At 56.6% G+C, this 115,343-nt stretch carries 94 protein-coding genes and 5 pseudogenes (1 of these 99 running past the window's edge); 42 read left to right on the top strand and 57 right to left on the bottom strand.

The window, feature by feature from the left end; genetic code table 11:
- A pseudogene (locus KW846_RS30425) lies at positions 1-101 on the top strand (cache domain-containing protein) (its annotated part extends 715 nt beyond the left edge of the window); the annotation flags it as partial.
- Between the two features lie 363 nt (positions 102-464).
- A pseudogene (locus tag KW846_RS30420) lies at positions 465-959 on the top strand (methyl-accepting chemotaxis protein); the annotation flags it as partial.
- 355 nt (positions 960-1,314) lie between these two features.
- Here the strand turns inward: KW846_RS30420 and KW846_RS11205 are convergent.
- The 5 genes from KW846_RS11205 to KW846_RS11185 all read right to left on the bottom strand — a co-directional run bounded on the left by KW846_RS11205 (position 1,315) and on the right by KW846_RS11185 (position 7,431).
- Complete coding sequence (locus tag KW846_RS11205; protein ID WP_218482286.1) at positions 1,315-2,220, bottom strand: LysR family transcriptional regulator; 906 nt, start codon at positions 2,218-2,220, stop codon at positions 1,315-1,317.
- 133 nt (positions 2,221-2,353) lie between these two features.
- Positions 2,354-3,691: an OprD family porin gene (locus KW846_RS11200; protein ID WP_218482285.1), complete on the bottom strand. Its 1,338-nt coding sequence runs from the start codon at positions 3,689-3,691 to the stop codon at positions 2,354-2,356.
- Positions 3,692-4,074: 383 nt separating this feature from the next.
- Positions 4,075-5,976 (bottom strand): cation acetate symporter, encoded by a 1,902-nt coding sequence (locus KW846_RS11195; protein ID WP_218482284.1) that lies wholly within the window; start codon positions 5,974-5,976, stop codon positions 4,075-4,077.
- On the bottom strand, positions 5,963-6,307 hold the full coding sequence (locus tag KW846_RS11190; protein WP_168426229.1) for a DUF485 domain-containing protein: 345 nt from the start codon (positions 6,305-6,307) through the stop codon (positions 5,963-5,965). Before KW846_RS11190 ends, KW846_RS11195 begins: the two co-directional genes overlap by 14 nt.
- Positions 6,304-7,431: a M20 family metallopeptidase gene (locus KW846_RS11185; protein ID WP_218482283.1), complete on the bottom strand. Its 1,128-nt coding sequence runs from the start codon at positions 7,429-7,431 to the stop codon at positions 6,304-6,306. Before KW846_RS11185 ends, KW846_RS11190 begins: the two co-directional genes overlap by 4 nt.
- Before the next feature lie 353 nt (positions 7,432-7,784).
- Here KW846_RS11185 and KW846_RS11180 point away from each other — a divergent pair, with 353 nt between their 5' ends.
- A complete protein-coding gene (locus KW846_RS11180) occupies positions 7,785-9,125 on the top strand; it encodes an aminotransferase class I/II-fold pyridoxal phosphate-dependent enzyme (RefSeq protein WP_218482282.1) in 1,341 nt (446 codons plus the stop codon).
- 94 nt (positions 9,126-9,219) lie between these two features.
- Here the strand turns inward: KW846_RS11180 and KW846_RS11175 are convergent, their stop codons facing one another.
- Positions 9,220-9,939, bottom strand: coding sequence for a DJ-1/PfpI family protein (locus KW846_RS11175; RefSeq protein ID WP_218482281.1), 720 nt, complete (start codon positions 9,937-9,939; stop codon positions 9,220-9,222).
- A 222-nt stretch (positions 9,940-10,161) separates the two neighbouring features.
- Between KW846_RS11175 and KW846_RS11170 the strand changes: the two genes are divergently transcribed.
- From KW846_RS11170 to lipA, 7 genes are all read left to right on the top strand, one after another.
- On the top strand, positions 10,162-11,670 hold the full coding sequence (locus tag KW846_RS11170; protein WP_218482280.1) for a sigma-54-dependent transcriptional regulator: 1,509 nt from the start codon (positions 10,162-10,164) through the stop codon (positions 11,668-11,670).
- A 322-nt stretch (positions 11,671-11,992) separates the two neighbouring features.
- Positions 11,993-12,376 (top strand): glycine cleavage system protein GcvH, encoded by a 384-nt coding sequence (gene gcvH / locus KW846_RS11165; RefSeq protein ID WP_177054718.1) that lies wholly within the window; start codon positions 11,993-11,995, stop codon positions 12,374-12,376.
- An 8-nt stretch (positions 12,377-12,384) separates the two neighbouring features.
- A complete protein-coding gene (gene gcvP / locus KW846_RS11160) occupies positions 12,385-15,237 on the top strand; it encodes an aminomethyl-transferring glycine dehydrogenase (protein ID WP_218482279.1) in 2,853 nt (950 codons plus the stop codon).
- Positions 15,238-15,257: 20 nt separating this feature from the next.
- Positions 15,258-16,514, top strand: a complete 1,257-nt coding sequence (glyA, locus tag KW846_RS11155; protein WP_218482278.1) for a serine hydroxymethyltransferase — start codon at positions 15,258-15,260, stop codon at positions 16,512-16,514.
- 176 nt (positions 16,515-16,690) lie between these two features.
- Positions 16,691-18,067 (top strand): L-serine ammonia-lyase, encoded by a 1,377-nt coding sequence (locus tag KW846_RS11150; RefSeq protein ID WP_218482277.1) that lies wholly within the window; start codon positions 16,691-16,693, stop codon positions 18,065-18,067.
- 41 nt (positions 18,068-18,108) lie between these two features.
- Positions 18,109-19,233, top strand: coding sequence for a glycine cleavage system aminomethyltransferase GcvT (gene gcvT / locus KW846_RS11145; RefSeq protein WP_218482276.1), 1,125 nt, complete (start codon positions 18,109-18,111; stop codon positions 19,231-19,233).
- Between the two features lie 31 nt (positions 19,234-19,264).
- Complete coding sequence (gene lipA, locus KW846_RS11140) at positions 19,265-20,251, top strand: lipoyl synthase (RefSeq protein WP_218482275.1); 987 nt, start codon at positions 19,265-19,267, stop codon at positions 20,249-20,251.
- Positions 20,252-20,407: 156 nt separating this feature from the next.
- On the opposite strand, the gene KW846_RS11135 is transcribed toward lipA, so the two are convergent.
- From KW846_RS11135 to moaA, 9 genes are all read right to left on the bottom strand, one after another.
- Positions 20,408-21,532, bottom strand: a complete 1,125-nt coding sequence (locus tag KW846_RS11135) for an XdhC family protein (RefSeq protein WP_218482274.1) — start codon at positions 21,530-21,532, stop codon at positions 20,408-20,410.
- 75 nt (positions 21,533-21,607) lie between these two features.
- Complete coding sequence (locus KW846_RS11130; protein ID WP_218482273.1) at positions 21,608-22,555, bottom strand: transporter; 948 nt, start codon at positions 22,553-22,555, stop codon at positions 21,608-21,610.
- 188 nt (positions 22,556-22,743) lie between these two features.
- Positions 22,744-23,724 carry a fumarylacetoacetate hydrolase family protein gene (locus tag KW846_RS11125; RefSeq protein WP_218482272.1) on the bottom strand — a complete coding sequence of 327 codons (981 nt, stop codon included), beginning with the start codon at positions 23,722-23,724 and terminating at the stop codon, positions 22,744-22,746.
- A 115-nt stretch (positions 23,725-23,839) separates the two neighbouring features.
- Entirely contained in the window at positions 23,840-24,415 is a 576-nt protein-coding gene (locus KW846_RS11120) for a carbon monoxide dehydrogenase subunit G (RefSeq protein ID WP_218482271.1), read from the bottom strand.
- Between the two features lie 40 nt (positions 24,416-24,455).
- The gene (locus KW846_RS11115; protein WP_218482270.1) at positions 24,456-26,870 is read right to left on the bottom strand and encodes a xanthine dehydrogenase family protein molybdopterin-binding subunit; all 2,415 of its coding nucleotides are present in this window, start codon (positions 26,868-26,870) and stop codon (positions 24,456-24,458) included.
- Positions 26,867-27,367: a (2Fe-2S)-binding protein gene (locus tag KW846_RS11110; protein WP_218482269.1), complete on the bottom strand. Its 501-nt coding sequence runs from the start codon at positions 27,365-27,367 to the stop codon at positions 26,867-26,869. Before KW846_RS11110 ends, KW846_RS11115 begins: the two co-directional genes overlap by 4 nt.
- Before the next feature lies 1 nt (position 27,368).
- Positions 27,369-27,665, bottom strand: a complete 297-nt coding sequence (locus tag KW846_RS11105; RefSeq protein ID WP_218482268.1) for a 2Fe-2S iron-sulfur cluster-binding protein — start codon at positions 27,663-27,665, stop codon at positions 27,369-27,371.
- A 1-nt stretch (position 27,666) separates the two neighbouring features.
- Complete coding sequence (locus KW846_RS11100; protein WP_218482267.1) at positions 27,667-28,539, bottom strand: xanthine dehydrogenase family protein subunit M; 873 nt, start codon at positions 28,537-28,539, stop codon at positions 27,667-27,669.
- 320 nt (positions 28,540-28,859) lie between these two features.
- On the bottom strand, positions 28,860-29,852 hold the full coding sequence (gene moaA, locus KW846_RS11095; RefSeq protein ID WP_218482266.1) for a GTP 3',8-cyclase MoaA: 993 nt from the start codon (positions 29,850-29,852) through the stop codon (positions 28,860-28,862).
- 181 nt (positions 29,853-30,033) lie between these two features.
- Here moaA and KW846_RS11090 point away from each other — a divergent pair, with 181 nt between their 5' ends.
- The 7 genes and pseudogenes from KW846_RS11090 (at position 30,034) to KW846_RS11065 (ending at position 37,828) form a co-directional block, all read left to right on the top strand.
- Positions 30,034-30,753 carry a GntR family transcriptional regulator gene (locus KW846_RS11090; RefSeq protein ID WP_218482265.1) on the top strand — a complete coding sequence of 240 codons (720 nt, stop codon included), beginning with the start codon at positions 30,034-30,036 and terminating at the stop codon, positions 30,751-30,753.
- A gap of 141 nt (positions 30,754-30,894) precedes the next feature.
- Positions 30,895-31,461, top strand: coding sequence for a cupin domain-containing protein (locus KW846_RS11085; RefSeq protein WP_218482264.1), 567 nt, complete (start codon positions 30,895-30,897; stop codon positions 31,459-31,461).
- 114 nt (positions 31,462-31,575) lie between these two features.
- Positions 31,576-33,354 (top strand): acyl-CoA dehydrogenase C-terminal domain-containing protein, encoded by a 1,779-nt coding sequence (locus tag KW846_RS11080; protein WP_218482263.1) that lies wholly within the window; start codon positions 31,576-31,578, stop codon positions 33,352-33,354.
- A 116-nt stretch (positions 33,355-33,470) separates the two neighbouring features.
- Positions 33,471-35,138, top strand: a complete 1,668-nt coding sequence (locus tag KW846_RS11075) for a fatty acid--CoA ligase (RefSeq protein WP_218482262.1) — start codon at positions 33,471-33,473, stop codon at positions 35,136-35,138.
- Positions 35,139-35,309: 171 nt separating this feature from the next.
- Positions 35,310-36,311, top strand: a pseudogene (locus tag KW846_RS30250) (PAS domain-containing protein); the annotation flags it as partial.
- Between the two features lie 12 nt (positions 36,312-36,323).
- Positions 36,324-36,596, top strand: a pseudogene (locus tag KW846_RS30415) (methyl-accepting chemotaxis protein); the annotation flags it as partial.
- A gap of 944 nt (positions 36,597-37,540) precedes the next feature.
- Entirely contained in the window at positions 37,541-37,828 is a 288-nt protein-coding gene (locus tag KW846_RS11065; protein WP_218482260.1) for a c-type cytochrome, read from the top strand.
- 87 nt (positions 37,829-37,915) lie between these two features.
- Here KW846_RS11065 and KW846_RS11060 read toward each other — a convergent pair whose 3' ends face one another.
- From KW846_RS11060 to KW846_RS11045, 4 genes are all read right to left on the bottom strand, one after another.
- Complete coding sequence (locus KW846_RS11060) at positions 37,916-40,093, bottom strand: TonB-dependent siderophore receptor (RefSeq protein ID WP_218482259.1); 2,178 nt, start codon at positions 40,091-40,093, stop codon at positions 37,916-37,918.
- A gap of 97 nt (positions 40,094-40,190) precedes the next feature.
- Positions 40,191-40,604, bottom strand: a complete 414-nt coding sequence (locus KW846_RS11055) for a DUF2946 domain-containing protein (protein WP_218482258.1) — start codon at positions 40,602-40,604, stop codon at positions 40,191-40,193.
- The gene (locus tag KW846_RS11050; RefSeq protein ID WP_218482257.1) at positions 40,604-41,242 is read right to left on the bottom strand and encodes a putative natural product biosynthesis protein; all 639 of its coding nucleotides are present in this window, start codon (positions 41,240-41,242) and stop codon (positions 40,604-40,606) included. The genes KW846_RS11055 and KW846_RS11050 overlap by 1 nt, the downstream gene beginning before the upstream one ends.
- Before the next feature lie 611 nt (positions 41,243-41,853).
- Positions 41,854-42,585 carry an SDR family NAD(P)-dependent oxidoreductase gene (locus KW846_RS11045; RefSeq protein ID WP_025110493.1) on the bottom strand — a complete coding sequence of 244 codons (732 nt, stop codon included), beginning with the start codon at positions 42,583-42,585 and terminating at the stop codon, positions 41,854-41,856.
- 754 nt (positions 42,586-43,339) lie between these two features.
- Between KW846_RS11045 and KW846_RS11040 the strand changes: the two genes are divergently transcribed.
- The gene (locus KW846_RS11040; protein ID WP_218482256.1) at positions 43,340-43,840 is read left to right on the top strand and encodes a GNAT family N-acetyltransferase; all 501 of its coding nucleotides are present in this window, start codon (positions 43,340-43,342) and stop codon (positions 43,838-43,840) included.
- Between the two features lie 312 nt (positions 43,841-44,152).
- On the opposite strand, the gene KW846_RS11035 is transcribed toward KW846_RS11040, so the two are convergent.
- From KW846_RS11035 to KW846_RS11020, 4 genes are all read right to left on the bottom strand, one after another.
- Complete coding sequence (locus KW846_RS11035) at positions 44,153-45,664, bottom strand: efflux transporter outer membrane subunit (protein ID WP_256356686.1); 1,512 nt, start codon at positions 45,662-45,664, stop codon at positions 44,153-44,155.
- Positions 45,665-45,678: 14 nt separating this feature from the next.
- Entirely contained in the window at positions 45,679-48,864 is a 3,186-nt protein-coding gene (locus tag KW846_RS11030) for an efflux RND transporter permease subunit (protein ID WP_218482254.1), read from the bottom strand.
- Positions 48,865-49,035: 171 nt separating this feature from the next.
- Positions 49,036-50,211 carry an efflux RND transporter periplasmic adaptor subunit gene (locus tag KW846_RS11025; RefSeq protein WP_218482253.1) on the bottom strand — a complete coding sequence of 392 codons (1,176 nt, stop codon included), beginning with the start codon at positions 50,209-50,211 and terminating at the stop codon, positions 49,036-49,038.
- Positions 50,212-50,373: 162 nt separating this feature from the next.
- Positions 50,374-51,648, bottom strand: a complete 1,275-nt coding sequence (locus KW846_RS11020) for an MFS transporter (RefSeq protein WP_218482252.1) — start codon at positions 51,646-51,648, stop codon at positions 50,374-50,376.
- Between the two features lie 360 nt (positions 51,649-52,008).
- Between KW846_RS11020 and KW846_RS11015 the strand changes: the two genes are divergently transcribed.
- From KW846_RS11015 to KW846_RS11000, 4 genes are all read left to right on the top strand, one after another.
- Complete coding sequence (locus KW846_RS11015) at positions 52,009-52,992, top strand: GlxA family transcriptional regulator (protein ID WP_218482251.1); 984 nt, start codon at positions 52,009-52,011, stop codon at positions 52,990-52,992.
- 262 nt (positions 52,993-53,254) lie between these two features.
- On the top strand, positions 53,255-53,995 hold the full coding sequence (locus tag KW846_RS11010) for an SDR family oxidoreductase (protein WP_218482250.1): 741 nt from the start codon (positions 53,255-53,257) through the stop codon (positions 53,993-53,995).
- A 259-nt stretch (positions 53,996-54,254) separates the two neighbouring features.
- Complete coding sequence (locus KW846_RS11005; RefSeq protein ID WP_218482249.1) at positions 54,255-54,860, top strand: SCO family protein; 606 nt, start codon at positions 54,255-54,257, stop codon at positions 54,858-54,860.
- Positions 54,860-55,342, top strand: coding sequence for a copper chaperone PCu(A)C (locus KW846_RS11000; RefSeq protein WP_168426371.1), 483 nt, complete (start codon positions 54,860-54,862; stop codon positions 55,340-55,342). The genes KW846_RS11005 and KW846_RS11000 overlap by 1 nt, the downstream gene beginning before the upstream one ends.
- Before the next feature lie 434 nt (positions 55,343-55,776).
- On the opposite strand, the gene KW846_RS10995 is transcribed toward KW846_RS11000, so the two are convergent.
- A complete protein-coding gene (locus KW846_RS10995; protein WP_168426372.1) occupies positions 55,777-56,163 on the bottom strand; it encodes a nuclear transport factor 2 family protein in 387 nt (128 codons plus the stop codon).
- Between the two features lie 431 nt (positions 56,164-56,594).
- On the opposite strand from KW846_RS10995, the gene KW846_RS10990 reads away from it, so the two are divergent.
- A complete protein-coding gene (locus KW846_RS10990) occupies positions 56,595-57,563 on the top strand; it encodes a GlxA family transcriptional regulator (protein WP_218482248.1) in 969 nt (322 codons plus the stop codon).
- 295 nt (positions 57,564-57,858) lie between these two features.
- Here KW846_RS10990 and KW846_RS10985 read toward each other — a convergent pair whose 3' ends face one another.
- Positions 57,859-58,590 (bottom strand): DJ-1/PfpI family protein, encoded by a 732-nt coding sequence (locus KW846_RS10985; protein WP_080520273.1) that lies wholly within the window; start codon positions 58,588-58,590, stop codon positions 57,859-57,861.
- A gap of 54 nt (positions 58,591-58,644) precedes the next feature.
- On the opposite strand from KW846_RS10985, the gene KW846_RS10980 reads away from it, so the two are divergent.
- From KW846_RS10980 to radC, 6 genes are all read left to right on the top strand, one after another.
- Positions 58,645-59,658: a helix-turn-helix domain-containing protein gene (locus tag KW846_RS10980; RefSeq protein ID WP_371321741.1), complete on the top strand. Its 1,014-nt coding sequence runs from the start codon at positions 58,645-58,647 to the stop codon at positions 59,656-59,658.
- Positions 59,659-60,146: 488 nt separating this feature from the next.
- On the top strand, positions 60,147-60,476 hold the full coding sequence (locus KW846_RS30005) for a hypothetical protein (protein ID WP_008436736.1): 330 nt from the start codon (positions 60,147-60,149) through the stop codon (positions 60,474-60,476).
- Positions 60,477-60,542: 66 nt separating this feature from the next.
- Positions 60,543-61,511 (top strand): DUF932 domain-containing protein, encoded by a 969-nt coding sequence (locus KW846_RS10975; protein ID WP_047335639.1) that lies wholly within the window; start codon positions 60,543-60,545, stop codon positions 61,509-61,511.
- 111 nt (positions 61,512-61,622) lie between these two features.
- On the top strand, positions 61,623-62,627 hold the full coding sequence (locus KW846_RS10970; RefSeq protein ID WP_218482247.1) for a YqaJ viral recombinase family protein: 1,005 nt from the start codon (positions 61,623-61,625) through the stop codon (positions 62,625-62,627).
- A gap of 106 nt (positions 62,628-62,733) precedes the next feature.
- Positions 62,734-63,657, top strand: coding sequence for a hypothetical protein (locus tag KW846_RS10965; RefSeq protein ID WP_047335637.1), 924 nt, complete (start codon positions 62,734-62,736; stop codon positions 63,655-63,657).
- Between the two features lie 46 nt (positions 63,658-63,703).
- Complete coding sequence (gene radC / locus KW846_RS10960) at positions 63,704-64,201, top strand: DNA repair protein RadC (protein ID WP_080520279.1); 498 nt, start codon at positions 63,704-63,706, stop codon at positions 64,199-64,201.
- A gap of 100 nt (positions 64,202-64,301) precedes the next feature.
- Here radC and KW846_RS10955 read toward each other — a convergent pair whose 3' ends face one another.
- From KW846_RS10955 to KW846_RS10945, 3 genes are all read right to left on the bottom strand, one after another.
- Positions 64,302-64,958, bottom strand: a complete 657-nt coding sequence (locus KW846_RS10955; RefSeq protein ID WP_218482246.1) for an inovirus Gp2 family protein — start codon at positions 64,956-64,958, stop codon at positions 64,302-64,304.
- A 358-nt stretch (positions 64,959-65,316) separates the two neighbouring features.
- Positions 65,317-65,517, bottom strand: a complete 201-nt coding sequence (locus KW846_RS10950) for an AlpA family transcriptional regulator (protein WP_218482497.1) — start codon at positions 65,515-65,517, stop codon at positions 65,317-65,319.
- Between the two features lie 127 nt (positions 65,518-65,644).
- On the bottom strand, positions 65,645-65,785 hold the full coding sequence (locus KW846_RS10945) for a hypothetical protein (protein WP_218482245.1): 141 nt from the start codon (positions 65,783-65,785) through the stop codon (positions 65,645-65,647).
- Between the two features lie 146 nt (positions 65,786-65,931).
- Here KW846_RS10945 and KW846_RS10940 point away from each other — a divergent pair, with 146 nt between their 5' ends.
- Complete coding sequence (locus KW846_RS10940; RefSeq protein WP_218482244.1) at positions 65,932-66,780, top strand: hypothetical protein; 849 nt, start codon at positions 65,932-65,934, stop codon at positions 66,778-66,780.
- Between the two features lie 299 nt (positions 66,781-67,079).
- Here KW846_RS10940 and KW846_RS30410 read toward each other — a convergent pair whose 3' ends face one another.
- Positions 67,080-67,235: a carbohydrate porin gene (locus KW846_RS30410; RefSeq protein WP_371321740.1), complete on the bottom strand. Its 156-nt coding sequence runs from the start codon at positions 67,233-67,235 to the stop codon at positions 67,080-67,082.
- Between the two features lie 612 nt (positions 67,236-67,847).
- Positions 67,848-68,111: a hypothetical protein gene (locus tag KW846_RS10930; protein WP_007973164.1), complete on the bottom strand. Its 264-nt coding sequence runs from the start codon at positions 68,109-68,111 to the stop codon at positions 67,848-67,850.
- 225 nt (positions 68,112-68,336) lie between these two features.
- Here KW846_RS10930 and KW846_RS10925 point away from each other — a divergent pair, with 225 nt between their 5' ends.
- From KW846_RS10925 to KW846_RS10910, 3 genes are all read left to right on the top strand, one after another.
- A complete protein-coding gene (locus tag KW846_RS10925; protein WP_218482242.1) occupies positions 68,337-68,798 on the top strand; it encodes an isochorismatase family protein in 462 nt (153 codons plus the stop codon).
- 317 nt (positions 68,799-69,115) lie between these two features.
- Entirely contained in the window at positions 69,116-69,466 is a 351-nt protein-coding gene (locus KW846_RS10915; protein ID WP_218482240.1) for a DUF6124 family protein, read from the top strand.
- Between the two features lie 114 nt (positions 69,467-69,580).
- A complete protein-coding gene (locus tag KW846_RS10910; protein ID WP_218482239.1) occupies positions 69,581-70,987 on the top strand; it encodes a DUF2252 domain-containing protein in 1,407 nt (468 codons plus the stop codon).
- 92 nt (positions 70,988-71,079) lie between these two features.
- On the opposite strand, the gene KW846_RS10905 is transcribed toward KW846_RS10910, so the two are convergent.
- Both KW846_RS10905 and KW846_RS10900 read right to left on the bottom strand, forming a co-directional pair.
- Positions 71,080-71,925, bottom strand: a complete 846-nt coding sequence (locus tag KW846_RS10905) for a phosphatase PAP2 family protein (protein WP_218482238.1) — start codon at positions 71,923-71,925, stop codon at positions 71,080-71,082.
- A 34-nt stretch (positions 71,926-71,959) separates the two neighbouring features.
- Positions 71,960-72,631, bottom strand: coding sequence for a histidine phosphatase family protein (locus tag KW846_RS10900; RefSeq protein WP_033047688.1), 672 nt, complete (start codon positions 72,629-72,631; stop codon positions 71,960-71,962).
- 260 nt (positions 72,632-72,891) lie between these two features.
- Between KW846_RS10900 and KW846_RS30405 the strand changes: the two are divergent.
- Together KW846_RS30405 and KW846_RS30400 are read left to right on the top strand one after the other, a co-directional pair.
- A pseudogene (locus tag KW846_RS30405) lies at positions 72,892-73,953 on the top strand (methyl-accepting chemotaxis protein); the annotation flags it as partial.
- The gene (locus tag KW846_RS30400) at positions 73,948-74,811 is read left to right on the top strand and encodes a methyl-accepting chemotaxis protein (protein ID WP_371317832.1); all 864 of its coding nucleotides are present in this window, start codon (positions 73,948-73,950) and stop codon (positions 74,809-74,811) included. The pseudogene KW846_RS30405 and the gene KW846_RS30400, both read left to right, overlap by 6 nt.
- A 146-nt stretch (positions 74,812-74,957) precedes the next feature.
- Here KW846_RS30400 and KW846_RS10890 read toward each other — a convergent pair whose 3' ends face one another.
- The 8 genes from KW846_RS10890 to KW846_RS10855 form a co-directional block, all read right to left on the bottom strand.
- On the bottom strand, positions 74,958-75,377 hold the full coding sequence (locus KW846_RS10890) for a type II toxin-antitoxin system VapC family toxin (protein ID WP_218482236.1): 420 nt from the start codon (positions 75,375-75,377) through the stop codon (positions 74,958-74,960).
- Positions 75,374-75,619 carry a plasmid stabilization protein gene (locus KW846_RS10885; RefSeq protein WP_007973186.1) on the bottom strand — a complete coding sequence of 82 codons (246 nt, stop codon included), beginning with the start codon at positions 75,617-75,619 and terminating at the stop codon, positions 75,374-75,376. The genes KW846_RS10890 and KW846_RS10885 overlap by 4 nt, the downstream gene beginning before the upstream one ends.
- A gap of 87 nt (positions 75,620-75,706) precedes the next feature.
- Positions 75,707-77,080: a DUF1329 domain-containing protein gene (locus tag KW846_RS10880; RefSeq protein ID WP_218482235.1), complete on the bottom strand. Its 1,374-nt coding sequence runs from the start codon at positions 77,078-77,080 to the stop codon at positions 75,707-75,709.
- Between the two features lie 134 nt (positions 77,081-77,214).
- Positions 77,215-79,170: a DUF1302 domain-containing protein gene (locus KW846_RS10875; protein WP_218482234.1), complete on the bottom strand. Its 1,956-nt coding sequence runs from the start codon at positions 79,168-79,170 to the stop codon at positions 77,215-77,217.
- Positions 79,171-79,211: 41 nt separating this feature from the next.
- Complete coding sequence (locus tag KW846_RS10870; RefSeq protein WP_218482233.1) at positions 79,212-80,513, bottom strand: phospholipase; 1,302 nt, start codon at positions 80,511-80,513, stop codon at positions 79,212-79,214.
- A 239-nt stretch (positions 80,514-80,752) separates the two neighbouring features.
- Complete coding sequence (locus KW846_RS10865) at positions 80,753-82,321, bottom strand: FGGY-family carbohydrate kinase (protein ID WP_218482232.1); 1,569 nt, start codon at positions 82,319-82,321, stop codon at positions 80,753-80,755.
- 20 nt (positions 82,322-82,341) lie between these two features.
- Positions 82,342-83,931, bottom strand: a complete 1,590-nt coding sequence (locus tag KW846_RS10860; protein WP_218482231.1) for a glycerol-3-phosphate dehydrogenase/oxidase — start codon at positions 83,929-83,931, stop codon at positions 82,342-82,344.
- Positions 83,932-83,936: 5 nt separating this feature from the next.
- A complete protein-coding gene (locus KW846_RS10855) occupies positions 83,937-85,532 on the bottom strand; it encodes an FAD-binding oxidoreductase (RefSeq protein WP_218482230.1) in 1,596 nt (531 codons plus the stop codon).
- A 210-nt stretch (positions 85,533-85,742) separates the two neighbouring features.
- Here KW846_RS10855 and KW846_RS10850 point away from each other — a divergent pair, with 210 nt between their 5' ends.
- A complete protein-coding gene (locus KW846_RS10850; RefSeq protein WP_007973200.1) occupies positions 85,743-86,771 on the top strand; it encodes an AraC family transcriptional regulator in 1,029 nt (342 codons plus the stop codon).
- A gap of 19 nt (positions 86,772-86,790) precedes the next feature.
- Here the strand turns inward: KW846_RS10850 and KW846_RS10845 are convergent, their stop codons facing one another.
- The 8 genes from KW846_RS10845 to KW846_RS10810 form a co-directional block, all read right to left on the bottom strand.
- The gene (locus KW846_RS10845) at positions 86,791-87,159 is read right to left on the bottom strand and encodes a glyoxalase superfamily protein (protein WP_104450850.1); all 369 of its coding nucleotides are present in this window, start codon (positions 87,157-87,159) and stop codon (positions 86,791-86,793) included.
- A 285-nt stretch (positions 87,160-87,444) separates the two neighbouring features.
- Positions 87,445-88,902 (bottom strand): amidohydrolase family protein, encoded by a 1,458-nt coding sequence (locus KW846_RS10840; RefSeq protein ID WP_102698906.1) that lies wholly within the window; start codon positions 88,900-88,902, stop codon positions 87,445-87,447.
- 1 nt (position 88,903) lies between these two features.
- Complete coding sequence (locus KW846_RS10835) at positions 88,904-89,764, bottom strand: MurR/RpiR family transcriptional regulator (protein ID WP_007973204.1); 861 nt, start codon at positions 89,762-89,764, stop codon at positions 88,904-88,906.
- 14 nt (positions 89,765-89,778) lie between these two features.
- Positions 89,779-91,128, bottom strand: a complete 1,350-nt coding sequence (locus tag KW846_RS10830; protein ID WP_218482229.1) for a gluconate:H+ symporter — start codon at positions 91,126-91,128, stop codon at positions 89,779-89,781.
- Positions 91,129-91,349: 221 nt separating this feature from the next.
- A complete protein-coding gene (locus tag KW846_RS10825) occupies positions 91,350-92,795 on the bottom strand; it encodes a SulP family inorganic anion transporter (protein WP_218482228.1) in 1,446 nt (481 codons plus the stop codon).
- Between the two features lie 209 nt (positions 92,796-93,004).
- Positions 93,005-93,898: an NAD-dependent epimerase/dehydratase family protein gene (locus KW846_RS10820; protein WP_218482227.1), complete on the bottom strand. Its 894-nt coding sequence runs from the start codon at positions 93,896-93,898 to the stop codon at positions 93,005-93,007.
- A gap of 103 nt (positions 93,899-94,001) precedes the next feature.
- Complete coding sequence (locus tag KW846_RS10815) at positions 94,002-94,913, bottom strand: LysR family transcriptional regulator (RefSeq protein WP_104450845.1); 912 nt, start codon at positions 94,911-94,913, stop codon at positions 94,002-94,004.
- Positions 94,914-95,161: 248 nt separating this feature from the next.
- Positions 95,162-95,752, bottom strand: coding sequence for an NAD(P)H-dependent oxidoreductase (locus KW846_RS10810; RefSeq protein WP_218482226.1), 591 nt, complete (start codon positions 95,750-95,752; stop codon positions 95,162-95,164).
- Positions 95,753-95,915: 163 nt separating this feature from the next.
- On the opposite strand from KW846_RS10810, the gene KW846_RS10805 reads away from it, so the two are divergent.
- Complete coding sequence (locus KW846_RS10805) at positions 95,916-96,230, top strand: putative quinol monooxygenase (RefSeq protein WP_218482225.1); 315 nt, start codon at positions 95,916-95,918, stop codon at positions 96,228-96,230.
- Here the strand turns inward: KW846_RS10805 and KW846_RS10800 are convergent.
- Positions 96,220-96,984, bottom strand: coding sequence for a sulfite exporter TauE/SafE family protein (locus tag KW846_RS10800; protein ID WP_218482224.1), 765 nt, complete (start codon positions 96,982-96,984; stop codon positions 96,220-96,222). The two genes, KW846_RS10805 and KW846_RS10800, sit on opposite strands and share 11 nt — an antisense overlap.
- Positions 96,985-97,187: 203 nt before the next feature.
- Here KW846_RS10800 and KW846_RS10795 point away from each other — a divergent pair, with 203 nt between their 5' ends.
- The 4 genes from KW846_RS10795 (at position 97,188) to KW846_RS10780 (ending at position 99,565) form a co-directional block, all read left to right on the top strand.
- Positions 97,188-98,072, top strand: coding sequence for a LysR family transcriptional regulator (locus tag KW846_RS10795; RefSeq protein ID WP_218482223.1), 885 nt, complete (start codon positions 97,188-97,190; stop codon positions 98,070-98,072).
- 42 nt (positions 98,073-98,114) lie between these two features.
- Positions 98,115-98,693 (top strand): NAD(P)H-dependent oxidoreductase, encoded by a 579-nt coding sequence (locus KW846_RS10790; RefSeq protein WP_218482222.1) that lies wholly within the window; start codon positions 98,115-98,117, stop codon positions 98,691-98,693.
- 49 nt (positions 98,694-98,742) lie between these two features.
- Positions 98,743-99,114 carry a MerR family transcriptional regulator gene (locus KW846_RS10785; RefSeq protein ID WP_218482221.1) on the top strand — a complete coding sequence of 124 codons (372 nt, stop codon included), beginning with the start codon at positions 98,743-98,745 and terminating at the stop codon, positions 99,112-99,114.
- A gap of 106 nt (positions 99,115-99,220) precedes the next feature.
- Positions 99,221-99,565, top strand: a complete 345-nt coding sequence (locus KW846_RS10780) for a cupin domain-containing protein (RefSeq protein WP_218482220.1) — start codon at positions 99,221-99,223, stop codon at positions 99,563-99,565.
- Positions 99,566-99,796: 231 nt separating this feature from the next.
- Here the strand turns inward: KW846_RS10780 and mmsB are convergent, their stop codons facing one another.
- Both mmsB and KW846_RS10770 read right to left on the bottom strand, forming a co-directional pair.
- A complete protein-coding gene (gene mmsB, locus KW846_RS10775; protein ID WP_218482219.1) occupies positions 99,797-100,684 on the bottom strand; it encodes a 3-hydroxyisobutyrate dehydrogenase in 888 nt (295 codons plus the stop codon).
- Positions 100,685-100,694: 10 nt separating this feature from the next.
- Positions 100,695-102,221 (bottom strand): CoA-acylating methylmalonate-semialdehyde dehydrogenase, encoded by a 1,527-nt coding sequence (locus tag KW846_RS10770; protein WP_218482218.1) that lies wholly within the window; start codon positions 102,219-102,221, stop codon positions 100,695-100,697.
- 150 nt (positions 102,222-102,371) lie between these two features.
- Here KW846_RS10770 and KW846_RS10765 point away from each other — a divergent pair, with 150 nt between their 5' ends.
- Positions 102,372-103,319, top strand: a complete 948-nt coding sequence (locus KW846_RS10765) for a LysR family transcriptional regulator (RefSeq protein WP_104450826.1) — start codon at positions 102,372-102,374, stop codon at positions 103,317-103,319.
- Here the strand turns inward: KW846_RS10765 and KW846_RS10760 are convergent.
- The 6 genes from KW846_RS10760 to recC form a co-directional block, all read right to left on the bottom strand.
- On the bottom strand, positions 103,316-103,780 hold the full coding sequence (locus tag KW846_RS10760) for an OmpA family protein (RefSeq protein ID WP_256356695.1): 465 nt from the start codon (positions 103,778-103,780) through the stop codon (positions 103,316-103,318). The genes KW846_RS10765 and KW846_RS10760 overlap by 4 nt on opposite strands.
- Positions 103,781-103,824: 44 nt before the next feature.
- Entirely contained in the window at positions 103,825-105,093 is a 1,269-nt protein-coding gene (locus tag KW846_RS10755) for a diguanylate cyclase domain-containing protein (RefSeq protein ID WP_218482217.1), read from the bottom strand.
- Positions 105,090-105,665 carry a YfiR family protein gene (locus KW846_RS10750; protein WP_218480186.1) on the bottom strand — a complete coding sequence of 192 codons (576 nt, stop codon included), beginning with the start codon at positions 105,663-105,665 and terminating at the stop codon, positions 105,090-105,092. The genes KW846_RS10755 and KW846_RS10750 overlap by 4 nt, the downstream gene beginning before the upstream one ends.
- A gap of 119 nt (positions 105,666-105,784) precedes the next feature.
- On the bottom strand, positions 105,785-107,893 hold the full coding sequence (gene recD, locus KW846_RS10745) for an exodeoxyribonuclease V subunit alpha (protein ID WP_218482216.1): 2,109 nt from the start codon (positions 107,891-107,893) through the stop codon (positions 105,785-105,787).
- Entirely contained in the window at positions 107,890-111,579 is a 3,690-nt protein-coding gene (gene recB / locus KW846_RS10740) for an exodeoxyribonuclease V subunit beta (RefSeq protein WP_218482215.1), read from the bottom strand. Before recB ends, recD begins: the two co-directional genes overlap by 4 nt.
- A complete protein-coding gene (gene recC / locus KW846_RS10735; protein WP_218482214.1) occupies positions 111,579-115,028 on the bottom strand; it encodes an exodeoxyribonuclease V subunit gamma in 3,450 nt (1,149 codons plus the stop codon). The genes recB and recC overlap by 1 nt, the downstream gene beginning before the upstream one ends.
- Between the last annotated feature and the right edge of the window lie 315 nt (positions 115,029-115,343).

Below are 115,343 nucleotides of genomic sequence, written 5' to 3'. Positions count from 1 at the left end.
TCGATGATATCGCCGCCGGTGAAGGTGATTTGACTCGTCGCCTACCTGTCACCAGCAAAGATGAACTTGGAGCCCTAGCCGATTCCTTTAACCAGTTTGTCGAAAAAATTCATGGGGTGGTGAGGCAGATTGTCGAGGTCACTCGCGATCTTGCTGAGCATTCAAAGGAAATGGCCGCCCAAGCACAACAAACTGAACTCGTGATGGATCGCCAAAAACTAGAAACAGACCAAGTCGCGACAGCGGTGCATGAAATGTCTGCTGCGTCACACGAAATCGCTCGTAGTGCTCAAAGCGCTGCTACTGCCGCTAAAGAAACAGATGAGGTTGGGACTGCTGCCCGGAAGGTCGTAAATGGAGGAATCGGGAGTATTCATTCATTGATTGAAGACGTGAAGGTGACGAGCATATCGTTAGACCGGCTTCAGCACGATGCGCAGTCAATTGTCGGTGTGCTTGACGTCATACGCTCAATCGCCGAGCAGACCAATCTGTTAGCGTTGAATGCTGCTATTGAAGCGGCTCGAGCAGGAGAGGCTGGCCGTGGTTTTGCAGTGGTCGCGGATGAAGTGCGAGCTCTCGCAAGCAGGACACAAAACAGTACCCAAGAAATTCAAGGCATGATTAATCGCCTCCAATCAGGCACCTCAGCTGCCGTGAAAGCGATGGTTAGCTCCAGTGAAAAAGGCAAAATTTCCGGCGATCAAGCTAACGAGGCAGGTGATTCGTTAGACGCTATGGCTCAACTAGTCAGTACTATCAATGGCATGAGTGCTCAGATTGCCACCGCCGCCGAGGAGCAAACAGCAGTCGCTGAGGAGATCAATCAAAGCATGACCAGTATTGCCCTAGCGGCTGAAATGGTTGCACAAGAAACTCAAAAGGGCGCCGCTACCGCAAGAAGTGTCGCTGGACTTGGTAGCAGGCTTGACGCACTTGTTAAACAATTCCGCATCTGATCTTTGTTGTCGCAATACCGATCATTGGTCTGCCCCCCCCCCCCAGAATACGCTTACTGTGTGGTATCGAGTTCTTAGGTCATGAGCTCCGTTGCCTGGTGCTTTGACCCACGGAGCCCGCTGCATGGGGCAAAACAATGACCGAGGCCAGCCATTCGGCGACGAAAAGCCTAGATGTCGCAACCTAATCCGGCGAGACCGAGTTTGAGTGCACTGGTATCGGAAATATCGGGGCTTTGTGCCTGATCAGTTTCAGGATGCCCTGGGATATTTGAGTCGCTAGGACATCTTTTACTTCAGGGCTGTCGGCATCGTGACGGAGTCTGGAGTGACACCGCTGTCAGATGTCAGGCTATCAATCGGTTTGAGCGAATAGTGGATCCTTAAGAAGGAGAGTCTCGAGGAAACTGACCGTCGCTTTAACGCGAGGTATGTATCGTAGTTCATGGTGTACGCCTAGCCATAAGTCTCGGGTTACGCGGACGTCTTCAGCTAATAGCCGACGTAGCCCGAAGCGGCTAGCGTCCGCGAACTCGGGTAGTAGCACTATTCCGACGCCCGCCGCGGCAGCAAACATTTGCGCGAGCATGCTGGAGGATTGGAAAGCATAAGTCGGTTTATCCACTACCTCTTCAAGCCAACGAACAGCATTGATATGAATCAGATCACCGATATAGCCCACAAATTTGTGCTGAGATAATTCCCCGGCGTTCTCAGGGGCGCCGTACTGCTCGATATAGCTAGGGGCAGCATACAGATGGAGTGAAAACCGCCCCATATGCTCAGTGTCGAGGCCTTTTCCATGAGGCTTGAAAAAGCCCAGAAATACATCAGCTTCTCGACGAGAGACATACAGCTGCTGCGCAGAGGTGACAAGTTCGACAGTTATGGCTGGAAATTCACGATTGAGGTCCACCAATCTGCTGCTGAGGTATAGCGATGCAATGCCCTCCATGGTGCCAATGCGCACTGGACCATGCAGAGCATTTGATCTCCGTTCAAGCGTTGCGGTCAGCGCCGCAAAGCTGTTGTCCATTTCTTGCACCGACTCAAGCAATTCTCCGCCAAATCCATTTAGAGCAAACCCCATGTGATTTCGCTCGAACAAGCTGCCGCCAAGAACGTATTCAAGCTGAGCAACGCGCCGACTGACCGTGGATTGGTCGATGCTCAGCTTGCGTGCTGCCTTCAGCAAGTTGCCAGTTCGCGCAACGGCCAGAAAGATCCTCAGATCGTTCCAGTTAAGATGGTCTAGAGACACAGAGTACCCTCGGTTACAGATTGAGTAGGACAAAGCACAAAGGTCCTGAAACAGGCCGGGCTTTTTGGAACAAAAAATTGCGCGAAAAAAAAGCCTCACCAAAAGGCAAGGCTTTTTCCCGCAGAGACGCCGATTACATAAAGCTGTAGGTGTAATTGAAGATCAGACGGGTCTGGTCCTGGGCACTGATATTGGTATCGCCACGATACGTGCCGTGACGCAGTGTCGTACCAAACCCTTTCAACGCTCCTGTTTGAATCACGTAATCAACGCGCAGGTCGCGCTCCCATTCGGATTGGTCGTTACCTATTCCATTGGTAGCTTTGATGTTTTCACCGCGCAGATAGGCGGCCGAAGCCTTCAGGCCTGGAATGCCCAGCGAGGCGAAGTCGTAGGTGTACTGACCGAAAGTGGTGTTTTCACCGGCACGGACGAAGCTGTTGATCATGGCGTCGGTGAACAGGTAGAAACTTGCACCACCGGAACCGTAATTGTGGCCGCTGTTATTGAGCAGGCTTCCCTGATTCAAATAGACGAAGCCGCCGTCATCGTTGACGCGCTGATGACCGACCAGGAAGGCGTTGCCACCTAGGGTGTAAGTGAACATGGCGCTCCAGGTCTTGTTATCGACCTCGCCTGGGTTCTTGGCGAACCCACCGTTGTTATTGAATGTGTAACCCGGATCGCCGTTCTTGCCATCGGAACTGCTATCGAAATAGCGAATGTCGGTCTTGAACGACTGGTTTGTGCTGATCGGGTAAACGTGCACCAAGCCAAGGAAGTTCTGCTTATAGTAGTCTTCTAGGTTCGCATAGTAGTACTGCAGCGTCAGGTCCTTGGTGACCTTCCAGTCAGCACCGGCATAACGGAACTGGTTACTTTCCTGGGTACCACCATTCACCGCCAGGCCGGTGCTGTTGCTCGAGGCGCGACCTGTCGCGTGCTCCAACTGACCCACGTTGAAGGTCACGTTGTCGATTTCCTTCGAGGTGACGGTGCCACCCTCGAAAGTTTGTGGCAGCACGCGAGTGTCGTTCGCAATTAGGATCGGCATGTTTGGCTGCAGACCACTACCGTAATGGGCCTCTGTCTTGGAGAAGCGAGCTTTGACGTTGCCCGCAAGGCGACTCCATTCATCCACTGCCGAGCCATCAGAATCGCTAGGAGAGAAAGAGTTATTGTCCGGGTGATGGCCCTTGCCACCGTCCAGATGGATACCGACCAGCGCCTGGGCGTCAAAACCGAAACCGACGACACCTTGGGTGAAGCCTGACTGGAAATCGAACTTGAGTCCCTCAGCGGTTTCTCGCTGATTGTTAGCAGGAGTACTCGGACCTTCGCGAGCATCGGCGTTGTAATAAATGGTTCGCGAACTGACGGATACCTTGCTGTCTTCGATGAAGCCTGCAGCGACTGCCTGCTGCGTCAAAACCCCCGCAGCCACGGCTAGGGTCAAGGTGAACTTGCTCATTGTGAAGCTCCTCTCGTTTTTATAGTTGTGTTCTTGGCCCAGATTCATTTCCACCGGTTCAGTGATTGGCTCTATTGCGTGAGTTATAAGTCTCTAGTTTTTACTTATAAACCTATGGCATTAGTCAAATCAGCTGCCACTTGCCTTTAGAGTGTGATGAATCCGAAATAATTGCTTAGACAAGTTTTGATTTGTGTGTTGAGACGCGTGAAAAGGTGCTGGCTCCTTAAAGGATTCGGGAGCCAGCATCGATGCCAAGTGGTAATTCGAGCGTGCGGTTGTGGTGCGCTTTGGGGATGCGGCCCTTCAGCTACCGCACACTACAACAACTTCCATGTATTTTTTGTCGTTAAGAGTACAATGATGAAACATATTAGATCATGTTAATGATTAACAGCCTCTTCCACTCCGATACCACTGTCACGTCGAAACACTAGAGCCCGCCATTTTTCATCAGCATCTATCCGCCGCCGGTAGAGCAAAGATCCCAATACTAGAAAGAGTGCACCGAGTGGAACGGAAATTATTCCTGGGTTTTTCAAACTGATCAGCGGCTTTTCCAAACCAACCAAACTTGTTGTTTGTGTGCCAGTAGCGTCAAATTTATCCTTGTTCGCCTGTAGATTTACGCGTGCCTTGGAAATTTTTGAGGTAAGGGAATCGATTTCGTTCTGGTTGAGGTTTGGCTCATCAAGACGCAGTTTTAGCGTCCGAATTTCGTCAGTTAGGTTATTCATAGCTAACGTAGTATCTGCTCGAATGGCCAATGGGTATTGCATGTTAGGCGAAACGAGTACAAGAGCTATTGCAGTTAACGTTCCACCAAGTACTCCACAGATAACACCAAATATGTTGCAGTGTTTCCAGTAAAGCGTACCTATCAAGGCGGGAAGGTTGGCAGATGCTGCAACGGCATAAGCAAGTGCGACCAACTGTGCCACATTTTGCCCTTTGGCTAACAGGCTCGCGAAAATAGCAACTGCACCTACAATAATCGCTGCAAGTTTCCCTGCAATCATCTGCTGCCGGTCTGTAGCTTCGCCCTTTTTGATTGCTCCTACGTAGATGTCGTGCGCCAGCGACGATGCAGCTGCGAGGGTTAATCCTGCAACGACCGCAACAATCGTAGCGAACGCAACTGCAGCTACTAGGCCAAGCAGTATGTTGCCTGATGCCGTAAGTGATCCGCCTCCGAGGAACTGCGCCAGTAACGGAGCTGCCAAGTTGCCGCCTTTCTCACCAGCGATGATGTTCGAGCTTCCCACATAATAAGCCGCGGCGAAGCCCAGGAAAATTATGAGTAAATGACATGCCCCAATCGCAAGCATGGCCCACAGCACAGACTTACGTGCGGTTTGTGCGTCACGAACAGTGAAAAACCGCATGAGAATATGAGGCAATGCGGCGGTTCCGAGCGTAAGCGCCAAACCTAACGAGACTTGCTCCATTGGGTTTTTCAGGTACAAGCCCGGCTCGAAGAATGTTTTCGTGACGAGCTTTGCATCCTCACCCGTAACAAGTGCGCGACCATGCGCAAGATAATCGAATAGCGTAGTTTGATTTATCAGCGACTCGAAAAAGTCTGCGATATTGAGATGGAGCGGTAAAAGCGCCAGAATTGTTAGCCCTGCACAAGCGGTAAGCAGCAGGCCAGCCTTGATAATTTGTACCCAAGTTGTTGCCGTCATCCCGCCAAGTGTAACGTATGCGAGCATCAGTACCCCAACGACGACGACGGAAACCTCATACTTCACGCCTAGCAAGGCATAGAGCAAGACCGCGCCACCAACAATTTGGGGGATCATGTAAGCAATTACAATTACCACGCTTGACGTAGCGGCCAGGATCTTAGACGTGCGAAAGTCATAACGATACGCAAGTACATCGCCAAATGTATAGCGGCCAAGATTTCGACATGGCTCAGCAACAAATAGAAGAACAGGCATTAATGCTACAAAGAAACCTACAAGGTAAATTATGCCGTCAAACCCATAGAGTGCGATTAGACCTGATACCCCAAGAAACGCCGCGGCAGATAGATAGTCGCCAGCAATCGCCAAACCATTCTTAACCCCAGAGATTCCTCCGCCAGCGGTGTAGAAATCACGGGTGCTTTTTCCTTGCTTTGAAGCCAGCCATGTGATGATTAGCGTCAGTAAAATGACCGTCAAAAACGCAGAAAACGCATGAGGCTTGTATTCTTCTGGTACCAAATCTGCTGCATTTGCATGGACTGTTATTAGCATAACGCCACATCCGGCAGTACAGTATTTAATTATGTTCATGGTCTGCTCTCCAGGTGCTGGCAAACAACTTTATCTGAGCATCAATGCGCTTCATGCGATATGCATAAATCAACGCGAGACCTCCAACAAAGAAATATTGCGACAATGCAAAGGCAGTTCCTATATTAAGCCCTCCAATCAGCGGTAATACATAGATATCTCGAAACCAGCCTGCGCCGATGATGAAAGCAAAATAGTAAGTGAAGAAGACCGCGCTGAGCGTTATCAACATTCTATTTTTCTCAGCCATGCACTTTTCGAATGAATCGACTGCTGACGATTTTTCGCCCATCCGTAAATCCGCTTGGAATACTTGATGAATGGTATTCACGATTGCCAGTCCTCCAGAATTCTGGAATAAATATTTACGCACTCATGAATGCGCTCCACACTGCACCATTCATCTGTTTGATGCGCACAAGAGGGCTCTCCGGGGCCAAGTACAATTGCTGGTACGTCGCCAAATACCTCTCTGAGTACAGGGCCGTCGGTAAAGAAGGCAACGGTTCGTGCCTGTGATTTCTCACCAGTAACTGACTCGACAGTTTCTGTTACCTGGCGAATCCATGGGTTGGAAAGATCGTTCGAAAGTGCCGGAACGTCGACATCCGCTGAGAGCTGCACTTTATCGCCGATATGGGCTCCAACCTTGCCGCATAAGTCGTGATGCGAGATCCCGCATACGGTGCGAATATCGATGGTGAAGGCGGAGATGTCGGGAACTGAGTTGACATTCATGCCTCCCGAGATCGTGCCAACATTCAAGGTCGGGTTGCCGAGCAATGGATCGACCGGAGTGTCAAAGTCGAATTGCCGCAATTTTTGGATCGCATCTACAGTGTGGTAGATAGCGTTATCACCAAGTTCAGGCATGGCACCGTGCGCAGTTTTCCCGTTTGCTTTGCCTGTTAGCCAGAGTGCGCCTTTGTGGCCAACAACACATCGGTTCGAGGTGGGCTCACCGATGAGCAGTGCGCCAACGTCCATGCCGGGCAGGTCAAGCTCACATAAGCGCTTAGCCCCTTCGCAGCCAGTCTCCTCACCAGCGGTCAGTACGACCAAGACTGGTGGCATAAAACCATTCGTAGTCTTGAATCTTTCCAGCGCGCTAAGGAACGCTGCAATACCGCTTTTCATATCTGAAGAGCCGCGACCGTAAAGACGATCGTCTATCACCTCGCCACCTAATGGCTTGTGGGTCCATAGGGCAGCCCCCAATGGGACTGTGTCGAGATGGCCTGTGAAACACAATCTCGATCCGGATGCCGTGGCGTTCCATGCGAGAAGATTAGACCGTCCCTTACCAATCGATTGGACCAGCGTTGCAAGTCCCAATGAGCTTAGAGCCAGCTCCAAAGCATTGACGAGCTCGCCTTCATTGCCGGGGGGATTGATCGTGTTGGTGCAAACCAGGTGTCGCGTCAGTTCTATGGGGTCACGCAGACTTAGGGGCACGATGGGATTCCTATGTTAGGAAACAAGAAGCCGAACCTAGACATGACGGCAGAAATAGCCATGTACTGGTACGTTATATTTTTTGTACCAGTAGAATTTATAGCGGCACGCCATTCAGGTCAACAGAAAAGGTACAAATGGTCGTCATCAAATACGACCGTATGTCTTAGGCATGAGTCGCGCACCTTTTTTGTCCTAGCATTTTGGCTTCATGCATCTGAACGGTGCGTCTTTGTGTGTAGGTTTGTCCCAGTTCGAGTTAGAGTATGTCTACGTGCCTAGGAGTCAGTCGTTCGCTAAACAAAATCCCCCGAGTGGGTTAAGCGATCGCAAAGAGTTAGTCGAGGATTTGTATGTTCAAGCTGCAACCCCATGAAATTGCTGAAGGCAAGGCAGAGTCGATTCGGCGTGCGATTGAGCAGGCCATCCTGGATGATCGTCTTAAGCCTGGTGAAAGCCTTCCCACAGTGCGCAGCCTTGCCGCTGACCTAGGCGTCAACAAAAACACTGTGGTTGTTGCTTATCGTCAATTACAGATGACAGGCTTGGTGGTGTCTGATGGGAGACGCGGTTCGATCGTCGCGAACCAGTCTTCGCCCGGCCCATCGTCCGAATCCGGCCTCCCTCAGATGATGTCGGTGCGTGACGGCAACCCTGATATAGCCTTTCTTCCCGACGAAAACGATATTCGCGACGCGTTCTCTCGTATGAATCTGGAGAATCACCTTTATGGTGAGCAGCGGAATAACCCAGGATTCGTGAAGTGGGCAGTGGAATGCTTCTCGGCGGACGGTGTACCCGTGGATAAGGGCATTTTTGTTTCCGCCGGCGCTCTTGATTTGATCGAGCGCGCCCTCGACGCGGCCGGGCTCGTTCCGGGTGACAAAGTTGGTGTAGAGGATCCCGGCTATATGAGTTTGCTAGCCTTGACGCGCTTGATGGGATTTGAACTGGTACCGCTTGCGCTCGATCAGCACGGAATCCTGCCAGAAAGCTTGCAGTCAGCGCTTGATGGGGGCGTAAAGGCTGTTTTGTTTAGTAGCCGTGCACAGAATCCAACCGGCATCTCGACCTCGAAAGAGCGCGCATTGGCACTGAAAGAGATCGCTGCCAATGCCGATGATGTTCTGTTCATAGATGACGATCATTCCAGCCTTCTACAGCTTGCCCCTTACAACTCTTGGCATGTTCGGGATGATGGCCCCTGGCTCGTTGTCAGGTCGTTATCCAAATTTTTGGGGCCTGACTATCGACTCGCAGTTTCAACTGGGGACGTTCAGACAATAGAGAGCCTCGAAAACAGACAGGCTGTTGGAATGGGCTGGGTCAGTACGTTCTTGCAACGTTTGGCTCTGCAGCTTCTCACTAGTCCAGCGATGCGCAGAAAATTCAGCACAGGTGGCGCAGCTTATATCGAGCGCCATACAGCGCTGCTTACTTTGCTGAGGAAAAAGGGTTTTCGCGTGCATGGGGGTGCAGGGCTTAATCTGTGGTTACCCATCGCCGATGAGCGTGCAGTTGCTGAGCGGCTGTTTGATGCTGGTTGGCTCGTGCGTACGGGGCGTGATTTCTGTGTCGCCCCCCAGTCAGGCATTAGGATCACTTCCTCAAAAATGACTCCGCAACAGAGCATTGTGTTTGTTGACGCACTTCTCGCTGCGCGCCACGCAGTGGCAACGACACTCTCCGCTTGAGCTAGAAGCAAAAAAAGGATCAATGCCACCAAGTACTTCGGTTGGCATTGATCGCCTCGCTCTCCGTGTAGAAAGCTAACCCCCCGCCGTGAACCTACGCTTCGGCCAATGCTTTATTGGCTCGTGCGGCTTGATAAGCCCGAGCAGTTCCGAGACGCTTGGCCGTAATTGGCCCTGCCCGCTCTGTGACCGCGCGCAAGACATTTGAGGGGGCGCTTTTTGGTGAGCCCGCCTGAAATGGCGGTTCCGGATCGTAAGCCATATAGAGTTGTAGCTCCTGGGCTACTGTGTCTCCTCGCAACAACGAAGCCAGTACCAGCGAACCATCTATCCCGGAAGTCACTCCGCCAGCGCTGACAAATTTCCCATCAATGACAACGCGCTCATCACTTGGGATGGCTCCAAAATACGGGAGTGTTTCCATGGCAGTCCAATGAGTTGTCGCGCGCTTCCCCTCAAGCAGTCCAGCCCCGCCGCACAACAATGCGCCGGTACAAACTGAGAAAACGTACTTTGCGTTTGCGGCTTGCTTTCGGAGAAAAGACAGCACGACCTCATCGTGCATTAAGTCTTCCTGGCCATATCCGCCTGGAACAAGCAGTACGTCGAGTTGTGGAGCCTCATCCAACGTCGTGTCAGCCAGCAACAGCATTCCGAAAAGATCACGAACCGGTTCCTTGTCCTTCCAAATAGTTAAAAAGGTCGAATTTGGCACACGCGCCAACGCTTCGAACGGGCCGGTGAAGTCGCACTGATCCATGTTCGGAAAAATCAGGCCGCCGATAGTCAGATGGGTTTCTAGTGGAATGGTCATGCTTGCTCCGACATCATCAAGGTTTGTGGTACAGCGTGAGTTATGTACCAGTACAATTATAGGCTATTGTCTTACCTGTCAATAAATTTTGGCTCGGCAGCCATGGCGTACCAGAAATTTCGGCATGAGGTTTTGCCCCTCAGATCACTGAGGCTGGGCTACTACCCCGGAATATCGGTAACAGCTTTTCGCCAAGTCAAACGCACCCTCGTTAGGTCACCTATGCGCATCCACGTCACTTTCATCGATCGAGTTGGTATCACCCAGGAAGTACTAGCCCTGCTTTGCGGGCGCAGTTTCAATTTGGATGCTGTGGAGATGGTCCCGCCGAATGTTTACATTGATGCTCCGACGCTTGGTGTCGAGGTGTTGGAAGAGTTGCGAGAGGCCCTTCTCGAAGTGCAGGGCGTGCAGGCGGTGAAAGTGGTCGACATCCTTCCTGGACAGCGTCGACACTTGCAGCTCGATGCGTTGCTTGCCGCCAGTTCCGACCCGGTGCTGGCGGTGGATGAATGCGGCCATGTGCTGCTGGCCAACCCTGCGCTGATTACTTTGTGCGGGTGCGAGCCTGCGGGTGAGTCACTGGCCAAGCTGTTCAATGATTCTGATTTATTGACTTCGCTGATCGAACATGCTTTTCGCTTGCCGATGCGAGAGGTTAGCCTCGGTGGGCAGACCTTGTTGCTCGATGCCATGCCGATCACTGAGGCCGGCGCTTTAATAACGCTCTACCAGCCGAGCCGAATCGTCGAGCGTCTGTCGGCGCTGCGCCATGACCATGCCGATGGGTTTGATGCGCTGCTCGGTGATTCCCCTCCCATTCATCTACTCAAGGCTCGCGCCCATCGCGTGGGAGTGCTCGATGCACCGCTGCTAATTCAAGGCGAAACTGGCACTGGTAAAGAGCTGGTGGCCCGCGCCTGTCATGCGATCAGCAGTCGGTGTGACGCGCCGTTCCTCGCTTTGAACTGCGCGGCATTGCCAGAGAACCTCGCCGAGAGTGAGCTGTTCGGCTACGCCGCGGGCGCCTTCACTGGCGCGCAACGGGGCGGGAAGCTTGGCCTGCTGGAACTGGCCGATCAAGGTACGGTATTCCTCGACGAAATCGGGGAAATGTCGCCGTATCTGCAAGCTAAGCTGCTGCGTTTTCTGAGCGATGGGTGTTTCCGTCGGGTTGGCGGGGATCGAGAGGTCAAGGTCAACGTAAGGATCCTCAGTGCGACACACCGCAACTTGGAAAAAATGGTTAGCGAAGGCCATTTTCGCGAGGACCTGTTCTATCGCCTCAACGTGCTCAACCTGCAGGTGCCGCCGCTGCGCGAGCGCGGCAACGACATCCTGTTGATGGCCCAGCACTTCATGCGGCAGGCCTGTGCGCAGATCCAGCGTCCGATTTGCCACCTGGCACCCAGCACCTTTCCCGCCCTGCTCGGCAATCGCTGGCCGGGCAACGTGCGACAACTGCAAAACGTGATCTTCCGGGCGGCAGCCATTTGTGAAACCCCTCTGGTGGATCTCGACGATCTGGACATTGCGCGCACGGCGGTGGAGCGGCAGAGCACTGCAGAGGTAACGAGCTTGGAGGAGGCTGTCGCAGGTTTTGAGAAAAACCTCCTTGAGCAGCTTTACAGCAGCTACCCCTCCAGCCGGCTACTGGCGGTGCGTTTGCAGACTTCACACAGTGCGATTGCCATCCGACTGCGCAAGTACCGTATTCCCGGTAGGCCTTGAAGTCTTGGGCGGGGTGCATGTTCGTTGCTACCAAAAGAACACTGTACGCAAATCAATACGCAGTATCGAAATCACGACAAAACCTTTGCGACCTGTCTACCTCGGCTTTCGCTTTCTGCCAGCCCGGACAATTGTATTTATTTCAATACGGCTAATTCTAATTAATGCCTTAAAAAAATCATAACTATATGATTTAAAAGAACTAATATTAGTTGGCATTGCCCTTGCTAATTCCTCACTGGACGCGCTCGCTACCGAAGTCGAGCCTGCCTATCGCCATCCACCACCCGCCGTGGATGAGTCAGAACAATGAGGATTAGATATGAGCGAATTGCGTTTTACTGAGGATCACGAATGGCTGCGTATCGAAGCTGACGGCACTGTCACCGTCGGTGTCACCGCCTTCGCCCAGCAGGCGCTGGGGGATGTGGTATTCGTCCAGGTCCCGGAGTTGGGAAGTTTTAAAGCCGGTGCTGAGGTCTCGGTGCTTGAATCCGTCAAAGCCGCTAGCACCATCGGCATGCCACTCGCCGGCGACATCGTCGAAGCCAATTCAAAGCTCATTGACACCCCGGAACTGGTCAACGAAGACCCGTTCGGCGAAGGCTGGTTCTTCCGTTTTCAACCTGCTGATCCGGCTGCGCTTGCACGAATGCTTGACCAGGTCGCCTACAACCAACTGATCCAAGACCAGGCCGACGAGTGAGGATGCCCATGACTGCGCTCCTCGTCGACACCCGTAATGAATTCATCGCTCGCCATATCGGCCCTCGTGCCGATGACGAGCAAGCCATGCTCCTGAGTCTCGGTTTTGAATCCCTGGAAGAGCTGACTGCGAGCGTGATTCCGGACAGTATCAAAGGTACCAGCGTGCTCGGTTTCGAGGACGGCCTGAGCGAAGCTGACGCCCTCGCCGCAATCAAGGCCATCGCAGGCGAGAACCAGTTGTTCAAGACCTTCATCGGCCAGGGTTACTACGGTACCTACACGCCGTCGCCGATCCTGCGCAACCTGCTGGAGAACCCGGCCTGGTACACCGCTTACACCCCATACCAGCCGGAAATTTCCCAGGGTCGCCTCGAAGCGCTGCTGAACTTCCAGACCCTGATCAGCGACCTCACCGGCCTGCCGATCGCCAACGCCTCGCTGCTCGACGAAGCCACCGCCGCCGCCGAAGCCATGACCTTCTGCAAGCGCCTGAGCAAGAACAAAGGTAGCCAGGCGTTCTTTGCCTCCGTGCATTGCCACCCGCAAACCCTTGACGTGCTGCGCACCCGTGCAGAGCCGCTGGGCATCGACGTAGTAGTTGGTGACGAGCGTGACCTGAGCGACGTGACACCGTTCTTCGGCGCATTGCTGCAATACCCGGCGAGCAATGGTTACCTGTTCGACTATCGCGAGCTGACCGAGCGATTCCATGCCGCCAACGCGCTGGTCGCGGTGGCCGCCGACCTGCTGGCCCTGACCCTTCTGGCCGCGCCGGGCGAATTTGGCGCTGACGTGGCCATCGGCAGCGCCCAACGCTTCGGTGTGCCACTGGGCTTCGGTGGCCCGCACGCCGCGTACTTTTCCACCCAGGAAACGTTCAAGCGTGACATGCCGGGCCGTCTGGTCGGTGTCTCGGTGGATCGCTTCGGCGAGCCGGCGCTGCGCCTGGCGATGCAGACCCGCGAGCAACATATCCGCCGCGAGAAAGCCACCAGCAACATCTGCACCGCGCAAGTGCTGCTGGCCAACATCGCCAGCATGTACGCCGTGTACCACGGCCCGAAAGGCCTGACGCAGATTGCCCAGCGTGTGCATCACCTGACCGCGATTCTGGCCAAAGGTTTAAGCACTTTGGGTTTGAACGTCGAACAAGCCAATTTCTTCGACACGCTGACGATCAAAACTGGCGGGCAAACCTCATCCTTGCACGTGCGGGCTCATTCACAACAGATCAACCTGCGCGTCGTGGATGCTGAACGTCTGGGCTTGTCTCTCGATGAAACCAGCACCCAGGCCGACGTTGAGAATCTGTGGAGTTTGCTGGCTGAAGGCAGCGCGCTGCCGGACTTCGCCGCTCTTGCTGCGAGCGTGCAAAGCACCATCCCAGTGGCCTTGGTGCGCAAATCTCGAATCCTCAGTCACCCGGTGTTCAACCGTTATCACTCGGAAACTGAGCTGATGCGCTACCTGCGCAAGTTGGCGGACAAGGACCTGGCATTGGATCGCACCATGATCCCGCTGGGCTCGTGCACCATGAAACTCAATGCTGCCAGTGAAATGATCCCTGTGACCTGGGCCGAGTTCGGCGCCCTGCACCCGTTCGCTCCGGCCGAGCAAAGCGCCGGCTACCAGCAACTGACGGATGAACTGGAAGCGATGCTCTGCGCTGCCACCGGTTACGACTCGGTCTCGCTGCAGCCGAACGCCGGTTCCCAAGGCGAATACGCCGGCCTGCTGGCCATCCGCGCCTATCACCGGAGCCGTGGCGAAGACCGTCGCGACATCTGCCTGATCCCGTCGTCTGCCCACGGCACCAACCCGGCCACCGCGCAAATGGCTGGTATGAGAGTCGTGGTGACCGCCTGCGATGCTCTTGGCAACGTCGACATCGAAGACCTGCGCGCCAAGGCCATCGAGCACCGCGAACACCTCGCCGCGCTGATGATCACCTACCCGTCGACCCACGGCGTGTTCGAAGAAGGGATCCGCGAAATCTGCGACATCATTCATGACCACGGCGGTCAGGTGTACATCGACGGCGCCAACATGAATGCCATGGTCGGTCTCTGCGCGCCTGGCAAGTTTGGCGGCGACGTCTCGCATCTGAATCTGCACAAGACTTTCTGCATTCCCCACGGCGGTGGAGGCCCAGGCGTCGGCCCGATTGGCGTCAAGTCGCACCTGACGCCGTTCCTGCCGGGCCACGGCAAGATGAAACGCAAGGAAGGCGCGGTCTGTGCGGCACCGTTCGGCAGCGCGAGCATTCTGCCGATCACCTGGATGTACATCCGCATGATGGGTGGCGCGGGTCTCAAGCGCGCTTCACAGTTGGCGATCCTCAACGCCAACTACATTTCTCGTCAGCTCGAAGAGCACTACCCGGTGCTGTACACCGGTAGCAACGGTCTGGTGGCGCACGAGTGCATCCTGGATCTGCGCCCGCTCAAGGACAGCAGCGGTATCAGCGTCGACGACGTGGCCAAGCGCCTGATCGACTTCGGCTTCCATGCCCCGACCATGTCGTTCCCTGTAGCCGGCACGCTGATGATCGAGCCGACCGAAAGTGAATCCAAGGAAGAACTCGACCGCTTCTGCGACGCCATGATCCGTATCCGCGAAGAAATCCGTGCGGTGGAAAACGGCACCATGGACAGGGATGACAACCCGCTGAAAAACGCCCCGCACACCGCGGCGGAACTGGTTGGCAAGTGGTCGCACCCGTACAGCCGCGAGAAGGCGGTTTACCCGCTCTACACCTTGGTCGACGCCAAGTACTGGCCGCCGGTTGGCCGGGTGGACAACGTGTTTGGCGATCGCAACCTGATCTGTGCCTGCCCGTCCATCGCCGACTACGCCTGAAAACAACAGAGGATCACACCATGTTTAGCAAACACGACCAGATCAAAGGCTACGACGACGAACTGCTAGCCGCGATTAACGCCGAGGACGTGCGGCAAGAACATCATATCGAGTTGATCGCCTCGGAAAACTACACGAGTCAACGGGTGATGGAGGCGCAAGGCAGCGGCCTGACCAACAAGTATGCCGAAGGCTATCCCGGCAAACGCTATTACGGTGGTTGCGAGCACGTCGACGTGGTCGAACAACTGGCCATCGACCGCGCAAAGCAATTGTTCGGCGCGGATTACGCAAACGTCCAACCGCACTCCGGTAGCCAAGCCAACGCGGCAGTGTTCTTGGCGCTGCTCCAAGCCGGTGACACTGTGCTGGGCATGAGCCTGGCCCATGGCGGGCATTTGACCCACGGCGCTAAAGTGAGTTTTTCCGGCAAACTCTACAACGCTAAGGAGTACGGTATCGACGTCCGTACCGGACTGATCGACTACGATGAAGTCGAGCGCTTGGCCGTCGAACACCAGCCGAAAATGATCATTGCCGGCTTCTCGGCTTACTCCAAAACCCTGGACTTTCCGCGCTTCCGCCAAATCGCCGACAAGGTCGGTGCTTACTTGTTCGTCGACATGGCCCATTTCGCCGGGCTGGTGGCGGTCGGGTTGTACCCGAATCCGCTTCCTTTTGCCGACGTGGTCACCACCACCACGCACAAGACCCTGCGCGGGCCACGTGGCGGCTTGATCCTCGCCAAGGCCAACCCGGAACTGGAGAAAAAGCTCAATGCCGCCGTGTTCCCCGGTGGCCAAGGTGGCCCACTGATGCACGTGATCGCGGCCAAAGCGGTGTGCTTCAAGGAGGCGTTGGAGCCGGAGTTTAAGTCCTATCAGGCGCAAGTAATCCGCAATGCCCAAGCCATGGCGAAGGTATTTATTGAGCGCGGTTACGACGTAGTGTCCGGTGGTACCGACAACCATCTGTTCCTGGTCAGCCTGATCCGGCAGCGTCTGACCGGCAAGGACGCCGATGCGTCCCTAGGTCGCGTCGGCATTACGGTGAACAAGAACGCCGTACCCAACGATCCACAGTCGCCGTTTGTGACCTCCGGGTTGCGCATCGGCACACCAGCGATTACCAGCCGCGGCTTCAAGGAGGCCCAGTGTATCGAAGTGGCTGGCTGGATCTGCGACATCCTCAACCACCTCGGCGATGCTGATGTCGAGGCCCACATCGCCCGACAAGTCGCAACCTTGTGCAGCGACTTCCCGGTGTATCGCAGCTGAGTTACTGAACTCAATAAGCGCAGGAACGAGCTGGTCCGTTCCTGCGCTAGGACTTCATTTTGGAATCATTCGATGCCACGAATCACCAAACGTGAGGCGGTTAATCCGCTCCCACAAAATTATGTGTCAAACCGAAGATCGCGCCAATTCGTCTAATAAGAAACCGGAGAACAACCATGTCGTTAAGCGTGTTCGACCTGTTTAAAATTGGCATCGGCCCTTCCAGTTCCCACACTGTCGGCCCGATGCGCGCCGCTGCACGTTTTGTCGAAGGCATGCGCCATGAAGGGCTGCTGACCGCCACCACCTGCGTCAAAGTCGAGCTCTACGGCTCGCTCGGCGCTACCGGCAAAGGACACGGCAGCGACAAGGCTGTGTTGCTGGGCCTGGAAGGTGAACACCCGGACACCGTGAACACCGAGACCGTCGCCGCCCGTCTGCAAGAGATTCGCGGCAACGGTCGCTTGAACCTGCTCGGCGAACACAGCATTGCGTTCAACGAGAAAGAACACCTGGCGATGATCCGTAAACCATTGCCCTATCACCCCAACGGCATGATCTTTCGCGCCTTCGACACAGCGGGCCTGCAGATCCGCAGCCGCGAGTACTACTCGGTTGGCGGCGGTTTCGTGGTCGATGAAGACGCCGCCGGCGCCGACCGCATCGTCGAAGACGCCACGCCGCTGACCTTCCCGTTCAAAAGCGCCAAGGACCTGCTCGGCCACTGCACCACCTATGGCCTGTCGATCAGCCAGGTGATGCTGACCAACGAGAGTGCCTGGCGCCCGGAAGCGGAAACCCGCGCCGGCCTGCTGAACATCTGGCAAGTGATGCAGGACTGCGTCGCCGCCGGTTGCAGGAACGAAGGCATCCTGCCGGGCGGTTTGAAGGTTAAACGTCGGGCGGCAGCGCTGCATCGGCAACTGTGCAAGAACCCTGAATCGTCGTTGCGCGATCCGCTGTCGGTGCTGGACTGGGTCAATCTGTATGCCCTGGCGGTCAACGAGGAAAACGCCAACGGCGGGCGTGTGGTTACCGCGCCCACCAACGGTGCAGCGGGCATCGTCCCGGCGGTTTTGCATTACTACATGCGCTTCATCCCCGGCGCCAACGAAGACGGCGTCGTTCGTTTTCTGCTGACGGCCGCCGCCATCGGCATTCTCTACAAAGAAAACGCCTCGATCTCCGGCGCCGAAGTCGGCTGTCAGGGCGAGGTCGGCGTGGCTTGCTCGATGGCGGCTGGCGCCTTGTGCGAAGTACTGGGCGGCACCGTGCAGCAAGTGGAAAACGCCGCCGAAATCGGCATGGAACACAACCTCGGCCTGACCTGCGACCCGATTGGCGGGCTCGTGCAGGTGCCCTGCATCGAACGTAACGCCATGGGTTCGGTAAAAGCCATCAATGCGGTGCGCATGGCCCTGCGCGGCGACGGTCAACACTTCGTCTCCCTCGACAAAGTCATCCGCACCATGCGCCAGACCGGCGCCGACATGAAAAGCAAATACAAGGAAACCGCCCGTGGCGGTTTGGCGGTCAACATTATCGAGTGCTGATGCGCGCTCACTGCATCCGCACACTTTTTCAGGAGCTGGATATGTCCACCGAACAACTGTTGAAAACCCCGTTGCACGCACTGCACATCGAACTCGGCGCCCGCATGGTGCCGTTCGCCGGCTACGACATGCCGGTGCAATACCCGCTGGGCGTGATGAAAGAGCACCAGCACACCCGTGATCAGGCCGGGCTGTTCGATGTCTCGCACATGGGCCAGATCCGCCTGACCGGCGCCAATGCCGCCAAGGCCCTGGAAACCCTGGTGCCGGTGGACATCATCGACCTGCCGGTGGGCATGCAGCGTTACGCCATGTTCACCAACGAGACCGGCGGCATCCTCGATGACCTGATGGTCGCCAACCTCGGTAACGACGAACTGTTCCTGGTGGTCAACGCCGCCTGCAAGGATCAGGACCTGGCGCACCTGCGTCAGCACATCGGTGATCAGTGCACCATCGAGCCGCTGTTTGAAGAGCGCGCGCTGCTGGCGTTGCAAGGTCCGGCGGCCGTCACCGTGCTCGCGCGCCTGGCGCCTGAAGTGGCGAAGATGACCTTCATGCAGTTCGCCCGCGTGAAGCTGCTGGGTGTGGACTGCTTTGTCAGCCGCTCGGGCTACACCGGTGAAGACGGTTTCGAAATCTCCGTGCCGGCCGCCAGCGCCGAAGCCCTGGCTCGCGCCCTCCTGGCCGAACCGGAAGTCGCGGCCATCGGCCTCGGCGCCCGTGACTCACTGCGCCTGGAAGCGGGCCTGTGCCTCTACGGTCACGACATGAGCATTGATACCACCCCGATCGAAGCAAGCTTGTTGTGGGCCATATCTAAGTCGCGTCGTGCCGATGGCGCACGTGCGGGTGGTTTCCCGGGCGCAGAAACCGTATTCGCTCAGCAACAAGGAGGCGTTAGCCGCAAGCGTGTAGGCCTCTTGCCGCAAGAGCGTACGCCTGTTCGTGAAGGTGCACAGATTATTGATAAAGCTGGCGATGTTATCGGGACGGTTTGCAGTGGAGGTTTCGGCCCCACGCTAAATGCCCCTTTAGCGATGGGCTATGTGAACAGTGCCCACTTTTTAAGCAACGACGATGTCTGGGCGGTAGTGCGCGGAAAACATATTCCGATGAAAATTGCCAAAGCACCGTTTGTACCACAGCGCTACTTCCGAGGCTGATGCCTCAACGTTATGAGTTGATGGAGAGCGTATGAGCACATTACAAAAACCATTCCAAACGTCCCAAGTGAAAGTGGAGGCAGGTGTTAAATTACGTGGCGCGGAAAAGGTCGCTCGGATTCCGGTCAAAATTATTCCAACCGATGAATTTCCACGTAAGCCGGATTGGATACGAGTACAAATTCCCGTCAGTCCCGAGGTAGAACGAGTTAAGCAAATTCTTCGTAAACACAAACTACATAGTGTCTGCGAAGAAGCGTCCTGTCCGAACCTAGGTGAGTGTTTTTCTGGAGGCACGGCAACCTTCATGATCATGGGTGACATCTGCACCCGTCGCTGTCCGTTCTGCGATGTCGGTCACGGTCGCCCGAAACCCTTAGACGCTGATGAACCCCGCAACTTGGCGATTGCCATTGCTGACCTGCGCCTGAAATACGTGGTCATTACCTCGGTCGATCGCGATGACTTGCGCGATGGTGGCGCCCAGCACTTTGTCGATTGCCTTCGCGAAATCCGTAAGCTATCGCCAGGTGTCCAGCTGGAGACCTTGGTCCCGGATTATCGTGGCCGTATGGACGTCGCCTTGCAGATAACAACCAGTGAGCCACCTGACGTATTCAACCACAACCTCGAGACTGTACCGCGGCTGTATAAAGCGGTACGACCGGGTTCGGATTTCGAGTGGTCCCTGGATCTCTTGCAAAAGTTCAAGCTGCTAGTACCGAATGTACCGACCAAGTCAGGTCTCATGCTGGGACTTGGGGAAACCAATGAAGAAGTCATGGATGTCATGAGACGCCTGCGTGAGCATGACATTGACATGCTTACCCTTGGCCAATACCTACAGCCTTCGCGTAATCATTTGCCAGTTCAGCGTTTCGTTCATCCGGACGAATTTGCCTGGTTCGCGGAGGCAGGTAGCCGCATGGGCTTCAAAAATATTGCATCCGGACCATTGGTGCGCTCGTCATACCATGCCGATCAACAAGTTGAATTGATCGCCAACTCAAAGCGGTAGAGTGGGATGGCTAGGACTACGTCCTCAGCGATGGGGACGATTCATAGCTAAGCAATACGCTCTTGCATGGCCGACCGTCTTGGGCCGTATCCAAGAGCTTGGGCTGGTGGTGATTCAATCGGATGCTGAGGGCTTGTGTGGGTAAGCGTGTGGATATCACCCTAGCAACGCTGTCCATTCACGATCTTTGTCTTTCATAGATTTACCGTTGTACCTATTACAGAAAGCCAATATTTCTCCGGTAATAGCTAATGCAATGCTAGCAGGATTATCGCCACCTAAATCCAATCCAACCGGAGAATGAAGTCGCTTCAAATCCTCGTTATCCAAGGCTGAATCAATATCTGCTAACAGTCGCTCAGTTCGGCTCCTAGGGCCCAACTGCCCGATGTAAGCAGCCTTATACCTTAGCGCGAGCGCCAACCAGTAAGTATCTTGCTTTAGACTGTGTGTCATCACCACGACCGCAGCATCTGCGACAAGTGCTTCAAGAGCGTCAGCGTCCTGAAACTGCACACACTTGACCTCGTCCGCCTCGGGAAATGCATTGCGCCGGGCAAAATGAGGTCTCGAGTCTATAACGCTGACATGCCACCCCTGTGTTTTAGCGATACGCACCAGTGGTGGCACATCATGTCCTGCTCCGAAGATGACCAACCTGACAGGTGCTGGAATGAATTCAAAGAAAACCTCTCTGGCGATACCCTCCTGGACCAAGTGCCTTAGTGTAGAGCGCTGCTCTTGCAACGTTTCCTTGAGGCATTTCATTATCGATAAATTAAAATGGGCATTATTTATCTCTGATTTGAACTCACCCAGTGGTCCCAATGCCGCGGTTGCACCTGTTTCTAGATCGGGAGCGTTGAGGATCGTGGCGACAGCTGCAGGCATTCGAATGAGCTGAGCTTGTTGAAGCATTTCTACCGATAGGGGAACGTGTCCGGGCGAAATCCGTTCAAGAATCAAATGTATTGTTCCGTTGCAGCCTAGGCCGAACGTGAGTTCGGCGTCATCTCCATCATCCTCAGTATCCCCTGTTGAATAACTGCGTAAAATCCGTCCGGTAGAAGATGTCATCCACCAAGCTTTCCTAGCAACGTCGCTTTCAAGGCAGCCGCCGCTTACGGTGCCTATGGTCCTGCCTTGAGGAAAAATTAGCATCCTTGCGCCTGGCCTGCGATACGCCGATCCTTCAGTTTTGACTACAGTTGCCATTACGAGATCATACCCTTCAGACTGGGCAGAACTAATGGAACTCAATAACGAATCGATCTCGGACATAGTCGTTTCTCACCAGAGAATCCAGTAAACGATAAATAAGTAGTGTTGTTAGTCGATTAGGAATCAGGATTTAATTCAAAGCGGAAAAGAAAATTGCACCCAGATCTTATCGCCTTCTGGACCATTTTTAACACCAAGCTCATGTTGCCATTTTACCGCAATACCAGCTGCCTGATTGAAATACCATAAAATCTGCGGTCCGACTCCAAATTTCCTGAGACGATTGCCGTCTCCAACAGTATCGTCATCAAGCTTGTCGTCTTGTATCTGTTGAGTGTAAAAACCGGCGAGGCCAAATTGAAGCTGTGGTAGATCTTTGAAGAAAGAGTAATTAACGTCGAAATCAGTATTTATTACCCCGCCTGAGCGATAATTAGTGTCATGGTTTTTTGAGTTAAAGACGACTACAGATTGGGCGGACATTTCCAAGCGTGGAGTCGGAGTGTAGGTAACTGCAGCTTCCGCACTATATCCATAATAGTTGTACGAAGGATTAGCTAAGCGATTTTTATCAAAGCGTCCCAGGGGGACGTATAGGCTGGGGCCGAACATGAAATGTAGATCGCCCAGCTGATATGTAAAATACAACAGATTTAAATATGCGTAGTTCAAGCCCGCAGTCTTATCGTGCGTTCCAGCTGCGTCTATATCGATGGAGTTACCAGCAAAGGTTGCTCCAGTACTGAGGTTCCATCCATTAACGTTTGTGTCCCACGTATGCATCACTCTTGCGGCCGTCGCCACCACGTCTAGTTTGAAATCGGGCACCATTTCTCGCCCTTTTGAATCGACAAATTTATCGGCATGATAGTACTGTGTGTAGCTGTAGAACTGGGTCTGTCCTGGTTGCGGCATAATTGCAGCCATAACGCTTTGCACACCAGATGGCCACTGTGAATTCCCATTCTCAGTGCTTTGAGCCACGAGCGAATAACTCGATAGGCAAAACATGAGCGCGTAGACCACTGATCGGCACAAACAGGCGATAATACCTGATGCTTGTTCTTTTGTGATTACGTTCATTACGGTGCTCCATTTTATTTTTATTGTTCAAGCGTTTTGACATCGCGCAACGCGCGAAACGTAAAGCGAGCTATCTATTTGATCCGAGCAATCTTTGGTTGGAACTCAATTAAATAGGTTGCAAGCGCCTTGGCTAGCAGTGCCGACAATAGCTTGATTTGCAACAAGGCGATTGCTTATTAATTCTTTTAACGGAGACGAGATATGTATTGATCTATAGCGCCAAAGACACTTTCTCCGTTTGGATGAAAAACTTCCATTCGAACTTTATCTCCAAATTTCATGAAGTTCGTTTTGATTTCACCCTGATCAAATTTTTCGATGGCGCGCTTTTCCGCTATTGTTGCGGAGCCGCGTGATCGATCACGATTTGATAGTGTTCCTGAGCCGATGATGGTGCCTGCACTCAGGCGGCGGGTTCTCGCTGCATGCTCAATCAGTTGCAGAAAGTCAAAATCCATTTCGCAACCGTTGGGATTACCCACACGTTGTCCGTTCCATTCGACATTAAGATCAAGGGACAGTCGACCGTTGCTCCATGCTGAGCCCAGCACATCCGGTGATACTGCGACCGGCGCAAAACTAGTAGAGGGTTTCGATTGAAGAAACCCAAAACCGGTTGCCATCTCACGGGGCGCCAAAGCTCGTAAGCTCACATCGTTGAGTAGCATGACTAATTTGATATGACCCTCTGCCTCGGCCGCTGTTGTGCCCATAGGCACATCATCCACAACAACTGCAAACTCGCCCTCAAAGTCAATATTGTCATCTTCTGATGGAAGAACAATGTTGTCTCGAGGTCCGATAAAATCATCAGATGCACCTTGGTACATCCATGGAGTTATGCGGTCTAGAGGAAACTTTTCAAGTTTAAATGCTTCTATCATAAGCTCGCCGTGATTCATAAAGGCCGAGCCGTCCAACCATTGATAAGTGCGAGGAAAGGGGGCGGCCAGCAACCGATCATCTAAATCGAATGCCTCTGCGATGCTGCCATTATTTAACTTGACATAAACCTGGCGAAGTTCAGGTTCGGTGATGTCCCAGCGTGCGATAGCATCAATGAGTTTGTCGGCGATGCGCGTTACCATTACCGCGCGCTTTAAGTCCGCGGATACAACCACCAAACGGCCGTCTTTGCTAGTATCCTTTAACGTTCCAAGTTTCATTTTTCGCTCCGTTGGATTAGTTTTTTTAGGCGATAAAGTTTGTCACGCATATTTAGTGCACGAAGCATTGGGGCGATTATTCGCGAGCTAGCGAGGAACTATTATTGCTCCGTAATTATTGATTACTAAGCACACGCTTCAACCACAACCAAAAAGCAGTAAACCATGTGCTGCCGCGAGAGTTATCCTCAACTGTACGAAGATCTCGTTCTTGTTCGCCGTTGTTTACAGATTCTATTTCGTTCGCAAGTGCAGGCATCTCTATAGTTGTTGCGAATTTTTTAAAGAACTGTTCAGTCATGGCTTTAGCTGTCGAATCAATCAGGCGACCGCCCAACTGGGCTAACTTTCCACCGATCTGCGTCGCTGCCGTATACCGCAGCAAGGTTGCCTCTCCTTGCTCAACAAGCTCAACCGTTGCGCTACCTTTTGCAAAACCCGCAGCTCCTTGTCCGGAGAAACTTAGCTTGTAACCAACTGGCGGCAGTATGTCCGATAATGTGACGCTGCCTTGTAGCTTCGCGGTGATGGGGCCCACCCTTAAGGCTGCACTCGCATTCATCTGCGTCGGTGAGACACTTTCAATTTTCTCGCAGCCAGGAATGCATGCCCTCAATATCTCAATATCATTTAAAGCAGCCCAGACATCGGTGCGGGAAGCTATAATTAGTCGTTCACCATTCATGTCCATGGATTTTTACCGCCTTATTATCTTTGTAGTGTTCAATGTTCTATCGAGACAGTTTGCTTAGCGCATCGTGCAATCGAGAGGGTGTCATCGGCAGTTCATTAACGAATAGGCCTACATCACTGAAGGCGTCGTCGATGGCTGAGGCAATTGCAGGTATAGAGGCAAGACGCCCTCCCTCACCGCATCCCTTAATCCCAAACTCCGTGTATGGAGATGGTGTCTCCAGATGATCAACAATGAAGTCAGGAACTTCAGAGGCAGTTGGGATCATGTAGTCTGCAAGAGACGCCGTGCTTAACTGGCCATTCTCGTCATAATGGTACTGTTCGTATAAAGCTGTCCCTATGCCTTGGGCGATACCGCCTCTGATTTGTCCATCGATGAGTTTGGGATTTACTACGGTGCCTGCGTCGTGAACCGCAACATATTTCACAATTTCGACCTTCCGCGTTTCCTCATCTATCTCCACAACGGCGACGTGAACGGCATGGCCAACTATCGGATAAAAGACTCCCAAGTCACTTCGATCTGCGTTAGGTAGCGATGCGTGAGGGTGGTCATAGGTGTAACGCGCAACCAAGCCGCTGTTGTAGTCCTCGCCCTCCGGCAATGCCAAGCGGAATGAGTGTGCGAATGTTGAGATATCGCTGAAACTCATTTGCCTTTCAGGTTGATCGATACATCGCACGGTCTCATCCATCACCTCAAACTCCTCGGCTTTTCCTCCAAGAACATGGGATGCTATCTTAAGCATCTTGCTTTTTAGGGCCCGCGTTGCACCTGCGATTGCGCCTGCGATCATCGTGGTGTATCGGCTGCCAGCCGGACCGACGGAGGGCATTCCCGAGTCGGTATCTCCATACATGACATTGACCCGATCTGGTGTCATTGACATGTATTCGGCTACCAGTTGCACAACCATTGTCTCTGGACTGTTTCCCCAGTTCGGCGCGTAAATGGTCACTACAGCTGAACCAGATGCATCTATCCGTACCTGCACGCTTTCTGGCGTGCTGGATATGGGGAATGGGTGATTGGGATCAAGAAACCATAATTCGGTAACGCTCAATACACTTCGCTCGTTTACCGCAGAGATGCCGATGCCGAGCCGCTTACCAGTTCCCTTCAACGAAGTTTTCCGATCTTGAAGCTCGGCCATATTGGCGAGTTCTAATGCACGCGTCAGTACCGGAACATAGTCACCGCTGTCAAAGATGTTTCCGTGTGGCAGCCGGTAAGGAAATTCGGAAGGGGAAATGTAGTTCGCTTTCCGAAGAGCGATCCGGTCAATGCCAAGCTCGACAGCTGCAGCATCTACAAGCCTTTCGATTACAAAATTTCCAACCTCACCCCCGAAGCCGCGGTAGGGGGCTTGCTGGGTTTTATTGGTGAGCACCGCGCGAACTTCGTATTCCAGGGCTGGAATACGATAAGGACCAGTGGCCTGGGCAAGCGCATTGCCATGTGATCCTAGCGAGAGCTGAAAATAAGCGCCGTAATCGTCTATTACATCCAAGTGCAGCGCAGTGAACAGTCCATTGGCATCAACGGCTAATGAGGCCTCGTAAATCCGGTCAGAGGCGTGTTGATTGCCGTTGGTCATGTGCTCAAGCCGATCCTCCACATACTTGACCGGACGATTGATCGCGCGAGCCAACACTGCGGCAATTATGGGTGCATGGAACATGGCAACTTTGCCACCGAAACTTCCGCCCGCATTCAATGCTGGGAAATTCACTTGGTGGGGGGCCACCTGTAGACTGCCTGCAAGTAATGGCAGTACTGTCGCAGGCATCGACAAATTGGACCAGATAGTAAATTTCCCATCAGCAGGGTCAAATGACGCAACTGCACCGCTGGTTTCTATAGGCTGTGGTCCCACGCGCGGCCAGCGGAAGCTTCGTCTCACTACGTGCGCAGCGTTCGCATAAGCTTCGTCGACTGGCCCCCACTTATAGTGGTGGTGAGCCACAAGGTTTGTCCCTAGTTCTGGGTGGAGCAGGCCATCTCCAGTTGCATTCGCGGCAAGCTTCATATCGGCCTGAACGGGAAGTTCTTCGTATTCCACCTCGATTAGCGCGAGCGCGTCTTCTGCGATGTACCGGTCCAAAGCTGCTACTACGGCGACTGGTTCGCCTACGTGCCGAACTTTGCCGACCGCAATACAATGTTGTGGCACGGGGACACCACTCAGCGATGGTAATGGACCACTAACCATCGCAACTTCTGCTCCAGTCATGACGCACAATACGCCCGGCAGCGCTTTTGCAGCTGATGTGTCGATTCGCACAATCCGCGCGTGGGCATAAGGGCTAGGAAGAAGCGCGGCATGTGCCATTCGCGGCAACTCAATGTCATCAACGAACCGGCCTCGGCCGAGTAGCAGACGCAAATCTTCTCGGCGCACTACGTTTTTGCCAACCCAACGATTTTTTCCGGACTCTGGGAGTGTCATGACAATTCCTCGTGCGGAATAACATCGATTGAGGTGAGCGCAGTTTGAATCGCATCCAGGATCGTCTCGTAACCAGTGCACCGGCAAAGGTTGCCAGACATGTGCTCCCTGATCTCCTCACGCGAGAGGACTTCGCCGGTTCTCATTAATTCAGTCACGGTCATCAAAATGCCAGGTGTGCAGAATCCACATTGCAATCCATGACAGCTACGGAAAGCCTCTTGCAATGGATGTAGATCTTGGCCGGCAGGAGCCACAAGACTCTCAACAGTTTCCACGATGGCTTGATCGACCTGAACGGTGAACGTAAGACACGAGCGCACCGATTTACCGTTGACGATCACCGTGCAGGCACCGCATACGCCATGTTCACAGCCGACATGCGTGGCTGTCAGACCTAAATCCTTACGAAGAAAGTCTGATAGGAGGAGCCGAGGCTCGATCGTCGCGTGATGATCCACGCCGTTTACGTTGACCTGAATCGAATGCTTATTCACGTTATTGAACCTCCGAAGCGCGCAGAAAAGCAGTTCTGATTGCACGTCCAACTAGCGTGCTTGCGAGGTCTATACGGTACTCGCTCGAAACGCCTGGAGATTCAGTGAAATCAGTAGATGTTGCGATGACTGTCAGTGCTGCGTTAATACAGGCTCCGCATACGCCATGTTCACATCCGAGGTGTATGCCGGTAAGACCCGTATCCTTACGAAGAAAGTCGGATAGGAGGAGTCGGGGCTCGACTGTTGCGTGATGGTCTATGCCGTTTACATTGACCTGGATAGGGTGCTTATTCACGTTACTGTGCCTCCGAAGCGCGCTGAAATGCAGTCCTGATTGCGCGACCCGCAAGCGTATTTGCGAGATGCTTACGGTACTCACTCGACACGCCTGGAGAGTCAGTGAAATCAATAGATGTTCCGATGGCTGTCAGTGCTGCATCGATGCGATCAGCCGTAACTCGAGTACCGATCAGCGCCCCTTCTGCTTCATAGACTCGGGTTGACCTATCAGTCACTCCGCTCAAAGAAATCGACACCGCTATACATTTACCGTTGGATAGCTCCATCAGTACCGCGACCGCAACGATTGCGAAATCACCTTTGCGGCTTGAAACCTCCTCGAAAGCCCACCCACTCGTTCTACGCAAAGGAACTCTGATTTCCACCAATAGCTCGTTGGGAGCAATGGAGGTCTGGAGCGAGCTGATGAAGAATTCATCTGCCCGGACGGTTCGGGTTGACGTGGAAGATCGGAGGACAAATTGCGCATCGTACGCGAGCATTACTGCAGGCATTTCCGACGCAGGATCTGCATGGGAGAGGTTCCCACCGATGGTCCCTCGATTGCGGACAGTATGGTGGGCGACGTGTTCGTAGGCGTCCCGGATCAGCGGGCACACATCGTGAGCCGCAGTCCAGTTTTTCAACGTGTTGTGGCGAGTTAACGCCCCTATCAGAAGATCTCTGCCTTCTACTCTGCAATAGTCCAACTCGGTCAATTGATTGATGTCAATCAACACCTCAGGAGCTAGAGTTCTGAAATTCATCATGGGGATGAGGCTTTGGCCGCCGGCTAGAACCTTGGCGTCCCTATCGGAAGTGTTTTCCAGGGCGGCAAGCGCCTCATTGAGGTCGGCAGGAAGCACGTATTCAAAATCACAAGGCTTCATCTTGATTTCACCTCCAGTTCCTATCCTTAGGACAGGTGGAACTTTTTATTGTGGCAACCGTACCGCGGTCTCGGATGTGAAGCCGTGGGCCCATCGGTGCTCAGGCGACGACATAGCTCCAAATTAATAAATATATATATTTATGTCAAGGACAGGGCCGTCGCCAAAAATCCTATGCATAGCCTACAGATGAGAGAGTGAATAGATTATGTAAGTTGCTGTTTTATAACGCATTTATTTTTAATCGAGCTTGCGGAGCGTTCGCTCTTTCAAAAAACCATCAGATGCCGCCGATAAATATATTTATTTCTGACCGACGGTTAACCGCCTGTGCTATTCATGAATCTCACGATTTCGACGCTGTCATTGGAAAAGTGGTGCTGCCTTGGTTTGAGCTTCATGGCGTCATGGATGCTGTGGGTAACAAGGTCGGTATTCGTTGGATCGGAGCGTAAAATCGCTTTTAAATCAATCGAGTTCTCGTGACCAAGGCAAAGCAGTAGGCGACCTTCAGCTGTAAGCCTTATGCGATTACACGTATCGCAGAAGTTGTGGCTATGGGGCGAGATGAAGCCGATTCGAGTGGTAGGGGCGTGGGCCACCTCCCAATAGCGGGAGGGGCCTGAACTGGTATAGGACGAAGCAAGAAGTGTGTAGCGTTGACTGATACGTTCGCGGAGATATGCACTCGAGCAGAAAGTCTGCTCCCGGCCGTGTTCGGTGATCACGCCCAATGGCATCTCTTCGATGAACGAGACGTCTAGCTGGCGATCGATTGCGAAGGCCACTATGTCGTTGACCTCATGGTCGTTTCGACCCTTCAGCATGACGCAGTTGAGCTTTATCTTTTTAAAACCAACGGCTCGCGCAGTATCGATACCTTTGATCACCGACGTCAGATTCCCAGTGCGAGTAAGTGACTTGAATAGGGAGGGGTCTAGGCTATCTAGGCTTACGTTCAGTCGATCAACACCCGCACTGAACAACGGCTCGGCTAGAGATTCCAGGCGAGAGCCGTTAGTCGTCATGCACAATTCCTCCAGTCCTGGTATGGCCTTTATACTTTCGCATAGCGCAGCAATTCCGGGTCGAATCAGCGGCTCTCCACCAGTCAACCGGATTTTGCGTACGCCAGCTCTTACGAAGGCAATAGCAAGGTTGTGAATCTCCTTCAAAGTGAGAATGCTCGACCTTGGTAGAAAGGTCATTTCCTCACTCATGCAATAAACGCAGCGAAAGTCACATCGATCGGTGACTGACATACGTAGGTAATTAATGTGTCGTCCAAACGTGTCCGTGAGAGTGGATGTCATTGGCAAGATTCACTCCTGATGTGCCAAGCTCGGGCAATTGTTTGCTGAGGTTGGGGGGCGCCATTGGTCACTTTACTCCTGAATTTATTGAAATGAATACACAAAATATATAGATTTATGGCTTAGCGCCTCATCCCGCTCTACGATCGCGCGGGTATCAAGACATATCGGACTATCAAAAATGAGCGCAACAATCGCAGTGCCAGAGTCAAAAACACAGGCGGAGCTAGCGATGGAGGTTTTGAAAAAAGCCATCTTGGGTGGAGATCTGCCTCCGGGTGAAAAACTCCATATTCATGACCTATCTGCTCGATACAAACTGGGCGTTACTCCGGTGCGTGAGGGACTTTCCCGACTGGCGTCGCTTGGATTGGTAGTCGCTTTGGGACAGCGGGGATTTCGGACAGCCGTGGCCAGTCAAGAAGATTTCCGAGACACGATAAACACCCGCACGTTGATCGAATCCGAAGCCCTGAGACTCTCGGTTCGCAAAGGCGGGGCAGCTTGGGAGGCCGCAGTTCTGGGGGCTCTACAACAAATGGAAGACTACATCCCCATAGTGCCTGGCGTGATTGCAGAGGGTGATGAGGGGTTTGATAGATTGCATAAGCAATTCCATATGAGCTTGATTTCCGCATGCGGATCCGAGCGCATGCTTCGCTATTGCAGCGAGCTTTATGACCAAGCGTATCGTTATCGCAGAATCTTCATGAGCCAGCCACGCCCCCGCATCCTATTCGAGAATGATCATCGCGAGCTTGCAATGCACGCACTTGGACGAGAAGAGGGTCGTGCATCCGCGTTTTTAGAGCTTCACCTTGCTACACCGTTCATCGCAATTTACGGCGAAAGGAGCGTGCGTGATGAGTTCGCCGAGAACGGAAGCCCAACCAGCGCTTGACTGAAATATATATATTCTCCATATTTGCGTTGTCAGCTAGCTGAAGCAGCGGCGATAGCCATTAGGGTCGAGATCCAGTCAGATTCGCTTATAGCCAATCACTCTCCCGGCACCCAAACAATAATAATCTTGGAGAAACTCATGAACAGTCCTTCATTCCGTCGCGTGGTCACGGGGCACAACTCAGCTGGTCAGGCTGTCATTACCGAAGACGGCCCTCCTCCGCGAGTTGCGTATATCGGAGATGAGTCTGGTCCAATTTTCTACGAAGTCTGGAGTACATTGCAGACGCCGGCTCGCATTGATCGGTCTTCGTCGGAACCGCACGAGAATGGTATTAAGCTCGCCCCGCCCACGAACGGTACCCGAATCCGGGTTGTAGATTTTCCACCAGAAGGAGACAGTTTGAATGACCTATCGCCTGAAGAGGCACGTGCACGATTTGCAGAAGTAGGTGCTGAATACGCTTCTTCGCATGATGGGGTCACCTCGCGACATGCATACATGCATCGGACAGAGACGATTGACTACGGGATCATTCTAGAAGGCGAGATTACGCTGATTATGGATGAAGGCGAGGTCACGGTCAGCGCTGGCGATATCGTCGTTCAGCGTGGGACCAATCATGGTTGGTCGAACCGATCTTCCAGAAATTGCCGCATCGCATTCGTCCTAATCGACGGTAAGTTTGATCGCGACATTGCGTGACAATTTCTTTCTCGTCACGCGTCAGTCCGATCCCAATACCGACGGAGTATCCGATGTCTAACCCTAAAGTCTATATCGTCAGCTCTTTCCGAGCTGCAATGGGTTCCTTCAATCATGTCTGACTATAAGGCACCCTTGCGCGATATGCGTTTCGTGCTCAACGAAGTATTCGACGTGTCCAAGCTGTGGGCTCAATTACCTTCCCTGGCCGACGTGGTGGATGAAGACTCTGCCAACGCTATTCTGGAAGAAGCCGGCAAAATCACTGCCGGTATAGTCGCACCGCTGAACCGCAGCGGGGATGAGGAAGGCTGCACTTGGAACAACGGTGCGGTGAAAACTCCGGCCGGTTTTCCGGAAGCCTACAAAACATACGCTGAAGGCGGTTGGGTAGGGATCGGCGGTGACCCGCTGTTCGGTGGCATGGGCATGCCCAAGGTGATCTCCGCGCAAGTCGAAGAGATGGTCAACTCGGCCAACCTGTCATTCGGCCTCTACTCGATGCTCACCGCTGGTGCCTGCTTGTCGATCAACGCCCACGCCAATGAAGAGCTGAAAGAGAAATACCTGCCGAACATGTACGCCGGCGTCTGGACCGGCTCGATGTGCTTGACCGAACCGCACGCTGGCACCGACCTAGGGACAATCCGCACCAAAGCCGCCCCCCAAGCCGATGGCAGTTACAAGATCAGCGGCACCAAGATCTTCATCACCGGCGGTGAGCACGACCTAAGCGAGAACATTATTCACCTGGTGCTAGCCAAGCTGCCGGATGCACCGGCCGGGCCGAAAGGCATATCACTGTTCTTGGTGCCCAAGTTCATGGTCAACGCCGAGGGTCTACTGGGCGAGCACAATGCGCTGTCTTGTGGCTCGATCGAGCACAAGATGGGTATCAAGGCTTCCAGCACCTGCGTGATGAATTTCGATGGCGCCACCGGCTGGATCATCGACGCGCCGAACCGTGGTTTGGCGGCGATGTTTACTATGATGAATTACGAACGCCTTGGCGTCGGCATTCAAGGCCTGGCAACTGGCGAGCGTTCCTACCAGAGCGCGATCAACTATGCCCGCGAGCGCGTTCAGAGCCGGGCGCCGACCGGCCCTTTAGCGAAAGACAAGATCGCTGATCCGATTATCGTCCATCCCGACGTACGTCGCATGCTGCTGACCATGAAGGCGTTAAACGAGGGCGGCCGTGCTTTTTCCAGCTACGTTGCCCTGCAACTCGATATCGTCAAATTCAGCGAGGAGCCGACCGTACGCAAGCGCGCCGAAGGACTGGTCGCGCTGCTCACCCCGGTGGCTAAAGCTTTCCTCACCGACATGGGCCTGGAAACCACTCTCCACGGCCAGCAGGTGTTCGGTGGTCATGGTTTCATTCGCGAGTGGGGTCAGGAGCAACTAGTACGCGATTGCCGCATCACTCAAATCTATGAAGGAACCAACGGCATCCAGGCCCTCGACTTGATCGGGCGCAAGGTGATCGGTAGCGGCGGGACGCTCTATAAACACTTCGCGGATGAGATCAAGGCCTTCACTGATTCGGCCGATCTTTCGCTCGCCGAGTTCACCCATCCACTGAAAGACGCGATCAACAATCTGGAACAGATGACCGCCGATCTGCTGAATCGGGCCAAGACCAATCCCAACGAAATCGGCGCCGCTTCGGTCGAATATCTGCAGGTGTTCGGTTACACCGCTTATGCCTACATGTGGGCACTGATGGGCAGGACAGCACTGGGCAAGGAGGGTCAAGACGACTTCTACGCCAGCAAGTTGGGTACCGCGCGCTTCTATTTTGCGCGCATCCTGCCGCGCATCCACTCGCTGACTGCGTCGGTCAAGGCCGGCAGCGAAAGTCTTTACCTGTTAGACGCCACGCAGTTCTAAGCGGCCCATATCCAAGCCTGTAGATGCCTAATGGGACATATCTCCCAGAGCGTGCCACTCCTGCCCCTGGATGCAGCGCAGGGCTAGCCCTTCAATCCGAGCTGGAACGTATCGTCATGCTGAAAACAAAAATAATTGCACCCGCGCAAAATGCCTACGCCTACCCCTTGCTTATCAAGAGCCTACTGCTGTCCGGCCAGCGCTACGAAGCCGAACATGAGATCGTCTATGCCGACAAGCTGCGCTACAGCTATCAGACGCTCAACCAGCGCATCCGCCGACTGGCCAATGCCCTGACTGCGGCCGGGGTCAAGGCTGGCGACACAGTGGCGTTGCTGGATTGGGACAGTCACCGCTATCTGGAGTGCTTCTTCGCCGTGCCGATGCTAGGTGCGGTGCTGCATACGGTGAATATCCGTCTGTCTCCGGAGCAGGTGCTCTACACCATGAACCACGCCGAGGATGACCTAGTACTAGTGCATGACGATTTCCTGCCCTTGATCGAGCAGATTCATGACGAGTTGACCACCGTCAAGGGCTACATCCAGCTCAGTGACGATGGCGCACCCGCTACCGGGCTGCCGGTACTGGGGGAATATGAACAGTTGCTGTCCCAGGCAGACGCAACGTACGACTTTGCAGATTTTGACGAGAATTCTGCGGCAACCATCTTCTACACCACCGGTACCACCGGCAACCCCAAGGGCGTCTACTTCAGCCATCGCCAATTGGTGCTGCATACCCTCAATGCCGTTGGCACTCTGGGTGCTTACCAAGGCTTGCCGCTGCTTCGTTCCAACGATGTCTACATGCCTATCACGCCTATGTTCCATGTGCATGCCTGGGGCATGCCATATGTGGCGACGCTGATGGGGATTAAGCAGGTCTACCCAGGGCGGTACGAGCCCAACAGCCTGGTTCGACTCTATCGTGAAGAAAAGGTGACCTTCTCCCACTGCGTGCCGACCATCCTGCAGATGATCCTCGGCTGCCCCGAGGCGGCGCAGACCGATTTCGGCGGCTGGAAAATGCTCTTGGGTGGTAGTGCCTTGACCCTTGGTGTGGCCGCGCAGGCGGCCGGCAGAGGGATGCTGGTGCACAGTGGTTACGGCATGTCGGAAACCTGTCCGTTGCTGTGTACCACTTACCTGCGAACCGAAGATCTCAATCAAACTATGGACGCGCAGTTGGCCGTGAGGATCAAGACCGGGGTGCCGGTGCCGATGGTCGACCTGAAAATCATCGATGCCAACGGCCATGACGTACCCCACGATGGCGAGTCACTCGGCGAGGTCGTAGTACGGGCCCCCTGGCTGACCCAGGGCTACCTGAAGGAACCGGAAAAGGGCGCCGAGCTATGGCAAGACGGCTGGTTGCATACCGGCGACGTCGCCTCGATCGACACCCGCGGCGGGGTGGAGATTAAGGACCGAATCAAAGACGTGATCAAGACCGGTGGCGAGTGGATTAGCTCACTAGAACTGGAGAGCCTGATAAGCGAGCACGCAGCTGTTACCTCTGTCGCGGTAGTCGGAATTCCTGATGTGCAATGGGGCGAACGTCCCATGGCTCTGGTGGTTTGCGAGCAAGGACAAAGTATTGATCAACAGGCTCTTGAAACCCATTTGCAACAGTTTGTGGACAGTGGGCACATAAACAAATGGGCAATCCCTAAACATATTAAGTTCGTTGCAGACATCCCCAAAACCAGCGTCGGTAAAATCAACAAGAAGCTCATCCGCGAAAACGAATTGGCTACAGGCGCTCCTCATAAGCCAGCCTAAAATCAGAGGTAGCCCAAATAACTGTTAGCCAAGGCAGACTGCTAAGGATTCTCCAAACAAGTCCGCAAATGTACTGAAATACGCATGGCTACCTGATCCTCGCGATCATCAACGGTTATGCGGCAAGTTGATCGGAGCATCCCTAGGTTTCTCACAAAGAGAGGGTAGAACATGTTCGCTTGGAGTAAGTCTGCGCTAAATTCTCGAATATTTGAGTGTTTAGTATTGAGTATTGAAAGGCATGCATTTGACGGTGAGCTTTTTGCCAGCGAAAAGCACCCAATGACAAATAGGGCAAAAAAAGCCCTATTAGGATTGCATTCTCGTGAGCAAAATTTGATCGCAGAACTTGCAGAAGCGAAGATACAAATAGACGAACTAAACCAAAGGATTACGGGCTTCACGAAACATCAACAGCGCGATAGCGCTCGGCTTGAACATCTTAACAATTTAGGCCAAGACGGTATGTGGGAGCTGGAGGTACAAGCGCTGGAACTGACTGACCCAGCCAATGCTTTCTGGTGTTCATCTCGCTTTCGGGACATGGTCGGTTTAGGACAGGAACTTAGCTTTGGCAATTGGTTTGCGCAAGTATCTAAAGATAGTCGGTTAGAGGTTCTGGACTGGCTATCGACGTTGCTGCGACAGCAGGGTAGCGGGCAGCGTGAAATTCGTATGATCAGGGCTGATGGCACAGAGGCCTGGTTTTGCTGCGTAGCTGGTAGCGTGGCTGTTAACGGTAGCAAGAAGCGACGCGTGGTAGGGTTACTACGTGATATACAATTCGAGCGAGAGCGGGAAAGCGAGTTGTTGAAAACACTTACACGTTTTGAACTGTCTCGGGAGCTGCTTAGTGACGGCGTTTGGGATATGGAAATAATCGCAGGTGATCCCATAAATCCAAACAATAAATTGTGGTGGTCACAGCAGTACCGCAGCCTGCTTGGTTTTGAAAACGAACAGGATTTTCCAGGTCGCTTGGACAGTCTCACCAAACAGATGCACCCAGATGAGCTTGCCGACAATGTTGAGCAATTCTTAGCCCATCTCAATGACCATTCAGGTAAGACATCGCTGGATAGTAAATGTCGTTTACGAATGAAAACCGGCGAATACCGTTGGTTTCGTGCTCGGGCGGAAACACGACGGGCGGCTGATGGTAGCCCGATCAGAGTTGTTGGCTCATTGGAGGACATTCACGTCCAGCATGAACAGCAGAGTTTGCGGGCAATTCAAGAGGCCCAGCGGCAAGAGTTGGAAGGCAAACTGGCGGAGCTTACAGACATTGTTTCGACCATACGTAACATAGCCAATCAAACCAATTTGCTCGCCCTAAACGCGGCCATTGAAGCAGCTCGTGCGGGTGAAGCAGGGCGCGGTTTCGCGGTAGTTGCCGACGAAGTGCGTAAACTGGCCACCCTAACTAGCGTTGCCACCCAGAAAGCCGTGTCACTTGTAAACAGGCGCGAGTAATGGATCAGTACATTCGATGATTTAAGTAAAGGAACAATGTGAGTAATTCATAAAGCGCTTACAAAAAGGCACTGCTTCCTTCCCGTCGCTCGTGGAGAAATGCGGCTGTCGTCATGAGCGAATGACCGTATATGGACTCCTCATCGTTGCAAGCTTCCTTCACTTTACCCTCGCTTTGGAGCCCGTGCCGACTGCACACGTATATTCGGCCTCTCACTGCGGCATCGTTTCGATGCAGGGCCATGATGGGCTACTCGCGCGTCGGCTCCCAATCGCTTCTACGTGCTTTACGCACCTAGGGATTCTCCGAACAAGTCCGCAGATGTGCTGAAATACGCCTGACTACCTGAAGGGTATCGCAACCTGATTATGCGCATTGTAAGTACTCCGCTCAGCAGCCGCGGATGTCGGAGATTAAATTTAGATTTGCGTATCCTTGTTAGGCGCCGGCTCCCCACTGGGAGTTGTCACGCATACGGAGCAAGCTACCCGTTTGGGATCAAGACCGAACTGCAAACGATCATGGAGCTGTGGCTCGATAAAGCGATTGTAAGCGGGACGGATCCAAATGAGAGAAGTGACAAAACCGTCGTAGTACCTTGGTACTCATGAAACGTAGTTAATTTTACTAAGAAAAATCATCGTACCTACACGTGAATGCGGCACGCATCGACATAAAGAATCACCTGCGACAACTTGCCACGGATAGCGCGCCTGGCTCTCTCAGGCGCACCTCAACTCAACGATTAGGCTGCCTGGTGCGGCGGCCTGTCGCACTTGGGATGTGAAGACACTCTTACTAAACTCAAAACTCCCTACCGGTGAGCTTTCCGCCGGACATGATTGCAGCGGAAGTACTCATGCGCTCCGGATGTAATCCCTCATTCCAAAGACGTCGCGTGATTATAAAATGCCCAACGAGGTCCACCGTGAAAAAAGTATTGGCAGCTGTTTGTTTACTCGTACTCTCAAATGCTTATGGCGCCCAAGAGCCTGAAGCGGTGTTCAACCGCTCCTGCACTATGTGCCATAACGGCCAGTCACCCATGGCTCCAAAAAAAGGTGATCAAGTGGCTTGGAAACCCCGCTTGGAGCAAGGCACCGACGCATTGGTCAAGCACGTGACCGAGGGCTTCAAGGCCATGCCCCCACGGGGATTGTGCATGGACTGTAGCGAAGAAGATTACAAAGCCGTGATTGCCTGGATGTCTAAGTAAGGTTGCGGTAGGGATGGCAGCTTGCTGCCACCCACCCGCTCTTATCTACGGCCGCGGAACTACGGCATATCGATCATGATGGTTTCTTTAGAAGCGGGCCGTCAGCGTCAGGTAAGCTGAACGTGGTTGAGTGGGCAGTGCCACTGGAGAGCCCAGATACTGAAAGGTCTCGAAGACTTTGCGACCTGTCAGGTTTACCACCGAAACCGAGATCGTGTAGCGGTCGAAACCGTAGGAAGTCTGAGCATCTAGCAGTCCGTAGCCTGGCACGGATACCGTATTAGGCAAGGTTAACTCGCGGGCGCTGAGTGCCGTAATACCGACACCGAATCCCAGTCCTTTAGCGGTGCCATCAAGTATCCGATAGCGGGCTGCGAGGCGACCACTATGCCGTGGTACGCGAGGCAGTCCATCACCGACCGGAATCGAGTTGTCCTCTGTGATTTCTGCCTGGGTGTAGGCGTAGTTACCCAGCAATGAAAAAGCGGCGGTCGGTTCCCAAACCAGATCCGCTTCTATCCCGCGAGCGCGTTGTTCGCCGCTCTGTACCGAGTAACCCAGAATCGCGTAGGTAGGGTCAGGATCAGGGGTGGACACATTACGACGCGTCTGCTCGAACATGGCGAGAGTGCCAGAAATGCCCAGATCGTTGAACGCCAGTTTGACGCCTGCCTCATAATTGCGAGACAGCTCAGGCTTAGGCGACTCGTTACCAGTGAAGTTGAACGCTCCCCTGAAACCGGTGGAATACGACGTGTAGAGCGCAAGACTTTCGGTCAGGTCATAGGTGATGCCAAACCGTGGTGTCAAACGATGATATGAAGTATCTACACCTTGCTCTTGTTGGTTGATGTCGAGCTGGGTCAATCGCAACGACCCCAACAAGTGCAAACGGCCATAGGTCGCTTGATCCTGAACGTATAAGGCCTTCGTCTCGTAACGGTTGGTCTGGGACACGATTGTTTCTGGCGTCGCGCCGTAGGAAATCTCATATCCCGGATTGGCAAGGTCAAGCTCGCCGATGAGTTCAATGTCGGACATCCCCGAGCTGAAGTGAGTGTTGTCGTAACTGATACCAACCAGCAACTCATGATCTCCACCCAGCGATTCGACTCGGGAACCTAGGTTGGTATCCAGCGTGCTTTCCCGGATGTTCGTGGGCAGGTAAAGCTTGAATATCGGGTAAACCGTGGGTGTCGTGGGATTCGGTCCCAGAAGGTCCGGATATACAAGGCTGCCATAATCACGAACTTTGCCCTCGTAATACTGAGCGCTGACGGTCAGTCGTGTGTCGTCATTAAGCTCATGCGTGAGCTCGGCGGTAGTTGTTCGATTCTCGATAGTGGTGTGAGGCTGTCCGTTGGTCGCTCCTGGGAAGGCGTTGCGATCAATCTGCCCACTCAATGCTTGGGCGGCTGGCAGGCCGGAATATTCGAGCTGGCTGCGATTCTCGTATTGGCCGCGCAGTAACAGTTCAGTCTCTGGCGATAGCTGGAACGCGATGCTTGGTTGTATCGACCACTGATGGCCGTTAACGTGGTCAATCCAGCTGTCATTTTCTTGATAGTCAGCGGCAATCCGTGCGGCTACCTTGTCGCCGATGGGTGTGTTGAGATCCAGCGAAGGGTTCACTGTGCCGAAGCTACCGGTGCGCATCGACAGCAGTGCACTTGGCTCGGTCTCGGGCCGTTTAGAAACTACGTTGATCAAACCACCCAGCGGTGCGCCGATACCGCCGCCGTACAACGCTGATGTTGGGCCTTTGAGTACCTCAATGCGCTCGGTGCCGATGAGGCTGGTCGGGTCGATGCTCGCTGCCGTGCCGCCAAATGCAGGCAGCCCGTTCATGTAAATTTCCGCCGGAAAACCGCGCACGATTGGCTGAGCGAACAGTGCCTCTTGCGGCTTGGTTGCTCTTACCCCTGAGACGTTAACCAGCGCGTCAGCAAGCGAATGAATGTCCTGCTCCTTAAGCATCGTTTGCGTGACAACTTGCACGGATTGCGGGACTTCGACCAGGGGCGTGTCGGTGCGAGTGGCCGACGCAGAAGATGGTGCGCTGTAGCCTTCACGCGACCCAGAAACGTTTATGGTTTCCAACGTCCAAATCTGTGATTGATCGGATGTTGGGGGTACATCCACGGCACCGTCTTGTGGGTGGGCAATGACCGGTAATGCTAGCCCCAGAAACACGCAAAAGGCATGGCGCCAACGCAGACGCGATGGATCAATGTAAAACAGCGGCCCGTTCTTGTCCGAGTACATGGGATCTTCCGATAAAGGTCATGTGAAGCAGAACGCGCAGGGGGATTCGGTATCGGCGGACTCAAAAGCCTGTCGATGCAGAGTCGGCAATGCGCGTTCAGCCAAAACTGGATGTGACGTTCAACGATCGAATCGGTGGCGCTCGGCTTCTCGCACCGAGGAATATCGGTGGCGCTGCTTGCTGGGGAATTAGGTGAGTAGAAAAAAGCTGTAACGGTGGAACATTAAGTTGAAAACTGGACAGGTTTGACTCGGCGAGAGCGGGATGCTGGAACAGAAGAGAGCAATATCCGCATTTTTCCCACACGACCAGATCATGGGTCTTGCCGGCAGAGGCATGGTGATACATCTGGCTCGTGCCAAGCATGTCGTGGCACTCCATGCCAGCCATGCTCATTGGTTGACTTTTGCCATGGGAAAGGCTGATCCCCTGACTGATCAGGGGGCCGGCAAAAATCATTAGCATGGCGAACAGGCTCAGCCGTGCTCCGATAATGTGACGCTTACGCATTAGCAGGACTTCTGCTCATCACGCGCGGCCCTCGATACCTGTGTCTGCCGCTCGTATCCGGGGATGGGCAACCAGCGTCGAAACCCGGCACCCCCTTTCCCCGTCAGAGGACACCAGGAAAAATCCCAGAGTGCCGGTGGGAAATCCTCTTTTTCAGGGTCAACACCAGCGATAAAACGAGGCGCTACTTTCCAGTCAAACACCCTCATCGGCGAGCCCTGCCAAGCCAACACCAGTCCTCGCGCTTGGCTGTCGTCAGTGTTTATCCACCGGGCCGCTGCCGCAGTCATGAAGGCATCAATGTGTTCTTCGTTGATGTGCGCCTGATAGGTCGACGTGAGTAACCAACGGCAGACACTCAGGTAGTAAGTCCAATTCAGCGACGGATGATTGCGGTACGCCCAGGTCATAAAACTGCGAAATATGTTCAAGCCGTCTGGTGGATCTAGCTTGAGCAGCCCCGGACATACATCGAACAACGTATGCCAGTAAGGCAGCAATCTGGCATCCAGTTGAACAAAGCTGCGTGCGTTGCAGGGATAGTCTGGAAACGGCAATAGGAAGTCGCCACGACTGTTTATGCGCGACGTTTTGCTAACCAGCCGCGAAACGCCTGAAGGAATAACTACAGAGCGCATACCAGCCTCCATGCCATCGCCGCTTGCGATTTATTGAATGCAGGAAAACTGAAAGTCAGACCTTCGGGAGCACTGGATCTGCAACCGGAGTGATTAATAACGCGAGACATACTGCCTTCTCTACAAGACGATTGGACGGCATTCACCGGCAGTCGCTGCAGCGACGACCTAGCGTAAACGGACGACAAAAAACGAGCGGTGGCAGACTAATCAAGCCGGCCCCCTTGTAAGCGTTAACTGAGGGAAAGCTCGAGGATGGGCTGAGGACCAGGAGTATCCAGAGGGTTGCCTTGCAGTGCATCTCGCGACGAGAGCGCGGCTTTTGTCCGATTCGTAGTAGCAAGGTCAGGCAGAAAAGTAAGGCGATGCTCAACTTCGCCACAGTACAGATTAGGCAACAAATACTACCGGCCCAACCATGGGTTGAACGGTCAGTGAAGTCCATGCTCTGTGCCGGATTATGGCTGCCCCATGCAGAGCAAACTGACCGCCAGCAATAAGTTCGAGCCCTATCATCTGCCCATGCCCTAAGCCGAATCACCACGTTGAAAACTGCTGCTACAGGACCTTTTCTCACTATGGCTTAACATTCTCAGATCCGGCCATCAACGTTAGACATGCTGGCCACCGTTAACGTGAATCTCTGCGCCGTTTACATAAGAAGCGCCACCGGTGCAAAGGAAGTAGACGAGCGAGGCAACTTCTTCAGGTTTTCCCAGCCGGTTCATCGGCACTAGCCGTTCAACGATTTCCGCAGTGCCTGCGGACAGTATTGAGGTTTCGATTTCTCCAGGTGCGATAGCGTTGACCCTTACGCCATGTCGGCCGAAATCAAAGGCCATTTCCCGAGTCAGGGCGGAGAGCGCAGCTTTGGATGTGGAATAAGCGACACCAGCGAACGGGTGCACCTTGGATCCTGCAATAGAGGTAACGTTGATGATGCTGCCTTTTGCAGCTTTCAATTCATCAAACAGCCCTCGCGCAAGGAGGGCCGTAGAAAACAGATTGACATTGAAGACCTTGATCCAGGTTGCATAGTCGGACTCCAGAACACCAAGGCGTGTCCCCTCAGGCCCCTTAGGCGAAACTCCGGCATTGTTTACCAATGCATCCAAGCGCCCGCCCAATTTTTCCCTGATGGCCGCCAGGCTGTCACTGACGCTATCAATATCTTCGAGATCAAGATGAATGTGGTTGAGTAAGCCCTCGGCCCATGGGCATTCAGCGACCCAGTCCTGGCGAGAGGCGGTGAAAATCCTCCACCCAGCGGCTTGAAAGTGTTTGACGGTGGCATGGCCTATGCCACGACTGGCACCGGTCAATAACAATGTCTTTTCGCTCATACATGCATTTACCTGTTAGAAAGTTTCGCTTTGTTTTTAGCGGTCTAGGTCAAAAAAATCGCGATCTTCAATGTGCTACATTTGGGCAGGGCGTCATGAGTGGCCATGACTCTCATAGCCGCTTTTGTTCGCTGCAAACATCGGGTCACCCGCTGGGATCCCAAGCACTTTTTGGCCATTTCTCGTTTCCTTGCATTGAAGCGCCTGAACGGTGATGAGCGTCCTTCTCCTGGATGAGGATGAGTCAATCTTGCCGTTCGAACGTTCGACTCTACGTCTGACTACAGGAGGCGGAAACGACTTTTTTCCCTCATTACCGGTCACGGGATGACCCACTTACGGTGGCACCAAACTGCAGGTTTCTTCCGTCAAGAATCGCGGCTTCGGGGAGTTGGGCCCCAGCCCAGAATCGTAAGTTCGCGAAGGGCCAAGACCGGTCCCGGCTGGCTGCGGTTTGTAAGGCACTGCACTCGATTGGCGGCTTGTACGAAGTTGAGCTACTCGCCCGGGATATGAGCGATGGGGATCGGCGGCGCATATCTGCTTAGTTATGCAATGTGACTTCGGCGGACGCATACGAACTGACCTCACAGCTCTGTTGTAGTCCGGCCGAGGCTCCTTGTTTGGTCATTATTCGCGCTCATGGGATCTCGACAGGCTTGCATTCCATGGGCTCACTTCGTAACACTTGAGTTGCGTGCTGCCAACTCAATGGTCGGTACGCGCTAATATTTACCAATCCAAGGAGCGATGAATGCGTGTGCGTCCAGCGATAACGGGTGACTCTGAGAGCATGAGTAGAATCGCGAAGGCTACCTTTTCACTGGCGTGCCCAGCAGACACTCCAGCAGAAGAATTAGAGCGCTACATCAGCGAAAATCTGACCGCGCGTTGTTTTCAGGCCGCGCTGGATTCGTCAAACCAAGAAGTGCGAGTGTTGGAGAAAGCCGGAGATATCGTGGGTTTCAGTTTGGTCGATTACAAACCAGATCGATTAAACATCCCACTGGCGGATGGCATCCCTGAGTTGAAACGATGCTATGTCGATTCAAAACACCATGGAACCGGTGCCGCACAGCTCCTCTTAACTGAGACGCTTGCTGGTATTTCAGAACGTATCCGGCTCACGGTGAATGATCAGAATGTCCGCGCAATAGGCTTCTACCAGCGTAATGGATTTTTGACAGTAGGAGAAACCAGTTTTCAATGCGGCGATGATGTCCACCGAGACTTGGTGATGGTACGTGAACTGTAGGGTTGCGGTTTTTTGCGTAAGCGTTCCGGGAAAACAGATTGCGAGACTCCTGCATTCAGGCGATCGGTGCCGAGTACCTAGGTCAGGTCGCCGGACGCTCACAATGAAAGGTCAAATCGAATGCAAACGCGTAGTCAATTGAAGTGCAATCTTGCGACAAGTAGGCACCGTCTAATCGGACAAGGTATGTTGGGTGGACACTTACTACAGTTTGACTCTGGCCGGGAAATTTCCGTTGGGTTTTAAGCATAAAAAAGCGGGTCAACTTGACCCGCTTTTCATGAGCAATTCAAAGCCGTTCAGGCTGCGTGATCAACGCTTAGGCCCATCGGAGGCAATGTTAGCGTCGGCTCGGTCCCACCCCCCACCTAATGCTCTAATCAGGCTCACCGTTGCAATGGCTTGAGTGCCCGTCAGACGGCTCAGTTGCAGTTCGGTTTGTAAGACCTGGCGCTGAGCATCGATAACGTCCAAGTAGCTAATTTGTCCCTCTTCATACTGAGTTTTAGAAAGTCGCTCTGTCCGTATTGATGCTGCAACAGCTTCGCTTTGATTATTTTTCTGATCATCGAGCAACCTCAGATCTGCAAGGTTGTCTTCTACCTCTCTGAAGGCCACCAATACTTGCTCCCGATACTTCGCAACCTGCTCGTCGTATCGAGCCCTTGCAGAGGCGAGATCTGCTTTCCTCCGACCACCATCAAATATCGGCAACGTCAGCGCCGTTCCTGCAAGGGGGCCTAGTAAAAAAGACCGAGTTGACCAGTCGAACAGATTCCCTAGCGATGACGACTCGAAGCCGGCGGAAGCATTTATGTTAAGCCGCGGAAAAAATGCTGATTTCGCCAATCCGATTTGTGCGTTAGCCGCGGCCATAGCTCTCTCGGCGGCAGCAATATCTGGACGGCGCTCGAGTAGAGCTGATGGTAACCCGATAGGCACCTGAGTCGCGATGGGCTCTAAAGGTGAGTCAGGGAAGTCGAAGTCGGCAGGAGACTTACCCAACAACACTGCAAGACTATGCTCTGACGTCGCGCGGAGCCGTGCGATCCCTACCGAGTCCGCCCTCGCAGTCGATAGTTCGTTGCGCGCTCGCGATAGGTCAAGTTCGCTTATGTCGCCCTCTTTGAATCGCCCCTCTACTAATTTCAGGGTGTTTTCACGCAGGGTGACCGTGCGACGAAATAGTCGAAGTTGGTTGTCGTACTCACGCAGCTCGAAATAATTTTTAGCCACATCAGCTTGGAGGGCTAACAGTACAGAACGATACAGCGCCTCGTTCTGTGCTTGATTAGCGAGCGCTGTGTTCACTTGCGAATCCACCTTCCCGAACAGGTCTACCTCGTAAGAGGCTGTCGCCTGCGCCCGCCAAAGAGTCTGCGTGGACCCACTCGCATCGTCAGACAACAATTGTGAGGCAGGAGACAGGCGTTCACGCGTAGGACCAAATCCCGCATCTAAGGACGGGAACCATCCCGCTCGGGCTGATTGGGTTAAGGCTCTCGATTGCTGGACTCGTGCGGCAGCCGCCTTCAGATTCTGATTAGCCTCTGCGGCTTGCCGCTCCATGTCGTTTAGCACCGGATCGCCAAAGACTAGCCACCATTCCCCACGATGCTCGGCATCGGCCGGTTCAGCGTTTTTCCAGGCGCTATCTTTGGGCAATGATGCTTGCTTCTGTTCAGCCGAAGCTTCCTTGAACGCCTGCGGAGTCGGGACGTCGGGGCGGTTGTATGTCGGCTCCACAGAGCATGCTGATAGAAGCGATAGCAGCGCTGAGGAAGTTAGCAGTCCAAAAATAGACTTTTTGGGTAATTGGATCATTCGTTTGGCTCCGATCATGCGTCCAATGCTTCCGTTGTCAGGTGAGGCGCGTCTTTTTGAGCCACGTGTACTTTGCCACCTGCCAGCGTACGCAGGACCACGTAGAAGACAGGTGTCAGTGCGAGACCGAACAGGGTCACGCCCAGCATGCCGAAAAACACCGAGATCCCCATGGCTTGACGCATTTCTGAGCCCGCCCCAGTGGAAAACACGAGTGGAACAACGCCCATAATGAAGGCGATGGAAGTCATGAGAATCGGCCGGAGACGCAAGCGGCTCGCTTCAATGGCTGCCTTCAGGGTTGTGTACCCGTCGTGCTCTAGTTCTCTGGCGAACTCGACTATCAAGATGGCGTTTTTGGAAGCCAATGCGACCAATACCATTAACCCGATCTGGGTAAAGATGTTGTTGTCTCCCTGCGTGAGCCACACCCCCGTGAGTGCACACAAGATGCTCATGGGAACGATCAGGATTACCGCCAAAGGAAGGGTCAAGCTTTCATACAGTGCGGCCAGTACGAGGAATACGAGCAGGACGCTGACAGGGAATACCCACATCCCGGCATTACCTGCCAAAACCTTTTGGTAAGTCAGCTCAGTCCACTCAAATTTTACGCCTTGAGGCAACACCTCTGCTGCAATGCGCTCTGCTGCTGCTTGGGCCTGGCCAGACGAATAGCCCGGCGCTGGGCCGCCGTTAATATCCGCTGCGGTGTAGCCGTTATATCGAACCACCATGTCCGGACCGTAGGTTGGGGTGATACGAACCAGAGACGATAGGGGCACCATTTCCCCACGGTCGTTTCTGGTTTTCAGCTGAAGGATGTCATCTGCTCGCTGACGAAACGGTGCGTCGGCCTGCACTCGTACCTGGTATACACGGCCAAAACTGTTGAAGTCATTCACATACAAGGAGCCAAGGTATACCTGCATGGTCTTGAATACATCGGTAACGGACACGCCCAGCTGTTTGGCTTTCACACGGTCTAGCTCGACGTTTAGCTGCGGGAAGTTGATCTGATAATTTGTTAGTGACCCACCAAGCTCCGGGGTCACCGCAGCCTTGGCCATGAATGCTTGAGTGGCCTTGTTAAGCTCCTCATACCCTAGGCTACCTTGGTCTTCCAGCTGCATTTTGAAGCCGCCCAGTGTGCCAAGCCCGAGTATTGGAGGCGGGGGAAAGGCTGCGACATAGGCTCCTTTGATACTGGCGAACTTTTGGTTAAGGGATGCGACGATGGCCGCGGCGGACTCATCTTTCGATGTACGTTCGCTGAGAGGCTTGAGGGGGACAAAGACAATCCCTGCGCTAGAGCTGTTCATGAATCCGTTAACGGACATGCCAGGGAAGCCGACTGCGTGAGCTGCGCCCGGCTGCTTCATGACTATTTCGCTCATCTGGCGAATCACTTCTTCCGTACGGTCAAGAGAAGCGCCATTGGGAAGCTGGGCGATGGTGACTAAGTACTCCTTGTCCTGCATGGGAATGAACCCAGCAGGCACAACGTTCCCCATAACCGCCGTGAGCCCCAGAAGAACCACATAAACAACCAGCATGCTGCCCTTGCGCTTAAGGACGCCTGTTACGCCTTTCGAGTATTGCTCCGAGCCACGATTGAAAACCTTGTTGAACGCTCGAAAAAAACCGCCCAGTAGCTTATTCATCACCCGTGTTAAGGCGTCTTGCTTAGCGTCGTGGCTACGCAAAAGTAGTGCGCTGAGGGCTGGAGAGAGCGTGAGTGAGTTGAAAGCAGAGATCACCGTAGAGATTGCAATGGTCATCGCAAACTGCTTGTAGAACTGGCCCGTGAGACCGCTCATAAATGCCAACGGTACAAACACAGCAACCAACGTGAGTGCGATAGCAATGATGGGGCCGCTGACCTCTTGCATGGCTTTATACGTGGCGTCCCTCGGGGTCAGACCGCTGGCTATGTTCCTCTCCACGTTTTCAACCACAACGATGGCATCGTCGACGACGATACCTATGGCTAACACCATTCCGAAAAGCGACAGGGCATTGATCGAGAAGCCGAAGGCCAGCAATAGCGCAAAGGTACCGATGATGGATACCGGTACAGCGATCAAAGGGATGATTGCTGTACGCCATGATTGAAGGAACACAATGACGACCACGACTACCAGTGCGATGGCTTCGAGCAGTGTTTCTATAACCGCCTGAATGCTCGACTTCACGAAGCGAGTGGGGTCGTAGATAAGCCTGTAATCCAGGCCTGGAGGGAAATCAGCGCTGAGATCTTTGAGTGCAGCGCGGATTTGGTCAGAGATCTCTAGCGCGTTAGCGCCTGGCAATTGGTAGATGGCGAGGGAGACGGCGGGTTTGTTGTCCAGCAGCGCACGCAATCCGTATTCAGCCGCAGAAAGTTCGACTCGGGCGACATCCCGCAGATGAGTAACTGCGCCATTCGGGCTAGTTTTGAGAACGATGTCGCGGAACTCGTCTACGGTCTTCAAGCGACCCTGGGCATTGATTGTCAGCTGCACCGCAGTACCCGGCGAAGAAGGCGCAGCACCAACGGCACCAGCAGCAACCTGGATGTTCTGTTCTTGAATGGAAGTGACAATCTCCGAGGCGGTGAGATTACGCTGTGCCACCTTCTGCGGATCGAGCCACACACGCATTGCGTAGTCACCTGCTCCCCACATATCGACACGGCCAACGCCAGGTATCCGCTCAAAGCGCGTTTTGACGTTCCGTACGCCGTAGTTCCTCAAATACGTTGTGTCGTACCGATCATTTGGTGACACGAGGTGCAGAAAAAGAACTAATGAAGAAGAGCTTTTGAGCGTAGTAACACCCAATCGTTGTACATCTTCGGGCAGTCGTGGCAATGCTTGATTGACTCGGTTCTGTACCAACTGGGTAGCCAAGTCCGGGTCAGTTCCTAATGCGAAAGTTACAGTGATGGTCAGGTTACCGTCACTGTTCGCTTGAGACTGCATGTACAGCATATTTTCAACGCCGTTGATTTTTTCCTCAAGCGGCGCTGCAACTGTCTCGGCAATGACTTTTGGGTTCGCTCCAGGATACTGCGCGCTGATTGTGACCGAGGGTGGAACGACCTCTGGATACTCAGAAATCGGTAATTTGAATATTGCTATCAACCCTGCAAGCAGGATCACCACAGATAGTACGCCCGCAAAGATCGGACGATCAATGAAGAACTTTGATATGTTCATTAATGACTCTTTAAGTGAGGCGGCTACTTGCTCTCAGCGCTGCTTGAAGATAAAAAGACAGCAGTATGCTTAAGAGTGCACTCTGTTTTACAAGCGATGTTTGGCCCAACAAATCGAACGTAACCGAGAGGCATTGATTGTTTATTGGGGTATTTTTAGTGCTGTCGTGGGTCAGTGACTGTTGTTAGCCTGAACGTCGCTGGGGGGAACTATCTTTCCTAGAACCTGCTCCCCAGGACGGACTCGTTGAATACCACCGATCACTACCCGTTCGCCTTCTTTTAGTCCAGATGTAATAATACGATCATTGCCTTGTAGATTTCCCAGCGCTACCGGGCGATAAACAATATGGTCATCCTTTCCCACAACCAAGACAAATCGCTTATCTTGATCGGTGCCAATTGCCGCATCATCAATAAGAAGGGCCGCGTATGGTTCACTGCCGCCCACTTTTACACGCGCATATAGCCCCGGGACCATAGTGCCATCAGCGTTGTCGAACCGTGCACGCATGCGGATAGTGCCTGAGGTAGTGTCGAGTTCATTGTCTACGGATTGGATGACTCCCCTGCGCGAATACCCTGTCTCATCTGCAAGCCCTAAATCAACCGGAACATTAGCCTTATTGCCGAGTCTGTTGATGTACTTAAGATAAGTCTGCTCATCAGCGTTGAACTCTGCATAAATGGGGTTCACAGAGACGAGCATCGTTAAAGGCGCTGCGCCTGCCCCGGCGTTTACGATGTTCCCTAGTGTTATTTCTGCCCGCGATACGCGACCAGAAATTGGAGCTGTAATCTGCGTATGGCCGAGATCAATTTTAGCTGCATCCAGCGCCGCTTCAGCAGTTTTAAGATTGGCACTGGCCTCCAATGCTGCGTTGTTTTTTTCATCGTAGTCACGTTTTGCGATTGCATTTTCGGTAATTAGACGCTGTGCCCTCTCCCAGTCGCTTCTAGTGTACGCGGCGCGAGCCTGAGCTGCCGCAACCTGCCCCTTAGCTCGTTCGACTTGTGCTTGGTAAGGTCGTGCATCTATGACGAACAGAGTGTCCCCTTTTTTAACCAATTGGCCGTCATGTATGTTGACGTCCGTTATGGTTCCTGCAACCAGCGGCCTAACCTCAACTTTTTCCACCGCCGCTAATCGGCCAGAATAGATTTGCCAGTCGGTAACGGTTTCTCTTTTAACGACCGCGACATCTACCTCTTGGATTGGGAGCTGGCCTTCCTGGGCTGCAGCTTTCTCTGAGTTATCGACCACACTAAAGGCAATGACTCCGGAAATACAAAGCATGCCTGCCGAATAAAGTACCAGCCTAGTGCGAGATTTGGAATTAGCGCTCATAATTACTCCGAAGTTAATCCTGTTCTAGCTTGACTGTTGTGTGAATGCCAACTTCCGATGGCTAATTCGCATGAAATATGAAATGGCGCTTCTTGGGAGCCAAGGTTTTTGCTTCTCCAGCAACACCGCGGTTTTTTTACAGTGCACAGCACGCGTGAGAAATCACGTCATAGACCTGTTTTCATTGTCTAGAACGCGTTCGCCATTGGCTATTTTTGTTCTGCGGTCGGCACGCATCCACCTTAAGGTAATAATGGCGGATACCGCGATCAGCGGAAAAACAATATTATTCATGCCCTTCCAGCCAAGTAATTGCAATAAGGGGCCGGCGGCCAAAGTGGCAAATGCAGTGAACGTATATTGAATAAATTCTGCCACTCCCTGCACCCTAGCCTTTTCGGAGGGGTGGTAGGAGGAAGTCAATAAGGTTGTGCCACCAACAAACATAAAATTCCACCCGACGCCTAAAAAAAGAAGCGCGATATAGAATGCGGTCAAGCTGTCCGAAAACTGTGCAATCAATCCGCAAGCTGCACTTAGTGCCATTCCCAGGAATAAAATCGGCGGCAATCCGAATAGGGCAATCAGGCGTCCAGCGAACAGTGACGGCGCGTACATACCCACTAAATGCCATTGAATAATGCTGGCGCCATCATTTATGGAGTGATTGCTGGCGACAGCAGCCAGCGGTGTCGCGGTCATGATGAACATCATCACCACGCCGCCAATAACGTTATTCGAGAGTGCCGCTAGTGAAATAGGTTGCTTGAATATTGTGAGTAATTTGCGTGGCGGCTGTTCGTGGTCATGCAGTTCCAATGGTTCTGGAAGTGCATCTTGGTAACCCAGCCAAAGTAATGCAGCGGAGGCAAGGCCCAGCAGGCATACCATCACGTACGAGCCGGCGAATAGGACTGGGAACAAATCCGCGCTCCAACTTGCCAACAAAGGCCCAAGAAAAGCGGCTATCACTCCGCCCGCAAGCACCAACGAGATCGCGCGCGCTTTGCGATTGTCAGGTTCCGAATCTGTCGCAGCCAATCGGTAATACTGGGCGAACGCTTGAAAAACACCTACGGCGGCTGTCCCCATGCAAAACAGCCAGAAAGAGTTTAGGAAAACTGCCCATACGGAAATCAATCCGCCTATCGCGCCGGTGAGAGCACCTAGTACAAATCCACGCCGCCTACCTATTTTCTGCATCAGAGTAGAGGCGAAATATGTCGCAATCGCGCCTGCTACGGTTATGAGTGCAAAGGGCAGAGTCGCAAGCGATTTATCGGGTGCGAGCTGATATCCCGTCAAACCGGTCAATGTGAGATCGATTGCGATGGCTGCCGTGAACAAACCCTGGGCTATTGCCAGCACAGCCACATTCGACGGGCTTGATGACCTTTCTAACGCTGAAATGTCTTCCGATAATTTTGATGTGCTCATTGTGTCCGCCTCCAGTCAAGACGGTTCGAGCTGTCTGCCCTTACAACCATGACGACTCTCCTGTTTAGAAACGGGAGCATTTTCTACGTCGCTGGCGGCTGGAGAAAGGACTTAGTTCCCTCCTTTTTGGTCATCGGGGGTGTATGAGGCGTAGGTGCTAAAAAACAAGAAAGGTTATAGCTAAGCGGGACTGTGGCGAAAGAAGGGATGATGACGTTTTTTGAGGGTTTTTTGCACTTTCCGCCATGACGTTTTTATAGGATCATTTGGTCCCTGCAGTACGCAAATCGGCCAGGAGGGCGCTGGCAGGCGAGAGATGATTCCAAGCAGGATCTTTGATTTTTTTAAGAAGGTACTCCCATGCGTGACATCGCTTTCCTGATCTTTCCCGAGTTTCAGATCCTGGATCTTAGCGGTCCGCTGGCCGCCTTTGAGATCGCTAAAGACATTGCTGCACAAGATTCCTACTGCTGTTCGGTGGTTTCGTTGTCGGGGGGGGGTGTAATGAGTTCATCTGGTCTAGAAGTAAAGAGTCAGAAGATCAGATCAACCCCATACGATACGTTGATAGTGGTCGGCGGAAAGGCTTTTTCTAAGCCCTATGACCTACCCATGGTGTCAGACCGCCTCGCCAATGCGGCCGCGAAAGGTACTAGGCGAGTTGCGAGTGTTTGTACTGGGGCTTTTCTATTGGCTTCGGCGGGTTTGTTAGACGGTCGGAGGGCGACTACACACTGGAGGCAGACCGCACGACTGCAACGAAACTTTCCGAAGGTGCGGGTCCAGCCCAATCATATATTCACCAAGGATGGCGGCATCTGGACCTCTGCTGGCATCTCTGCGGGAATTGATCTGGCGCTGGCCATGATTGAGGATGATCTCGGAAGTGCGGTTTCCCATGAGGTCGCCCGCGCCATGGTCGTGTATCACCGTCGGCCAGGAGGTCAATCACAATTTTCGGCCATGGCTGATATGGAGCCGACGACTGATCGCATGAGAGAAGTACTTTCCTACATGCGAGAGCATCTGAACGAACAGCTGTCAACTGAGCATTTAGCGTCGATCGCTTGCCTAAGCTTGCGTCAATTCGGTCGAGCATTTCTGCTAGAAACTGGGGAAACGCCGGCTAAAGCCGTGGAGCGTTTGCGTGTCGAGGTTGCGAAGCTGCGCGTTGAACGTGGGACTGAACCAATAGAGCTGATAGCACACTCGGTGGGCTTTAAGGACCCGGAGCGGATGCGCAGAGCCTTTATCAGAGTTATCGGGCACCCTCCTCAAAGCATCAGGCGACTGGCCACGCATCAGGGTTTTACCGCTTATGAGTCTGAGGTTGAAGTGCCTTAACTACCCCTTCAGGATTCATTGCCTGCGGCGCAATCCTCGTAGCATGGGGATATTTCGACGTTATGCCGAAAATCTATTCCCCCTAACAGCAGACTCATCAATATCTAATTCGGAAGTAGAAACAAGTTCGATCGAAAAGCATGGCGTAAATCGAGGGGAATAAGTCGTTTTGCAAAGCGCTAGTGACACTTAAGCTTAAGTCTCTGGATTTTAGTGACCTCTAATGGTCGCGATGAATCTCTAATCTATTAATGGGACAGTCATGAAAGAACTTTCAGGCAAACGTGCATTCATCACTGGCGCCGCACGCGGTATTGGTGCAGCTATCGCCATCGAGTTGGCAGAAAAAGGAGCTGATATTGCTTTCAGCTATGTTCGCTCTGGGGATGCCGCCGAGGAGCTGGCCAGAGAAATTGAGGGATTGGGTGTTAAAGCCTTCCCTATCCAAGCCGACAGTGCGGATTCCCAGGCTGTTACTCGGTCTGTACATGAGGCCGCTAGGCTTTTAGGAGGTTTGGACATACTAGTAAACAACGCGGGCGTCGCTTTTATTTGCCCGCTAGAGGCAATGCAACTGTATCAGATAGACCAGATCATCGCCGTAAACATTAGGGCAGTGATCTTGGCGTCTCAAGCTGCCATCACCTATCTTGGAGAGGGCGGAAGAATCATCAATATCGGCTCCTGTCTGGCGGAGCGCGTGGCCTTTGAATCGGTCACGGTCTATTCCATGTCCAAGTCCTCCCTGCTCTCCTTTACACGAGGACTTGCTCGTGAATTGGGGCCGCAAGGCATCACCGTTAATACTGTGCATCCTGGACCTACGGACACTGATATGAACCCTGCCGATGGTGATGGTGCTGACGCGATGAGGGCTCATTCAGCATTAGGGCGATACGGTACTGGGAAGGATGTCGCAGTGGCGGTCGCGTTCATCGCAAGCCCAAGCGCTAAACACATCACCGGCACCAGTTTGAGCGTGGACGGGGGCGTAAACGCATAGTCCTGATTAATCCACCTTGAGACTATCTGACGATTTACCCCAGGAATCTTAATCCCCAGAAATTGGTAACTCCGGCTGACTCCCAGTACCCATTCTGGTTGGATGAGTGGTGGGAGTCTATATCTTCATTGCATGAATACTTAGTTAGGTGGTTTAAATTTTGTGCTGTTGGACCTTACGTTAACAGTATTAGATAAATAATCATAAAATTCACCGCAGTAGTGATCTGCACGATTTTCGTATGAGGAGGCTTGAATCAATGAGCGTTATATTGACTCGCCGTAAGGTGATTTCAGGCATGGGACTTCTAGGTATGGGCATCCTCGCAGGCTGCGATACCCGGGGTGAGTTGTCATACAAATACGGTAAAGATTTGAGCGATAAGATTCTTGGGCGCACATTCAAGTTAAAAGACACTGACGGCGAGGTGAGAACTCTTTCAAGCTATCGGGGCGTGATGCCCATGATTTTTTTTGGATTTACTCAATGCCCGGCAGTCTGCCCAACTGCCTTAGCTCGTGCAGTAAAAATCAAAAAAATAATGGATAAGGATGGCTACCGCCTTCAGGTTGTCTTTATAACGCTTGATCCGGAACGGGATTCACCAGCCGTACTCGACGCATATGTCAAAACTTTTGATCCCTCATTTGTCGCACTCTATGGAACACTAGAAGAAACGGCCGCTACAGCCAAAGAATTCGGTGTGTTCTATGAGAAAGTACCTATTGGATCAACATATACACTTACTCATTCATCGACGAGCTACGTATATGACTACGAAGGAAAACTACGCCTTGGATTTTCTCAAGCACTTTCGGCGCTGCAATGTGCAGAAGATCTGACTACCCTCATGGAGATTTGCTAATGAACACGGCCCCCTATCGAGCAAATATTTTCCAGAGCTTTAAACAGATCGCAATCGGACTTTCCTTATTTGGATTGGCTTGCCAGGTATCAGCCCAGACGCAGGTAGAAGACGCATGGGTTCGCGCGACAGTGCCAGGACAACAAGCGACTGGTGCGTTCATGACGATCACTGCAAGCAGCGATAGCAAGCTGCTCAGTGCCCAATCATCGATAGCGAAAACCGTGCAAATTCACCAGTCGACCATCAAGAACGACGTGATGCGTATGCAACCAGTAGAGTTCGTTGCCTTACCTGCTGGCAAAACAGTCATTCTGGATCCCCATAACTATCACATTATGCTGATTGACTTGGTGAAACAGGTTGAAAATGGCGACAAGGTGCTTTTGCATCTTACGGTAGAGAACGCCATGGGCGAGATGGAATCGATCAAAGTTGAGGCCACTGCGCGGGCATTAAATATGGCTGATGACGCCAAATGAATTGATGGATTCAGCAATGAAACTCTAGTAGAAGAAATGCTTTTGTAGTGGCTGATTGAGCAAACTAAGTTCAAACGGGTTGATGTGGATCAGTCAAACGGCGCCCAACTTCTGTACAGAGCGAAAAAACAGAGATCTTCATTTCTCAGGGAGTGTGATGAATAGCATAAAGGTCTTTCTGTGCAGTGAGGCTGGAGCCTGCGCTCGTCATAAAACACGCAAGCGACGGTCAGTCTTTCTCGACATCCTCGACATCGAACCGCAATCTAAGAAAATGCCGGATTTTGAAAGGGATAGGTTTCACACACGCGTCGCGCAGCAGCTGGGTCCACCTTGCCACAATGAGGCAAATGCTTATCAACGTCGCCACAGCGGAAGCTGTGGAGACCTCGAACGATACGGAATAATTTATCTGATGCGATGCTGTCGAATCCTTATGCGTACCGTTGAAAAATCTTCGAGATAATTTTCCACTGACCATCGATTTTGAGCAGCGAAAGAAAGTCGTGGAAGCTCGCGCTCAAAACGTCATTCTCCATGTCCACCCGGACAACTGCAGCTGTGGGTGTGATAGCCAAGATATCCAGACGACTGCGGGTATTCGGTGAGGCACCCAGCGCTTTGAAGAAGCTCGCAAATACCGGAATAGCCGGACCTTGAAGCAGCTCATCACCGCTGTAGCCCCACATTATCGCGTCTTCGTGGAAAGCTTTCTCAATTCCAGCGATATCCCCAGAGCGATATCCGTCAATATAAGCTTGTGCTGCCTGAATCACATCGTCGTACTCAGTGGTGGCGACTGGTTTTATATGGGAAGTCATGTGGAACCCTCGTAGCTAGCGAAATGTGCGTGTTTTTATGGGCCTCGCAGAGTCACGTACCGCGATCACCAAAATGGTTGCTACAACGAGTGCTCCTCCCCTGGCTTAGAGACGATGCATTCATACCTAGCGGGCCCACTCCTGAGTAAGCCTACTCAAGCCGTTGCCTTACGAGGATTGGACTAAAACATTGGTGATTCGTAGTGCTCTACTGCGCCGCCTGCGAACCTGTAAAAGCGAGCATTACAACCGTCGCTCATGGTGTTCGTGTCACCAACTTTACGTAGGAATATGGGAAACGAAAACGACGTTTATCCCTCACTTTAAGCCAATAAATCTCGCTACTAAAAGCCATGAAGGGCGCCAGGCTTCGTGGTATTACACTAGGGTTCCCGTTAATCTGAGACTTAAAACGCTGGAGCTGAGCTGCGATGTACCGAATTGGATTTTTTGTCTGCCCTGGTCACGATGCCCTCGATCTTGCTGGGCCACTGTCTGCATTCAATCAAGTGGCTACGGCTGTTGGTCATAAGCCGTATGAGCTTCGTGTCGTATCGCACTCCGGAGGATCGGTTATTGGTAATTCAGGCCTTCCGGTCGAAACTACTCCAGTTGGCCAGCACACCTTTGACACCGTGATTTTTGTGGGTGGCGAAGTCGAGCCAATGCTGACAGCAGAGAATCTCGCCGCAGCAAGGCAATTGATCGTCAACGCTTCGCGAGTCGCCAGCGTGTGCACCGGGGCGTTCTTGCTTGCGGAAATCGGGCTGTTGAACGATCGGCGGGCCACGACGCACTGGAATCACACCGCACTACTGCAATCGCGTTTTCCCCGCATCAAGGTTGCGGGGGACAATATTTTTATTGAGGACGGGCACATCTGGACGTCGGCCGGCATCGCTTCCGGGATCGATCTGGCCCTCGCCCTGATTGAGAAAGATATGGGCGTGAATGTAGCGCGCGATGTCTCCAGATTGCTGGTCGTTCCATACCGACGGCCTGGTGGCCAGTCACAGTTTTCCGCGATGTCACAAATGGAGCCAGAGTCAGATCGCATCCGTATTGCGCTGAAATTCGCGAGAGAGCATCTGGCCGAGGAGTTGCCCATTGAGAGACTCGCCGATGCGGCGAGATTGAGCCTGCGACAATTCGGACGAGCATTCCGCCGAGAGACAGGTGAAACACCAGCTAAAGCAGTGGAACGCTTGCGCGTCGAAGCGGCGTGTTTACGTCTGCAAGAAGGCAGCGAGCCGATCGAGCAGATTGCTCAGGCGGTCGGTTTTACTGACCCAGAACGGATGCGTAGGGCGTTCGTTCGACTGCATGGATATTCACCGCAGTATGTCCGCCGCGAGAATCGGTTGAGTGGTGAGTGCTCGATAATCAATAGCGGTACATAGCGAAGCCGAACTCATCCTGGATGCACCCGCTGACTTATGGCTCTTGAGAATGCTGAATCCATTCATTCAAAAGGAGCCGAAACGTGCGAAGGATTGTAAAGATGGCATTCACGTGGGTGCTTACAAGTGGGCCACTAATGAGCCATTCTAAACGTAAAACCCCCGCGCGTAGGTACGCGCGGGGCTATATGCTTGAACTTGACGCCAGCTTAGGAACTGAGCCTAGAGCGACCCCGCGGCATGGCGCAGAAATGACTGATCAAGGTCCGCCGAGAACAACGTTACAGAGCAACGATCACGCGGGAGCTAGTTTTGATAACTGCGCTCGACGCTCCATATGCTCATTCGCGACTCTCACAGCCTCGTCAGTTCTCCCCCACAGACCCTTTATCTGTGCGACGATCTCCGGCCGCGCGGTACGTGGATTCCCCGAGTTCATTGTCGGCTGCGGGTCGTACTCGAGCACAAGCTGAGTAAACTCTGCCGCATCCTGGCCTTTAAGCTCGGCGATGACCTTCAGCGCAAAGTCGATACCTGCCGTTACACCGCCACCTGTGATTCGGTTCCTGTCGACGCATACCCGTTCGTAGCTCGGCTCGATACCCAGTGCTATGAGGGGTTCGTAGAAAGGCCAGTAGGTCGCTGCACGGTAGCCCTCCAATAGTCCCGCCATAGCAAGAAGTACAGAGCCTGTGCATACGGCGGTTACATAGGTGGCAGTCTGTCCTGCGCGAGCAATGAAATCGAGCAACTCCCGGTCCTTCATGATTTCAGGGGTTCCTCCGCCACCTGCGACGAACAGCACGTCTAGGTTATCTGGAACGTCATCAATCGTGATCGTGGGGTTCATGGTGACGCCCATATCCGTGGGAACGGGCTCCATGGTCTTCCAGATTATGTGAGTTTTGGCATGAAGGCCGAACGCCGTCTGTGGGCCAGCCAAATCCTGCAGAGTGAAGCCAGGAAAAATTACCATGCCAATCTGCAGTTGGCGGTCTTGAATCTTATTGCTCAGCTCATCAGTCATTACCGTCTCCTCTCGTCGTAGTTGACTAAAGAGTATTCCTGCCAGACGCTACACGTGAGTGGCTTAAATGACATCAAGCGATCGTTTTCTGCCAGTTATTTAATTTTGAGAGCAGGAGTCAACGCCGTGCATAAAATTGCGGTTCTGGTATTGAATGACGTGGTGCCGTTGGACTTTGGTATCGCCTATCAGGTTTTCGCTTTGGCTTCTAAGGTCGATAACAGCAACGCATACGAGGTGGAGGTGTGCGCACCCGAGCGGACAATTCGGGCCGCTAGCTTTGATATGCATGTGCGGTACGGCCTCGACCGTCTTGAGCTAGCCCACACTATTGTCATTCCAGGGTGTGAAGACCCGTTTGGAGAGGTTCCAGAGACGGTAAGAATCGCTCTTCGCGAGGCATATGTTCGTGGTGCACGATTGGCGTCAATCTGCACTGGGGCTTTTATCCTTGCCGAGAGCGGTCTTCTTGACGGAAAACGCGCTACTACGCATTGGCGTTTCGCCGAGGACTTGGCCAAGCTTCACCCAGAGATACAAGTAGAACCTAATGTTCTGTTCGTCGATGAAGGAAGCATCGTGACTTCGGCCGGCGCGTCAGCAGGATTAGATATGTGTTTGCATCTCGTGCGACGCGATTACGGCCAGTCTGTTGCGGCAAACACTGCCCGTCTAGCGGTCGCGCCACTGTACCGTGATGGTGGTCAGGCCCAGTTTATTCGTCAGGAGCTTCCAAGCTCTCCAACGAGCTTAATGCCCTTGATCGAATGGATGCGAGACAATTTGAACAGTTCGCACACGGTCGTTAGTCTTGCGGCTCGTGCCAACATGAGCTCTCGCACCTTTGCTCGGCGATTTCAAGAACAGACCGGTACTACAGCTTTACAGTGGCTTCTCACCGCTCGTATTGATCGAGCGCGTGCATTGCTTGAGGAGAGCGATACATCGATTGATCAAACGGCACTTCTTTCCGGATTCGGGTCTGCGGTGACCTTCCGGTCGCGGTTCCGAAGGGTCGTTGGCCTGACGCCGACGGAGTACCGTCGTCGTTTCAGCTCAGTAAACTAAAATCCAAATACCCGCAGACCATGGGTTTGGATTTTCAGGACGACCGACACGCTCACATTGATGCGTCAATCGCCAATCCCGCTGGCGATCAATGACAGTACCTCGCTCGGCACATTTTTCGGGGCACAACAAATTCGGGATGGGAGCGCTGTAGTTTCACTACGGCGAATCAAGAACTTCCCATGGACAAATGCTAGAAAATCATGCCCTTATGCCAGCTCCTTAGCCTGAGTTTTTACTGTCGTAACGCTGGGCGCTATCAATGGATTTCTGGTCCGAGAGACCCGATAGTCGGTCAGTTGTAGGGCGGGTTTGCCTCATACTCCCTCCGGCTCGAGTGTCATGACCATTGGCTATGCGCCCGTGGATAATCAAAAATATTTCAGACCTATATCACCTCTATGAACGCCCACCTGTATCGACTGCAGTTGGGATTTTGGCGTGCCTGCACTTCGCTTAGCACGCTCATCATTTGAGAGGATCTGCGTATGTATAGCCCTTGCCCAAGTTGTAACTCTGGACGCATCGTCACGAAAAATATCGGCAAACAAGCAGGCGGTTTGATCGGTGCCGCAGGCGGCGCCGCTAGTGGTACAGCTGGCGCTCTGTCCGGCGCTGAAGCTGGAGCTGTTTTAGGTGTCGCCGGAGGCCCAATAGGCATCGCAATCGGGAGCGTCGCTGGGGCGATTTTAGGGGGGTTGTTTGGAGGGGTCGCTGGCGGTATCGCCGGGGCCACGCTCGGTGAACAGATCGATGACAAGGTACTGAATAACTATCAATGCCTAGAGTGCGGTTACAGCTTCAGCGCTAATCGCTAACTCATCGAGTCAGCCCCTGTTTCTCATGCAAACAGGGGCGCCCCTTTTGTGAAAGGACCTATTCCCATGGCTCATCTCATTGAACAAATGGCTTATGTTGGCGCAACTCCCTGGCACGGTCTGGGTAGTCGTCTTTCTCCGAAACAACCCATCGAAATCTGGCAGCGCGAAGCGGGTATGGACTGGAAGATCCAGGACAGCCCGGTGCATTTCAAATCCGATAGCATCGGTGCACTTGGCTCAATTCACACCTTCCCTGACCAGAAGGTTCTCTACCGCTCCGATACTAAGGCCCCGTTGTCCGTGGTTTCTCAGCGCTACCAGGTCGTGCAGCCGCGCGAGGTCTTGGAGTTCTATCGGGACCTCACTGAAGTATCGGGCTTCGAGCTGGAAACGGCCGGCGTACTCAAAGGCGGTCGCAAGTTTTGGGCGCTGGCCCGCACTGGCCAAGGTACGACCTTGAGAGGCAACGATCAGGTCAATGGTTATCTCCTGCTGGCCACCTCCTGTGACGGTACCTTGGCTACCACGGCCACACCTACAACTGTGCGGGTAGTTTGCAATAACACGTTGACTATTGCGCTGGACGGTTCGGCCAAAGCGATCAAGGTGCCGCACAGCACGCGTTTCGATCCACAGGCAGTTAAAAAGCAACTCGGTATCGCCGTCTCGCAATGGGACAACTTCATGCACCGGATGCGAATGCTATCTGAACGCAAAGTTCAGTGGCATGAAGCCATGGGATTCTTCATGAACGTGCTGTGTGATGCCAATCCGAACATGCCACTACCGGCAGTACTTCCCAACGAGCGGGCGCTACGCAAGGTGCAATGCCTGTATGAAGGTCAGGGCCGCGGGTCAACCCTGGAGTCAGCTCAAGGAACCGCCTGGGGCCTGCTCAACGCCGTGACGGAGTACGTCGACCACGAACGCCGTGCGAGAAGCATCGAGTACCGTATGGACTCTGCCTGGTTCGGGCAAGGAGCACAGCTCAAGCAACGGGCGCTGGAGGCGGCGCTACAACTTGCAGCTTAGGCCTAGTTTTCACTGTCCTCATAAACCCCTTCCCCATTCTGTTCTTCCACTCCCTAAACGCCTGATCAGCTTCGTGCTGGTTGGGCGTTTTTATGCCTCAAGGAAATGATTATGAGCTCTCAATCCCTACTACATCTCAGAACTAAACCCAGTCCTGCCTTACGCTTGGTCGGCACCAAACAACTGCCGCGTGAGGACTGGTTGACCGTGCGCAAGCAAGGCATCGGCAGTTCAGATGCCGCCGCCGCTGTGGGCCTGAACCCTTATAAATCACAGCTGGAACTGTGGATGGAAAAAACCGGGCGTGACACCTTACTAACCATGCTCGATCCGCAGGATGAGGAAAGCCCCGCGTACTGGGGCAACATCCTGGAGCCGATTGTCGCATCCCATTACACCCGGCGCAGCGGTCATCGGGTCCGCCGGGTCAATGCGGTTCTGCAGCATCCTGATCCCAAACTGGCCTGGATGCTGGCCAATATCGACCGTGAGGTTATCGGTGCGTCAGAAGTGCAGATTCTCGAATGCAAAACCGCCGGCATAAACGGCGCACGTCTCTGGAAAGAAGGCGTGCCCGAGTATGTGCAGTTGCAGGTCATTCACCAGTTGGCCGTGACTGGCAAGCAGGCGGCGGATGTGGCGGTACTGCTCGGAGGTCAGCACCTGGAAATCCATCGCATTGAGCGCGATGAGTCACTGATAGCTCGGCTGATCGACCTGGAACGGCTCTTCTGGGATTACGTCGTCAGTGACACCCCACCGCCGGCAGACGGTTCGGCCTCAGCGGAGCAAGCTTTGCGCTGTCTGTATCCGCACGACAATGGACAAACCCTAGACTTTAGCCAGGACACACTGCTCTGCACGGCCTTTACCGAGCTGCAGAACGTGCGCAAGTCGATTGCTCTGCAGGAGGCGCAGGAAGCTCAACTTAAGCAAACACTGCAACAGGCCATAGGCGATGCCAGTCAGGCGACCTTCGCAACCGGCAGCATCACGTGGAAGAAAGCCAAAGACAGCTTGGCTCTGGATATCCCCCGCCTGCTAAAAGAAAAGCCTCATCTGCAAGTTCGCTACTCGACCACCAAAGCCGGTAGTCGACGTTTTCTGCTGGCTTAAACGATCGTTCGCTCCTCCCTTATCCCCGTGCCCTTTCCCTTCAATGCCACCCTGGTCGCTCACGCGGTCTCGGTGGCGTTTTTATTTCAGTGACAGGAGAACTCCCATGCTCAAAGGTTTAGCCATCACACCGCCGGTTTTAGGCCGAATTTCCATCGGCAAAGTCGTCGAAAAGAACGGTAAGCGTCTGCCAGAAAAGGACGATCAATTTACCCTCACCTCCCAATTACATAACCGTGACGGCTGGTTGCTGCATCCCCTTAACGAAGAACTGCGCAATGGTAAGGACGGCAAGCTGCGCAGCATTCCGATCCGGCTGCTGTTCAACGAGCCGGACCTCAACTTTCGGGCTGACTACAGCCTGTTCGACCGTAATACTGGCCGGCCGCTGTGCGTCGGCAATGGTGAGACCTGCAAGCGTCTGACCAAGGATGGTATTCAGTCGTTGCCCTGCCCTTCACCGGATGGCTGTTCACTGGCTCAAGGCAATGCCTGCAAACCTTACGGCCGGCTCAACGTTGTGATTGGCGATGACGATCCACTTGGCAGCTTTGTCTTTCGCACCACAGGCTACAACAGCATCCGCACCCTGGCAGCGCGACTGCACTATCTGCAAGCCATCTCCGGCGATCGACTGGCCTGCCTGCCGCTGGAGTTGCGTCTTCGCGGTAAGTCCACTCGCCAAAGCCACGGTGTACCGATTTTCTACGTAGACATCACGGTACGCAGCGGTCTGGGCATGGAAGATGCCTTACTTGCAGCCAAGCAATTGGAGGAGACCCGTCAAGCCGCAGGCTTTGACCAGAGCGCCTTGGATCAAGCGGCACGGCAGGGTTTTAACAATGGGGCCTTTGAGGACACCGTGGAGGACACAGGTGCCATCGTCGAGGAGTTCTTCCCTGTCATTGAAGATCAGCCCAGCCGTATAGAACTCAACCCCCCTCCACCGGCAGCGCCTGCCAAACCCTCACTTGCCCAGAAGCTGGAATCGCGAGCCTCGCAGCACAAAAGCAGGTCTTCGGTTCAGTAGCCATCAACTCTTCTGCGTTCTTCCCTATTCGCTCAGGAATACCCGAATGAAATATCACAAGCTGATAGCCGGTGAAACAATCGGTACCTATGTCATGGAATCCCCGGTTACCGAGGCTGACATCCTGCAGATGGCACAACAATTGGCAATGAGCCGTCTGTCTAAAGGCCGGGCATTAACGGAGCCAAAGCAGGTTTTTAGCCACCTGCAAACACTGCTGCAGTACCACGAGCACGAGGTCTTTGCGCTACTACTGCTCGACAGCAAACATCGAGTGATTGCCTTCAGAGAGCTATTCAGAGGCACGCTGGATGGCGCCAGCGTCTACCCGCGAGAAGTAGTCAAAATTGCGTTGGAGCACAATGCGGCAGCGGTGATTTTGGTACATAACCATCCATCCGGCGACCCTGAACCCAGCCAAGCTGATCGCACGCTAACCCAGGCGCTCAAGAACGCCCTCAGCATGATTGGCACCCAGACGTTGGATCACATCGTTGTAGGTCATGAAGGCTGCGTATCGCTGGCTGAACGAGGTTACCTTTAACTCCAATGTACACACCGTCCGATGGACCGCCTTTGGCACTGCCAGGGTGGTCGTCGGCACGGTGTCCTTCTATTTTTTTTGTCGTTATTCAGCGTTGTGCTCAGGTTCTGCTGCACCCGAAACCATGGGAACCATCCCCAAAAACCTTCGTGCTCGACTTACACAGGTAGCTCGCACGATGGAAGAAGGCTGCCTGTCCGGCTATCTCGTCGCGATACAAGTGATAGTAAGGATTTTGTGGAATCTCGACCAACCCCCTGACGGCTTCTACTGATAGCCCTAAAGCACTTGCCCACGCTCCTTCCAAGCGATTAAACATGTTGTCTCTGCCTGATTCGAGCTTACCCAGCGCATTGAAGGCATCGTAGTTCAGCAAGATCGCAAAGTGATGATGTGGTCGCCCGTGCTGCCCTTGTTCCCTAGCCCAGATGTAACGCACCTTGGTGTCGTGTGCGTACTTATTCACAAGTTTCGCCATCTGGCGATTGTGCTTGATCTTGGCTTTAAAGGATTCGATGAAGCGGTCAATAACTTCGTTCGTGAAAGCGTAATCAGGCAATTGAATGTTAGCTGGTAGCCGCAGGTCAAACCTGAATGCAAACACACGAGGGTACTGATTAAGCGCTCGAGATACCGTCTGATGAAGACGGTTTAGGTACTCTTGGATGAAAGGTCCCTTATCCACTTGCACGGTCAAGCCTTGATAAGAACCTTCGCAATGAAGGGTTAAGTTCGTGTTACCTGGATATCTAGCCATGATGGAGCTCCGAGTATTGAGTTTCATATAGTCAGGCCCACTAGTACATTTTTACTTACATCTAAGAATGCAGAGCACAATACTGCTCTGCTTAGAGCGCCTATCTTCCCTCCGACACACCTCCTACACCTAACCAGTACAGACAAGCCAAACTCACAATAGAGATACTGTATAAACATAGTACCAATACCGAAGCAATCAGGCGGCAGCACGCTAAACAAACCGCCCACAAACCTTGCTAAAATACAACTTCATACAGGTTAAAGCCGCTCCGGAAAATCACCACCAAGGAACATATCTCTAGTGGTGTTAATTAAACCCATCCAATTAAACCTCCAAAGCCAGCCACAGCAAAATATCAGGTGCTCTCGCTCACAACTTTATCCCGCTCTTTAACTTTATCCAGTATCCATTCGTGCACTTCACTTTCCAGCCAACCTACGCAACGGTCACCCAATGAAATAGGCTTAGGAAATGAATCTCCCGAAATAAACTTGTAGATAGTGGATCTAGCAAGACCAGTGAGATCCACGACCTCTTTCAATCGAATTATCCTCATGAACGCATCTCCTGTATTCGTCCAGAGGATTGGCAAGGTCAGTAGAATTTTACTGAAGGCCACGAAACTCCTGTCCAGCGACTAGTCAATGAACACTCAGAGGCTAGATAGCGGGCATGGTGAGAAGCTACCCTTCCTTGCCATGGGCAGCGGCGTTGACGGATTTTTGAAGACCTTCCGTCACCCGCTCCTTGTTGACCTCAAGCCGGTTCAGGCCCAGCAGCATTTCAGCGGCTTGCTCACGGATGGTCAGTCGGGCGAACTCCATGTGCTGATGTCTTAAACACCGCATAATTTCGGTCTTATCATAAGAATCATCTACTATAAATATTCTAGTAAAAAACTATAAAATTCATGCAAAATTTCTATTTTTGTGCTATAAAAATACTGAATTTTTTCTAGAAGACTTATAAAATGTCCATCAGAGTCAATGATCATCTTTCTCAGCTCTGGGGAGACAATTCAGTCAATGACCGCAGAGATATTTGGCTATGGAAACGCCTCCAAGATTACGGGCTCAATATTGGCCCCCTCGACAGAGCGCCGCGAGAGATGCGCAACATAATCGCAGAGGGCTTGAGTTTAAACCCACATATCGCTGAGACTTTGAAACAACAGGAAGCGGCGAAGTTACTTCATCAGGATCACTTCAAGTGGATACATGAGGGCAAACGCCAAATCTCATGGGTGAGTAATCGGTTACTTACCGCTTCAGGACTTATTCCATTCATGATCCCAACAAACCTACATGGAATGGACAGACTGTATTACATCGCAGACTGCTGGGAAGCCGACATCACCTACAAGCGTATTGAACTGAAGAACATAGAGGAACTGTGGAGATCACAAAAAAACGCTGACAAACCTTTCAGATGGTTTAAAGACGACAACCAAAAAATCTTACTCGCGTGGGAATGGCTTACAAAGAACACTCAACTCACTCTTTCATGCCCCCCATTTGAAGACTACGAAGACCTTTTAATATATTTTGACGAAAGCTTTATCATCAACGAACAAAGAGAGCTCTACCTCACTAAAATTAAAGCACGATGGAGCCAGCAAAAATACAGAAGCAACCTATCAGGGAAGTCTCAGTACAACTTTATACTTTCCGACAAGGCTATACGCAGTTTAGACAAAATATGCGAACAACATGAAATCAGTCGTGCACGAGCAATAGAAATCCTCATAGCGCAAGAAGAGATAAACGCTACGTACATTGCTGAAAAACTAAAAAACTCCAAACTACTCAATCAAGATTAGTGGACTTTGCAGAAATAGATCCTGATAGATCTCCGGTCAAGACCCGACCTCACTCTCGGATTATTTTCCGCCCCGGAAGGATCTAGCTCAAGAGAGCGATACAATGGCTGCTCTCTATTTACCTGCTCTACATCGTGCCAAGACACGCTGTGACGCAGCTGTTATGCAGAGCATCTTGCACGTCCTGGGACCGTCCTCCCCGACTGAACTACTATGGGCTCTCATAACTCACGCAGGCAAAGAAACTGGGCCTAGCGCCAAACCTGGCACATCTTGCACTACAACGTGGTTTCAAACTTCTAACCGGCAATCCAGGCATTGTCGACATCGTTGAAGCCGCCAGGACTCACCACGTATTGAATGTTTGTCCGCGCAGTCAGCCACTTGCTGACCAGGAAGCCGTAGTAAAGCTCCACTTTGGATGTAGCGATCGATCTTGTTGGTGGCCTTGTCATGCACAGTGGCGTCGCTGAACAAGGTCAGCGCCGGGCCGGGTTGGTCGCATCCTTGTAGACCTGATGCTGCACCCCCTACTAGGCGCCGTGTTTGTTGTTGTTGGATTTGAAGCCTGTATCGCTCAGCGGCTCCTGTGCCACGTCCGCAGCAAGATAGAATCGTCAGCCTTGGTGGTACTGTAGTAGCCGCCGACGCGGTATTCGCCGGGCGTTGGAGCAGGAAGTAATAGAGACCGCCCATTTGCTGTACCGAAGGCAATATGGCATGTGCTGACTCGCCAGAGCGAGTGAAGGGAATGCACAATCGCCAGCAATGGCTATCAGAAGCCGTTGGCTCCGCTCAAAAGGGAGATCCGACGAACAGCTGTGGAATTGAGCATTTATGGACGTAAAGGTAGGAATTCAAGAAGATTCGCGAATGGTATTCCAAAAGGTATTCCAATAAAAAATTTAACCGAAAATAATCTATAATAATCAACATGTTATAAAATCAATTCAGATTACCCCGGCCCACCAATTGAGACACCAACGAAGCCCACCCTGTGTGGGCTTTGTTGTTTCTGGCTGTATCGCAGGTCCTACAACAGTCTGAAACAGGACCCACGCCAACGATCAGTACTTGATGTCCCGGGCTGTGCGACGAGTATCCTGCTTGGTGCTGCGCTTGTCCTGACGACATTCCACGTTACTCTTGTCACTGCCCTTTCTGCAGGCATCCTTGGTTTGCCGAGCAGTGGAGCGCCCTTCCTGCCTGGTATCGCGAGCTTCACGCCGTTGTTCACCCTGCTCGGTCGCGTAGACAGGTAGCATCACCCACTGCACACCAGCGGCGATGAGTAGCGTCGCCAGGGCTTTCAAATAGTGCTTGGGAATCATGATGTTTCTCCAACTCCATTCCGCTCAGTCGCTTCGTTCACTCAAGCGGGAATTCAGCGAGAACCTGTATTGCATCGTACGCTCCCAACTCACAAAAGCACTTTGTGGCAGGTGAAATCTGACGAGAGGGTCACATAGACGTTCACGCAAGGCCGCTAAGTGCAGGAGGCGGCCAGCGAGACCATCCACAATATTTTGATCACTGCCATTCCCTCGGAGAACCCCATGCGCCAAGCCCTCCTGATCATCGACGTACAACCCGGCTTCGCCCCACCACAGTGGCTGGTCGAAGGTATCCAGGCACTCCTCGGCACCCTGCCCAGCGTCGCCACGGTCGAGCGTCACGACGAGTCCATAACCCCCTTCGAAAAACAGCTTGGCTGGCACCCCGCACCGGACGATGAAAGCCTGATCCCCGCCGACCGCATTTTCATCAAGCACGGCTACGCCCCCACAGCGGAAACCATCGACTACCTGAAAAGCCTGAACGTCGAGCGCGTACTGGTGTGCGGCCTGCAGACCGAAACCTGCTGCCTGGCGGCGGGGTTTGCGCTGTTTGATGCGGGCTTGCAGCCAACCTTGATTACGGATTTGACGGTGGGGTCGTCGCTGGACCGGACGGGGGGGTTGGGAGTCAGGCTTTGGGAGCATCATTTCAAGCACACGGTGAAATCGAGCAACCTGTGACTTCCCCTTGTCCTAGGACATTTCCCGCAAAACGCATCGCACTTCATGAACTGGCGGGGTCTGCTTCTCGACGATAGCCTTTCTGGGTCGCTGAAAATCAGTGATCAGCTTTGACAGGCTGAAAACAGGAACCTTCCACTCGCCCAAACAAAACGGCATGCTTTCGCGCGTGCAATTTTCATGGTGGCTGTGCGTGGGGCATCTTCGGATGCACCGGTTTCCTGTGTTTCCGGTCTGTCAACCTGCGTACAGCCGCCGCCCACCTTGTTTGACAGCAGGAGAGCGGTGGCTCCTTTGAACAAACCAGGAACCCCATCATGAAAAAACAAAGCCCAAATCCGCCAGACTCAACAACCGAATCACCCAACCTATCCAACCTCTCCAACACCACCGAACCCGCCATCAGCGCCCGCCTGCGCAACCCCAATCACCTCGACCCCGTCAGCCACGTCTTCACCATCCGCCCCGACATCGACACGCCATCCCTGCTCACCCACGCCAGCGAAACCCTCGCCTCGCTCAACGTCATGAGTACCGACCTTGCCTGCGAGCTTGAGAGCTCGCGTCGCAACATCGCCCTGGCAATCCAGCAGTTGGCCGTGCTGGCGCAATTGCTGGTGAACCGGGCGCTGGACAACATCGCGCCACTCGACGAAGCAGAGGCTTGAGAGGGATCGAGACATGCCGATGCCAGACAGGTGAGCCGCCGGGCAAACACGAACCCGCAAAGCCCTTCTACACTCAATCCGCAATCGCCCTGTACCCCCCTCGAATAGGCCCCCATGACCACCCTCACCGACCGTTTTAAGCAAGGCAAGGATGCACGCAAGAAGTGCTCGCGCAGTTCGCAAGCGTCCCTGGGCAATGTCGACCGCGACCCGATTCCGCTGATCAAGGCGTCGAGTGAAGGACGCGTCAAATCGCTGGTGGAGCTGCGCTACGGGCGCATGCTGGTGTCGCCGTTCACCTTCTATCGCGGCAATGCGCTGCTGCAGGCCCACGACTTGGCGGGCACTTCGAACATGGGGCTGGTTTCGCCGATTTGTGGCGATAGCCACTTGATGAATTTCGGCGGTTTCGCAACGCCGGAACGCAACTTGCTGTTCAGCGTCAACGACTTCGATGAGGCCCATCCCGGGCCGTGGGAGTGGGACTTGAAGCGCCTGGTGGCGAGTTTTCTGGTGGCCGCCCGCGACTTGCGCCATGGCGAATCGGTTGAAGAAAGCATCTGCCATGAGGTGGTGAGTGCCTATCAGAAAACCATGCTCGAATGCGCTGAACAAAGTTCGCTGGAAACCTGGTACGAATCCATCAGCTATGACGACCTGCTGGCGCAGGCCAACAAAAGCACCCTGGAACACGTGGAACGCGCCATCGAAAAAGCCGAGCGTCGCACCCATGCCGAACTGCTGCCAAAAATCAGCGAACGCGACGCCCATGGGCGTCTGATCATTCGCGATGACCTGCCGGAAATTTTCCACCTGCACAAGAACACCACATTGCTGGACGCCGATGATGACTGGTTGCGTCTCTCGGACTGGCGTCCGCTCTACGACACCTTCATGCGTGACTATCGCGGCACCCTGCAAGCGGACCGCCGTGATCTGCTGTCGCGTTTTCATGTGCAGGACATGGCGTTCAAGGTGGTGGGCGTCGGCAGTGTCGGCACCCGTTGCCTGGTGGCGCTGCTGACCGACGATCAGCAGTTCCCGCTGTTCCTGCAATTCAAGGAAGCGCGGCGTTCGGTGCTCGCTGGCTACGTGAAGGCCAGGTCGCGGGTGCGGCATGAAGGGCAGCGGGTGGTCGAGGGTCAACGCTTGATGCAATCGGCCAGCGACCTGTTCCTCGGCTGGACCACCGGCCCCAGCGGGCGGCATTTCTATGTGCGGCAATTGCGCGATATGAAAATCTCCGCCGAACTCGAGACGTTCGATGGCGATGCCTTCGCGGCCTATGGCCGGCTTTGCGGCCGGGCCCTGGCTCGCGCCCATGCCAAGTCTTCCGGGCAGGCGGCGGTGATCAGCGGCTACATCGGCAAGAGCGACGCACTGGCCGATGCGCTCTATAAGTATGCCCAGGGTTATACCAAGCAGAACGAACGCGATTTCGAGCGCTTCCAGCAAGCCTGCCGCAAGGGCCGTTTACGTGCGCGGTCGGAAGCCGACTTTGCTGCGGATCATTTGCCGTAGCGGTGTCGCAGGCTCTGGTGCGGGGCTTTGATCGAGATGAATTTTTCTTCACCCCACCCTCTCGCGCCAGCCTGTACATTTCGCTCGCTCATTCAAGAAACTACGGTTTGCCCGCCCTCCCGCGGGCTTTTTTTTGCCTGCGAATTCGCTTTGGAGAGCACCGGCTGTTCCAGCCTCGCTCGCCCGTAGAACGCCAGCGCCGTCAGCAAACACGCCAGCCACACGAAGATCCCGGCCCAGAAGGTGTGGGACATGTAGTGCCAGCCTTGCAGCACCCGCGTTGTGCCGTAGATGAAACCGAGGGTCAGCGAGCCGTACATGATCGCCTTGGAATAGCGCCAGCGATAACGACGCGCCACGAAGTACAACGCCAGCATGGTGAAACCGCCCGAAGCATGTCCGCCCGGCCAGCAGCGCCCTTCACCGGCGACTTTCAGCAGGTCGAAATTCTCGTACCACTCGACGTGCTCCATTTTGCCGCCGTACAGGGTGGTCTCGATCGGGCAATACACGCTGGTGTGGCCCTTGAGGTAGTGAATCACACCGGTGCTGATGGAGAACGCGAACACCACGTAGAGAAAATCGCGACGGTGGCGGGTGGCAAAGCGCAGCACCGGTGCGACTTTGATTTTTTCCAGGAAGGCGATGATTTTCGAATGCTTTTCAGCCTTCAGGCGCGGCCAGAGAAACGACAGCAAGGCACCGATAATCGCAATTTCGCCGGTCCAGTTCGGGATGATACGCGCCCATTTATGCGTGATTTTTTCGAACAGGTGGACCTGGTCCAGCGGGTACGTCTGCGTCACCGGGTCAAAAAAATAGTTGTTGAAGGCGATGTCGATGCTGGTCATGTCGAACATCAGGAACACCACGACCGCGCAGGCCAGCGGAATACCGAAATTCACCCAGTAAAAGCGGTAGCGAGAGGCGGTCAGCATTGTAAATCCTGATTCAGAAAGAGGAAGGAAAAACTCAATGAGTGCTCACCGAGCTCCAGTCGGAAGCTTCGATAAAGCCAAGCATGTGCGGAGTCTGTGGGGTTTCGGCGGAAATAAACAGTGAAGCGCCATAACCCAGGGTCGAAGGCGGTAACGCGAGCTCTTTTTCCAGTTGCTCCATGCACTCGCTGTGGGTCACCAGAACCAGGTTACGCCCGGCCACTTTATGCGCAAGCGCGTCACGCAGCATGGTGCCCTTGCAACTGATCAGCCAGTCCTCTCCCGTGCCAACCTTGTTGAACATGAAGTTGGCCGTCTGAGCCGTACGCAGGATCGGGCTGTGATAGATGTCGGCCTTGCCCAGGCCAAGGTGTTTGAACTGCGCCCCGAGGCTCTCGGCAATGCTGCGAGAGCGCTCGGTAATGCCGTCATTGCCAACCAGGCAAGGCGCCGAGGAGTGATCGCAACGCTCGACGTGGCGCACCAGCACGATCACGTCGCCCTTGGCCCATCCAGTCATCAAAGCCTGTGCACCGGCCACATTGCCGTGAGCCAGGTCCGGTGCAGTGGCGGGACGCAGCAAAAAAAAGGTCAACGGAATCACCAGCAGCGCCGAGGCCAACACCACCGCAGCGTTGCGATAGCGGGCGAAGCGCTTCAGGTCGATCGAGCGTTTTATCCCGAAAAGACTCAGTCTCAATTCCACATCAAGCCGCCTCGCCGGCACGCACCACCTCATTAGATCCCGGGAGGTTAAAGAAGCGTGCGTCGGTGGCAGGTGAAACACATGTGAAAAAAAGCTTAAAAGCACTGTAAAAATCTTGTTACAGAATCCATTCGGAAAAATCCTTTCAGCTCCCGCCATTGCTGCCGATACATCCTGCTTACACAGCTTGGCGGCCCCCAAAAAAAACAATCTTCCAGCCAACCGACGAAAAAGTAGCACTACGTTCCTGGAGGAATTTGATGAATAGCTGGTTCGGCAACATCAGCGTGAACCTGAAACTGGGCCTTGGATTTGGCCTCGTGCTGGCACTGACCTGCGTCCTCGCCCTGACCGGCTGGAGCAGCCTGGGCGGGTTGATCGACCGCAGCAACTGGATGAGCGACATCACCCAGCTCAACGCCGGCCTGACCAAGCTGCGCGTGGTTCGCCTGCAATACATGCTGACCAACGGCGACGAAACCGCCGCGCAGGGCGTGCAGACCACCCTCGACGCCTTCTCGGCCCAACAACAGGCACTGCTGGCGAAGTTCAAGAGCCCGGAAAACCTCAAGCTGCTCCGGGAACAGGGCACCGTGATCGACGCCTACAGGACATCCCTGGGCAAGATGCGCAACGCTTATCGCGCCGGCAACAGCGCCCGCGACGCCATGAGCGTCAACGCAGAAACCGCCAACTCGCTGATCAATGACATCAACACCCGCGTGCAGCAAATGCCCCTGAGCGACCAGCGCTTCGAACAGTTCCAGGCCATTACAACGGCCAAGGAAGCCTTCCTGTTGGCGCGTTATGAAGTACGTGGATACACCGCCACCACCAATACCGAAACCGAACAAAAAGCGGTCAGCCAACTGGACGCCGCGATCGCCAGCCTGAAACCGCTGAACGCGCATTTCGCTGACACCCAGCAAGACGCCCTGCGTCAGCTGGAAACCGCGCTGGGCAACTATCGCAGTGCCTTGCAGGCTTACAAGGCCGCCAGCAATGACGCGGTGCAGGCGCGCAAGGAAATGACCGACCAGGGCGCCGCCATCGTGTCCCAGAGCGATCAGCTGTATCAGATCCAGCTCGACCGCCGTGACGCCGAAAGCGCCCGGGCGCGCACGCTGCAGCTGATCAGTACGCTGCTGGCATTGTTGGTGGGCATCATTGCCGCCGTAGTCATCACGCGCCAGATCACCCGTCCATTGCGCGAAACCCTGGCGGTGGTCGACCGCATCGCCAGCGGCGATCTGTCCCAGAACGTGCTGGTCACCCGTCGTGACGAACTCGGCGTGTTGCAACAAGGCATCGCACGCATGGGCGTGACCCTGCGCGACTTGATCAGCGGCATCCGCGACGGCGTGACCCAGATCGCCAGCGCCGCCGAGGAACTGTCGGCCGTGACCGAGCAGACCAGCGCCGGGGTCAACAGCCAGAAAGTCGAGACCGATCAGGTCGCGACCGCCATGCACGAGATGACCGCCACCGTGCAGGAAGTCGCGCGCAACGCCGAAGAAGCTTCGCAAGCCGCTGCGGCGGCGGACGGCGAAGCCCGTGAAGGCGACAAAGTGGTCAACGAAGCCATCGCCCAGATCGAGCGCCTGGCCAGCGAAGTGGTACGTTCCACCGAAGCCATGAGCGTGTTGCAACAGGAAAGCGACAAGATCGGCAGCGTCATGGACGTGATCAAGGCCGTGGCCGAACAGACCAACCTGCTGGCGCTCAACGCCGCCATCGAAGCGGCCCGCGCCGGTGAAGCCGGTCGTGGTTTTGCCGTGGTGGCCGACGAGGTCCGCGGCCTGGCCCAGCGCACGCAGAAGTCCACCGAGGAAATCGAAGGCCTGGTGGCCGGCCTGCAGAACGGCACGCAACAAGTGTCCGCGGTGATGAACAACAGCCGCGTCCTCACCGACAGCAGCGTGGCCCTGACCCGCAAGGCCGGCGAGTCACTGGAGAGCATCACCCGCACGGTGTCCAACATCCAGTCGATGAACCAGCAGATCGCCGCGGCGGCCGAACAGCAAAGCGCCGTGGCCGAAGAGATCAGCCGCAGCATCATCAACGTGCGCGATGTGTCGGAACAGACGGCTGCGGCGAGCGATGAGACCGCCAAGTCCAGCGTTGAACTGGCACGGTTGGGTGGTCAATTGCAGCAGATGGTGAGCCACTTCCGCGTTTGACCGTATACCTGCGGTGATTGAAAGACCCATTCGCGGGCAAGCCCGCTCCCACAGGTAAGGTGTCGAACACAGAATCTGTGAACGACTCAAAACCCTGTGGGAGCGTGGCTTGCCCGCGATGGCAATCTACCTGTCAGCGAAGATGTTCAGGCCTCCCAAGGATTGATGACTTCAATCCCGGAAAATCCGAAATCTCGAACATTGCGGGTGGCTATTGCCGCCCCATGGCTTCGGCAAATGGCGGCAATTTGCGCATCAGCCATTGAAACCGCACGCCCATTTGCCTCAGCACCTGCCGTCAGCGCTGCGTACTCAACTGCGGCATGAGCATCGAACGGCAAAATGCGCCCGGCAAAGTCCTCTTCGAACATGGCCATGGCATGGGCTTCAAGTTTTTGTTTGCGCTTGCCCGAAGGCAGGCGTGCGATGCCGTGGAGTATTTCCGCCACCGTTACCGCACTCACTGTCAGATCCATCGCCGGCTGCGCATCAACCCAGGCAAGCACCCGGCTTTCAGGCTCGACTCGCATAAACTCTGAAAGAACGTTGGTATCGAGCACTATCATTCAGAAAAATCCACCGCCGTTGCTTTCTCTGAACGCTCCGGCAGATCAAGCTCGACTCCGCCCAGAGTGCTGAAACGATTGCGGATCCTACTTCCAAGTCCACCGGCGCGATCAACAGTCGCCAAGGCCCTGCCCAGAATCAGGCGAGCCTCTTCTTCCATGGAATGTCCGTTATGAGCCGCTGTGATGCGCAGTTGCTCCTTGAGCTTCTCATCAAGGTTTCTAATTGTGATGCTGGCCATGATGCCTCCTGCAATCAATGAAATCATTGATTGCAGGCTAGCACATTCTGGCAAACCAAAACCCGGCAATCTTCCGAATGGCCAATATCACCGCGTCCCACGCTGGCGCAATGCCGACGGCATGAAGTACGCGTCTTCCGGCACCGGTTGGGTGAAGTCCACGGTGCCCTGCTCTTCGTTATCCAGGTTCTGCACGTAGTAACGACGCGCCTGCAGGTCATGGAATACGTCCAGCGCGCTCCAGGTGGTGGGCAGGTCGTAGAAGTTTTTCAGGTAGGCCATCGACACCCGCCACAACTCCCCTCGCCCGTCGTATTGATCGACCAAGGCGGCGCCCCAACTGTCCTCGTCCAGAAACAGCACACGCTTGGAATAGATATGCCGCGCACCCGGCTTGAGCGTGCCTTCGACCACCCAGACCCGGTGCAGCTCATAACGGGTGTATTGCGGATTGAGGTGGCCCGGTGTGAGCAGCTGCGCGTACTTCACTTCGGGGCTGCCGACTTTGTAGTTGTTGTAGGGAATGTAGACCTCTTGCTTGCCCTTGAGCTTCCAGTCGTAGCGGTCCGGCGAGCCGTTGAACAGGTCGGTATCGTCCGCCGTGCGCAGGCCGTCGGAAGAGGCGATCGGGGTGTCATAGGCGAGGTTCGGCGCCCGGCGCACACGGCGTTGGCCCGCATCGTAGACCCAGGCCTGACGCGGGTCCTTGAGCTGGTCCAGGGTCTCGTGAACCAAGGCCGCACCACCCGCCAGGCGGGCCGGGCTCTTCACGAAGGCCAGGTAGTAGAACAGGATGTTTTTCAGGTCGGCGAATTGCCCGCCCGGGCGGTAATAGTTGAAGAGCCCCTCCTGCTGCGAGGTCACAAGTGCGAAGCTGCCGTTGCGTTGCACCGGCGCTTCGGAGGCACGACGGACCACATAGATGCCGCGATAACGGGTGATGTGGTTCCACAGCACCTCGACCCCGTCCTTGGGCACCGGGAACGGCACACCGCCATAGGCATCGGCAAATCCGGTGCCGCCATCGAGCAGCTTGGTCGCGGTGGCATTCTTCAAGGTGTTGTCATACAGCCACTGCGGCGCCGAGCCAGAGCGGCGTGAGGGATAGACCGGCATCTGGAAGGTGTCGGGGTAGCTGTTGAACAGGGCGACCTGACCCGGACTGAGGTGGGCCTTGTACTGTTCAAGGTTGGCCTTGGTGATGGTGAACAGCGGCTTGTCCGCCGCATAGGGGTCCGGGTGATGCTGGCCTGGCTTGTAGCCCGCGGGCGCCTGGGTGATGCCACCGGTCCAGGCCGGAATGGTCCCGGCGGCGTTGCCGGCACGCTCGGCGCCCATTGGGGTCAGGGTGGTTTTCAGTTGCTCGGCCAGCTGGGGCGTGACCGCGGCCAGCGCGCTGCCGGCGGCAAGGCTCAGGAACAGTGCCAGGGTGGTCTTGGTCAGTCGTGAAGTGTGAAACATGATCGTTCTCCGAAATACAAAAACCTGTGGGAGCGGGCTTGCTCGCGAAAGCGGTGTGTCAGGCGACAGGTGTGTGGGATGTGCCGCCCTCTTCGCGAGCAAGCCCGCTCCCACACAGGGTCTGCGTGTAGCAATCAAAGGAAGTACTTGAGGTTGAAGCCGATGTTGTCGCGGTCACGCAGGCCGTTGTCCTGCCCGCCGCCATAGAACTCGGTGTACTGCAGCTCGGCCTCCAGCCTGTTCTGGTAGTTGGCCTTGATCCCCAGGGTGTAGGCCTTGCGGCCCTCGATGACGTTGCCCGCCTGATAGCTGTTGCCCTCGAAGTCATCCTTGTAGACGACATAAGGCGAGACGTTGACCCCGGCATACACGTCGTTCCAGGTGCCGTTGAGCATCGCGGTGTAGCTGTAGGAGTTGCGGTTGACCTGGTCGTCGCGCTCGCCACCGGACACATAGGAAAAGTTGCCGGTGCCCGCGTAGTAACGGTTACTGCCGTCATAAGCGGTGTATTGCAGGTTGCTGCCGCGCAGGTGCTCGGACGCCAGCTCGAATACGCCGAACATCGAGTCGAATGACAGGCTCGGACCAAAGTTGTAAATGGTGCCCAGGGACGTGTTGAACGCTTCCACCCGCTCGGCGTTATTGATCTGGCTGTCGAGCGTGACCTGCTGCCCGCCGATGTTGATGGTCTGGCCGCCTGCCGCTGCGGCGGCGCCGTTGGCCAGGTCGCCGATCAGGTCGTTGGTGGCGGCGATCCCGATGGGCAGGTTCGGCCGATACGCCACTTCACCGAACACCGACGCCTGGCCCAGGGTGGTGTTGAAACTGAAACCGTACATGCGGATGTCTTCGGCGTAGCGCCGGTGCGCCTGAATATTGCCCAGCACATCCACGGTCGCCAGGCCGTTGGCCAACTGCCCCGCCTGGCTGCCGGCGACACCGGCCAACAGGTTGGTCAGGGCATTCATGTCGATGCCCTGGTACCCGCCCAGATCGGCGGAAATGGTCGGCTCCTTGGCGTGGTAGTTGACCATGTACAACCCGAACTCGGTGCTGTTGAGCGCTTCTGCGATGTAGCGAAAAGCGAAACCGAACTGGCCGTCGTTGCGCGCGTTGAAATCCTTGCCGACCGTGGCCACCTTGACGGTGTTGCCAAAGGTCGGGGTGACCCCGTTGGCATACAGGCCGGTGGTGCTCAGGGCCTGGTTGAGCAGCGGGTTGTTGCCCAGCGCGCTGTACAGATCGATCACGTTGCCGAAGCCTGGCACCGGAGTGTCCAGCGCGGTACCGCTAAAGTTGTTGTAGGCGGTGTTGCCACCGTCGGCGAACAGGTCCGTCTGCGAGTAGAACGTGCCGACCGGGTCGATGCGGGTTTCCTTCCAGTTGGTCTGGTAAAAGCTTTCCATGGTCAGGCTGTCGGTCAGGCCGATGTTGAAGCTGAGCGCTTCCACCGGGACCAGCACTTCCTTGACTTCGGCACCGGGCAAACGGTACTTGGCCGCATCCACCGGGTTGGTGGTGTTGATCCCGCCACGGTAGAAAATCCCCTCGCCCCAGTTGAACACCTGGCGCCCGATACGTGCGGTGACTGGCATCTGCGCCACGTCCCAATTGCCATAGAGGTAGGCGTCGAGCAACTCCACCCGGCTGCCGGCGATATCGCGGGTCTGGCTGGTGAAATGGTCGTCCTGCGGGTAACTCTGACTGGGTTGCGACGGGTTGTTGTTGTCGTAGTAATCGTTGCGCTTGTCCATCAGTTGGGTGTCGTAGAACGCGGTACCGCGCACGAACATCCCGTAGTTCTGATAGTTGGCCTCGAGCTCCGAGGTGATCTTGTACACCTCGGAAACCAGCCCCGTGTCGAAGTTGCGATTGCCGTCGTTGGTGTTGACGTCGTCGTTGTTCTTGTCCCGGCCCTGGACCCGCCACAAGCGGCCATAAGACAAGGTACTGTCGAATGAACCGGTGACCTGGTTGTCCAGCACGCTGAACTCCTCTGCCTGCACACCGTCGACCGCACACAGTTGCAGCAGCCCTGCCAGGCCCACGCCGGGAAGCGCCGCGCCAGACAGGCGAAATCGAGTGCTCATGATCTGTTCCTCTTTCCCTGGATTTATTGTTTTTGTGTGCGTTACTGCGATGACTGGGGCGCCAATCCCGCACCGGCATAAATCCGGCTGTGCGCGCCAAAATGTCCCAGCAGTTTGAACAGCTGTCGGTTGAGTGCCGGATGGTCGAAGTCTTCGCGCTGCAGCTGATTACCGCGGCTGAAATCGCCGGTGATCGGTGCTGTGTCCAGCCATTGGCCGATGGCTTCATCGAACGCTGCGGACGCGTCGACGGACTCGGCACTCACCACTTCGCGCAGGTAGTCCACCGAGTACGGCGGGTAACGGGCGTCCTGGGCAGAATCGGCATAGGCGTCGAGCATCGGATGGGGCTGGCCCGTGCGCAGCAGACGACGCAGCCAGCTCGACTGATACTTCTCCACTTCCATGTGCCGGGTCGCAACGCGTTCGATGGACGCCTGCTTGTCGGCCGCGAAACCGGCCAGTGCCTTGCCTTCCAGCAGAAGAAGACTGGCGAGGTCGACACCGGGCAGTGGCTTGGCGTGATAAGGCTGGGTCAGGTCCTGAATGTGGTGCAGGCCCCAGCCGAGAAAGCGATACCCCCAATAAGGATGGCCGGTGGCAAAGGCCAGTCGCGCCAATCCCATGTATTGATAGGCGCGCCAGTCGGGCCAACTATGTTCGAGAAATCCCGCAGCGGCGTACACCACCGGGCTCTCATGGAAGAACCCCATGTGGAACGGTGCCTGGGAGCTGTACTGAAACCGCGCGTCACCAAAGGGCTGCGGGCCGAAGCCGTACAGCGCACCGACGTCGCCGGGGTTGTCGCTGAACAGGTTGATGTCGTGGCCGTAGTCAGGCTCATCGGCGGCGCTGGCCAACACGGCCAGGGGCGCGACTTGTTCGTGGTCAGCTACAACGATGAAGCGCTGGCGATTCCACGGCGAAAGGGTCTGCTCGACCATGACCTGCTCGGCCTTGAGGTGTTCACGCTCGGGTTGATCCTTGCCCGGCATCGGCTGGATGACCATCGCCAGATGAATCCCGGGATTGATGCGCAGTGCAGTGAGGAAGTCGTGGCGCAGATTGTCCCCAGGCATGGCAGGCAATCGCAGGTTGTCGGGGCGCGGCGGGTACTGGGGGAAGTGCTCGCGGGCGAAGCGCTCCTGCTCGTCGAGCAACGCGCTCACGGCCTCGTATTGTTGCGAGAGAAACTGTTCCAAAGGCTCGACGTCGACCTGCGGTGCGTCGCGCAAGGCCGGCAGATCCTGCAACGCCAGGTAGCTGCCCACCGTATGGTTGGACCAGCCCCACGCCATCGGCGCCGTTCCACAAAGCAGCAACAGGAGGAATGTCAGCTTCATTGCCTGGTTCTTATTGGATGTGCAGTGAGGGTTGAGCCTAACAACCGCCCCTGCCCCTGACACTGTCCAATCTCACCAGAAAAGTTCTCCGATAGCGCCACATGCACGACGCAAAAAACACCACCGCCCCCTGTGGGAGCGGGCTTGCTCGCGAAGGCGGAGTGTCAGTCGCCATTGATGTCACTGACACATCGCCTTCGCGAGCAAGCCCGCTCCCACAGGGGATCTTCGGTGTTCTTTCAGGCGGGGTAACCGGTGATTTTGCGGATGCTCTGGTACAACGGCTTGAGCTGTCGATACATGCGCAGGTAGACCTCTTTGTACAGTCGCTCATAGACCTGCTGCGCCTCGGGTTGCGGCAGGAAGACCGCACCGACCCGCGTCATGGCGGCCATCGCCGTGGGGAAATCCGCGTGCAGTCCCAGCCCCACCGCGCAGCAAATGGCCGCGCCCAGGCCGGACGCTTCGTAGACATGCGGACGCTCGGCCGGCAGGCCGAAAATGTTCGCCGTGAGTTGCATCGCGGCATCACTCTGGGAGCCACCACCGGCGACGCGCAAGCGCGTGACGCAGACCCCCGAACGTTTCTCGATCTTCTCCATGCCCTGGCGCAAGGCATACGCCAGGCCTTCGAGGATCGCCCGGTAAATGTGCGCGCGGGTATGCACGTCGCCGAAGCCGATCATCGCGCCCTTGGCTTCCACACCCGGCTCGCGGATGCCGGGCGACCAGTAGGGTTGCAGCATCAACCCCATGGAGCCCGGCGGCACGGCCTCGACCAGCGCATCGAAGAGCTGCTCGGGCTCCACGCCCTGGGCCTTGGCCTGCTGCATTTCCCGCAGGCCGAACTCGTTCTTGAACCAGCTGACCATCCAGTAGCCGCGATAGATCATCACCTCGCAGTTGAATTGATCCGGCACCGCCGAGGGGTAAGGCGGAATCAACGGGACGATTTCCAGGTAGCGCGAGCGGGTGCTGGTGATCGTCGCCGTGGTGCCGTAGGACAGGCATACGGTGCCGGCGTCGACGACGCCGGAACCCACGACTTCGCAGGCCTTGTCGGCACCCGCGGCAATCAGCGGCAGCCCCTCGGGAATGCCGGTGTGGCGGCTGGCCTCGGCACTGATGTAGCCGAGGGTTTCACCGGGCTTGTGCAGGCTCGGCAGTTGCTCGGGCCGCACCGCCAGCGCCTGCCATTTCCAGTCGCTGGGTGCGGCCCATTTCAGGCGTTTGAAGTCGAAGGGCAAGTAACCGACGCAACAGCCCACGGAATCGACAAAGCGCCCACAAAGACGATGGGTGAGAAACCCCGAGAGCAGCAGGAACTTGTCGGTCGCCGCCCACACTTCAGGCTGGTGGCGGGCGATCCAGTTGGCCTCGGCCTGGGCGCGGAAGTAGTCCACCGTGGCTTGCGCGCCGACCAGTTTGAACAACCAGCCCCACGGTCCCTTGATACCGCCTTCGACTTCGCTCTGACGCTGATCGAGCCACAAAATGGCCGGGCGCAAAGGCTTGCCCTGGGCATCGACGTTGATCACCGTGCCGCGTTGGGTGGTCAGGGACACACCGGCAATCTGCGAGCGATCGATCCCGGTTTGCTGCCACACCTGCTGGCAGGCTTCACCCAGTTTCTCCCAGTAATACTCCGGGTCCTGCTCGGCCCACCCCGGTTGTGCCGAGTAATAGGCCTGCAACTCGACCTTGCCTTTGCCCAGCAGATTGCCTTGCAGGTCGAAGAGCAGTGCGCGCACGCTCTGGGTGCCATTGTCGATGGTCAACAGGTAACGCTTGTTCGGGTGGTTATCCATGGAGCTCTCTTCAATGGGCATCAATGCGTGGCATCCGGCAATCCGTGATGGCGTTGCCACAACGCCCGATAACGCTGTATCTCCTGCTGCCAACGCTCATCGTCCCAGCCCAGTCGTGGCTGGCAGAGTTGGCGAATGGCCGCGAAACAATCCTCGCCGCCGCGCGGCAGCAGCAGGCCCAGGCGGGTGCGGCGCAGCAGCAGGTCATCGAGATGCAGAACCATTTCCGCCTCGCAGGCAACGGCCAGTTCTGCCCACAAGGTGTCCGTGCTGCCTACCGTTTCATGGCCCAATCTGGCGATCAGTTGCGCCAGCCTCGGCAGGTCACGGCCATGCCGCCCGGCCAGGCGCCGCCACTGGCTGGCGCTGAGCCCCGGTATCGCCAGCGGCGGCACGACGGCAAACACCGGCGCGGCGTCATCATTGAAGGGCCGCTCGAGCATGCTCGCGCAGGCCCTGAGCACTTCGATCGCCTGCGGGCGAAAAGTGGTCAGCTTGCCGCCGGCCAGGGTCACGCAACCCGGTTCCTGCCACAGCACATGCTCACGGGTTTCACTCGACGGCTTGAGCTCACCCGCCACGCTGCCCACCACCGGGCGCACGCCCGACCAGGTCGACAGCACATCGGCTGCAACCACTTCAGCGCCGGGAAATTGTTGAGTGCACGCCGCCAGCAGATAGTCGAGTTCCTCAGCGCTGATACTCGCGCTTTGATCCAGATCCTCGCGATGATCGAGGTCCGTGGTGCCGACCACCGTGGCACCCTCCCAAGGGAAAACGAACACCGGTCGACGGTCACGCTCGTGCAGGAAGGTGAAGGCTTGCGCCACGGGCAAGCGCCAGCCCGGCAACAACAGATGACTGCCACGCAACGGGCGCAACTGGCGAGGCGCATCGGGCAGGCGCAAGCGCTCGGCCCACGCGCCGGTGGCCACGGCCAACACCCCACAACGCAGTGTCAGTGATCCGCCTCCCTCGCAGTCTTCGACCTGAACCCCGCAAACGCGCCCCTCCTCACGCAGCAATTGCTGCACGCGCACGCCGTTGAGCACCACGGCGCCGTCGGCCCGGGCCTCGCCCAGAACGCGCATCACCAGGCGGGCATCATCGGTCAGCGCATCGACAAAACAGGTGCCGCCCAGCAGGTCATGGTCCTTCACCCCGGGTGCCAGATACCGCAGTTGCTGCGCGTCATGAAAGCGATGGCTGCGCCGCCCGGCCAACGCGTCATAAATGGACAGCAATCCACCCAGCACCCGCGGTCCGGGAAAACCGCCACGGTAATGCGGCATCATGAAACTCATCGGCTCGACCAGCCCCGGCGCTTCGTCCAGCAGCCTCTGGCGTTCACGCACCGAATCGCGGGTCAGGCGCCACTGGCCTTTGGCAATGTAACGCAAGCCGCCATGGACCATTTTCGAAGAGCGGCTGGAGGTGCCCCAGGCGAAATCGCGCTGCTCCAGCAGCAGGCAACGCCACCCTCGGCGCGCGGCTTCGCGCAGGATGCCGGCGCCGCTGATGCCGCCGCCGATGACGATCAGGTCCCAGGTTTCAGCCGCCAGCGTCGGCAGCACCTGCTGACGCCACGCCGCGTTCCAGTCCAGGCTCATGGCCGTCACTCCTGCAACAGCGTGCCAGGGTTCAGTCGCCCGGCCGGATCGAAGTGCCGACTCAATGCCTGCAGGGTGTCCATCGCCAGCGCGCCCTTCTCGCGCAGCAGGTACGGCGCGTGGTCCTTGCCCACGCCATGCTGGTGACTGATGGTGCCGTGGTTGTCGACGATGGTCTGGCTGGCCGCCTGCTTGAGTGCCTGCCAGCGCGCCAGGGTGGCGGGGTAATCCGCCGCCGGGCGAAACACATAAGTGGTGTAGATGCTCGATCCTTCGCCATAGACGTGGGACAGGTGGGTGAACACATGGACCCGTTCGCCCTGCGCCGCCAGGGCGTCACGCAGGCTGCTCTCGATGAGAGTGAGCAGGTTATCGACGTTGCTCCAGTCGGTGGCCGTTTCCAGGGTGTCGACCACGTAACCGGCGTTCCACAGGTTCTCGCGCAGGTAGGGAAAGCGGAAGCGGTTCTGCGCCCACTTCTTGCCGAGCAAGGTGCCGGTAAATACCCCGCCGAACGCCTTGAGGTGCTGCCGGGCCTGACGCAGGGACAGCGCATTTTGCCGACGGTTGCCGGTCACGCCGAACGTCAGCAGGCATTTGCCCTCACCGGCGCCGCGCAGGGTCAGGTACTTTTCCAGCCAGGCGATCTGCTGCGGGTGACCGGCCAGCGCCAACTGGGTTTCGGTTTCCACCGCGTTGGACAGGCGCAGCATCGACAGCGGCACCCGCGCCTGGGCCAGCTGGCGGATGGCTTGCAGCGCCTTGGGCCAATCGGGCAGGAACACCCCGTAGAAACGTTCATCGGCGGGCAGTGCGCTGACCCGTACCTTCACCTCGGAAATGATCCCGAAACGGCCCTCACAGCCCAACACCACTTCGCGCAGATCGGGGCCGGCCGCCGAGGCCGGAAAGGAGGGAATGTCCAAAGGTCCGGCAAAGGTTTCCAGGGTCCCGCCGGCGAACAGTTGCTCGATTCGCCCATAACGCAATGACTGCTGGCCACTGGAACGGCTGGCGACCCAACCGCCCAGGGTCGACAGCTCCCACGATTGCGGGAAGTGCCCCAGGGTATAACCACGGGCGCGCAATTGACTTTCCACCTGCGGTCCACTGGTGCCGGGGCCGAAGGTGGCCAGCAGGCTCTCTTCGTCGAGGTCCAGCAGGCGACTCATGCGGGCCAGGGAAACCGTCACCACCGGCCGCACGGAACTCGGCGGGTTGATGTGACCGGCCACCGAGGTGCCGCCGCCATAGGGAATCAGGCACAGGTCCTGTTCATGGGCGAGCAGCAGTAAACGGCGAATCTGTTCAGCGCTCGTGGGATAGGCCACGGCGTCGGGATAATTACCCAGCTCGCCCTCACGCAACGCCAGCCAGTCCGGCAGGCTCTGGCCGCGAGCATGCAGCAAACGATCATGGGCATCCACGCTGTACAGGAAGTGTTGCTGCAACCGCGACGGGGGCACGCGGGTCAATGCCGTCTCAAGCGTCGCATCCGGCAGCGTTCGCCCGTCACCTACCCGCCGGGCGAGAAAACTCGCGCCCTGGGCCGGCAGCTCGACCACCGTGGTTGCATCTCCCCAGCCGTTCCAGCGTCGCATGCGTGTGTCCTTTTGCGGTTCTTATCAGTGATATTTCAGGCCCCCATACTAGTCAGCCGCCGGAAAGTGTCACGGTCGCATCGGGCCAGTTCGAGTAGCCAATTGAGTCAAACGTCGCGCAGGCGTCAGCCATTTACTTTAGCCGTGGTTTCAAATTACCTTTCAGGGCATTCATCCGCGCACGCGGGCCTTGATCAAAGGAAGACGATCATGCAATCCCTGGGCTTCACTTCCGTTCCGCCGCTGCTCAAATACCTGCGTCATGCCGAACAACTGGGCATGGCCATCGAGCCTGCGTTGGCGGCTGCCGGGTTGCAGGCACAGCAGTTGAGCGACAATAGCCTGCGGTTGCCCGGTGAAGCCCATGAACGGCTGCTCGATTATTTCTGCGAACACTCGGGCGATCCGTTGTTCGGTCTCAACGCCGCGCGCTTTGTGTTGCCCAACTCCTGGAGCGTGCTGGGTTACATCACCATGAACTGCGCGACACTGGGCGATGCGATGAGCCGCATCATGCCGTTCGAGAAACTGGTGGGAGACATGGGCGTCAGCCGCGCCGAGGTGCAAGGCAGCGACGTGCACCTGATCTGGACCTGCCGCCATCAACGCCCGCGAATTCGCCGGCACCTGGTGGAAAACGTGCTCGGCTCCTGGCTGCAATACGCGCGCTGGATCGCCGACACGCAAATGTCGCCGGCCGCCGTCTGGCTGGAACATGCCTGCCCGGCCGACACGACACTGGCACAGTACGAGCAGTTCTTCGACTGCCCGGTACTGTTCGACCAGCCTTATTCGGCGCTGATTGTGCCGTTGCCGTATTTGCAGTTGCCCTTGCGCCAGGCCGATGCGCAATTGCTGCGCACCCTGGAAGAACATGCCCAGGGGTTGATGGCCACACTGGAGGACGCGTCGCTGGAACAGCGGGTCAAAAGCATCCTGCGCCAGCTGCTCAAGGAGGGCCTGCCACGCAAGGAGCAGGTGGCCGAGCATCTCGCCGTGTCCGTGCGCACGCTGCAACGCCAGCTGCATCAGGCCGGTACGTCGTACCAGCAGATCCTCGATGACCTGCGCCAGGAACTGGCCGAGCATTACCTGCTCAACAGCGCCTTGCCGATTCAGGACATCGCCCAATACCTGGGCTTCACCGAACCCCGCTCGTTTCACCGCACGTTCAAAAGCCGGCGCGGGATGCCGCCCGGCGAGTTTCGCCAAACCCACCGGGTGCCGAACGAAGGCTGAAGGCTCAGGGGTTGTAGGCTCAGAGACTGATCGCGTTGGTGAACACCAGCCGATTGCCGAACGGGTCGGCGATGGTCATGTCCTGGCTGCCCCAGGGCATGGCCTGAATCTGTGGATGGGAAAACCTGTATTCCCTGGCCAACAGTTGCTGTTGAAATTGCTCCAGCTCATCCGTCTCGATCCGCAGTGCAGAACCCGGCGTGCTGTCGCCATGGTGTTCGGACAAATGCAGCACACAATCGCCACGGGAGATTTGCAGGTACAGCGGGAAATCCGCTTCAAGTCGATGTTGCCAGTCGATCTTGAAACCGAGGAAGTCGACGTAGAACTCCACTGCCTTGGCTTCGTCGAAAATACGCAGGACCGGAGTGGTTTTGCCGAAGCTCATCGGATTGCTCCCAGACAATGAAAGACCTGTAGGAGCGAGCTTGCTCGCGATGGTCGTTAACGATGACGCGTCTCTACTGGATAAACGCGGCGCTCTTTTGTCCATCGCGAGCAAGCTCGCTCCTACAAAATACGTAACCGCCGAACCGCAATGATGGCCGGGCTTGATGTCAGCAATTCGGCTGGGTGGGGGGATTCTTTAATTGCACATTGCCACTATGTAATGCAGATCAAAAGATCGCAGCCTTCGGCAGCTCCTACGGGGAGCGATTTCGCCCCGCCTCAATCAATGAAACCCGTCACGCAAATCCCCTTGCCGCGCCAAAAACCGCCCTTCCCTGCGCCCGTTGGCCTGGCCATCGCGGTAACTCAACACACCGTTGACCCATACGCCCTCGATGCCTTGTGCCGCCCGCTGTGGATCGTTGAAATCAGCCACATCCCGGATGGTCGCCGGATCGAACAACACCAGGTCGGCCCAATGGCCTTCGCGGATTTCACCGCGTTCCTTCAAACCGAAACGCGCCGCCGACAGCCCGGTCATCTTGTGCACGGCGGTGTGCAGCGGGAACAGTCCTACGTCACGGCTGAAATGTCCGAGCACCCTGGGGAATGCGCCCCACAGGCGTGGGTGTGGGAACGGGTCTTCCGGCAAGCCGTCGGAGCCGACCATCGACAGCGGATGCGCGAGGATCCGGCGCACATCCGCCTCATCCATGCCGTAGTACACCGCACCGGCCGGTTGCAGTTGGCGGGCGGCATCGAGCAACGACAGGTTCCATTCGGCGGCGATGTCCATCAGGTCGCGGCCGCCCATCTCCGGGTGCGGCGTCGACCAGGTGATGGTGATGCGGTGGGCATCGGTCACCTGCTTGAGGTCAAGGGTCGATGAGCTCGCGGCATAGGGATAGCAATCGCAGCCCACGGGGTGCGATTTCGCTGCTTCTTCCAGGGACGCCAGCAACTGTGGACTGCGCCCCCAGTTACCGGCACCGGCACATTTGAGGTGAGAAATGATCACCGGGCTTTGCGCATGGCGACCGATCCGGAACGCCTCGTCCATGGCCTCCAGCACCGGCTCGAATTCACTGCGCAAATGGGTGGTGTAGACCGCACCGAACGCGGTCAACTCTTCGGTCAGTTGCATCACTTCATCGGTCGACGCCGAGAAGGCGCTGGCATAGGCAAGGCCGGTGGACAGGCCCAGCGCACCGGCCTCAAGGCTCTCGCGCAGTTGCTCGCGCATCGCGCTGATTTCATCAGCCGTGGCAGTGCGGAACAGGTCGTCGAGGTGGTTGCTGCGCAACGCGGTATGACCCACCAAAGCGGCGACGTTCAGCGTGGTGTTCGCCGCTTCGACCGCCGCCCGATAGTCGCGGAAGGTCGGATAAACGAATGCAGCGGCCGTGCCGAGCAGGTTCATCGGGTCCGGTGGATCACCGCGCAAACTCACCGGTGAAGCACTGATTCCACAGTTGCCGACGATCACCGTGGTCACGCCCTGGCTGAGCTTGGGCAGCATCTGCGGCTGGCGAATGACCACGGTGTCGTCGTGGGTGTGCACGTCGATGAAACCCGGCGCCAGCACATGGCCCTGTGCGTCGATTTCTTCGTTGGCGCGGGCATCGCGCAAGTCGCCGATACGCTCGATGCGTCCGTTCAGAATCGCCACGTCGGCGGGGTAACCGGGGCTGTTGCTGCCGTCGATGATCAGGGCGTTGCGAATCAGCGTGTCGTACTGCATGTCAGTCTCCCAGCGGCAAGTGATCGTCGCCGCCGCGGTATTCGTCGAGGGCGAGTTTGATCCGCCGCAGACGTTCTTGATTGTCTTCAGGGTTGGCCAGGGCCAGCTCGGTGGCGAGCACATCGATGGCCAGCAGCATGCCGTAGCGCGCCGCCGTGGGTTTGTAGATGAACGAGGTTTCGGCGCTTTGCAGCGGCAGGACGATGTCGGCCAGTTGCGCCAGCGGCGAATCGCCGCGAGTGATGGCCAGAATGCGCGCGCCGTAGTTGCGCGCCAGCTCCACCGTTTCAATCAGTTCCGGGGTGATCCCGGTCAGCGAGCAGACAATCACCACCTGTTCGGCGCTGAGGCTGGCGGCGGTGACGCGCATCATCACCGCATCGTGGCACGCCGTGATCGGATAGCCCAGGCGCACCAGGCGCACTTGCAGTTCATCGCTGCACAGGGTCGAGCAGCCGCCCATGCCGAAGGCGTGAATCATCCGCGCCTTGCCCAGCAGTTTTACCGCATCGGCGAAACGCGACTCATCGAATGCCGCCAGGTGCTGGCGCAAGGTTGATTCGATGTCACCGACAATCTGCCCGTAGAACGCCGACTGCTCGGGGGTGCCCGCCGGGTCGAGAAACCGGCTGCCGACACCGCTGGCCTGGGCCAGCTGCAAACGCAAATCACGCAGATCCTTGCAGCCGACCGTACGGGCGAAACGCGACAGCGTGGCGCTGCTGACCTCTGCCCGCAGAGCCAGTTCATCGAGGCTGGCGGAGGCGGCGAAGCCTACGTCGTCGAGCATCAGGCGGGCGATGCGTCCTTCACCGGCGCTGAAGGAATCCTGGCGGGCGCGGATCTGGTAGAGGATGTCCATGCAAGTGGCTCCGGCTAAATCAGGTAGGAAAGGCCAACGGTCAGTCCGAAGGCAATGATCGAGATCAACGTCTCGAGCACGGTCCAGGTCTTGAAGGTTTGGGCAACGGTCATGTTGAAGTATTCCTTGATCAACCAGAAACCGCCGTCGTTAACGTGGGAAAAGATAACCGACCCGGCGCCCGTCGCCAGCACCAGCAGCTCCGGATGGGGATAACCCAGACCAATGGCCACTGGCGCGACCACGCCTGAAGCGGTGGTCATGGCCACAGTGGCAGAACCGGTGGCGATGCGCATCAGCGCAGCAAACAGCCAGCCCATCAACAGCGGCGACAGGTGAAACTCGTGGGCCAGGCCGACAATTTGATCGGTGACGCCGGCGTCCACCAGAATCCGGTTCAGGCCACCGCCGGCGCCCACCAGCAGGGTGATGCTCGCGGTCGGCGCCAGGCATTCGTTGGTGAACTTGAGGATCGATTCGCGGTTGAAGCCCTGGGCCAGGCCGAGGGTCCAGAAGCTCAGCAAGGTGGCCAGCAACAGCGCGATCACCGAGTTGCCGATGAACAGCAGGAACTGGTTAAAACCACTGCCCGGCGTGGAAATCAGATTGGCCCAGCCGCCGATCAGCATCAGTACCACCGGCAACAGGATGGTCGCCATGGTGATGCCGAAACCCGGCAGGCTGTCGCGCGGTTCACGCTCGAGGAACTGGCGCTCCAGCGGGTTTTCCGCCGGCAATTGAATGCGCGGCACGATGAATTTGGCGTACAGGGGACCGGCGATGATCGCGGTCGGAATGCCGATCAGGATCGCGTACATCAACGTCTGCCCCACCGACGCCTGATACACCTGCACTGCCAGCATCGCCGCCGGATGTGGCGGCACCAGCGCATGCACCACCGAGAGTCCGGCGACCATCGGCAAGCCGACCATCAGGATCGACACGCCCACGCGCCGCGCCACGGTAAAGGCAATCGGCACCAGCAAGACGAAACCGACTTCGAAGAACAGCGGCAGCCCGACCAGAAACGCGATGGTCACCATCGCCCAATGCGCGTTCCTCTCGCCAAAGCGGTCGATCAAGGTCCGCGCCACCTGCTCGGCGCCGCCGGACTCGGCCATCATCTTGCCGAGCATGGTGCCCAGCGCCACCACCAGTGCGATGTGCCCCAGGGTTTTGCCGACACCGGCCTCGTACGCCCCCACCACGCCGGACGGAGGCATCCCGGCGACCAGCGCCAGGCCAAGGGAAATCAGGGTGATGACAATGAACGGATTGAGCCGGTAACGGGCGATCAGAACAATCAGCGCGATGATGGCAACGGCGGCATACACCAGCAGCCAATAGCCGAAGGACAGGGTCATGCGGTACTCCTCGAGAGGGTCACGTCGAAATATTTGTGAAACTCTTAAAACATTTCGGCAGGCGATTTTCAAACGAGGTGAAAGTAATTTTCGTGCAGAGGTAAGGCGTGTCGCGCAGAGGCATGGCGTGTCGCGAATTATGAAAGTCGGCTGTATGAATTTTCATCTCCGACAGGCCGATCTTTCCCCGCTCAGCGTGGGAAAGATCGAATGATCTGACCTCAGTCGTGCTGCATCCGGGCACGCTTGAGCAGTTTCTTGCAGCGCTCGGACAAGTGCAGCACTCGCAAGTGCTTGCCGGCCTTGGCGTAGCGCTCGCGCAAGGTGCCTAGCGCGGCGATGGCCGAGTAGTCGACGAAGCTCAGGTGCTGGCAATCCAGGGTCACTTGCGCCGGGTCGTTGGCCGGATCGAACTGATTGAGAAAGGGTGTGGTCGAGGCGAAGAACAGCGTGCCATGCACCCGGTACAGCTTGCTGCCGTCGTTCTCCAGATGACTGTCGGCATACAGCTGGCGGGCCTGCTGCCAGGCAAAGTTCAGCGCCGCAATGATGATGCCGCAGAGCACCGCGGTGGCCAGGTCGGTGAACACGGTAATCACTGTCACCGCGATGATCACCAGCACGTCGTTGAGCGGCACCTTGTTCAGCACCCGCAACGAGGCCCAGGCGAAGGTCTGTTGCGACACCACGAACATCACCCCGACCAGCGCGGCCAATGGAATGCGCTCGATCAGCGGCGACAGAAACAGGATGAACAGCAGGATCGACACCCCGGCTACCACCCCGGACAAGCGCCCGCGGCCGCCGGAACTGAGGTTGATCACGGTCTGGCCGATCATGGCGCAACCGCCCATTCCGCCGAATGCACCGGACACCACATTCGCCGCCCCCAGCGCCACGCACTCGCGGTCCGGGTAGCCACGGCTCTCGGTGATTTCGTCGGTGAGGTTGAGGGTCAACAGGGTTTCCAGCAACCCAACCAGCGCCATCAGGATCGCGTAGGGCGCGATGATGCGCAGGGTGTCCAGGTTCCACGCAATGTCCGGCAGCGCCAGCGTCGGCAGGCCACCGGCAATGTGCGCCATGTCGCCCAGGGTGCGGGTTGGCAAGCCAAGCAGATACACCGCCAGGCCCACGCCGAGAATCGCTACCAGCGCCGGCGGCACGGTGCGGGTCAGGCGCGGCAGCACGTAGACAACGGCCATGGTCACCGCGACCAGGCCGAGCATCATGTACAGCGGCGTGCCGCTCAGCCAGACCTCACCGTCCTTGAAATGCTCCAGTTGCGCCAGGGCAATGATGATCGCCAGGCCGTTGACGAAGCCGAGCATCACCGGGTGCGGCACCATGCGCACCAGCTTGCCGAGCTTGAGCAGCCCGAACGCCATCATGATCAGCCCGCCCAGCAACACCGTGGCCAGCAAGTACTGCACGCCGTGTTGCACCACCAGCGCGACGATCACCACGGCCATCGAGCCGGCCGCGCCGGACACCATGCCCGGTCGCCCGCCGAACAGCGCGGTCAGGGTGCAGATGATGAATGCGCCATAGAGCCCCATCAGCGGATTGAGATGGGCCACCAGGGCGAAAGCGATGCACTCGGGCAACAGGGCGAAGGACGTGGTAAGCCCGGCCAGGACATCGGCGCGTAGACGTTTTGCTTTCATGGGGGGACCGCACACAGGGAGAGACGAAAAAGAGTGTGCGGATGTTACGGAATCGAGGGCCGACCGGCCATCATCTGTGTCATCGAAAATGCCATCGCGGGCAAGCCCGCTCCCACAGGTTTTGTGTCGTTCACAAAATGGGCGAACAACACAAAACCTGTGGGAGCGTGGCTTGCCCGCGAAGAACGATGACGCGGTCTAAAGCGAACTCACACCATCTCGTCGCGAATCCACTCCACCACCGAAGTGCGCTTCGGCACCCAGCCCAACAGTTCCCGCGCATGCTTGCCGCGCACCCGACTGTTGGAACCCAGACCATAGTTGGCCATTTCGTAGCCCCACTCGGCTTCGGCATCCTTGAGCGGCCAGTCCTGCGGCTCGCCCAGGTTCAGCGCCCGGGCCATCGCCGTGGTCATGTCGATGAACGACGCTTCACCGCTTTCAACGAAGTAGAACGTGCCCGGTACATTTTTGGTCAGCGCCAGCAGGTACAGCGCAACCACGTCTTCGATATGCACGTTGGACCAGATGTTGCGGCCCGTGCCGACATGGCGCACCACGCCACTTTTGCGCGCCTGTTTGAGCAAGCGCGGCAGCTGCACGCTGTCGCGATGGACGCCCAGGCTGTGGCCGTAGATCAAGGTGTTGCAGATCACTGCCGAGTTCACACCTTCCATGGCTGCCGCCAGGATCAGGTTATCGATGGCCACGCGCGCCGCCTTGTCGACGGTCGGTTCCGGCAGGTCGTCTTCGAAGTAGATGACATCACTGGATTGGCCGCCCGAGGCATCACCGACAATGCTCGAGCCGCTGGTGTGCAGGAACACCTTGCCAGAACCGCGCAAGGCATCGAGCAAGGCTTCCACTGCGCCACGATGATCGCTGCTGGCCGCGTTGATCACTGCATCGGCAGCGAGTGCCTGATCGGTCAACAGGTCGCGGTCGTCCAGACTGCCCACCACCGCAGAAATGCCCAGTGCACGCAGCTCATCGGCCTGTTCGGCGCTGCGCACCAGACCGGTGACAGCGTGGCCGGCCTGGACCAGGCCCGTGGCGATGGAACCGCCGATAAATCCGGCAGCGCCGGTAACGAATACGTTCATGGAGAAACTCCCTGCGTGGATAAGTGATGCAAGGAGTATCCGGTAGCGATCACCGCCGAAAAATGCCCTCTGACCCAATTCACTTTTGCGTAGGGGTCACGAATCAGCCTTTGAAATCCGCGCTCGCGTAATCCGCCAATTTGCCCTGGATAAAATCCAGGAAGCATTGAATCCGCAAGGCCAGCTGCGAGTTACGGTAGTACACCGCATTGATCGGCTGGCGGTAGCCGCTGTTGAATTCGGCCAGCAACACTTTCAAGCGTCCGGCACGAATGTCTTCGATGGTCATGAAATGCGACAGGCTGGCGATGCCCTGCCCGTCCAGTGCCAGATGGCGGATGGTCTCGCCGCTGGAGGCGCTGATCGAGGCCTGGATCGGCCAGCGATCGCCATGCACATAACGCAGCGGCCATTGGTTGAGGCCTTCGTTCTGGGTGAACCCCAGTAGCGTATGGTTGGCCAGGTCAGCCACGGCCTGCGGTGTGCCGTGCTTTTCCAGGTAGGCCGGGCTGGCGACGATGTGCAGCGGGCTGCAACCGAGGGAGCGGGCATGCAGTGTCGAGTCGGTCAGGGTGCCGATGCGAATGGCGATGTCGGTGCTCTGCTCCAGCAGGTCGATGATCAAGTCATTGCTGTTGAGTTCGAGCTGGATGTCCGGGTAGAGCCTGCGGAATTCATCGATGTAGGGCACGATGGCGTGCAGCATGAAGGGGGATGCCGCGTTGATCCGCAGGCGCCCGGACGGTGTTTGCTGGCGTGAGGACAGGCGCTCTTCGAGCTCGTCCATCTGATCGAGAATGCGCTTGGCGTGCTCGAAGAAGTACTTGCCCTCCTCGGTCAGGTCCATGCGTCGCGTGGTGCGATTGATCAAGGTGGTGTCGAGCTTGGCCTCCAGCCGCGACAGCGTACGGCTGACCGCCGAAGGCGTTTGCCCGACTTGCTCGGCCGCCGCAGAAATCGACCCGCATTCAATCACGCAGACGAATATCTGCAATTCATCGGATCTGGCTTTCACGTGTGTCCCTTATCGATAGTCCTGCGCCGCTTCTTTTGAGTTGTGAGGAACCATTGTGGCGAGGGGGCTTGCCCCCGTTGGTCCGCGAAGCGGACCCACAACCCACTAACGCGGTGGTTCAGGAAGTCGCGCGTCAACTGACTTTACGACGGCTTCGCCGCCGAACGGGGGCAAGCCCCCTCGCCACAAAAGCTCCTTCGCCACAGAAACTGTGCCTGACTCAAACAATCGATAGTAGCCCGAAACGGTTACGCCGACAGGCCAAACACCTCAATCAAATGCTGCTCATAACGCGCCACATCGCCTTCGATGTTCGGGCGCTTCATCACGTCCACACAGAGGAAAGTCGGCAGACCGGTCATGCCAAGGAACTCGTTGGCCTTGTGGAACGGGAAGTAGACCGCGTCCACACCTTTGGCTTCGAAGAAATCGGTCGGGTCGTCGAAGGCTTGCTGGGGGGCGTTCCAGGTCAGCGACAGCATGTACTGCTTGCCGTGGATCAGGCCGCCGCTACCGTACTTCTGCGAGGCGTCGGAACGGGTGCGGCCGTCGCTGGCGTAGAGGCTGCCATGACCTTCGGTGAAGACTTCATCGATGTACTTCTTCACGGTCCACGGCGCGCCCATCCACCAGCCGGGCATCTGGTAAATGATCACATCGGCCCAGAGAAACTTGGCCACTTCTTCGGCGACGTCGTAGCCCTCGTCGATGAAGGTGGTTTTGATATCCACACCACCGCGATCCAGCACGCTCAATGCGGCTTCATGCAGGGTGGTGTTGTAGCGGCCGTCAGAGTGCGCAAATTGTTTGGCGCCGTTGAGCAACAGGACTTTTTTCATGGAAGGTCTCGGGAAGGGTCGGGAAATCGATGGCGGCAGAGTACCGATCGGCCTCGCGCGGAATAAGCGTCGTTTTGGCAAAATTCATTTGACCTACAAGCACGAATCCACAGCTAATTGTTGCCTTAGACTGGCACCCATTCTGACCTGAGGAGAGATGTAGATGAGTGAAATCCAGGGCTTCATCCTGCACGCCAAGACCCGTCCGGAAAAATCCGACGCCTTCGAAGCGTTTTTCAGCGGCTACGTGCAAGCAAGCCGCGCCGAACCCGGCTGCATCGAATACCACATGCTGCGCGACAAACAGGACCCGACCCTGTTCATCTTCTACGAGATCTGGCAGTCCCAGGCCCATCTGGACGTGCACTCGAACCTGCCGCACATGAAGAAGTTCCTCGAGCAGCGCGATGAATACCTGGAACGGGACTTCGACATCCGCGCCATCGACATGATCAGCCCGTCGTCCGCTAGCCGCTGATCAGCAAATGGCCGCCGAGCACACCCAGGCCAACGAAAAACACGCGCTTGAACCACAGGGCGCTGATCCGCTGGCGCAGCGATTGCCCCAGCCACATGCCGAGCATGGCCGGGATCAGCGCCAGCAGCGACGCGCTCAACTCGCCCCCGCCGAGCGCGCCGCGCCATAGCAAGCCACCGGCCAGGGCCAGGGTCGAGACGGTGAAGGACAGGCCCAGCGCCTGCACCAGTTCGTCCCGGCTCAAAACCAGCGCTTGCAGGTAGGGCACCGCCGGAATCACGAACACGCCGGTGGCCGAAGTGATGACGCCGGTCAGCAGGCCACACAGCGGACCGAGCCAGCGTTCACGGTGGGGTCCTACGCGCAAGGTCGGCAGGCACAATCCGCTCAGTGCATACAGCAACAACGCAGCGCCCAACCCTCGCACCACCCAATGGCCACCGCTCATGCCGATCCACAGCGTGCCTGCCCCGGTGCCGATGAAAATCGCCAGCAACATCGGCCACAGTCGTTTGACCAGCCCGGACAAATGCCCGCCGAATGCCAGTTGCCAGACGTTGGTGAGCGTTGCCGGAATGATCAATAGAGCGGCTGCCTGCGACGGCGCCATAGCCAGACCCAGCAGTCCCATGGCAACCGTTGGCAAGCCGAGGCCGATCACGCCCTTGATCATGCCGGCCAGCACAAAGGTGCCGATCACCAGCAGTGACAAGGCCAATCCGAGATTCTGGTAAAACGCCGAGAGTGTGTTCATGGGGCTATGGTGGGCCCGCGGGGGTTGATTGAAAATCTGCCATATACTGAGGTTGCCTCTTGCTTTGACAGAGGCTGATTGTTTCGCTGCGACAACTGGCCTCTTCGCGGGCAAGCCCGCTCCCACAGGTACCGCGATCCACTGTGGGAGCGGGCTTGCTCGCGAAGGAGCCAGTCCAGACAGCAAATAAACCGGGAATGACAATGCACTTCGACCTGACCGACCTGCGCCTGTACCTGAACATCCTCGACACCGGCAACATCACCGCCGGCGCCGCACGCAGTCATCTGTCACTCGCAGCGGCCAGCGCACGGATTCGCGCCATGGAGGCATCTTTGGGCGTCGAGTTTCTTCAGCGTAACCGTCGCGGGGTCAGCCCGACGCCGGCCGGCGATGCCCTCGCCCGGCACGCCCGGGTTCTGCTGCAACAGGCCGAACGCCTGCAACAGGAACTGGCCGAATACGCCAAGGGCGTCAAAGGCCAGGTGCGGCTGCTGTGCAATACCACGGCGATCACCGAGTACCTGCCGGAGTTGCTCGCGGACTTCCTGCACAACCATCCCAACCTCGACATCGACCTGCAGGAACTGCCCAGCGCCCGCATCACCCACGCCTTGCGCCAGGGCGCGGCGGACCTGGGCATCGTTTCCGACGCGGTGGACACCGATGACTTGCAGACCCGAGCGTTCCGCGATGATCCGCTGGTGCTGATCATGCCTCGCGATCACTCCCTGGCACAGGCAACCTCGGTGAGCTTCACCGACACGCTGCATCACGACTACGTCGGCCTGAATGCCAACAGCGCGCTGGCGGTGTATCTCGAAGAACAGGCGCTGCACGCCGGCCTGCGCATGCAGATTCGCATCCGCGCCGATGGCTTCGATGGCGTGATGCGCATGGTCGCCCGTGGCGCGGGCCTGGCGATAGTGCCGTTGGCCGCAGTCGAGCGCGGGTCAGGCGGTCTGCCCTTCAAAAGCCTCGCCCTGCAGGAGCCCTGGGGCCAACGCAAACTGTTGCTCTGTGCACGGGACTTCGCCGCATTGCCCGGCTATGCCAAGGCCCTGCTGCACGCCTTGACTCTCCCCTGAGGGGCAGACTTTATCCTTGAGGTTTGATCTTCGAGGACAGCGATGATGGGTAAACGAATACTGGTGATCCTCGGGCATCCGTCCAGCAACAGCTTCTGCGCCGCCCTTGCCGAGCGTTACTCGCAGTCGGCCGTGCGCGCCGGGCATGAGGTGCGGCAGTTGTTTCTCGGCACCCTGGATTTTGACCCGGTGCTGCGCGAAGGCTACCAGCAGGTCCAGCCGCTGGAGGCCGACTTGCGTAACGCCCAGGCCGACATCCTGTGGGCCGAACAGCTGACGCTGGTTTATCCGATCTGGTGGGGCGGCGTACCGGCCTTGCTCAAGGGCTTTTTCGACCGGGTGTTTTTGCCGGGGTTTGCCTTCAAGTATCGCCAGGGCAAAGCCTTCCCCGACAAACTCCTGCACGGCCGAACCGCCCACCTGCTGGTGACCATGGACACGCCGCCCTGGTACTACCGCTGGATCTACCGCATGCCCGGTTTGCATCAGGTGCGTAAAACCACACTGGAATTCTGTGGCATCAAGCCAACCCGCACCCTCACCTTCGGACCCATTCTCGGCGCCAGCGCAGACCGGCATACGGCCTGGTTACGCCAGGCCGAAGCTATCGCCAGCGCTTGAGTCGGTCGATAATGCGCCGAGCTTTATCCTCGGAGAAAAGGACCTTCCCATGTACATCGGCCAAGCCGCGAAACGTTCCGGAACCACTGTCAAAAGCATCCGTCACTACGAGTCGATTGGCCTGTTGCCTGCCGCCCGACGCCAGGGCAAGTACCGCATCTATGACCAGCACAGCGTCGATCTGCTGATCTTCATCAAATGTGCCCAGCAGCTGGGTTTCAGACTCAAGGAATTGCAGTCAGCCTTCGCCGGACATCAGGGCCCGCAGTTGCCATGGGAACGGGCCCATCAGGTCATCGCCAGCAAAAAAAGGGAAATCGCCGAACGGATAGCGGCGCTGTCGCAACAGCACGCGCAATTGGTCGAGTTCGAAAACAGTCTCGAACAATCCAGGCTCGACTGCCCGTTGACCCGTCTTTGAGGGCTGTGCGTTTCTGAGCAGTTCAGTGTCGAGCACAGACAACTGACCCACGGACATGCGCTATAGGGTGCGACTTCAGTTCTTGAGCCCACTGCCCGGAGTCATCATGACCGCACCGATTACCGTTCTTCGCGACACCCACCCGCTGCCCGTGCTCGACGCCTGCAAATGGGAAAAGCTCGAAGGCGACCCGCACACCGTCAACCTCAACGCCTACTCCAGTGAAGACGGCAGCAAGATCATGGGCACCTGGATCTGCACGCCCGGAAAGTGGTACGTGGAATACGTGAAGTGGGAGTACTGCCATTTCCAGGAAGGCTACTGCATCATCACCCCGGAAGGCATGGCGCCGATCCACCTGCGCGCGGGTGACATTTTCGTCGTTGAACCGGGGATGAAAGGCACCTGGGAAGTGGTGGAAACCGTGCGCAAATATTTCGTGTTTGCCTGATACAAAAAAACCGGGGATCACCCGACGTGATCTCCCGGTCAAAAAAGTCTGCAGGGGCAATACCGAACCTGTGGCGAGGGGGCTTGCCCCCGTTCGAGGGCGAAGCCGTCGTAAAGTCGGTAACCGCGGTTCGTATGACCCACCGCGTTTATCTGTTCTGGGTCCGCTTCGCGAACCAACGGGGGCAAGCCCCCTCGCCACAACAGCCCTCACCACATTCAATGAATCGCTTCATTGCGGTTTGCGATAGCTATTGATGATCGCCGAGAAGTCCTGCCCACCTTCCCCACGCAAACTCATCGCCTGATACAACTGCTGTGCCACCGCGCCAAGCACCACCGGCTGGTGCGCCTGACGCGCCGCTTCAGTGGCCAGCCCCAGATCCTTGAGCATCAGTTCGGCCCCGAAGCCGCCGGTATAACCGCGCGACGCCGGTGCTGTTTCGACGATACCCGGCCACGGGTTGTACATCTCCGAACTCCAGCAACGCCCGGTGGAACTGTTGATGATGCCCGCCAGCACCTTGGTGTCGATGCCCAGCGCATCACCCAGGGCCATGGCTTCGCTGACGCCGACCATGGAAATCCCCAGCAGCAGGTTGTTGCAGATTTTAGCGATTTGCCCGGTGCCGACCTCACCACAATGGACGATGTTGCGGCCCATCTGCGCCAGTACCGGTTGCAGGGTGGCGAACAGTTCAGGCGTGGCGCCGACCATGAAGGTCAGGGTCCCGGCGGCTGCACCACCGGTACCGCCAGAGACCGGCGCATCGGCCATGGTCACGCCCTGTTTGGCAGCGGCGGCGGCCACGTCTCGCGCAGTCTGCGGATCGATGGTGCTGCAATCGACGGCCGGTACGCCTTGACCGATACCGGCGAGCACGCCGTCTTCACCCAGCCACACGCTGCGCACATGCACGGCGGCAGGCAGCATGGTGATCACCAGTTCGGCGCCCTCCGCCGCTTCACGGGCCGATGCGCTGATACTGCCGCCCAGCTGTTCCAGCTCCGCCAGCACAGCCTTGTTCAAGTCCACCAGGCGCAGCGCATGGCCGGCCTTGATCAGGTTGCGCGCCATCGGCGCGCCCATGTTGCCCAGACCGATAAAAGCGATTTTCATGTCCGGCTCCTTATCGCAAGTTGATCGTGGTGTTCACACCGTCGTTGACGCTGTTGTCATCGAACCAGCGACTGGTGACGGTCTTGGTCTGAGTGTAGAACTGCACCACTTGCTTGCCGTACGGACCGAGGTCGCCGAGCTTAGAGCCGCGCGAACCGGTGAAGCTGAAGAACGGGACCGGCACCGGAATCGGGATGTTGATGCCGACCTGGCCGACATCGATCTCGCTCTGGAATTTACGTGCCGCCGCACCGCTCTGGGTGAACAGGCCCGTGCCGTTGCCGAACGGGTTGGCGTTGACCAGGGCGATGGCCTCGTCGAGGGTGGCGACTTCCAGCACCACCAGCACCGGGCCGAAGATTTCCTGGGTGTAGATCTGCATGTCGGGGGTCACGCCGGAAAACAGGGTCGGGCCGACAAAGTTGCCCTTCTCGTAACCTGGAACCGAGATCTCGCGACCGTCCAGCTCCAGTTTGGCGCCTTCCTTGATGCCGCTTTCGATCAGGTCGAGAATCCGCGCCTTGGCTTTTTTCGAAATCACCGGACCGACATCGGTGCCCGGCTCGCTGCCGGCATTGACCTTGAGTTTTTGCGCCAGCGCCTTGAGGTCCGGTAGCCATTGCTTGGCCGCACCCACCAGCACCACCACAGAAGTGGCCATGCAACGTTGACCGGCAGCACCGAAGCCGGCACCCACCAGCGCATTCAGCGCTTGTTCGCGATTGGCGTCCGGCAGCACCACGGCGTGGTTCTTGGCACCCATCATCGATTGCACGCGCTTGCCGTGTTTACCGGCCAGGTCATAGACATGAGTACCGACGGCGGTCGAACCGACGAAGGAAACCGCCTTGATGTCCTTGTGGGTGCAGAGCCCGTCCACCACATCCTTGCCGCCATGCACGACGTTGAGCACGCCGGCCGGAATGCCCGCCTCGATCGCCAGCTCCACCAGGAGCATGGTCGACATCGGGTCCTGTTCAGACGGCTTGAGCACGAAGGTGTTACCGCAGGCGATGGCCATCGGGAACATCCACAACGGGATCATCGCCGGGAAGTTGAACGGGGTAATGCCCGCGCACACGCCGATCGGCTGGCGCAGGGTGTAGGTGTCGACGCCACCGGCGACGTTTTCAGCAAACTCGCCCATTTGCAGGCTGCCGATGGAGCAAGCGTGCTCGACCACTTCCAGGCCACGGAAAATATCGCCTTCGGCGTCGGCAATGGTCTTGCCCTGCTCGGCGCTCAGGACCGCGGCGATGCGCTTGGAGTGCTCGCGAATCAACGCCTGGAGCTTGAGCATGATGCGCATCCGCGCGCCGATGGGTGTCAGCTTCCAGGTCTGGAACGCACGATGAGCGGCGCTGATGGCGGCATCGACTTCTTCGGCGGTGGCAAACGGCACTTTGGCCAGCACTTGCTGGGTCGCCGGGTTGATGATGTCGTGCCATTCGGTGGACTTGGACTCGACCCACTCGCCGTTGATCAACAGTTTGACCTTTTGCACGGTGGTTTCGTTAGGCGTGAGCGATACGTTCATGTGGGTCTCCGGATCCTTGTTGTTATCTTGGGAGCCAGGGCGAAAGGGTCGCCCTGAGATGAGCTGTTTGTCGCGAATTGGTTCTCGGACTGTTTTTGGAGTATAGATGTGCAAACTTCTGATAAGAACGCACATAAAAACCGGTCCAACATGCAAAAAAACATCACCTCCCTCGGCTCGTTGAACTGGGATGACCTCAAGTTTTTCCTCGAGGTCGCCCGCACCCGCAAGGCCAGCACCGCGGCCAAGCGCCTGGCGGTGGACTACACCACGGTGTCGCGGCGCATCAGTTCGCTGGAAACGGCGCTGGGCACCTTGCTGTTCGAGAAGTCCCGGACCAACGGCTTTGTCCTGACTGCCGAAGGCCAGCGGTTGATGGGGTATGCCGAATCGATCGAAAGCACCTTGCACATGGCGTGCGAGCAGGTTTCCGGGTCCGGCGTGGCGCTGTCCGGTCATGTGCGCATGGGTTGCACCGAAGGTTTCGGCAGCTTTTTCATCACGCCGCAGCTGAGCCACTTCGTCGACACCTACCCGGCGATCTCGGTGGACATCCTGCCGCTGCCGCACTTCATCAGCCTGTCCAAGCGCGAGGCCGACATCGTCATCGCCCTGGAGCGTCCGGAGCATGGCCCGTACGTCTGCTGCAAACTGTGCGACTACCGGTTGCAGCTGTACGCGACCCAGGATTATCTCGACAACCACCCGGCCATCCGCCGCCCGGCAGACCTGGCGAAACATTCGTTTATCAGTTACGTCGACGACCTGGCGTTCAGCTCGGAGCTGTTGTACCTGGCCAATGTACTGCCCGGCGCCAGCGCCAACCTGCGCAGCACCAGCGTGATCGCGCAGTTCGTGGCGGCGCAGCAGGGGCGCTCACTGGCGATCCTGCCGTGCTTCCTCGCAACACAGGACCCGCGCCTGCTGCCGGTGTTGCCGCAGGAAATCAACATCACCCGACAGTTCTGGATGTACTGCCGGGAGGACCTCAGGAAGCTCAAGCGGATCACCCTGTTGTGGGATTACATCCGCCAGGTCACTGAGCAGAATCAGGGACTGCTGATGGGGGAAAGCCGGGAGATGTTGTTTGCCGATTAGTCGGAGCTGACAACGATGGCGACCCGGCGATTCTCCGTGCGGCCACTGGAGGTGCTGTTGGTGGCCACCGGTACGCTGCTGCCCAGTCCACGCAACTGGATATTTTCCGGCTTCATGCCGACCGTGTTGAGCACCCTGGCAACGCTTTTCGCCCGGCGCACGGACAGTTGCTCGTTGTAGGCCTCTTTGCCCGATGCGTCAGTGTGGCCATCGACCCGCACTCGTTCGATCCCCACACCGAGCAGTGCCTTGCCGATGCGCTCGACGATCTCGGTGCTCTGCTTGTTCAGGCTGTCATCGTCGCTGCCGAATAACACCTTGCCGGACAAACCGAAGGCCCAGCCATCGTCAGTCAGTTCGAAACCCTGCTGTTTCAGCACGGCGATCTGCGCCGGGGTCAGGCCTTTTGGCGGGGTGGTCTGGCAACCGGTCAGGCTCAGCAGGGCCACGAGCAAGGTCATGGTGAAAAAACGCAGGGAACGCGGGTTGAAAGTGAACACGAAAATCAGCTCCTGTTTTGAACATCGGCGGCAGGGTGCTCCGACCCTGCCGTGTACTGTGCGCCTCGGGACAGGCGCTTGGCCTGGTACATCGCACTATCGGCGGCGTTGAGCAGGGCACCCGGCGTTGCGCCATGATCCGGGTACACCGCGACGCCGATACTGAGTGAGGTCAACACCTGGGTACTGCCCGGCAATGGAATCGGCATGTCCATGCTGGCCAGAATCTTGTCGGCAATTCGTTCGGCGTCTGCGGTCTTGTGCAGCGGTGTTAGCAGCACGGCAAACTCATCGCCACCCAAGCGCGCCACCAGGTCCCCTTCCCGCAGTTGCGCGCGAACCCGGCTGGCCACGGCCACCAACACCGCATCCCCCGCCGCATGGCCGAAACTGTCGTTGATCTCCTTGAAGCGATCGCTGTCGAGAAACAACACCGCCACTCGCTCGCCGAGCTTGTCGGCGTTGCGCAGCGCGCGCATCAGGCGACCTTCGAAAAACGCCCGGTTGGGCAATCCGGTGAGGCTGTCGTGACTGGCCTGGTGCGCCAGGGATTCGTTTTCGCTTTGCAGGTGCGATTGCCAGGCTTCGAGCTCATCGAGCAGGGCATTGAAGTCGTTGCCGAAATCATCGAGTTCGGCAATGTCGGCGGGCGGTACGCGCTTGTCGAAGGCTCGATCACTGCGCGCGGCGTGGGCGACGGTGGCGAGGTTGCGCAGGGGCTTGGTGATCCCGCGAAGTTGTCGGCGTGCCAGAAAGAGCGCCACCCAGGCACTCACGGCCGTGCACAAGAGGATGCCCACCAGACCGCTGAGCAAATAGCGCATCAGGCTGGCGCCATGACCGGTGAGCCGGATGCTGCCGACTTCCCGCCCTTGATGGAGGATCGGCATGCTCATCGGTTCTTCGAGAAACGCTTTGGCGAGGTGCAATTCGAGATCGGAGACCCAGCCGGTTTCCGGTCGTTGCCAACGGGCCAGCAACTGTCCCTGCCGGTCGAACACTTGGGCATCAGCCACTTCTTCGATGGACGCAATCAACGCCAGCGCCTCGGTGGCAGCGGGTTTGTCGTTGAACACCACCGCGGCTTCCACGGTGTAGGTGATCGAGCGTGCGATCAGGTGCAGGTTGTGATCGGCGTACACACGCAAAGCCAGCACGCCGAGCAACGTCAGCGAAACACTGGCCATGGCGACGCCCACCAGCGCGACGAGCAAGTTGCCGCGACCGATGACCGAATGCAAAGTCGGGCGACTGCCCGGAGTCAGTAGCTTCATGGCGCCGCCGGCTTGCGGCGCGAGAGTTGCAGCACGCTCGGATGGATGCGTACTCCGCTGCGAGCGACGGAGTCGAGATTGACCTCGAACGACACCTGCTCGTCGCTGACCCGCAAGCAAAACAGGCTGCCGACCGCGCACTGCTCGTCACTCTCGCTAATGCTCAACACCGGATGCCCGATCAACGCGGCAAACAATCGACTGCGTTCTTCGCCAGTGAGCTTGCCGATGTAAACCGCATCGCAGTCACTGACAATCGAAGGGTTGTCGGCCAACAAGCGTTGCACCGCGACAGGTCGACCGGTCGCCTGGGTCGTGCCTTTGACCAGGTCGTCGGTGTATTCGGTAGGGCCGACCAGGCACAGGCGCAGCAGCAAAGGCTCAACGGGCCAGCGGGCGTAGCTGAGGATTCCGAGGACCACTTGGGTAACTGCTTTGGCGCGTTGGTCCGCCATGCCCACCGGGGGCTGCGATTGAGCGAAAGCGACGCTGGCCAGCAGACAAAGAAGGATGGCAAGCAGCGCTTTCTTACAGCCTACGACGCGCTCTGTCGTCCTGACAGCCACCTTCATGCAGGAATACTCTTGGACCGGAGCGAAATGATGCCGCAACGATAGCACAGCGAGGAAATGCCAGCGAGGCCACGTACTACGCTGCTTAGGACAATTTCCTACAATCGCTCACGGACCTTTCAGTCTGTCGCCTCGCTGCCGTCCTTTAGCTCCAGCATCAACCCGCTCAAGCGCTTGACCCTGCGTTTCACCGCCTCCTCGAACACGCCTGCGCGCGATTCGATCAGGGTGAACCAGTCTTTGGCCCGGGTAATCCCGGTGTAGATCAATTCCTTGGTGAGTACCGGATTCAAGGCGTCAGGAAGAATCAACGCGGTGTGCGCGAACTCCGAGCCCTGGGATTTATGCACGGTCATGGCGTACACGGTTTCGACATCATTCAGGCGGCTTGGCAGGACAAATCGCACGCCGCCCTGGCCATCATTTCGTGGGAATGCCACGCGCAGAACCTGCCTTCCCCCCTCGTGGCCTTCCTGTTCCGGGAGCTTGAGGGCGATGCCAATATCGCCGTTCATCAAACCTAGCCCGTAATCGTTGCGGGTCATCAGCACGGGGCGACCTTCGTACCACTGCTGGTCGCTGTCGATCAGGCGTGCCCTGAGCAAGGCGTCCGTCACTCGCTGGTTCAAGCCCTCCACACCCCACGGCCCCTTGCGCACGGCACATAACAGCTGGAACGCATCGAAGGCTTGCAACACTTCCCGGGCCCAGTCGGTCCAGCGTGAATCTTCCAGCGGGCTGTCGAGTGGCGGTCGCTGTTTGCGCAGCAAGGCCAGGTAATGCCGATAACCCTGCGGGCCCTCACCGTGACCTTCGAGCAGCAAACGCTCCAGGGTCCGGTCTTGCTCGCCCTTGAGGGACAAGCCATACACATCGTCATGGCTTCGCGCGGACAACAACTTGCGTGCTTCTTCCGGCTGCTGCTGGTTGACCCAACGAGCGAGCTGACCAATACCGCTGCCCTCACCGAATCGCCGGGAATGGCGCAACATCACCACCTGTTGGGCCAGTGGATGAGCACCCTGGGTATCCTCCTGCAAGCCACTGGCCTGAAGGCTTTCGCCACTGACGGCTTCCAGCCACTGGCGAGTCTGCGGGCTGTACCAGCCAGCCTCCGCGTCGCGACACAAATCCCCCAGTACCGCACCGGCTTCTACCGAAGCCAGCTGGTCCTTGTCCCCCAACAGCACGAGGCGCGCATGGGCCGGCAAGGCGTCGAGCAGATTGGCCATCATTTCCAGGTCGATCATCGAGGCCTCGTCCACCACCAGCACATCCAGCGGCAGGCGATTGCCCGCGTGGTGCCGGAAATGACGCGTCCCGGGCCGGCTGCCCAGCAGACGATGAACGGTGGTGACGTCGGACGGGATCTTCTCGCGTATGGCTTCGCTGACCTTCAAGGTCCGGACTTGCTGGCTGATGGACTCTGTCAGGCGCGCCGCGGCCTTGCCGGTCGGTGCGGCGAGGCGAATGCGCAAAGGTATGCCGGCCTCGACCGCCGGCGCCTGGAGCAACGCCAGCAAGCGCACAACAGTGGTGGTCTTGCCGGTTCCCGGCCCCCCCGTCACGATGCTGAAGGCGCTCCGCGTCGCCAGGGCGCAGGCGAGCTTCTGCCAGTCGATCACTTCACTCGGCCGGGCAGACCCAAACAAACCGGTGAGGCGCTGGAGCAAGTCGTTCGGTGTGGACTCGTGCTCCGTCAGACGCTCGCGCAACGAAAGGTCGATCCGCCGCTCGTAGGCCCAATAGCGGCGCAGGTACAAGCGTTTGCCCGATAACACCAAAGGCCGGTCACGCACGTTGTCACGGCTGTCAGCGGCCAGGGCGACCAGGTTGCTGGCGGCCAGCACCTTGCACCAATGAGCACCGTCCAGCGATCCGAGCAATTGCGACGGCAACAGCATGGCGCCGCCTTGAACGTCACCTTCGGGTGGTAATGACAGGGCGAAGTCCGGTTCTTTCAGCGTCTCGAACAGGTCGAGGCAGACATGCCCGTGGCCCAACTGGTGGCTGGTCAACGCGGCTGCCAGCAACACCAACGGATCATCCTCCGGTGCCAGCTCATGCAGAAACGCCACAAAGGCTTTGTCCAGCGCGCGCAGCCAGCCACGTTCGACCCAGCGCGTGAGCAGCAACAGCAAATCGTCGGCACGACTCAGCGGCGCCAGATCGGCCAGGCTTTCGGCTGCCAGCGATGTCGGCAGCAAATCGGCGAACGAGCGATTCATAACAGTACTCCCTGTTCCCAGGCGGGCTCGGCCTTGGGCTCTGGCTTGCCTTGGAACAGCCTGTCCAGACGCTCGATCAGTTCTCTTGGCGGGCGGGTGAAAAACACCCCCTGGCTGGCCGCACGCGTGCCCCGCAGGAACAGGTACAACGCACCGCCGACATGCCGGTCGTAGTCGTAATCGGCGAGCCGCGCCTTGAGCTGGCGATGCAGGGCCAACAGGTACAACACGTATTGCAGGTCATAGCGGTTGTCGAGAATCGACTGTTCCATGGCCTGCACGGTGTAGGCAGCATCATCGGCGCCAAGCCAGTTGGATTTGTAGTCGGCAACGTAATAGCGGCCGTCGTGCTCGAACGTCAGGTCGATGAAGCCCTTGAACATGCCGTTGAGCAGCACCGGCTCGGCGGCCACCCGGGCCACGCCGCCATGGGTGTACTGGCACACCAGCGCATCGAGCTTGAGCACATCGACCTTGTGGCTGGCGAACCAGAATTCCATCTCGACCTGGTATTGCGTCAACTGCGCGAATATCACCGGCGCCTGATCGGCCCCCAGTTGCAACGGCGACTTGAGCAGATGCTGCAGCCAGTCACTCAGCGTGGTGATCCAGCCCTCCCAGCCTCGGCGATTGCAGCGACGGGCAATGGCGTCGATTACCTCCTGGGGTGCCGCGGCAAACCCTTCGCCCCCTGCCCATTCGAGCAGACCATGGAGGAAGGTGCCGGGGTTCGGGCCGCGCGGGAAGCGATGGATATCGCCGCCACTGACCACCACTTCCCTGGGCGCCTGCGGGTCGAGACGTTCGTCATCGAACAGTTTTTGCGCCTGCGGACTCTCCGGCGCCTCGTCCGTGCCGACACTCAGGGTGTCGCCAATGCGCAATGCGCTGTAAGAGGCGATCCACCAGTTTTCACTGGCCTTGCGTTTCGGGATCAGCGGAGCCAGCAGCGCCGCGTCGTTTTGCGGAGGCTGGTAATGCTCTGTTGTCGCATCAGGCATCTGGGCATACGCCAGCGCCGGGCAGTCCTGTTGCAGGTCGCGCAACCACTGCTGCAACGCCGGGGAGTCGGCCAATGGCGCACCACCCCCCAACAGATAACCCAGCGCCGACAGATGCAGCACCGAACCATTGTTGTTGCCGCGCTTGAGGTCAGCCACCCCCAGCCAGCAGGCATGTTGCGCCCGGGTCAGGGCGACATAGAGCAAGCGCAGATCCTCGGCCAGACGCTCATCGTCGGCCAGGGCAATCAATTCTGCCGTCGGCTTCAACGTGACCTGGGCATTGCCTGATTCATCGTGGTAGTGCAACGGCAGGCGGCTGCCATCCACCGGCTTCGCCGAGCAGATGAACGGCAGGAACACCAAGGGGTATTCGAGGCCTTTGGACTTGTGGATGGTCACGACCTTGACCAATTGCTCATCACTTTCCAGACGCAGGATCTGCTCCTCGCCCGCCTGCCCGGACAACGCCAGATGCTCGGACAAATGCCGGATCAGCGCTTGTTCGCCATCGAGTTCGGCGGCGGCCTGTTGCAGCAATTCGGACAGGTGCAGGAGGTTCGTCAAGACCCGCTCGCCGTCACTGCGGGCGATCAGCGCCTGGGGCAGACGGAAGTCGTGCAGCAAACGGCGCAGCATCGGCAGCACACCCTGCTTGCGCCAGACTTCGCGATAGCCACGGAACTGCATGACCCGGGATTCCCAGGCCAACTCGTCCTGATTCAGCCGCTCCAGCTCGGTCAACGAAAGGTTCAAGGTGATACTGGCCAACGCGGCCCGCAGCGGCCGCTCGACATCCGGCTCGGCGCAGGCCTTGAGCCAGGTCAGCACGTCATGCGCCTCCTGGGCGGCGAACACCGAGTCCTTGTCCGACAGGTAGACACTGCGCACGCCTCGCGCAGCCAATTCGCCACGCACCGCCTGCGCTTCCTTGCCATCGCGTACCAGGATGGCGATGTCCGCCGGTAGCAGACCCCTGAAGGCTTTGCCGTCCTGGGTGAACCCCGCTTGCCCCTGCTGTCCGCCATTGAGCAATGCCGTGATTTCACTGGCGCAGGCCGCTGCCAGATGTTGCCGGTACACCGCACCGGACAACGGTTGTTCGGCCGGCAAGTGCCAGATGTTCAAGGCCGGGACTGCCTGATCATTTATATGCAGGACTTCTTTGCGACCCTGGGAGGCCACCGGCATGAAAGGAACCGGGTTATTGCCATCCGGCTCCCGAAAGAGGAATGCGCCCCGTCCCGACGCCCGGGCTTCGGCACGCTCGAACACATGGTTCACCGCGTTGACCATGCCATGGCTTGAGCGGAAGTTGGTGCCCAGGGTGTGCAGGCGGCCGGTGGTGGCCTGCCGGGCACGCAGGTAGGTATGAATGTCGGCCCCGCGAAACGCGTAGATCGCCTGTTTCGGGTCGCCGATCAGGAACAGGCCGCACTCGGGGCTGTTCTCTTCAATGCGGTAGATGCTCTCGAAGATCCGGTACTGCACCGGGTCGGTGTCCTGGAACTCATCGATCAGGGCGACCGGAAACTGTTCACGAATCAGGGTGGCCAGGCGCTCGCCGCCATCGGACTGCAAGGCCGCATCAAGGCGCAGCAGCATGTCGTCGAAACCCATTTCCGCCCGACGGCGTTTCTCTTCTTCGAATCGCGCCCCGACCCAGCGGGCGGCATGTTGCAGCACGGCGGCATCGGGCGTTGGCAACCCGTCGAGACAGGCCTTGAGGCCGGCCATCGCATCGAGCCCCGGATGTCGAGGCGCTTCGCCCTTCCAGGCTTCGGCCATGCCATCCGGGGTCAGGCGCGTGAAACCGGTGCCGATGTCCAGTTGCTCAAGGGATTCGTCCTCGGCCCAGGCTTTGATTTTTTCAAACCAGGGCTCGAAATAGCGTGCCTGCATCTTGCGACCGTCGACAGCCTTGCTGGCAACGCCTTCGTGGCAGATGGCAAGCAACTCGTCCGCCCACTGCGGCCATGGCTTCTTGAGCTCGATCAAGGCAGCCCGTCGCTCTTGCAAGCATTGCGAAATTATCTCGGCGGGCTCTTTCCCTTGAAGCGTATCGCGCTCACTGGCGAACAGCGCACGAATCCGCGGCAGCAGCGCCGCCGGACCGCCCCAATTGCTGCGCACCCAATTGAGCGCATCGCCTTGCATCGGGTAGCAGAACAGCCGCCAGTAATCGCGCAGGACTTCCCCCAGCAAATCGCTGTGGTCGGTTTCCAGGGTCTGGGTAAACAGGCTGCCGCTGTCGAAGGCGTGTTCGCGCAACATGCGCTGGCACCAACTGTGGATAGTCGACACCGCTGCCTCGTCCATCCATTGGGCGGCGATATCCAGGCGGTTTGCGCACCCGGGCCATTGCTCGGGCAAGTACTGGTCACGCAGCTCGGCAATCAGGCTGTCGGGGGCCGGCGTTTCATCGCGGAAAAAGCGTGCGGCCTCGGCGAGTCGCGTGCGAATGCGTTCGCGCAACTCTTTGGTAGCGGCGTCGGTAAAGGTCACGACGAGGATTTGCGGGGGCAAGAGCTCACGTCCGAAGCCGCTGTCTTCGCCGCCATTGCCAAGCACCAGGCGCAGGTACAACGCGGAAATGGTGAAGGTCTTGCCGGTCCCGGCGCTGGCTTCGATCAGTTGACTGCCACGCAGCGGGAAGGCCAGGGCCAGCGGTGTCTTCGTACTCATCAACGCGACTCCTCGCTGGACAGTGAACGCCAGGGTGCTTCAAGCAGCGGGCGATAAAGCGCATCACACCAGTCGGGGAAGGTTTCATCGGCGCTCAGGGCATCGTAATCGGTGAATTGCCGTGCGAGTGCCGGACTTTCGCGTCGCTCTCCGTCCGTCGTCTGTCCGTCGCCTTCATAGGCCTTGCGCGCAGCAGTAGCGGCTTTGGCCGGGTCGGTTTGCCCCAGCCACGCGAAGGCGGTCTTGACCGCGATCGGCAGTGGCTGGCGCATACCCGACTGCCAGGCCATCAACAGATCGCCGAGAATTTTCCGTGCCGTGGACTCGTCCATCGGTGCGAGCAACAGGCTGTCGTCACTGGCCACCAGTGCGGTGGTCAATGCCATGCCACTGGCACAGGCCACCAGATGCGTGAGCCACGGGCGCGTCAGTCGATGCCATTTGCGCGATTTGATCGAGCCGATACTGTTGGGGATCGTCGTGACAGACAGCAAACCACCATCAGCACGCTGATGCAGGCCGCTGAGCCAGCCCTCGATGTGCAGGCCTTGCAGTTCAAGATTGACGGGCAACGCACTGCTGAGCGGTGTCGGCCACAAAGCCAGGAGCTGTTGGTGGCGTTGCAGCAAGTCGGGCAATGGTTCGATCAATTCACGTTGCAGGCACTCACCGAAACCGGCCATGGGCAGCAGCCCGCTGTTTTGCAGGCGTTTGGCCTGATCCTCCAGTGCCTGTCCGGTATTTTCCGGATCTGCCAGCGCCGCTTCGAGCAAACGGTCGCTGAGGCTGTAACGCTGCAACGCATCCAGGACAAAAGGCTCTTCATCGGCCAACGGCACTTCAGCCGCCTCGAAGAAGACTTTCAGTCGCTGGCTGAAAAAGTGCCGTACCGGATTGCGCAGGAAATCCTGCAGCTGGCCGAGGCTGAGGGGTTCGTCCTGAACGTGAGGCCCGAGCACTTCGGCGCTCGCCTGTTGCTCTGCCGCTTGATGAAGGACCTGCCATTCGGTGGCGTAGCTGAACGACTCATCCCCTTCGTGAAAGTAGCGGGCGCTGAAAGGCTGCAAGGGGTGTTCCCGGGTCATGGCTTCAAGCAGGTCCTCGCCACTTTGTGCCAATCGCCAACCGCTGGCCAAGTGGTCACGCAACTGGCCGATCAATACCGACGCCGGCCTCTCGCTGTTGTCGCGGATGCTGCGGCCCACCCAACTGATGTAGAGCTGATCCCGTGCCGACAGCAAGGCTTCCAGTAGCAAGTAACGGTCATCTTCGCGCCGGGAGCGATCGCCTGGCCGGTAATCACTGCCCATCAGATCGAAATCCAGCGGCGGTTGCGCGCGCGGATAATCGCCGTCATTCATGCCCAGCAGGCAGACCAGCTTGAACGGGATAGCGCGCATGGGCATCAAGGTGCAGAAGTTCACCGCGCCGGCCAGAAAGCGTTGGGACAAACGGCCCTGATCCAGGCCTGCAAGCCAGGCTTCACGAACGACCGTCAGCGGCAACTCGTCCTGCAAGCCGACGGACTCGCAGGTCTCGAGCCAGGTCTCGCGCAGCTCTTCGAGCTGGGCCAGCAAGTAGTCATCGTGTTCGTTGCTGGCGAGGAAGAACAACTGCACCAACGCCTGCAAGCGCAAACCCCATTGGCGCGGCGGTGCAGGCTGAGAGAGTTCGTGGTGAGCCACTTCCAGCGCGTCCAGCAGCGCAACCAGCGGACCAATGAGCGCAGCGTCCAGACCACCGATTTCGTCGTAGGGTTCGATGCCCTCATAGGCATCGGCGCTGCCAACGGCATAACCGAGCAACATCCGTCGCAAGCCGAAACGCCAGCTGTTTTGCTCCAGCTCATTGGGCAGCCCGAGTCCGGCACGTTGCTCGGCATTCATGCCCCAGCGAATGCCGGCACCTTCGATCCAGCGGTGCAGGGTCGGCAGGTCACGCTCCTCGACACCAAAGCGGGCGCGCAGTGCCGGGACGTCCAGCAGATCGAGGATCTCACTGACGGGGAATCGGCTGTCAGGCAGCTTGAGCAGGTGCTCGACCGCAATCAGCAGTGGATCGCGACCACGCTGGCCCTGGTCCGCCAGCGTAAACGGAATGAAGCGCGGGTCCTGACGGTCGAGCTGGCCAAACACGGCACGAATGTGCGGGGCGTAGCTGTCGATGTCCGGGACCATGACGATGATGTCCCGAGGGCGCAATGCCGGATCGGCACTGAAGCGCGCGAGCAGCTGGTCGTGGAGTATCTCGACTTCTCGCTGGGCGCTGTGGGCAATGTGAAAACGGATCGATTCGTCCGTCTGCAGATCAATGGCCGGCCAGCGCTCCCGAGTCTCGTTGAGGGGACGCAACTCGAGGATGTCATCCTGCAACTGGTTGAGCACATTCAGCGGCTGACCATCACTGAACAGGTCGATGCGCCCGTCTCGGAATGCCGAGCGATAGCTGTTGGGATCGTCGTAACTGTCGAGCAGGTTGATGTAGTCCCGCCCCTGTTTACCCCAGGCAGCCAGCAGTGGGTGAGCATGCTGGTGCAGGGTTTGCGGATCGATCACTACCGGCATGCCGCTCTTGCGGGCCTGACGCTTGTATTGATGACGCAACAGGTCTTTATCGGCGACGATGTCCGCCCAATGGTGACGACACGGGTTATGTACGCACAGCAGGACCTGGCTGAATCGGGCCAGCCCCGCCAGTGCTTCCAGGGCTTGGGCAGGCAGCGAAGAAATCCCGAAAACGATCACTCGCGAGGGCAATCCCTGGGGAGCTGTTTCGAGGTTGTTGATGCACTCGACGAATCGCTGATGGACCCCGGCACGGCTTTGCGCCATGCCTTGCTCTCCGACATCCAGCAAGAGTGCGCGCCATAACTCTGCCTGCCAGCAATTGGCCGGCGTCAGGGCCTTGGCCTCGCCCCTTGCGTTTCTTGTCTGATGTCGACCTTCTGCCCAGTCTTCAAGCCAGTCAGCCCGATAGACCTGGTACTGGTCGAACAGGTCCGCCAGACGCTCAGCCAATTGATAGCGTTTGCGCAGATCGGTGTCATGAGTCAGGAAGCGCTGCAGCGGCTCGAAGTGTGGCTGGTTGATCAACTGCGGCAGCAGGCGCATCAGTCGCCAGGTCAGCGGGGCTTTATCGAGCAGGGACTTGGCCGGAATTTCATCGCGCCCAAGGACCATGCGATAGAGCTGCCACATGAAACTGCCGGGCAACTGCACGTCGATGGCGGCGGCGATTCCGCAGCCGCCCATGTCGTCTTCTTCGGAATCTTCCGCCAGGGCCAGCTTCAGCCATTGGGCAATGCCATTGCTTTGCACCAACGCGATTTCATTCTCCAGGGGAGCCAGCGGGTAGCGCCGCATCCAGCTGACCACCAGGCTGCGCAACTCGTCCAGGCGGTTGCCGTGAACCACCATGAATCCAGCACTGAGGGACGTTGCGTCCGGCATAAGGCTTCCTTGGAAAACACAAATTCGAGGGACGACTTTAGCATTTGTAGGAGCGAGCTCGCTCGCGAAGGTCATCAACGATGATGGGGGTTGTCTGGGGTAACGCGGTGCCCTGAAGTTCTTCGTCGGAACGCCGCCCGGAGCAGGCTCGCTCCTACAGGGAACAGCGTTTGAGGTGTATGGAGGCGCAAAAACAAAACCCCAACTGCTTTCGCAATTGGGGTTTCGGAATTTAATCTTGACGATGACCTACTCTCACATGGGGAAACCCCACACTACCATCGGCGATGCATCGTTTCACTTCTGAGTTCGGGA

It is taken from the genome of Pseudomonas sp. PDM32, from assembly GCF_019219225.1.
Classification (GTDB): Bacteria; Pseudomonadota; Gammaproteobacteria; order Pseudomonadales; family Pseudomonadaceae; genus Aquipseudomonas; species Aquipseudomonas laurylsulfatiphila.
This window is presented reverse-complemented; position numbering and strand designations above follow the sequence as displayed.

Bases quoted from the DNA above. Each gene is read 5' to 3' on its own strand.
- KW846_RS11200 (WP_218482285.1), bottom strand. From the start codon at position 3,691: ATGAGCAAGTTCACCTTGACCCTAGCCGTGGCTGCGGGGGTTTTGACG.
- KW846_RS11195 (WP_218482284.1), bottom strand. From the start codon at position 5,976: ATGAACATAATTAAATACTGTACTGCCGGATGTGGCGTTATGCTAATA.
- KW846_RS11180 (WP_218482282.1), top strand. From the start codon at position 7,785: ATGTTCAAGCTGCAACCCCATGAAATTGCTGAAGGCAAGGCAGAGTCG.
- KW846_RS11175 (WP_218482281.1), bottom strand. From the start codon at position 9,939: ATGACCATTCCACTAGAAACCCATCTGACTATCGGCGGCCTGATTTTT.
- KW846_RS11170 (WP_218482280.1), top strand. From the start codon at position 10,162: ATGCGCATCCACGTCACTTTCATCGATCGAGTTGGTATCACCCAGGAA.
- gcvH (WP_177054718.1), top strand. From the start codon at position 11,993: ATGAGCGAATTGCGTTTTACTGAGGATCACGAATGGCTGCGTATCGAA.
- gcvP (WP_218482279.1), top strand. From the start codon at position 12,385: ATGACTGCGCTCCTCGTCGACACCCGTAATGAATTCATCGCTCGCCAT.
- glyA (WP_218482278.1), top strand. From the start codon at position 15,258: ATGTTTAGCAAACACGACCAGATCAAAGGCTACGACGACGAACTGCTA.
- KW846_RS11150 (WP_218482277.1), top strand. From the start codon at position 16,691: ATGTCGTTAAGCGTGTTCGACCTGTTTAAAATTGGCATCGGCCCTTCC.
- gcvT (WP_218482276.1), top strand. From the start codon at position 18,109: ATGTCCACCGAACAACTGTTGAAAACCCCGTTGCACGCACTGCACATC.
- lipA (WP_218482275.1), top strand. From the start codon at position 19,265: ATGAGCACATTACAAAAACCATTCCAAACGTCCCAAGTGAAAGTGGAG.
- KW846_RS11135 (WP_218482274.1), bottom strand. From the start codon at position 21,532: ATGTCCGAGATCGATTCGTTATTGAGTTCCATTAGTTCTGCCCAGTCT.
- KW846_RS11130 (WP_218482273.1), bottom strand. From the start codon at position 22,555: ATGAACGTAATCACAAAAGAACAAGCATCAGGTATTATCGCCTGTTTG.
- KW846_RS11125 (WP_218482272.1), bottom strand. From the start codon at position 23,724: ATGAAACTTGGAACGTTAAAGGATACTAGCAAAGACGGCCGTTTGGTG.
- KW846_RS11120 (WP_218482271.1), bottom strand. From the start codon at position 24,415: ATGGACATGAATGGTGAACGACTAATTATAGCTTCCCGCACCGATGTC.
- KW846_RS11115 (WP_218482270.1), bottom strand. From the start codon at position 26,870: ATGACACTCCCAGAGTCCGGAAAAAATCGTTGGGTTGGCAAAAACGTA.
- KW846_RS11100 (WP_218482267.1), bottom strand. From the start codon at position 28,539: ATGAAGCCTTGTGATTTTGAATACGTGCTTCCTGCCGACCTCAATGAG.
- moaA (WP_218482266.1), bottom strand. From the start codon at position 29,852: ATGACATCCACTCTCACGGACACGTTTGGACGACACATTAATTACCTA.
- KW846_RS11090 (WP_218482265.1), top strand. From the start codon at position 30,034: ATGAGCGCAACAATCGCAGTGCCAGAGTCAAAAACACAGGCGGAGCTA.
- KW846_RS11085 (WP_218482264.1), top strand. From the start codon at position 30,895: ATGAACAGTCCTTCATTCCGTCGCGTGGTCACGGGGCACAACTCAGCT.
- KW846_RS11080 (WP_218482263.1), top strand. From the start codon at position 31,576: ATGTCTGACTATAAGGCACCCTTGCGCGATATGCGTTTCGTGCTCAAC.
- KW846_RS11075 (WP_218482262.1), top strand. From the start codon at position 33,471: ATGCTGAAAACAAAAATAATTGCACCCGCGCAAAATGCCTACGCCTAC.
- KW846_RS11060 (WP_218482259.1), bottom strand. From the start codon at position 40,093: ATGTACTCGGACAAGAACGGGCCGCTGTTTTACATTGATCCATCGCGT.
- KW846_RS11055 (WP_218482258.1), bottom strand. From the start codon at position 40,604: ATGCGTAAGCGTCACATTATCGGAGCACGGCTGAGCCTGTTCGCCATG.
- KW846_RS11050 (WP_218482257.1), bottom strand. From the start codon at position 41,242: ATGCGCTCTGTAGTTATTCCTTCAGGCGTTTCGCGGCTGGTTAGCAAA.
- KW846_RS11045 (WP_025110493.1), bottom strand. From the start codon at position 42,585: ATGAGCGAAAAGACATTGTTATTGACCGGTGCCAGTCGTGGCATAGGC.
- KW846_RS11040 (WP_218482256.1), top strand. From the start codon at position 43,340: ATGCGTGTGCGTCCAGCGATAACGGGTGACTCTGAGAGCATGAGTAGA.
- KW846_RS11035 (WP_256356686.1), bottom strand. From the start codon at position 45,664: ATGATCCAATTACCCAAAAAGTCTATTTTTGGACTGCTAACTTCCTCA.
- KW846_RS11030 (WP_218482254.1), bottom strand. From the start codon at position 48,864: ATGAACATATCAAAGTTCTTCATTGATCGTCCGATCTTTGCGGGCGTA.
- KW846_RS11025 (WP_218482253.1), bottom strand. From the start codon at position 50,211: ATGAGCGCTAATTCCAAATCTCGCACTAGGCTGGTACTTTATTCGGCA.
- KW846_RS11020 (WP_218482252.1), bottom strand. From the start codon at position 51,648: ATGAGCACATCAAAATTATCGGAAGACATTTCAGCGTTAGAAAGGTCA.
- KW846_RS11015 (WP_218482251.1), top strand. From the start codon at position 52,009: ATGCGTGACATCGCTTTCCTGATCTTTCCCGAGTTTCAGATCCTGGAT.
- KW846_RS11010 (WP_218482250.1), top strand. From the start codon at position 53,255: ATGAAAGAACTTTCAGGCAAACGTGCATTCATCACTGGCGCCGCACGC.
- KW846_RS11005 (WP_218482249.1), top strand. From the start codon at position 54,255: ATGAGCGTTATATTGACTCGCCGTAAGGTGATTTCAGGCATGGGACTT.
- KW846_RS11000 (WP_168426371.1), top strand. From the start codon at position 54,860: ATGAACACGGCCCCCTATCGAGCAAATATTTTCCAGAGCTTTAAACAG.
- KW846_RS10995 (WP_168426372.1), bottom strand. From the start codon at position 56,163: ATGACTTCCCATATAAAACCAGTCGCCACCACTGAGTACGACGATGTG.
- KW846_RS10990 (WP_218482248.1), top strand. From the start codon at position 56,595: ATGTACCGAATTGGATTTTTTGTCTGCCCTGGTCACGATGCCCTCGAT.
- KW846_RS10985 (WP_080520273.1), bottom strand. From the start codon at position 58,590: ATGACTGATGAGCTGAGCAATAAGATTCAAGACCGCCAACTGCAGATT.
- KW846_RS30005 (WP_008436736.1), top strand. From the start codon at position 60,147: ATGTATAGCCCTTGCCCAAGTTGTAACTCTGGACGCATCGTCACGAAA.
- KW846_RS10975 (WP_047335639.1), top strand. From the start codon at position 60,543: ATGGCTCATCTCATTGAACAAATGGCTTATGTTGGCGCAACTCCCTGG.
- KW846_RS10970 (WP_218482247.1), top strand. From the start codon at position 61,623: ATGAGCTCTCAATCCCTACTACATCTCAGAACTAAACCCAGTCCTGCC.
- KW846_RS10965 (WP_047335637.1), top strand. From the start codon at position 62,734: ATGCTCAAAGGTTTAGCCATCACACCGCCGGTTTTAGGCCGAATTTCC.
- radC (WP_080520279.1), top strand. From the start codon at position 63,704: ATGAAATATCACAAGCTGATAGCCGGTGAAACAATCGGTACCTATGTC.
- KW846_RS10955 (WP_218482246.1), bottom strand. From the start codon at position 64,958: ATGGCTAGATATCCAGGTAACACGAACTTAACCCTTCATTGCGAAGGT.
- KW846_RS10950 (WP_218482497.1), bottom strand. From the start codon at position 65,517: ATGAGGATAATTCGATTGAAAGAGGTCGTGGATCTCACTGGTCTTGCT.
- KW846_RS10945 (WP_218482245.1), bottom strand. From the start codon at position 65,785: ATGGAGTTCGCCCGACTGACCATCCGTGAGCAAGCCGCTGAAATGCTG.
- KW846_RS10940 (WP_218482244.1), top strand. From the start codon at position 65,932: ATGTCCATCAGAGTCAATGATCATCTTTCTCAGCTCTGGGGAGACAAT.
- KW846_RS30410 (WP_371321740.1), bottom strand. From the start codon at position 67,235: ATGACAAGGCCACCAACAAGATCGATCGCTACATCCAAAGTGGAGCTT.
- KW846_RS10930 (WP_007973164.1), bottom strand. From the start codon at position 68,111: ATGATTCCCAAGCACTATTTGAAAGCCCTGGCGACGCTACTCATCGCC.
- KW846_RS10925 (WP_218482242.1), top strand. From the start codon at position 68,337: ATGCGCCAAGCCCTCCTGATCATCGACGTACAACCCGGCTTCGCCCCA.
- KW846_RS10915 (WP_218482240.1), top strand. From the start codon at position 69,116: ATGAAAAAACAAAGCCCAAATCCGCCAGACTCAACAACCGAATCACCC.
- KW846_RS10910 (WP_218482239.1), top strand. From the start codon at position 69,581: ATGACCACCCTCACCGACCGTTTTAAGCAAGGCAAGGATGCACGCAAG.
- KW846_RS10905 (WP_218482238.1), bottom strand. From the start codon at position 71,925: ATGCTGACCGCCTCTCGCTACCGCTTTTACTGGGTGAATTTCGGTATT.
- KW846_RS30400 (WP_371317832.1), top strand. From the start codon at position 73,948: ATGGGCGTGACCCTGCGCGACTTGATCAGCGGCATCCGCGACGGCGTG.
- KW846_RS10890 (WP_218482236.1), bottom strand. From the start codon at position 75,377: ATGATAGTGCTCGATACCAACGTTCTTTCAGAGTTTATGCGAGTCGAG.
- KW846_RS10885 (WP_007973186.1), bottom strand. From the start codon at position 75,619: ATGGCCAGCATCACAATTAGAAACCTTGATGAGAAGCTCAAGGAGCAA.
- KW846_RS10880 (WP_218482235.1), bottom strand. From the start codon at position 77,080: ATGTTTCACACTTCACGACTGACCAAGACCACCCTGGCACTGTTCCTG.
- KW846_RS10875 (WP_218482234.1), bottom strand. From the start codon at position 79,170: ATGAGCACTCGATTTCGCCTGTCTGGCGCGGCGCTTCCCGGCGTGGGC.
- KW846_RS10870 (WP_218482233.1), bottom strand. From the start codon at position 80,513: ATGAAGCTGACATTCCTCCTGTTGCTGCTTTGTGGAACGGCGCCGATG.
- KW846_RS10865 (WP_218482232.1), bottom strand. From the start codon at position 82,321: ATGGATAACCACCCGAACAAGCGTTACCTGTTGACCATCGACAATGGC.
- KW846_RS10860 (WP_218482231.1), bottom strand. From the start codon at position 83,931: ATGAGCCTGGACTGGAACGCGGCGTGGCGTCAGCAGGTGCTGCCGACG.
- KW846_RS10855 (WP_218482230.1), bottom strand. From the start codon at position 85,532: ATGCGACGCTGGAACGGCTGGGGAGATGCAACCACGGTGGTCGAGCTG.
- KW846_RS10850 (WP_007973200.1), top strand. From the start codon at position 85,743: ATGCAATCCCTGGGCTTCACTTCCGTTCCGCCGCTGCTCAAATACCTG.
- KW846_RS10845 (WP_104450850.1), bottom strand. From the start codon at position 87,159: ATGAGCTTCGGCAAAACCACTCCGGTCCTGCGTATTTTCGACGAAGCC.
- KW846_RS10840 (WP_102698906.1), bottom strand. From the start codon at position 88,902: ATGCAGTACGACACGCTGATTCGCAACGCCCTGATCATCGACGGCAGC.
- KW846_RS10835 (WP_007973204.1), bottom strand. From the start codon at position 89,764: ATGGACATCCTCTACCAGATCCGCGCCCGCCAGGATTCCTTCAGCGCC.
- KW846_RS10830 (WP_218482229.1), bottom strand. From the start codon at position 91,128: ATGACCCTGTCCTTCGGCTATTGGCTGCTGGTGTATGCCGCCGTTGCC.
- KW846_RS10825 (WP_218482228.1), bottom strand. From the start codon at position 92,795: ATGAAAGCAAAACGTCTACGCGCCGATGTCCTGGCCGGGCTTACCACG.
- KW846_RS10820 (WP_218482227.1), bottom strand. From the start codon at position 93,898: ATGAACGTATTCGTTACCGGCGCTGCCGGATTTATCGGCGGTTCCATC.
- KW846_RS10810 (WP_218482226.1), bottom strand. From the start codon at position 95,752: ATGAAAAAAGTCCTGTTGCTCAACGGCGCCAAACAATTTGCGCACTCT.
- KW846_RS10805 (WP_218482225.1), top strand. From the start codon at position 95,916: ATGAGTGAAATCCAGGGCTTCATCCTGCACGCCAAGACCCGTCCGGAA.
- KW846_RS10800 (WP_218482224.1), bottom strand. From the start codon at position 96,984: ATGAACACACTCTCGGCGTTTTACCAGAATCTCGGATTGGCCTTGTCA.
- KW846_RS10795 (WP_218482223.1), top strand. From the start codon at position 97,188: ATGCACTTCGACCTGACCGACCTGCGCCTGTACCTGAACATCCTCGAC.
- KW846_RS10790 (WP_218482222.1), top strand. From the start codon at position 98,115: ATGATGGGTAAACGAATACTGGTGATCCTCGGGCATCCGTCCAGCAAC.
- KW846_RS10785 (WP_218482221.1), top strand. From the start codon at position 98,743: ATGTACATCGGCCAAGCCGCGAAACGTTCCGGAACCACTGTCAAAAGC.
- KW846_RS10780 (WP_218482220.1), top strand. From the start codon at position 99,221: ATGACCGCACCGATTACCGTTCTTCGCGACACCCACCCGCTGCCCGTG.
- mmsB (WP_218482219.1), bottom strand. From the start codon at position 100,684: ATGAAAATCGCTTTTATCGGTCTGGGCAACATGGGCGCGCCGATGGCG.
- KW846_RS10770 (WP_218482218.1), bottom strand. From the start codon at position 102,221: ATGAACGTATCGCTCACGCCTAACGAAACCACCGTGCAAAAGGTCAAA.
- KW846_RS10765 (WP_104450826.1), top strand. From the start codon at position 102,372: ATGCAAAAAAACATCACCTCCCTCGGCTCGTTGAACTGGGATGACCTC.
- KW846_RS10760 (WP_256356695.1), bottom strand. From the start codon at position 103,780: ATGACCTTGCTCGTGGCCCTGCTGAGCCTGACCGGTTGCCAGACCACC.
- KW846_RS10755 (WP_218482217.1), bottom strand. From the start codon at position 105,093: ATGAAGCTACTGACTCCGGGCAGTCGCCCGACTTTGCATTCGGTCATC.
- KW846_RS10750 (WP_218480186.1), bottom strand. From the start codon at position 105,665: ATGAAGGTGGCTGTCAGGACGACAGAGCGCGTCGTAGGCTGTAAGAAA.
- recD (WP_218482216.1), bottom strand. From the start codon at position 107,893: ATGAATCGCTCGTTCGCCGATTTGCTGCCGACATCGCTGGCAGCCGAA.
- recB (WP_218482215.1), bottom strand. From the start codon at position 111,579: ATGAGTACGAAGACACCGCTGGCCCTGGCCTTCCCGCTGCGTGGCAGT.
- recC (WP_218482214.1), bottom strand. From the start codon at position 115,028: ATGCCGGACGCAACGTCCCTCAGTGCTGGATTCATGGTGGTTCACGGC.